Origin of the sequence: Metabacillus sp. FJAT-52054, assembly GCF_037201815.1 — a bacterium.
GTDB lineage: Bacteria > Bacillota > Bacilli > Bacillales > Bacillaceae > Metabacillus_B > Metabacillus_B sediminis.
The window spans coordinates 282,583-397,925 of sequence record NZ_CP147407.1 but is presented as its reverse complement, the minus strand read 5'-3'; the positions used below and the strand labels follow the sequence as shown (position 1 = coordinate 397,925).

106 protein-coding genes, 2 tRNA genes, 9 rRNA genes, 1 pseudogene and 3 riboswitches (2 of these 121 only partly in view) are annotated in these 115,343 nt (G+C 45.2%); of the genes and pseudogenes, 28 read left to right on the top strand and 90 right to left on the bottom strand.

The genetic code is table 11. From position 1 onward, the window contains the following. The 12 genes from purL to WCV65_RS02195 all read right to left on the bottom strand — a co-directional run. Positions 1-1,917: the 5' portion of a phosphoribosylformylglycinamidine synthase subunit PurL gene (gene purL / locus WCV65_RS02250; RefSeq protein ID WP_338779701.1), read on the bottom strand. 312 nt of this gene lie to the left of the window's left edge; 1,917 of the gene's 2,229 nt are visible here — the first part of the coding sequence; its start codon is at positions 1,915-1,917; its stop codon lies off the left edge, out of view. Beyond that, complete coding sequence (gene purQ, locus WCV65_RS02245; protein ID WP_338779699.1) at positions 1,901-2,584, bottom strand: phosphoribosylformylglycinamidine synthase subunit PurQ; 684 nt, start codon at positions 2,582-2,584, stop codon at positions 1,901-1,903. The genes purL and purQ overlap by 17 nt, the downstream gene beginning before the upstream one ends. After that, positions 2,581-2,835 (bottom strand): phosphoribosylformylglycinamidine synthase subunit PurS, encoded by a 255-nt coding sequence (purS, locus tag WCV65_RS02240; protein ID WP_035407753.1) that lies wholly within the window; start codon positions 2,833-2,835, stop codon positions 2,581-2,583. Before purS ends, purQ begins: the two co-directional genes overlap by 4 nt. Then, complete coding sequence (gene purC, locus WCV65_RS02235) at positions 2,828-3,538, bottom strand: phosphoribosylaminoimidazolesuccinocarboxamide synthase (protein WP_338779697.1); 711 nt, start codon at positions 3,536-3,538, stop codon at positions 2,828-2,830. The genes purS and purC overlap by 8 nt, the downstream gene beginning before the upstream one ends. A gap of 79 nt (positions 3,539-3,617) precedes the next feature. Continuing rightward, a complete protein-coding gene (gene purB / locus WCV65_RS02230; RefSeq protein ID WP_035407759.1) occupies positions 3,618-4,910 on the bottom strand; it encodes an adenylosuccinate lyase in 1,293 nt (430 codons plus the stop codon). Positions 4,911-4,928: 18 nt separating this feature from the next. Continuing rightward, a complete protein-coding gene (gene purK, locus WCV65_RS02225; RefSeq protein ID WP_338779696.1) occupies positions 4,929-6,047 on the bottom strand; it encodes a 5-(carboxyamino)imidazole ribonucleotide synthase in 1,119 nt (372 codons plus the stop codon). Next, on the bottom strand, positions 6,040-6,528 hold the full coding sequence (gene purE / locus WCV65_RS02220; RefSeq protein ID WP_338779694.1) for a 5-(carboxyamino)imidazole ribonucleotide mutase: 489 nt from the start codon (positions 6,526-6,528) through the stop codon (positions 6,040-6,042). Before purE ends, purK begins: the two co-directional genes overlap by 8 nt. Before the next feature lie 95 nt (positions 6,529-6,623). After that, positions 6,624-6,725: riboswitch (purine riboswitch) on the bottom strand. Between the two features lie 82 nt (positions 6,726-6,807). After that, complete coding sequence (locus tag WCV65_RS02215) at positions 6,808-7,008, bottom strand: NETI motif-containing protein (protein ID WP_035407767.1); 201 nt, start codon at positions 7,006-7,008, stop codon at positions 6,808-6,810. Between the two features lie 32 nt (positions 7,009-7,040). Continuing rightward, complete coding sequence (locus WCV65_RS02210) at positions 7,041-7,469, bottom strand: cytidine deaminase (protein WP_338779657.1); 429 nt, start codon at positions 7,467-7,469, stop codon at positions 7,041-7,043. 612 nt (positions 7,470-8,081) lie between these two features. After that, positions 8,082-8,197, bottom strand: a 5S ribosomal RNA gene (gene rrf / locus WCV65_RS02205). Positions 8,198-8,271: 74 nt separating this feature from the next. Beyond that, positions 8,272-11,198, bottom strand: a 23S ribosomal RNA gene (locus WCV65_RS02200). Between the two features lie 245 nt (positions 11,199-11,443). Beyond that, positions 11,444-12,982 (bottom strand): 16S ribosomal RNA (locus tag WCV65_RS02195). Between the two features lie 581 nt (positions 12,983-13,563). Here WCV65_RS02195 and WCV65_RS02190 point away from each other — a divergent pair. Both WCV65_RS02190 and WCV65_RS02185 read left to right on the top strand, forming a co-directional pair. Further along, positions 13,564-13,725 carry a hypothetical protein gene (locus tag WCV65_RS02190; RefSeq protein WP_338779655.1) on the top strand — a complete coding sequence of 54 codons (162 nt, stop codon included), beginning with the start codon at positions 13,564-13,566 and terminating at the stop codon, positions 13,723-13,725. Positions 13,726-13,727: 2 nt separating this feature from the next. Continuing rightward, entirely contained in the window at positions 13,728-14,024 is a 297-nt protein-coding gene (locus tag WCV65_RS02185; protein ID WP_338779653.1) for a hypothetical protein, read from the top strand. A 235-nt stretch (positions 14,025-14,259) separates the two neighbouring features. Here WCV65_RS02185 and rrf (WCV65_RS02180) read toward each other — a convergent pair. The 3 genes from rrf (WCV65_RS02180) to WCV65_RS02170 form a co-directional block, all read right to left on the bottom strand. Continuing rightward, positions 14,260-14,375: ribosomal RNA gene (rrf, locus tag WCV65_RS02180) — 5S ribosomal RNA — on the bottom strand. A gap of 74 nt (positions 14,376-14,449) precedes the next feature. Beyond that, a 23S ribosomal RNA gene (locus tag WCV65_RS02175) occupies positions 14,450-17,376 on the bottom strand. 244 nt (positions 17,377-17,620) lie between these two features. Further along, positions 17,621-19,159 (bottom strand): 16S ribosomal RNA (locus tag WCV65_RS02170). The 16S, 23S and 5S rRNA genes sit together here, the layout of an rRNA operon. Positions 19,160-19,443: 284 nt before the next feature. On the opposite strand from WCV65_RS02170, the gene WCV65_RS02165 reads away from it, so the two are divergent. From WCV65_RS02165 to WCV65_RS02145, 5 genes are all read left to right on the top strand, one after another. Next, positions 19,444-20,562 carry a sugar diacid recognition domain-containing protein gene (locus WCV65_RS02165; RefSeq protein ID WP_338782121.1) on the top strand — a complete coding sequence of 373 codons (1,119 nt, stop codon included), beginning with the start codon at positions 19,444-19,446 and terminating at the stop codon, positions 20,560-20,562. Between the two features lie 123 nt (positions 20,563-20,685). Further along, positions 20,686-21,951, top strand: a complete 1,266-nt coding sequence (locus tag WCV65_RS02160; RefSeq protein ID WP_035408308.1) for an SLC13 family permease — start codon at positions 20,686-20,688, stop codon at positions 21,949-21,951. 15 nt (positions 21,952-21,966) lie between these two features. Next, the gene (locus tag WCV65_RS02155; protein ID WP_338779650.1) at positions 21,967-23,106 is read left to right on the top strand and encodes a glycerate kinase; all 1,140 of its coding nucleotides are present in this window, start codon (positions 21,967-21,969) and stop codon (positions 23,104-23,106) included. A 113-nt stretch (positions 23,107-23,219) separates the two neighbouring features. After that, entirely contained in the window at positions 23,220-23,768 is a 549-nt protein-coding gene (locus tag WCV65_RS02150; RefSeq protein WP_338779648.1) for a sigma-70 family RNA polymerase sigma factor, read from the top strand. After that, complete coding sequence (locus WCV65_RS02145) at positions 23,761-25,152, top strand: DUF4179 domain-containing protein (RefSeq protein ID WP_338779646.1); 1,392 nt, start codon at positions 23,761-23,763, stop codon at positions 25,150-25,152. The genes WCV65_RS02150 and WCV65_RS02145 overlap by 8 nt, the downstream gene beginning before the upstream one ends. Before the next feature lie 46 nt (positions 25,153-25,198). Here the strand turns inward: WCV65_RS02145 and WCV65_RS02140 are convergent, their stop codons facing one another. From WCV65_RS02140 to WCV65_RS02000, 29 genes are all read right to left on the bottom strand, one after another. Beyond that, positions 25,199-26,527, bottom strand: coding sequence for an NCS2 family permease (locus tag WCV65_RS02140; RefSeq protein ID WP_338779644.1), 1,329 nt, complete (start codon positions 26,525-26,527; stop codon positions 25,199-25,201). Positions 26,528-26,665: 138 nt separating this feature from the next. Next, positions 26,666-26,767, bottom strand: a riboswitch (purine riboswitch). An 83-nt stretch (positions 26,768-26,850) separates the two neighbouring features. Then, positions 26,851-28,398 (bottom strand): glutamine-hydrolyzing GMP synthase, encoded by a 1,548-nt coding sequence (guaA, locus tag WCV65_RS02135; protein ID WP_035408319.1) that lies wholly within the window; start codon positions 28,396-28,398, stop codon positions 26,851-26,853. Positions 28,399-28,490: 92 nt separating this feature from the next. Further along, positions 28,491-28,592: riboswitch (purine riboswitch) on the bottom strand. A 30-nt stretch (positions 28,593-28,622) separates the two neighbouring features. Further along, a complete protein-coding gene (locus WCV65_RS02130) occupies positions 28,623-30,821 on the bottom strand; it encodes a transglutaminase domain-containing protein (RefSeq protein WP_338779642.1) in 2,199 nt (732 codons plus the stop codon). Next, positions 30,818-32,035 (bottom strand): DUF58 domain-containing protein, encoded by a 1,218-nt coding sequence (locus WCV65_RS02125; RefSeq protein WP_338779640.1) that lies wholly within the window; start codon positions 32,033-32,035, stop codon positions 30,818-30,820. Before WCV65_RS02125 ends, WCV65_RS02130 begins: the two co-directional genes overlap by 4 nt. Then, on the bottom strand, positions 32,032-32,994 hold the full coding sequence (locus WCV65_RS02120; RefSeq protein WP_338779638.1) for a MoxR family ATPase: 963 nt from the start codon (positions 32,992-32,994) through the stop codon (positions 32,032-32,034). Before WCV65_RS02120 ends, WCV65_RS02125 begins: the two co-directional genes overlap by 4 nt. A gap of 273 nt (positions 32,995-33,267) precedes the next feature. Next, positions 33,268-35,379, bottom strand: a complete 2,112-nt coding sequence (locus WCV65_RS02115) for a DNA topoisomerase 3 (protein ID WP_338779636.1) — start codon at positions 35,377-35,379, stop codon at positions 33,268-33,270. A 278-nt stretch (positions 35,380-35,657) separates the two neighbouring features. Then, positions 35,658-37,091 (bottom strand): FAD-dependent oxidoreductase, encoded by a 1,434-nt coding sequence (locus tag WCV65_RS02110; protein ID WP_338779634.1) that lies wholly within the window; start codon positions 37,089-37,091, stop codon positions 35,658-35,660. Next, on the bottom strand, positions 37,091-38,272 hold the full coding sequence (locus WCV65_RS02105) for a dihydrolipoamide acetyltransferase family protein (RefSeq protein WP_338779632.1): 1,182 nt from the start codon (positions 38,270-38,272) through the stop codon (positions 37,091-37,093). The genes WCV65_RS02110 and WCV65_RS02105 overlap by 1 nt, the downstream gene beginning before the upstream one ends. 18 nt (positions 38,273-38,290) lie before the next feature. Next, on the bottom strand, positions 38,291-39,286 hold the full coding sequence (locus tag WCV65_RS02100) for an alpha-ketoacid dehydrogenase subunit beta (RefSeq protein WP_338782119.1): 996 nt from the start codon (positions 39,284-39,286) through the stop codon (positions 38,291-38,293). Positions 39,287-39,288: 2 nt separating this feature from the next. Then, positions 39,289-40,359: a pyruvate dehydrogenase (acetyl-transferring) E1 component subunit alpha gene (gene pdhA / locus WCV65_RS02095; protein ID WP_035408329.1), complete on the bottom strand. Its 1,071-nt coding sequence runs from the start codon at positions 40,357-40,359 to the stop codon at positions 39,289-39,291. Between the two features lie 15 nt (positions 40,360-40,374). Beyond that, positions 40,375-41,523, bottom strand: a complete 1,149-nt coding sequence (locus tag WCV65_RS02090; protein ID WP_338779631.1) for a Glu/Leu/Phe/Val dehydrogenase — start codon at positions 41,521-41,523, stop codon at positions 40,375-40,377. Beyond that, positions 41,520-41,927: a thioesterase gene (locus WCV65_RS02085; RefSeq protein WP_338779630.1), complete on the bottom strand. Its 408-nt coding sequence runs from the start codon at positions 41,925-41,927 to the stop codon at positions 41,520-41,522. Before WCV65_RS02085 ends, WCV65_RS02090 begins: the two co-directional genes overlap by 4 nt. A gap of 130 nt (positions 41,928-42,057) precedes the next feature. Continuing rightward, a complete protein-coding gene (locus tag WCV65_RS02080; protein WP_338779628.1) occupies positions 42,058-42,855 on the bottom strand; it encodes an ABC transporter ATP-binding protein in 798 nt (265 codons plus the stop codon). Beyond that, complete coding sequence (locus tag WCV65_RS02075) at positions 42,833-43,882, bottom strand: ABC transporter permease (protein ID WP_338779626.1); 1,050 nt, start codon at positions 43,880-43,882, stop codon at positions 42,833-42,835. Before WCV65_RS02075 ends, WCV65_RS02080 begins: the two co-directional genes overlap by 23 nt. 19 nt (positions 43,883-43,901) lie before the next feature. Beyond that, the gene (locus WCV65_RS02070; RefSeq protein ID WP_338779625.1) at positions 43,902-44,897 is read right to left on the bottom strand and encodes an ABC transporter substrate-binding protein; all 996 of its coding nucleotides are present in this window, start codon (positions 44,895-44,897) and stop codon (positions 43,902-43,904) included. Positions 44,898-45,035: 138 nt separating this feature from the next. Next, positions 45,036-46,004: a nitronate monooxygenase gene (locus WCV65_RS02065; RefSeq protein WP_338779624.1), complete on the bottom strand. Its 969-nt coding sequence runs from the start codon at positions 46,002-46,004 to the stop codon at positions 45,036-45,038. A 630-nt stretch (positions 46,005-46,634) separates the two neighbouring features. Beyond that, positions 46,635-47,516, bottom strand: a complete 882-nt coding sequence (paaX, locus tag WCV65_RS02060) for a phenylacetic acid degradation operon negative regulatory protein PaaX (RefSeq protein ID WP_035408436.1) — start codon at positions 47,514-47,516, stop codon at positions 46,635-46,637. A 98-nt stretch (positions 47,517-47,614) separates the two neighbouring features. Beyond that, on the bottom strand, positions 47,615-48,391 hold the full coding sequence (locus tag WCV65_RS02055; RefSeq protein WP_338779623.1) for an enoyl-CoA hydratase-related protein: 777 nt from the start codon (positions 48,389-48,391) through the stop codon (positions 47,615-47,617). 11 nt (positions 48,392-48,402) lie between these two features. After that, positions 48,403-49,599: an acetyl-CoA C-acyltransferase gene (locus tag WCV65_RS02050; protein WP_338779621.1), complete on the bottom strand. Its 1,197-nt coding sequence runs from the start codon at positions 49,597-49,599 to the stop codon at positions 48,403-48,405. 14 nt (positions 49,600-49,613) lie between these two features. Then, the gene (locus tag WCV65_RS02045; protein WP_338779619.1) at positions 49,614-50,468 is read right to left on the bottom strand and encodes a 3-hydroxyacyl-CoA dehydrogenase; all 855 of its coding nucleotides are present in this window, start codon (positions 50,466-50,468) and stop codon (positions 49,614-49,616) included. Positions 50,469-50,544: 76 nt separating this feature from the next. Next, positions 50,545-52,062: an aldehyde dehydrogenase family protein gene (locus WCV65_RS02040; protein WP_338779617.1), complete on the bottom strand. Its 1,518-nt coding sequence runs from the start codon at positions 52,060-52,062 to the stop codon at positions 50,545-50,547. Between the two features lie 18 nt (positions 52,063-52,080). Beyond that, positions 52,081-52,854, bottom strand: a complete 774-nt coding sequence (locus WCV65_RS02035; RefSeq protein WP_338779615.1) for an enoyl-CoA hydratase-related protein — start codon at positions 52,852-52,854, stop codon at positions 52,081-52,083. 9 nt (positions 52,855-52,863) lie between these two features. Beyond that, positions 52,864-53,634, bottom strand: coding sequence for an enoyl-CoA hydratase-related protein (locus WCV65_RS02030; protein WP_338779613.1), 771 nt, complete (start codon positions 53,632-53,634; stop codon positions 52,864-52,866). Further along, on the bottom strand, positions 53,627-53,932 hold the full coding sequence (locus WCV65_RS02025; RefSeq protein WP_338779611.1) for an EthD family reductase: 306 nt from the start codon (positions 53,930-53,932) through the stop codon (positions 53,627-53,629). Before WCV65_RS02025 ends, WCV65_RS02030 begins: the two co-directional genes overlap by 8 nt. 19 nt (positions 53,933-53,951) lie before the next feature. After that, positions 53,952-54,443: a 1,2-phenylacetyl-CoA epoxidase subunit PaaD gene (gene paaD / locus WCV65_RS02020; RefSeq protein ID WP_338779609.1), complete on the bottom strand. Its 492-nt coding sequence runs from the start codon at positions 54,441-54,443 to the stop codon at positions 53,952-53,954. Positions 54,444-54,459: 16 nt separating this feature from the next. Continuing rightward, positions 54,460-55,284, bottom strand: a complete 825-nt coding sequence (gene paaC / locus WCV65_RS02015; protein ID WP_338779607.1) for a 1,2-phenylacetyl-CoA epoxidase subunit PaaC — start codon at positions 55,282-55,284, stop codon at positions 54,460-54,462. After that, positions 55,281-55,634, bottom strand: a complete 354-nt coding sequence (paaB, locus tag WCV65_RS02010) for a 1,2-phenylacetyl-CoA epoxidase subunit PaaB (protein WP_035408362.1) — start codon at positions 55,632-55,634, stop codon at positions 55,281-55,283. The genes paaC and paaB overlap by 4 nt, the downstream gene beginning before the upstream one ends. Positions 55,635-55,649: 15 nt before the next feature. Further along, positions 55,650-56,621 carry a 1,2-phenylacetyl-CoA epoxidase subunit PaaA gene (gene paaA / locus WCV65_RS02005; protein WP_338779605.1) on the bottom strand — a complete coding sequence of 324 codons (972 nt, stop codon included), beginning with the start codon at positions 56,619-56,621 and terminating at the stop codon, positions 55,650-55,652. 84 nt (positions 56,622-56,705) lie between these two features. Then, a complete protein-coding gene (locus WCV65_RS02000) occupies positions 56,706-58,031 on the bottom strand; it encodes an AMP-binding protein (protein ID WP_338779603.1) in 1,326 nt (441 codons plus the stop codon). Between the two features lie 727 nt (positions 58,032-58,758). Here WCV65_RS02000 and WCV65_RS01995 point away from each other — a divergent pair. The 5 genes from WCV65_RS01995 to WCV65_RS01975 all read left to right on the top strand — a co-directional run bounded on the left by WCV65_RS01995 (position 58,759) and on the right by WCV65_RS01975 (position 65,345). Beyond that, the gene (locus tag WCV65_RS01995; protein WP_338779601.1) at positions 58,759-60,222 is read left to right on the top strand and encodes a glycoside hydrolase family 68 protein; all 1,464 of its coding nucleotides are present in this window, start codon (positions 58,759-58,761) and stop codon (positions 60,220-60,222) included. 138 nt (positions 60,223-60,360) lie between these two features. After that, positions 60,361-61,878, top strand: coding sequence for a glycoside hydrolase family 32 protein (locus tag WCV65_RS01990; protein ID WP_338782115.1), 1,518 nt, complete (start codon positions 60,361-60,363; stop codon positions 61,876-61,878). Between the two features lie 135 nt (positions 61,879-62,013). Continuing rightward, complete coding sequence (locus tag WCV65_RS01985) at positions 62,014-62,964, top strand: LCP family protein (protein ID WP_338779599.1); 951 nt, start codon at positions 62,014-62,016, stop codon at positions 62,962-62,964. A gap of 226 nt (positions 62,965-63,190) precedes the next feature. Then, the gene (locus WCV65_RS01980; RefSeq protein WP_338779597.1) at positions 63,191-64,690 is read left to right on the top strand and encodes a M1 family metallopeptidase; all 1,500 of its coding nucleotides are present in this window, start codon (positions 63,191-63,193) and stop codon (positions 64,688-64,690) included. Between the two features lie 145 nt (positions 64,691-64,835). Next, a complete protein-coding gene (locus WCV65_RS01975) occupies positions 64,836-65,345 on the top strand; it encodes a hypothetical protein (RefSeq protein ID WP_035408377.1) in 510 nt (169 codons plus the stop codon). A gap of 37 nt (positions 65,346-65,382) precedes the next feature. Here the strand turns inward: WCV65_RS01975 and WCV65_RS01970 are convergent, their stop codons facing one another. From WCV65_RS01970 to WCV65_RS01950, 5 genes are all read right to left on the bottom strand, one after another. Next, positions 65,383-65,658 (bottom strand): barstar family protein, encoded by a 276-nt coding sequence (locus tag WCV65_RS01970; protein ID WP_338779596.1) that lies wholly within the window; start codon positions 65,656-65,658, stop codon positions 65,383-65,385. Between the two features lie 79 nt (positions 65,659-65,737). After that, positions 65,738-66,178 carry a ribonuclease domain-containing protein gene (locus tag WCV65_RS01965; protein WP_035408381.1) on the bottom strand — a complete coding sequence of 147 codons (441 nt, stop codon included), beginning with the start codon at positions 66,176-66,178 and terminating at the stop codon, positions 65,738-65,740. Positions 66,179-67,347: 1,169 nt separating this feature from the next. After that, the gene (locus tag WCV65_RS01960) at positions 67,348-68,076 is read right to left on the bottom strand and encodes a glycosyltransferase (protein WP_338779595.1); all 729 of its coding nucleotides are present in this window, start codon (positions 68,074-68,076) and stop codon (positions 67,348-67,350) included. A gap of 178 nt (positions 68,077-68,254) precedes the next feature. Continuing rightward, the gene (locus tag WCV65_RS01955; RefSeq protein WP_338779593.1) at positions 68,255-69,706 is read right to left on the bottom strand and encodes an alanine/glycine:cation symporter family protein; all 1,452 of its coding nucleotides are present in this window, start codon (positions 69,704-69,706) and stop codon (positions 68,255-68,257) included. A 204-nt stretch (positions 69,707-69,910) separates the two neighbouring features. Then, positions 69,911-70,951 (bottom strand): NAD(P)-dependent alcohol dehydrogenase, encoded by a 1,041-nt coding sequence (locus WCV65_RS01950; protein ID WP_338779590.1) that lies wholly within the window; start codon positions 70,949-70,951, stop codon positions 69,911-69,913. 238 nt (positions 70,952-71,189) lie between these two features. Here WCV65_RS01950 and WCV65_RS01945 point away from each other — a divergent pair, with 238 nt between their 5' ends. Then, positions 71,190-71,606: a MerR family transcriptional regulator gene (locus tag WCV65_RS01945; protein WP_338779588.1), complete on the top strand. Its 417-nt coding sequence runs from the start codon at positions 71,190-71,192 to the stop codon at positions 71,604-71,606. A gap of 278 nt (positions 71,607-71,884) precedes the next feature. Here WCV65_RS01945 and WCV65_RS01940 read toward each other — a convergent pair whose 3' ends face one another. The 5 genes from WCV65_RS01940 to WCV65_RS01920 all read right to left on the bottom strand — a co-directional run bounded on the left by WCV65_RS01940 (position 71,885) and on the right by WCV65_RS01920 (position 75,286). After that, positions 71,885-73,261, bottom strand: a complete 1,377-nt coding sequence (locus WCV65_RS01940; protein WP_338779586.1) for a right-handed parallel beta-helix repeat-containing protein — start codon at positions 73,259-73,261, stop codon at positions 71,885-71,887. A gap of 113 nt (positions 73,262-73,374) precedes the next feature. Further along, a complete protein-coding gene (locus WCV65_RS01935; RefSeq protein ID WP_338779584.1) occupies positions 73,375-73,656 on the bottom strand; it encodes a hypothetical protein in 282 nt (93 codons plus the stop codon). 4 nt (positions 73,657-73,660) lie between these two features. Next, the gene (locus WCV65_RS01930; protein WP_338779582.1) at positions 73,661-74,050 is read right to left on the bottom strand and encodes a hypothetical protein; all 390 of its coding nucleotides are present in this window, start codon (positions 74,048-74,050) and stop codon (positions 73,661-73,663) included. Between the two features lie 12 nt (positions 74,051-74,062). Continuing rightward, complete coding sequence (locus tag WCV65_RS01925; RefSeq protein ID WP_338779581.1) at positions 74,063-74,428, bottom strand: DUF2089 domain-containing protein; 366 nt, start codon at positions 74,426-74,428, stop codon at positions 74,063-74,065. Between the two features lie 342 nt (positions 74,429-74,770). Beyond that, entirely contained in the window at positions 74,771-75,286 is a 516-nt protein-coding gene (locus WCV65_RS01920) for a pyridoxamine 5'-phosphate oxidase family protein (RefSeq protein ID WP_338779579.1), read from the bottom strand. 171 nt (positions 75,287-75,457) lie between these two features. Between WCV65_RS01920 and WCV65_RS01915 the strand changes: the two genes are divergently transcribed. Continuing rightward, the gene (locus WCV65_RS01915) at positions 75,458-76,690 is read left to right on the top strand and encodes a glycosyltransferase (RefSeq protein WP_338782112.1); all 1,233 of its coding nucleotides are present in this window, start codon (positions 75,458-75,460) and stop codon (positions 76,688-76,690) included. A 155-nt stretch (positions 76,691-76,845) separates the two neighbouring features. Here WCV65_RS01915 and WCV65_RS01910 read toward each other — a convergent pair whose 3' ends face one another. Together WCV65_RS01910 and WCV65_RS01905 are read right to left on the bottom strand one after the other, a co-directional pair. Beyond that, complete coding sequence (locus WCV65_RS01910) at positions 76,846-77,166, bottom strand: Fic family protein (RefSeq protein WP_338779577.1); 321 nt, start codon at positions 77,164-77,166, stop codon at positions 76,846-76,848. A 125-nt stretch (positions 77,167-77,291) separates the two neighbouring features. Further along, the gene (locus WCV65_RS01905) at positions 77,292-77,684 is read right to left on the bottom strand and encodes a MerR family transcriptional regulator (protein ID WP_338779575.1); all 393 of its coding nucleotides are present in this window, start codon (positions 77,682-77,684) and stop codon (positions 77,292-77,294) included. Between the two features lie 274 nt (positions 77,685-77,958). Between WCV65_RS01905 and WCV65_RS01900 the strand changes: the two genes are divergently transcribed. Next, positions 77,959-78,684 (top strand): SDR family oxidoreductase, encoded by a 726-nt coding sequence (locus WCV65_RS01900; protein WP_338779573.1) that lies wholly within the window; start codon positions 77,959-77,961, stop codon positions 78,682-78,684. A gap of 77 nt (positions 78,685-78,761) precedes the next feature. Here WCV65_RS01900 and WCV65_RS01895 read toward each other — a convergent pair whose 3' ends face one another. The 5 genes from WCV65_RS01895 to WCV65_RS01875 form a co-directional block, all read right to left on the bottom strand. Continuing rightward, on the bottom strand, positions 78,762-78,968 hold the full coding sequence (locus tag WCV65_RS01895; RefSeq protein ID WP_338779571.1) for a DUF418 domain-containing protein: 207 nt from the start codon (positions 78,966-78,968) through the stop codon (positions 78,762-78,764). A 479-nt stretch (positions 78,969-79,447) separates the two neighbouring features. After that, the gene (locus WCV65_RS01890) at positions 79,448-81,415 is read right to left on the bottom strand and encodes a hypothetical protein (RefSeq protein WP_338779569.1); all 1,968 of its coding nucleotides are present in this window, start codon (positions 81,413-81,415) and stop codon (positions 79,448-79,450) included. Between the two features lie 636 nt (positions 81,416-82,051). Then, positions 82,052-82,465 carry a protein-export chaperone SecB gene (locus tag WCV65_RS01885; protein ID WP_338779567.1) on the bottom strand — a complete coding sequence of 138 codons (414 nt, stop codon included), beginning with the start codon at positions 82,463-82,465 and terminating at the stop codon, positions 82,052-82,054. A gap of 1 nt (position 82,466) precedes the next feature. Beyond that, positions 82,467-82,796: a hypothetical protein gene (locus WCV65_RS01880; protein WP_338779565.1), complete on the bottom strand. Its 330-nt coding sequence runs from the start codon at positions 82,794-82,796 to the stop codon at positions 82,467-82,469. Positions 82,797-82,799: 3 nt separating this feature from the next. Then, positions 82,800-83,366, bottom strand: coding sequence for a hypothetical protein (locus WCV65_RS01875; RefSeq protein ID WP_338779564.1), 567 nt, complete (start codon positions 83,364-83,366; stop codon positions 82,800-82,802). Between the two features lie 875 nt (positions 83,367-84,241). On the opposite strand from WCV65_RS01875, the gene WCV65_RS01870 reads away from it, so the two are divergent. From WCV65_RS01870 to WCV65_RS01860, 3 genes and pseudogenes are all read left to right on the top strand, one after another. Further along, positions 84,242-84,370 (top strand): Arm DNA-binding domain-containing protein, encoded by a 129-nt coding sequence (locus tag WCV65_RS01870; RefSeq protein WP_338779562.1) that lies wholly within the window; start codon positions 84,242-84,244, stop codon positions 84,368-84,370. Positions 84,371-84,426: 56 nt separating this feature from the next. Beyond that, positions 84,427-84,828: a hypothetical protein gene (locus WCV65_RS01865; protein WP_338779560.1), complete on the top strand. Its 402-nt coding sequence runs from the start codon at positions 84,427-84,429 to the stop codon at positions 84,826-84,828. 199 nt (positions 84,829-85,027) lie between these two features. Continuing rightward, positions 85,028-85,315 (top strand): annotated as a pseudogene (locus WCV65_RS01860) (site-specific integrase); the annotation flags it as partial. A gap of 365 nt (positions 85,316-85,680) precedes the next feature. Here WCV65_RS01860 and WCV65_RS01855 read toward each other — a convergent pair. From WCV65_RS01855 to WCV65_RS01840, 4 genes are all read right to left on the bottom strand, one after another. Beyond that, on the bottom strand, positions 85,681-86,526 hold the full coding sequence (locus WCV65_RS01855; RefSeq protein ID WP_338779558.1) for a hypothetical protein: 846 nt from the start codon (positions 86,524-86,526) through the stop codon (positions 85,681-85,683). A gap of 70 nt (positions 86,527-86,596) precedes the next feature. Then, entirely contained in the window at positions 86,597-86,803 is a 207-nt protein-coding gene (locus WCV65_RS01850) for a hypothetical protein (RefSeq protein ID WP_338779556.1), read from the bottom strand. 325 nt (positions 86,804-87,128) lie between these two features. Beyond that, the gene (locus WCV65_RS01845; RefSeq protein WP_338779555.1) at positions 87,129-87,575 is read right to left on the bottom strand and encodes a helix-turn-helix domain-containing protein; all 447 of its coding nucleotides are present in this window, start codon (positions 87,573-87,575) and stop codon (positions 87,129-87,131) included. A 3-nt stretch (positions 87,576-87,578) separates the two neighbouring features. Beyond that, positions 87,579-87,923, bottom strand: a complete 345-nt coding sequence (locus tag WCV65_RS01840; protein ID WP_338779553.1) for a hypothetical protein — start codon at positions 87,921-87,923, stop codon at positions 87,579-87,581. Positions 87,924-88,981: 1,058 nt separating this feature from the next. Between WCV65_RS01840 and WCV65_RS01835 the strand changes: the two genes are divergently transcribed. Continuing rightward, positions 88,982-89,152 (top strand): hypothetical protein, encoded by a 171-nt coding sequence (locus tag WCV65_RS01835; RefSeq protein WP_338779551.1) that lies wholly within the window; start codon positions 88,982-88,984, stop codon positions 89,150-89,152. A gap of 200 nt (positions 89,153-89,352) precedes the next feature. On the opposite strand, the gene WCV65_RS01830 is transcribed toward WCV65_RS01835, so the two are convergent. From WCV65_RS01830 to WCV65_RS01795, 8 genes are all read right to left on the bottom strand, one after another. Further along, positions 89,353-89,559 (bottom strand): hypothetical protein, encoded by a 207-nt coding sequence (locus tag WCV65_RS01830; protein WP_338779549.1) that lies wholly within the window; start codon positions 89,557-89,559, stop codon positions 89,353-89,355. Between the two features lie 54 nt (positions 89,560-89,613). Next, positions 89,614-89,910, bottom strand: a complete 297-nt coding sequence (locus tag WCV65_RS01825) for a hypothetical protein (RefSeq protein ID WP_338779547.1) — start codon at positions 89,908-89,910, stop codon at positions 89,614-89,616. Then, positions 89,910-90,128, bottom strand: coding sequence for a hypothetical protein (locus WCV65_RS01820; protein WP_338779546.1), 219 nt, complete (start codon positions 90,126-90,128; stop codon positions 89,910-89,912). Before WCV65_RS01820 ends, WCV65_RS01825 begins: the two co-directional genes overlap by 1 nt. After that, positions 90,128-90,277 (bottom strand): hypothetical protein, encoded by a 150-nt coding sequence (locus tag WCV65_RS01815; protein ID WP_338779545.1) that lies wholly within the window; start codon positions 90,275-90,277, stop codon positions 90,128-90,130. Before WCV65_RS01815 ends, WCV65_RS01820 begins: the two co-directional genes overlap by 1 nt. A 2-nt stretch (positions 90,278-90,279) precedes the next feature. After that, on the bottom strand, positions 90,280-90,621 hold the full coding sequence (locus WCV65_RS01810) for a hypothetical protein (RefSeq protein WP_338779544.1): 342 nt from the start codon (positions 90,619-90,621) through the stop codon (positions 90,280-90,282). Between the two features lie 362 nt (positions 90,622-90,983). Beyond that, positions 90,984-91,607: a hypothetical protein gene (locus WCV65_RS01805; RefSeq protein WP_338779543.1), complete on the bottom strand. Its 624-nt coding sequence runs from the start codon at positions 91,605-91,607 to the stop codon at positions 90,984-90,986. A 42-nt stretch (positions 91,608-91,649) separates the two neighbouring features. Beyond that, on the bottom strand, positions 91,650-92,069 hold the full coding sequence (locus tag WCV65_RS01800) for a phBC6A51 family helix-turn-helix protein (protein ID WP_338779541.1): 420 nt from the start codon (positions 92,067-92,069) through the stop codon (positions 91,650-91,652). A 12-nt stretch (positions 92,070-92,081) separates the two neighbouring features. Next, positions 92,082-92,360: a helix-turn-helix transcriptional regulator gene (locus WCV65_RS01795; protein WP_338779539.1), complete on the bottom strand. Its 279-nt coding sequence runs from the start codon at positions 92,358-92,360 to the stop codon at positions 92,082-92,084. 320 nt (positions 92,361-92,680) lie between these two features. Here WCV65_RS01795 and WCV65_RS01790 point away from each other — a divergent pair, with 320 nt between their 5' ends. From WCV65_RS01790 to WCV65_RS01770, 5 genes are all read left to right on the top strand, one after another. Further along, entirely contained in the window at positions 92,681-93,565 is an 885-nt protein-coding gene (locus WCV65_RS01790) for a tyrosine-type recombinase/integrase (protein ID WP_338779537.1), read from the top strand. Between the two features lie 861 nt (positions 93,566-94,426). Next, on the top strand, positions 94,427-94,717 hold the full coding sequence (locus tag WCV65_RS01785; RefSeq protein ID WP_338779535.1) for a hypothetical protein: 291 nt from the start codon (positions 94,427-94,429) through the stop codon (positions 94,715-94,717). Between the two features lie 345 nt (positions 94,718-95,062). After that, positions 95,063-95,323 (top strand): hypothetical protein, encoded by a 261-nt coding sequence (locus WCV65_RS01780; protein WP_338779533.1) that lies wholly within the window; start codon positions 95,063-95,065, stop codon positions 95,321-95,323. Positions 95,324-95,343: 20 nt separating this feature from the next. Further along, the gene (locus WCV65_RS01775) at positions 95,344-95,934 is read left to right on the top strand and encodes a BglII/BstYI family type II restriction endonuclease (protein WP_338779531.1); all 591 of its coding nucleotides are present in this window, start codon (positions 95,344-95,346) and stop codon (positions 95,932-95,934) included. A gap of 2 nt (positions 95,935-95,936) precedes the next feature. After that, a complete protein-coding gene (locus WCV65_RS01770; RefSeq protein WP_338779529.1) occupies positions 95,937-96,605 on the top strand; it encodes a BglII/BstYI family type II restriction endonuclease in 669 nt (222 codons plus the stop codon). Between the two features lie 26 nt (positions 96,606-96,631). Here the strand turns inward: WCV65_RS01770 and WCV65_RS01765 are convergent, their stop codons facing one another. The 6 genes from WCV65_RS01765 to groES form a co-directional block, all read right to left on the bottom strand. Further along, on the bottom strand, positions 96,632-97,861 hold the full coding sequence (locus tag WCV65_RS01765; RefSeq protein ID WP_338779527.1) for a DNA adenine methylase: 1,230 nt from the start codon (positions 97,859-97,861) through the stop codon (positions 96,632-96,634). An 878-nt stretch (positions 97,862-98,739) separates the two neighbouring features. Then, positions 98,740-99,009, bottom strand: a complete 270-nt coding sequence (locus tag WCV65_RS01760) for a hypothetical protein (RefSeq protein WP_338779526.1) — start codon at positions 99,007-99,009, stop codon at positions 98,740-98,742. Further along, positions 98,993-99,211: a hypothetical protein gene (locus tag WCV65_RS01755; protein ID WP_338779524.1), complete on the bottom strand. Its 219-nt coding sequence runs from the start codon at positions 99,209-99,211 to the stop codon at positions 98,993-98,995. Before WCV65_RS01755 ends, WCV65_RS01760 begins: the two co-directional genes overlap by 17 nt. A 12-nt stretch (positions 99,212-99,223) precedes the next feature. Beyond that, positions 99,224-100,135, bottom strand: a complete 912-nt coding sequence (locus WCV65_RS01750) for a tyrosine-type recombinase/integrase (protein ID WP_338779522.1) — start codon at positions 100,133-100,135, stop codon at positions 99,224-99,226. 92 nt (positions 100,136-100,227) lie between these two features. Further along, on the bottom strand, positions 100,228-101,865 hold the full coding sequence (groL, locus tag WCV65_RS01745; protein ID WP_338779520.1) for a chaperonin GroEL: 1,638 nt from the start codon (positions 101,863-101,865) through the stop codon (positions 100,228-100,230). A 57-nt stretch (positions 101,866-101,922) separates the two neighbouring features. Beyond that, on the bottom strand, positions 101,923-102,207 hold the full coding sequence (gene groES, locus WCV65_RS01740; RefSeq protein ID WP_035408406.1) for a co-chaperone GroES: 285 nt from the start codon (positions 102,205-102,207) through the stop codon (positions 101,923-101,925). A 286-nt stretch (positions 102,208-102,493) separates the two neighbouring features. On the opposite strand from groES, the gene WCV65_RS01735 reads away from it, so the two are divergent. Both WCV65_RS01735 and WCV65_RS01730 read left to right on the top strand, forming a co-directional pair. Next, positions 102,494-103,210 carry a CPBP family intramembrane glutamic endopeptidase gene (locus WCV65_RS01735; RefSeq protein ID WP_338779519.1) on the top strand — a complete coding sequence of 239 codons (717 nt, stop codon included), beginning with the start codon at positions 102,494-102,496 and terminating at the stop codon, positions 103,208-103,210. Next, on the top strand, positions 103,207-103,410 hold the full coding sequence (locus tag WCV65_RS01730) for a YdiK family protein (RefSeq protein WP_211555957.1): 204 nt from the start codon (positions 103,207-103,209) through the stop codon (positions 103,408-103,410). The genes WCV65_RS01735 and WCV65_RS01730 overlap by 4 nt, the downstream gene beginning before the upstream one ends. Positions 103,411-103,433: 23 nt before the next feature. Here the strand turns inward: WCV65_RS01730 and tatC are convergent, their stop codons facing one another. Together tatC and WCV65_RS01720 are read right to left on the bottom strand one after the other, a co-directional pair. Continuing rightward, positions 103,434-104,192, bottom strand: a complete 759-nt coding sequence (tatC, locus tag WCV65_RS01725; RefSeq protein ID WP_035408414.1) for a twin-arginine translocase subunit TatC — start codon at positions 104,190-104,192, stop codon at positions 103,434-103,436. 16 nt (positions 104,193-104,208) lie between these two features. After that, positions 104,209-104,856, bottom strand: coding sequence for a redox-sensing transcriptional repressor Rex (locus WCV65_RS01720; RefSeq protein ID WP_035408416.1), 648 nt, complete (start codon positions 104,854-104,856; stop codon positions 104,209-104,211). 282 nt (positions 104,857-105,138) lie between these two features. Here WCV65_RS01720 and WCV65_RS01715 point away from each other — a divergent pair, with 282 nt between their 5' ends. Both WCV65_RS01715 and WCV65_RS01710 read left to right on the top strand, forming a co-directional pair. Then, a complete protein-coding gene (locus WCV65_RS01715; protein ID WP_338779517.1) occupies positions 105,139-107,064 on the top strand; it encodes an ABC-F family ATP-binding cassette domain-containing protein in 1,926 nt (641 codons plus the stop codon). After that, a complete protein-coding gene (locus WCV65_RS01710; protein WP_338779516.1) occupies positions 107,061-107,300 on the top strand; it encodes a hypothetical protein in 240 nt (79 codons plus the stop codon). The genes WCV65_RS01715 and WCV65_RS01710 overlap by 4 nt, the downstream gene beginning before the upstream one ends. Before the next feature lie 227 nt (positions 107,301-107,527). Here WCV65_RS01710 and tsaD read toward each other — a convergent pair whose 3' ends face one another. From tsaD to WCV65_RS01665, 9 genes are all read right to left on the bottom strand, one after another. Continuing rightward, positions 107,528-108,568: a tRNA (adenosine(37)-N6)-threonylcarbamoyltransferase complex transferase subunit TsaD gene (tsaD, locus tag WCV65_RS01705; protein WP_338779515.1), complete on the bottom strand. Its 1,041-nt coding sequence runs from the start codon at positions 108,566-108,568 to the stop codon at positions 107,528-107,530. Next, positions 108,558-109,019 carry a ribosomal protein S18-alanine N-acetyltransferase gene (gene rimI, locus WCV65_RS01700; RefSeq protein WP_338779514.1) on the bottom strand — a complete coding sequence of 154 codons (462 nt, stop codon included), beginning with the start codon at positions 109,017-109,019 and terminating at the stop codon, positions 108,558-108,560. Before rimI ends, tsaD begins: the two co-directional genes overlap by 11 nt. A gap of 13 nt (positions 109,020-109,032) precedes the next feature. Beyond that, on the bottom strand, positions 109,033-109,725 hold the full coding sequence (tsaB, locus tag WCV65_RS01695; protein WP_338779513.1) for a tRNA (adenosine(37)-N6)-threonylcarbamoyltransferase complex dimerization subunit type 1 TsaB: 693 nt from the start codon (positions 109,723-109,725) through the stop codon (positions 109,033-109,035). After that, positions 109,703-110,182: a tRNA (adenosine(37)-N6)-threonylcarbamoyltransferase complex ATPase subunit type 1 TsaE gene (gene tsaE, locus WCV65_RS01690; protein ID WP_338779512.1), complete on the bottom strand. Its 480-nt coding sequence runs from the start codon at positions 110,180-110,182 to the stop codon at positions 109,703-109,705. Before tsaE ends, tsaB begins: the two co-directional genes overlap by 23 nt. Positions 110,183-110,334: 152 nt before the next feature. Then, positions 110,335-110,411, bottom strand: a tRNA-Asp gene (locus tag WCV65_RS01685). Between the two features lie 4 nt (positions 110,412-110,415). Then, positions 110,416-110,492: transfer RNA gene (locus tag WCV65_RS01680), tRNA-Met, on the bottom strand. Between the two features lie 202 nt (positions 110,493-110,694). Further along, positions 110,695-110,810 (bottom strand): 5S ribosomal RNA (gene rrf, locus WCV65_RS01675). Between the two features lie 73 nt (positions 110,811-110,883). Next, positions 110,884-113,810 (bottom strand): 23S ribosomal RNA (locus tag WCV65_RS01670). A 245-nt stretch (positions 113,811-114,055) separates the two neighbouring features. Beyond that, positions 114,056-115,343, bottom strand: a 16S ribosomal RNA gene (locus WCV65_RS01665); it runs 251 nt beyond the window's last position.

Here is a 115,343-nt window from a genome sequence, read left to right as displayed (position 1 = left end):
TTCTGCTGCATCATGCGCGGATTGAACTAGACCGTCACGGATTGCCTTTGATAAAAGGTTCATTCGCGTTTTTTCAACCTCTAAATCAAGCACCGGGGCTTTTCCGGAAATTTCGCCGTACACAAGCTTTTGCAGCTCGCTTCCGCCGAATTCAGGCTTTGTATCCCCTAGCACATAGATGAAATCGCCTGCTTCTTTAAAGTCCTGTGTCGTAATGTAATCGGTATCCTCAATCAGACCAACCATTCCGATGACAGGTGTCGGATAGATCGCCGTTCCGTTCGTTTCGTTATAAAGAGAAACGTTGCCGCCAATAACCGGAGCACCGAGAACTGTACAAGCCTCACTCATCCCGTCCGCCGCTTTTTCAAGCTGCCAGAAGATCTCCGGCTTTTCCGGATTACCAAAGTTCAGGCAATCCGTGATGGCAAGCGGTGTACCTCCCGAGCAAACGATGTTCCGGGCTGCTTCTGCAACCGCGATTTTTCCGCCCGTTTCCGGATCAAGGTACAGATAGCGCGAGTTGCAGTCCGTTGTCATCGCCAGAGCCTTTTTCGTTCCGCGGATGCGCAGTACCGCAGCATCGGAACCAGGCGCGACTACCGTATTCGTGCGGACCATATAATCGTACTGATTGTAGACCCATTCCTTGCTTGCAATCGTCGGCTGCTTAAGAAGGCTGATCAGCGTTTCTTCAAGGTTTTCAACCTCTGGCACCGTCTCCTCCATTTGCTGAAACTCCCGGAAATAGGCTGGCTCTGCAGAAGGTTTATGATAAACCGGCGCTTCCTCTGCTAACGCATCTACCGGAATCTCTACGACGACCTCTCCTCTATGGACAAGGCGGAGCATTTTATCATTCGTTACCGTCCCGACTGACACGGCTTCCAAATCGTATTTTGCAAAAATGGCTTCGATCTCATGCTCACGGCCTTTTTCAATAACAAGCAGCATCCGCTCCTGGGATTCAGAAAGCATCATTTCATAAGGCGTCATTCCGTACTCGCGCTGAGGAATCAAATCCAGATTCATTTCGATTCCCGAGCCTGCCTTGCTTGCCATTTCAGCAGAAGAACTCGTAAGTCCCGCCGCTCCCATATCCTGAATCCCGACAAGCGCATCGTTTTGGATCACTTCAAGACACGCTTCAAGAAGAAGCTTTTCCATGAACGGATCGCCCACCTGGACGGCCGGGCGCTTTTCATCGGATTTTTCGTTGAGTTCCTCTGAAGCGAATGTGGCTCCGTGAATGCCGTCACGGCCTGTTTTCGCGCCGACATACATGACCGTATTGCCGACTCCTTTTGCCTGGCCCTTCTTTATATCCTTATGGTCAATGAGTCCGACACACATCGCGTTCACAAGCGGATTTCCTTCATAGGAGGCATCAAACTGGATTTCGCCGCCAACGGTTGGAATACCGATGCAGTTTCCGTAACCGGCAATTCCTGCTACTACTTCTTCAAACAAATACTTCACCCGAGGGGATTTCAGCTCACCGAATCTTAGTGAGTTTAATAGGGCGATCGGGCGCGCGCCCATCGAGAACACATCACGGATGATGCCGCCGACACCCGTTGCAGCGCCCTGATAAGGCTCAACAGCAGAAGGGTGATTATGGCTCTCGATTTTAAAAACAACCGCCTGGTTATCGCCGATATCGACAATCCCCGCTCCCTCGCCGGGTCCCTGCAGAACATGCTCGCCTGTGACAGGGAACTTTTTCAGAATCGGCTTGGAGTTTTTATAGCTGCAGTGCTCAGACCACATAACGGAGAAAATTCCCGTTTCCGTATAGTTGGGCAGGCGTCCGAGAATGGATTCAACCATCGCAAATTCTTCGTCGCTGATTCCCATCTGCTGATACACTTTTTCTGCTTTAATTTGTTCAGGATTTGGCTCAAGAAGTAGTGACATGTGCTTCCCTCCAGTTTTTTACGATCGATTGAAACAGTGCGAGGCCGTCCGCGCTTCCAAGCATGGAATCCACAGCGCGCTCAGGGTGAGGCATCATGCCGAGAACATTGCCTCGTTCATTGACAATCCCCGCAATATCCTCCAGGCTTCCGTTCGGATTTTCACTGTAAGTAAATACAATCTGGTTGTTCTCTGTCAGGCTTTTCAGCGTCAGCTCGTCGCAGAAATAATTCCCTTCTCCGTGAGCAATCGGAACGGAGATGACCTGGTTTTCTGTATAGCCGGATGTGAACGGGGTTTTGGCATTGACCACCTTTAAAGAGGCAGGTTCGCACTTGAATTTCAGCCCCTCATTCCGTTTCATCGCACCCGGAAGCAGCCCTGCTTCAAGGAGGATTTGAAATCCATTGCAGACACCAAGCACCGGCTTTCCTTGTTCAGCCGCTTTTTTCACTTCCGCCATGACATTTGAAAAATGAGCAATGGAGCCGGAGCGCAGGTAATCTCCGTATGAAAATCCTCCTGGAAGAAGAATGCCGTCAAATTCGCTCAAATCGTTTTCATCGTGCCAAACATACTCTGCTTCTTCTCCAAGCTCATCCTTGATCGCATGATACATATCCACATCACAGTTGGAGCCGGGGAAAACTATCACCGCGAATCTCACTGAACGACAACCTCCTCTGCTTCAAAGCGGTAGTCTTCAATAACCGTATTTGCTAAAAGCTTTTCACACATTTCCTTCACGGTTTCCTCAAGCGGACGGTCGGTTTTCTCGATCATCAGCTCCATGTATTTACCGATGCGGACGTCCTGAACCTCACCGTAGGACATGCTGTGCAGCGCATTCTTCACGGCGTTCCCCTGCGGATCCAAAATACTTTCTCTTAAACTGACATACACCTTCACTTTATACATGTGCGGGTCCTCCCAATCGTTTTAAGATTTCTTCGTACGCTTCAGTCAAACTGCCAAGATCCCGGCGAAAAACATCTTTATCAAACTTTTCGTTTGTCTCTTTATCCCACAGGCGGCACGTATCCGGGGAAATTTCATCCGCCAGTAAAATCGTTCCGTCTTTTCGGAGGCCGAATTCAAGCTTGAAGTCTATCAGTCTTACATTTCTCTCTGAAAAATATGGAATGAGCACTTCATTTACTTTAAGGGCTTTTGTTTTCAGTTCTTCGATTTGATCCGGTGCTGCCGCTTTCAATAGTTTGATATGGCTCTCTGTGATAAGCGGATCTCCTAGCGCATCATCCTTGTAGTAAAACTCAACAATGGGTTCAGGGATTGGTGTTCCTTCCTCGATGCCGAGACGCTTCGCCATACTTCCGGCGACCGTGTTCCGTACAACGACTTCAAGCGGAATAATGGTGACTTCCTCTACCAGCTGCTCGGTTTCAGAAACTTTGCGGATTAGGTGGTTGGCAACGCCTGCTTCTTTGAGCTTTTCAAAAATCAGAACGGAAATCTCGTTGTTTAATCGGCCTTTTCCAGTAATCTCTGTTTTTTTCTCTCCGTTAAATGCCGTAGCGGAGTCTTTATAGGAAACAAGAAATTCACCCTCACGCTCTGTTCTGTAAATGCGCTTCGCTTTTCCCTCATAAAGCAATTCCATTGATTTCGCCCTCCTGTAGTCGGAATATTGGGAATTTTAAGATTGGAAAGAGGCAAAGTTTTGCTTTGCCCCTCCAGTTTTATAGACCGAGCCTGTTAAAAATGGCATCTACATTTTTCAAGTGGTAGTTGTAATCGAAGCAGTCATCGATTACAGCTGGTGTTAAACGTTCGGTAACAGCCGGATCCGCTTCTACTAATGTGCGGAAGTGGACTTGTGTTTCCCAAGCCTCCATTGCTTTCGGCTGAACCAGATCGTACGCTGCTTCACGAGCCATGCCTGAGTCAATAAGAGCAAGCAGGACACGCTGGGAGTAAATCAGCCCAAGGGTACGATCCATGTTGCGCTTCATGTTTTCAGGGAACACGGTCAGGTTCTTAATGATATTTCCGAAGCGGTTCAGCATATAGTTCAGTGCAATGGTTGCATCCGGCAAAATGATCCGTTCTGCAGAGGAGTGGGAAATATCACGCTCATGCCATAGCGGTACATTTTCATAAGCCGTCATCATGTATCCGCGGATGACACGGGCAAGCCCAGTCATGTTTTCCGATCCGATTGGATTGCGTTTATGCGGCATGGCTGAGGAGCCCTTTTGTCCTTTCGCGAAAAATTCCTCTACCTCGCGCGTTTCACTCTTCTGAAGTCCGCGTACTTCTACGGCGAATTTTTCAATTGATGTGGCAATCAGTGCAAGGGTGCTCATATAGTCAGCGTGGCGGTCGCGCTGAAGGGTTTGAGTTGAGATCGGTGCTGCCTGAAGACCAAGCCTCTCGCACACATATTTTTCAACAAACGGATCGATATTGGCATACGTTCCAACTGCGCCTGACATTTTTCCGAATTCAATGCCTTCTGCAGAACGGTTAAAACGCTCCAGGTTCCGTTTCATTTCCTCATACCACAGGCCAAGCTTCAAACCGAATGTCGTCGGCTCTGCATGGACACCGTGCGTGCGGCCCATCATCACCGTGTATTTGTGTTCAATCGCTTTATTTTTAAGAATTTCCACAAAGCGCTCAAGGTCTGCTCTTAAAATATCATTGGCCTGCTTCAAAAGGTAAGATAGCGCGGTATCCACAACATCTGTAGAAGTAAGTCCGTAATGGACCCATTTGCGCTCTTCGCCAAGTGTTTCAGAAACCGCTCTTGTAAAGGCAACAACATCATGTCTTGTTTCCTCTTCAATCTCTTTAATGCGGTTAATGTCAAAGGAAGCATTCTCACGCAGAAGCACTGTATCTTCCTTAGGGATGACCCCAAGCTCAGCCCATGCTTCACATGCAAGAATTTCTACCTCAAGCCACGCCTGGAAACGGTTTTCCTCTGTCCAGATGGCCCCCATTTCCGGCCTTGTATAACGTTCGATCATCGTAAATCCTCCGTTCTCCTATTGACCCCACTGATTTGATATTTTCTCCATCGTTTCTTCAATGACGTCCGTTTTAAAGGTAACATGCCCCATTTTTCTCTTTGGCTTGTTTTCCTTTTTACCGTACAAGTATAACGCAGCTTCATCTAAAAACGAAAGATTATTTAAAACAGCTTCGAGATGTTCGCCTAATACGTTCACCATCAGCCCTTTTTTCAATAAATCCGTTCTTCCAAGTGGCAAATTACAAACGGAGCGGATATGCTGTTCAAACTGGGAGGTTTCGCACAAATCCATCGTGTAATGGCCTGAATTATGCGGCCTCGGCGCCAATTCATTGATGAAGATCTCTCCATCCTCAGTCAAAAACATTTCAACGGCCAGTGTTCCAACCAATTCAAAGCGCTCAGCAAGCTTTAACGCAGCATCTTTTGCCCTTTTTTCGATGTCGGCTGTTATTCTCGCTGGAACAATGCTTAGATGAAGGATGTTCTCACGGTGAACATTCTCAGCTGCCGGAAAGACCTTTACATCCCCGCTCGGGTTTCTTGTGACAATGATGGAGAGCTCTTTCTCAAAGGGAACCCATTTTTCAAGAATGCATTTCCCCAGATTCAGCAGCTTTTCAGCCTCTTCTATATCAGCCGGACTCTTGATCACCGCCTGCCCTTTACCATCGTAGCCGCCTCTGCATGTTTTTAAAACGGCAGGGAAACCGATATCTTCAAGCGCATCCTCAAGGCCGTTGCCGTTCTCAAGAATACTGTATGGTGCCACCTGGCAGCCTGTTTCCTGGATGGCTTCTTTTTCCGTCTGCCTATCCTGGGTCAGTGAAAGCAGGCGGCTTCCCTGCGGAAGATAAGCGTTGCTTTCAAGCCACACGAGAGCATCATAATCAATATTCTCAAATTCATATGTGATCACGTCACTTACATCTGCAAGCTGCTTAATGGCATCTATATCGCTGTACGCCGCCGTGATTTCAATGTCTGCAACCTGGCCGCATGGACTATCCGGTGCGGGGTCAAGAACCGCAATCCTGTAACCCATATTTCTCGCATCCAATGCCATCATCCGTCCCAGCTGTCCTCCGCCAATGATGCCAATCGTCTGTCCGGGTAAAATCTGCTTATACAAGAGCATCACTGCTTTCAAGCACGGCCTGGCGGGTATCCTCTCTCCGTTTGGCAAGAGCCGCTTCAATCCTGCCGTCTGACAGGGAGAGAATCTGTGCAGCAAGCAGTGCCGCATTCACAGCACCTGCCTTTCCGATTGCTACCGTTGCAACCGGAACACCTCCAGGCATTTGCACAATAGAAAGGAGTGAATCAAGCCCGTTAAGAGCCTTTGACTGAACCGGGACGCCAATCACCGGCAGGGTTGTCTTTGCAGCTACCATTCCAGGAAGATGGGCAGCCCCGCCTGCACCTGCGATAATGACTTTAAGCCCCCGTTCCCTGGCCGATTCCGCATATTCAAACATGAGCTCTGGTGTCCGGTGAGCAGATACAACTTTTTTTTCATAAAAAATCTCAAGTTCATCCAGCAGCTCGCACGCATGTCTCATCGTTTCCCAATCTGACTGGCTTCCCATAATGACTCCAACCTGTTCGATCATCGCTCTCCCCCGCTCTCCTAAAATGAAAAAAAGCCCGGCCGTATGCTTAAGAGAAAGCAATACGAACCGGGCATAGTATGTATATCCACTACGCTGGTTAATCCACTTTCCCTCATAGTCCGGTCATTTACGGTGTCCGGGTAGAAACTCTTGGGCCATATCCCCAAATTTATATGAAGGCTTCGTCGTTATTTTCATCTCCATCATAACAAGAGATTTTGTAACATGTCAATACAAAATATCGAACATTACTGCATTAAAGGGGTATATCGTTCGGGTTTAGAGCAACTTCCCTTCAAATACAATCATTCTTCCTGCCGGAACAATCTGTGTTTGTCCATTCTCTTTTACTTCTTTAAAGATAGGTTCCTCCATTCTGCGTACAGGAGCATATCCTTCTTCCTTCATGCGGTCGAGAACAGCACCAATGCTTTCATTCTCTGCGACCTCAAATTTCTTTTTTGTTGGCTTATCAGTCATTTAATGATCCCTCTTTTATCTTAGCAGCAAATTTACGTTTCAGTCGGTCTCGTATATTTAAGGGGAAGCAGTTCTTGAATGCTTAGTTTTGCAAGACCGTCTTTCGTATCTAAAATAACCTTCATATTTTCCCCGTAATCACCGATCAGTTCCCTGCACATTCCGCACGGCGCAACAACCTTGATTTCACGATCATGCTCATCCGGGCCGGGGTGCCGAACCGCCACAATCGCCTCAAACTCACGAAAGCCTTCAGATATAGCCTTCCCAATCGCAATCGCTTCTGCACATACCGTAACCCTTCCAATGTATGCTTCAATATGAACGGCCCTGATAATTTCTCCGGAAGCTGTTCGGAGAGCGGCGCCGACATGATGCTTCCCGTACTCGTAATGTTCACGAATGATTTCTTTTGCAGCCTGGATCAATTCCTCGTCCTGCGGGCTGATTTTCGCTGACATTGAATTATCACCTCTGTTTGTTTCATTATAATAGGGAATGGTGTGGGGGACAAATGGGGATTTGAATGAGGTGGCGTGAAAGTCTATCGGCGAATGAGATGGTTGGTGATTATTCGGAGGGTGCGGTTATCGGAGTATCTGTGGGGTGCCTTATGGAGGAGAAAATGATGAGGATCGTGGATTTTCGATTAAAACTCGTCCTCTTTTCTTCGAAACCGGTGATAGGGTTCGGCCTCGCGACTCAGTACAGGGGATGGTGGATGAAAATGAGGCAGAATATGGTTTTTAAATTACGTCATTTGAGGGCAGCAGGAAAGATATCGGCTATTCTTGAGCGGATATCGACCGAAATTTTAATATATCGGCGATTAATTTGATATATCGACGATTGTTTCGATTTATCGACTAAAATGAGCGGATATCGACTTTTCGGGAGGGTTCGACAGAGATCGGAGCCGCCTCTATTCGTTGGATCCCTTTCCGCAGCCCATGGCGTATACCGAATCACGTATCCGCCACTCCTTCTATCTCCCTCTATCCATAGCGTATCCCGCATTCCCAATCCCAAACAAAAAAGACCCACCCCCTAAGGGGCAAGCCTTTTTTTCATGTACCTGGCAACGTCCTACTCTCACAGGGGGAAACCCCCAACTACCATCGGCGCTAAAGAGCTTAACTTCCGTGTTCGGTATGGGAACGGGTGTGACCTCTCTGCCATAATTACCAGATATGTGGTTGAAAGATTGCTCTTTCAAAACTAGATAACGATGTGCTGCACGAGTGAAGCAGCCTTACTTGAATAAAGGTTAAGTCCTCGACCGATTAGTATTCGTCAGCTGCACGTGTCACCACGCTTCCACCTCGAACCTATCAACCTGATCATCTTTCAGGGGTCTTACTCTTGCGATGGGAAATCTCATCTTGAGGGGGGCTTCATGCTTAGATGCTTTCAGCACTTATCCCGTCCGCACATAGCTACCCAGCGATGCCTTTGGCAAGACAACTGGTACACCAGCGGTGCGTCCATCCCGGTCCTCTCGTACTAAGGACAGCTCCTCTCAAATTTCCTGCGCCCGCGACGGATAGGGACCGAACTGTCTCACGACGTTCTGAACCCAGCTCGCGTACCGCTTTAATGGGCGAACAGCCCAACCCTTGGGACCGACTACAGCCCCAGGATGCGATGAGCCGACATCGAGGTGCCAAACCTCCCCGTCGATGTGGACTCTTGGGGGAGATAAGCCTGTTATCCCCGGGGTAGCTTTTATCCGTTGAGCGATGGCCCTTCCATGCGGAACCACCGGATCACTAAGCCCGACTTTCGTCCCTGCTCGACTTGTAGGTCTCGCAGTCAAGCTCCCTTGTGCCTTTACACTCTGCGAATGATTTCCAACCATTCTGAGGGAACCTTTGGGCGCCTCCGTTACATTTTAGGAGGCGACCGCCCCAGTCAAACTGCCCGCCTGACACTGTCTCCCGGCCCGATCAGGGCCGCGGGTTAGAAGTTCAACACAGCCAGGGTAGTATCCCACCAATGCCTCCACCGAAGCTGGCGCTCCGGTTTCCAAGGCTCCTACCTATCCTGTACAAGCTGTGCCAAAATTCAATATCAGGCTGCAGTAAAGCTCCACGGGGTCTTTCCGTCCTGTCGCGGGTAACCTGCATCTTCACAGGTACTATAATTTCACCGAGTCTCTCGTTGAGACAGTGCCCAGATCGTTACGCCTTTCGTGCGGGTCGGAACTTACCCGACAAGGAATTTCGCTACCTTAGGACCGTTATAGTTACGGCCGCCGTTTACTGGGGCTTCAATTCAAAGCTTCGCTTGCGCTAACCTCTCCTCTTAACCTTCCAGCACCGGGCAGGCGTCAGCCCCTATACTTCGCCTTGCGGCTTCGCAGAGACCTGTGTTTTTGCTAAACAGTCGCCTGGGCCTATTCACTGCGGCTCTTCAAGGCTATTCACCCTAAAGAGCACCCCTTCTCCCGAAGTTACGGGGTCATTTTGCCGAGTTCCTTAACGAGAGTTCTCTCGATCACCTTAGGATTCTCTCCTCGCCTACCTGTGTCGGTTTGCGGTACGGGCACCATTTTCCTCGCTAGAAGCTTTTCTAGGCAGTGTGGAATCAGGAACTTCGGTACTTCATTTCCCTCGCCATCACAGCTCAGCCTTAACCAAGGGACGGATTTGCCTATCCCTTGAGCCTACCTGCTTGGACGCGCATATCCAACAGCGCGCTTACCCTATCCTCCTGCGTCCCTCCATTGCTCAAACGGAAAAGAGGTGGTACAGGAATCTCAACCTGTTGTCCATCGCCTACGCCTTTCGGCCTCGGCTTAGGTCCCGACTAACCCTGAGCGGACGAGCCTTCCTCAGGAAACCTTAGGCATTCGGTGGAGGGGATTCTCACCCCTCTTTCGCTACTCATACCGGCATTCTCACTTCTAAGCGCTCCACCAGTCCTTCCGGTCTGGCTTCTCAGCCCTTAGAACGCTCTCCTACCACTGTTCGTAAGAACAGTCCACAGCTTCGGTGATCCGTTTAGCCCCGGTACATTTTCGGCGCAGGGTCACTCGACCAGTGAGCTATTACGCACTCTTTAAATGGTGGCTGCTTCTAAGCCAACATCCTGGTTGTCTAAGCAACCCCACATCCTTTTCCACTTAACGGATACTTGGGGACCTTAGCTGGTGGTCTGGGCTGTTTCCCTTTCGACTACGGATCTTATCACTCGCAGTCTGACTCCCATAGATAAGTCTTTGGCATTCGGAGTTTGACTGAATTCGGTAACCCGATGAGGGCCCCTAGTCCAATCAGTGCTCTACCTCCAAGACTCTCACTATGAGGCTAGCCCTAAAGCTATTTCGGAGAGAACCAGCTATCTCCAGGTTCGATTGGAATTTCTCCGCTACCCACACCTCATCCCCGCACTTTTCAACGTGCGTGGGTTCGGGCCTCCATTCAGTGTTACCTGAACTTCACCCTGGACATGGGTAGATCACCTGGTTTCGGGTCTACGACCACGTACTCAATCGCCCTATTCAGACTCGCTTTCGCTGCGGCTCCGTCTTTTCAACTTAACCTTGCACGTAATCGTAACTCGCCGGTTCATTCTACAAAAGGCACGCCATCACCCGTTAACGGGCTCTGACTACTTGTAGGCACACGGTTTCAGGATCTGTTTCACTCCCCTTCCGGGGTGCTTTTCACCTTTCCCTCACGGTACTGGTTCACTATCGGTCACTAGGGAGTATTTAGCCTTGGGAGATGGTCCTCCCTGCTTCCGACGGGATTTCTCGTGTCCCGCCGTACTCAGGATCCACTCAGGAGGGAACGAAGTTTCGACTACAGGGCTGTTACCTTCTTTGGCGGGCCTTTCCAGACCGCTTCTTCTACCCCGTTCCTTTGTAACTCCGTGTTGAGTGTCCTACAACCCCAGAAGGCAAGCCTTCTGGTTTGGGCTAATCCCGTTTCGCTCGCCGCTACTCAGGGAATCGCTATTGCTTTCTCTTCCTCCGGGTACTTAGATGTTTCAGTTCCCCGGGTCTGCCTTCCAGATCCTATGTATTCAGATCAGGATGCTGCTCCATTACGAGCAGCGGGTTTCCCCATTCGGAAATCTCCGGATCAACGCTTACTTACAGCTCCCCGAAGCATATCGGTGTTCGTACCGTCCTTCATCGGCTCCTAGTGCCAAGGCATCCACCGTGCGCCCTTTCTAACTTAACCTGATAACGGACGTTATCTTCGTTAGAGCTGAAAACAGATGTTTTCAGACTTGATGTTCTCTATCTACGCAAGCGCAGAAGAAAATCGTAAGGTTATTTGCTTACTCGTGTGAATGTTTGACATTCATATCGTTATCTAGTTTTCAAAGAACAAGTGTATAGAGAGAATGATCTCTCAAAACTAAACAAAGTCGAAGTGCGTCCGTTAATTGCTGCACCGCATGGGTGCTGATAATTCTTCCTTAGAAAGGAGGTGATCCAGCCGCACCTTCCGATACGGCTACCTTGTTACGACTTCACCCCAATCATCTGCCCCACCTTAGGCGGCTGGCTCCCTTACGGGTTACCCCACCGACTTCGGGTGTTGCAAACTCTCGTGGTGTGACGGGCGGTGTGTACAAGGCCCGGGAACGTATTCACCGCGGCATGCTGATCCGCGATTACTAGCGATTCCGGCTTCATGCAGGCGAGTTGCAGCCTGCAATCCGAACTGAGAATGGTTTTATGGGATTCGCTTAACCTCGCGGTTTTGCAGCCCTTTGTACCATCCATTGTAGCACGTGTGTAGCCCAGGTCATAAGGGGCATGATGATTTGACGTCATCCCCACCTTCCTCCGGTTTGTCACCGGCAGTCACCTTAGAGTGCCCAACTGAATGCTGGCAACTAAGATCAAGGGTTGCGCTCGTTGCGGGACTTAACCCAACATCTCACGACACGAGCTGACGACAACCATGCACCACCTGTCACTCTGTCCCCCGAAGGGGAACCTTCTATCTCTAGAAGTGGCAGAGGATGTCAAGACCTGGTAAGGTTCTTCGCGTTGCTTCGAATTAAACCACATGCTCCACCGCTTGTGCGGGCCCCCGTCAATTCCTTTGAGTTTCAGTCTTGCGACCGTACTCCCCAGGCGGAGTGCTTAATGCGTTAGCTGCAGCACTAAAGGGCGGAAACCCTCTAACACTTAGCACTCATCGTTTACGGCGTGGACTACCAGGGTATCTAATCCTGTTCGCTCCCCACGCTTTCGCGCCTCAGCGTCAGTTACAGACCAGAGAGTCGCCTTCGCCACTGGTGTTCCTCCACATCTCTACGCATTTCACCGCTACACGTGGAATTCCACTCTCCTCTTCTGTACTCAAGTCCTCCAGTTTCCAATGACCCTCCCCGGTTGAGCCGGGGGCTTTCACATCAGACTTAAAAGACCGCCTGCGCGCGCTTTACGCCCAATAATTCCGGACAACGCTTGCCACCTACGTATTACCGCGGCTGCTGGCACGTAGTTAGCCGTGGCTTTCTGGTTAGGTACCGTCAAGGTGCGGGCAGTGACTCCCGCACTTGTTCTTCCCTAACAACAGAGCTTTACGATCCGAAAACCTTCATCACTCACGCGGCGTTGCTCCGTCAGACTTTCGTCCATTGCGGAAGATTCCCTACTGCTGCCTCCCGTAGGAGTCTGGGCCGTGTCTCAGTCCCAGTGTGGCCGATCACCCTCTCAGGTCGGCTACGCATCGTCGCCTTGGTGAGCCATTACCTCACCAACTAGCTAATGCGCCGCGGGCCCATCTGTAAGTGACAGCATAACCGTCTTTTATCTCCGAACCATGCGGTTCGAAAAGTTATCCGGTATTAGCTCCGGTTTCCCGGAGTTATCCCAGTCTTACAGGCAGGTTGCCCACGTGTTACTCACCCGTCCGCCGCTGACCTCCGAAGAGGTCCGCTCGACTTGCATGTATTAGGCACGCCGCCAGCGTTCGTCCTGAGCCAGGATCAAACTCTCCAAAAAGTAGTTTGACTAGCTCTTGTTTGTTGCTTAAACTAACGTTGGCACTTCGATTTGTTTAGTTTTCAAAGATCATTTTGTTTCGTTCGTTTCCTCAGAAGCGACTTTAATAATATACCATTTTCAGAAGTCTGAGTCAACAACTTTTTTCTATTAATTTCATTTGCCATTTTCGGCGTTATCGGCTTCGTTCAGAAGCGACTTTAATAATATACCACCTGGAACAACCCTGGTCAACAATTATTTAAAAAAAGATTCATATAGAAATATTCTCCGCTAAACCACAGTATCCTCTCCATGCTCTGAGATACCTTACAACTGCGGGAATAAGCTGATCGCACAGCGCTGGGGCAGGCAATCCGCAGGAGATATGTGTTGTATTTTTGATGATAAACTGAAATTCCTCCTGAGTTGTACTAGCAATATATACTTTCAAATTGGAGAAAGAATAGCTATTTCTTTATGTCCCTATATTGAAAAGAAAGTTTTAGAGAAGCCTTCTTAAAAACCTTTCCAACCCTTCTTTGGCCCCAGCAGAAAACTTTTGGTCGAGAAAATAATTTAAAAGGAATCCGGGGGAATATATGAAAAAGAATTATACAGTAGCTTTTATTATGCTTTTTGTTGCATCAATTGCCAGTGGATTTGCATTAAAAAGTGTTTTTAGTTATTCGATGATAGTTGGAGTTGGTTTGGGAATAGTTTTTCTATTATGCTCTGTCTTTCTCGCAGGAAAGAGCCAATAAGATTGAAAAGGCACATTAAATTAGCTGCTGTGTCTTTTTCTGGTTATGATGTTTTGTTGGCGTTGCATGGAATGAGCGATTTCCAGGATAAATCTACGAAGGATAAATTGACCTACTTTTCCCTCGAAACTGTTGAAATGCAGCGCATTGGAGGAATTGAGGGTGTGAATGGAGATAAATTTGATTGTTCAGACACGTCATTTAGGTGCAGCTGGAAAGATATCGGCTATTCTGGAGCGGATATCGACCGAGATTTCAATATATCGGCGATTATTTTGATATATCGACCAAAATTTTAATATATCGACGATTATTTCGATTTATCGACTAAAATGAGCGGATATCGACTTTTCGGGAGGGTTCGACAGAGATCGGAGCCGCCTCTATTCGTTGGATCCCTTTCCGCAGCCCATGGCGTATACCGAATCACGTATCCGCCACTCCTTCTATCTCCCTCTATCCATAGCGTATCCCGCATTCCCAATCCCAAACAAAAAAGACCCACCCCCTAAGGGGCAAGCCTTTTTTTCATGTACCTGGCAACGTCCTACTCTCACAGGGGGAAACCCCCAACTACCATCGGCGCTAAAGAGCTTAACTTCCGTGTTCGGTATGGGAACGGGTGTGACCTCTCTGCCATAATTACCAGATATGTGGTTGAAAGATTGCTCTTTCAAAACTAGATAACGATGTGCTGCACGAGTAAAGCAGCCTTACTTGAATAAAGGTTAAGTCCTCGACCGATTAGTATTCGTCAGCTGCACGTGTCACCACGCTTCCACCTCGAACCTATCAACCTGATCATCTTTCAGGGGTCTTACTCTTGCGATGGGAAATCTCATCTTGAGGGGGGCTTCATGCTTAGATGCTTTCAGCACTTATCCCGTCCGCACATAGCTACCCAGCGATGCCTTTGGCAAGACAACTGGTACACCAGCGGTGCGTCCATCCCGGTCCTCTCGTACTAAGGACAGCTCCTCTCAAATTTCCTGCGCCCGCGACGGATAGGGACCGAACTGTCTCACGACGTTCTGAACCCAGCTCGCGTACCGCTTTAATGGGCGAACAGCCCAACCCTTGGGACCGACTACAGCCCCAGGATGCGATGAGCCGACATCGAGGTGCCAAACCTCCCCGTCGATGTGGACTCTTGGGGGAGATAAGCCTGTTATCCCCGGGGTAGCTTTTATCCGTTGAGCGATGGCCCTTCCATGCGGAACCACCGGATCACTAAGCCCGACTTTCGTCCCTGCTCGACTTGTAGGTCTCGCAGTCAAGCTCCCTTGTGCCTTTACACTCTGCGAATGATTTCCAACCATTCTGAGGGAACCTTTGGGCGCCTCCGTTACATTTTAGGAGGCGACCGCCCCAGTCAAACTGCCCGCCTGACACTGTCTCCCGGCCCGATCAGGGCCGCGGGTTAGAAGTTCAACACAGCCAGGGTAGTATCCCACCAATGCCTCCACCGAAGCTGGCGCTCCGGTTTCCAAGGCTCCTACCTATCCTGTACAAGCTGTGCCAAAATTCAATATCAGGCTGCAGTAAAGCTCCACGGGGTCTTTCCGTCCTGTCGCGGGTAACCTGCATCTTCACAGGTACTATAATTTCACCGAGTCTCTCGTTGAGACAGTGCCCAGATCGTTACGCCTTTCGTGCGGGTCGGAACTTACCCGACAAGGAATTTCGCTACCTTAGGACCGTTATAGTTACGGCCGCCGTTTACTGGGGCTTCAATTCAAAGCTTCGCTTGCGCTAACCTCTCCTCTTAACCTTCCAGCACCGGGCAGGCGTCAGCCCCTATACTTCGCCTTGCGGCTTCGCAGAGACCTGTGTTTTTGCTAAACAGTCGCCTGGGCCTATTCACTGCGGCTCTTCAAGGCTATTCACCCTAAAGAGCACCCCTTCTCCCGAAGTTACGGGGTCATTTTGCCGAGTTCCTTAACGAGAGTTCTCTCGATCACCTTAGGATTCTCTCCTCGCCTACCTGTGTCGGTTTGCGGTACGGGCACCATTTTCCTCGCTAGAAGCTTTTCTAGGCAGTGTGGAATCAGGAACTTCGGTACTTCATTTCCCTCGCCATCACAGCTCAGCCTTAACCAAGGGACGGATTTGCCTATCCCTTGAGCCTACCTGCTTGGACGCGCATATCCAACAGCGCGCTTACCCTATCCTCCTGCGTCCCTCCATTGCTCAAACGGAAAAGAGGTGGTACAGGAATCTCAACCTGTTGTCCATCGCCTACGCCTTTCGGCCTCGGCTTAGGTCCCGACTAACCCTGAGCGGACGAGCCTTCCTCAGGAAACCTTAGGCATTCGGTGGAGGGGATTCTCACCCCTCTTTCGCTACTCATACCGGCATTCTCACTTCTAAGCGCTCCACCAGTCCTTCCGGTCTGGCTTCTCAGCCCTTAGAACGCTCTCCTACCACTGTTCGTAAGAACAGTCCACAGCTTCGGTGATCCGTTTAGCCCCGGTACATTTTCGGCGCAGGGTCACTCGACCAGTGAGCTATTACGCACTCTTTAAATGGTGGCTGCTTCTAAGCCAACATCCTGGTTGTCTAAGCAACCCCACATCCTTTTCCACTTAACGGATACTTGGGGACCTTAGCTGGTGGTCTGGGCTGTTTCCCTTTCGACTACGGATCTTATCACTCGCAGTCTGACTCCCATAGATAAGTCTTTGGCATTCGGAGTTTGACTGAATTCGGTAACCCGATGAGGGCCCCTAGTCCAATCAGTGCTCTACCTCCAAGACTCTCACTATGAGGCTAGCCCTAAAGCTATTTCGGAGAGAACCAGCTATCTCCAGGTTCGATTGGAATTTCTCCGCTACCCACACCTCATCCCCGCACTTTTCAACGTGCGTGGGTTCGGGCCTCCATTCAGTGTTACCTGAACTTCACCCTGGACATGGGTAGATCACCTGGTTTCGGGTCTACGACCACGTACTCAATCGCCCTATTCAGACTCGCTTTCGCTGCGGCTCCGTCTTTTCAACTTAACCTTGCACGTAATCGTAACTCGCCGGTTCATTCTACAAAAGGCACGCCATCACCCGTTAACGGGCTCTGACTACTTGTAGGCACACGGTTTCAGGATCTGTTTCACTCCCCTTCCGGGGTGCTTTTCACCTTTCCCTCACGGTACTGGTTCACTATCGGTCACTAGGGAGTATTTAGCCTTGGGAGATGGTCCTCCCTGCTTCCGACGGGATTTCTCGTGTCCCGCCGTACTCAGGATCCACTCAGGAGGGAACGAAGTTTCGACTACAGGGCTGTTACCTTCTTTGGCGGGCCTTTCCAGACCGCTTCTTCTACCCCGTTCCTTTGTAACTCCGTGTTGAGTGTCCTACAACCCCAGAAGGCAAGCCTTCTGGTTTGGGCTAATCCCGTTTCGCTCGCCGCTACTCAGGGAATCGCTATTGCTTTCTCTTCCTCCGGGTACTTAGATGTTTCAGTTCCCCGGGTCTGCCTTCCAGATCCTATGTATTCAGATCAGGATGCTGCTCCATTACGAGCAGCGGGTTTCCCCATTCGGAAATCTCCGGATCAACGCTTACTTACAGCTCCCCGAAGCATATCGGTGTTCGTACCGTCCTTCATCGGCTCCTAGTGCCAAGGCATCCACCGTGCGCCCTTTCTAACTTAACCTGATAACAGACGTTATCTTCGTTAGAGCTGAAAACAGATGTTTTCAGACTTGATGTTCTCTATCTACGCAAGCGCAGAAGAAAATCGTAAGGTTATTTGCTTACTCGTGTGAATGTTTGACATTCATATCGTTATCTAGTTTTCAAAGAACAAGTGTATAGAGAGAATGATCTCTCAAAACTAAACAAAGTCGAAGTGCGTCCGTTAACGTTGCACCACATGGGTGCTGATAATTCTTCCTTAGAAAGGAGGTGATCCAGCCGCACCTTCCGATACGGCTACCTTGTTACGACTTCACCCCAATCATCTGCCCCACCTTAGGCGGCTGGCTCCCTTACGGGTTACCCCACCGACTTCGGGTGTTGCAAACTCTCGTGGTGTGACGGGCGGTGTGTACAAGGCCCGGGAACGTATTCACCGCGGCATGCTGATCCGCGATTACTAGCGATTCCGGCTTCATGCAGGCGAGTTGCAGCCTGCAATCCGAACTGAGAATGGTTTTATGGGATTCGCTTAACCTCGCGGTTTTGCAGCCCTTTGTACCATCCATTGTAGCACGTGTGTAGCCCAGGTCATAAGGGGCATGATGATTTGACGTCATCCCCACCTTCCTCCGGTTTGTCACCGGCAGTCACCTTAGAGTGCCCAACTGAATGCTGGCAACTAAGATCAAGGGTTGCGCTCGTTGCGGGACTTAACCCAACATCTCACGACACGAGCTGACGACAACCATGCACCACCTGTCACTCTGTCCCCCGAAGGGGAACCTTCTATCTCTAGAAGTGGCAGAGGATGTCAAGACCTGGTAAGGTTCTTCGCGTTGCTTCGAATTAAACCACATGCTCCACCGCTTGTGCGGGCCCCCGTCAATTCCTTTGAGTTTCAGTCTTGCGACCGTACTCCCCAGGCGGAGTGCTTAATGCGTTAGCTGCAGCACTAAAGGGCGGAAACCCTCTAACACTTAGCACTCATCGTTTACGGCGTGGACTACCAGGGTATCTAATCCTGTTCGCTCCCCACGCTTTCGCGCCTCAGCGTCAGTTACAGACCAGAGAGTCGCCTTCGCCACTGGTGTTCCTCCACATCTCTACGCATTTCACCGCTACACGTGGAATTCCACTCTCCTCTTCTGTACTCAAGTCCTCCAGTTTCCAATGACCCTCCCCGGTTGAGCCGGGGGCTTTCACATCAGACTTAAAAGACCGCCTGCGCGCGCTTTACGCCCAATAATTCCGGACAACGCTTGCCACCTACGTATTACCGCGGCTGCTGGCACGTAGTTAGCCGTGGCTTTCTGGTTAGGTACCGTCAAGGTGCGGGCAGTGACTCCCGCACTTGTTCTTCCCTAACAACAGAGCTTTACGATCCGAAAACCTTCATCACTCACGCGGCGTTGCTCCGTCAGACTTTCGTCCATTGCGGAAGATTCCCTACTGCTGCCTCCCGTAGGAGTCTGGGCCGTGTCTCAGTCCCAGTGTGGCCGATCACCCTCTCAGGTCGGCTACGCATCGTCGCCTTGGTGAGCCATTACCTCACCAACTAGCTAATGCGCCGCGGGCCCATCTGTAAGTGACAGCATAACCGTCTTTTATCTCCGAACCATGCGGTTCGAAAAGTTATCCGGTATTAGCTCCGGTTTCCCGGAGTTATCCCAGTCTTACAGGCAGGTTGCCCACGTGTTACTCACCCGTCCGCCGCTGACCTCCGAAGAGGTCCGCTCGACTTGCATGTATTAGGCACGCCGCCAGCGTTCATCCTGAGCCAGGATCAAACTCTCCAAAAAGTAGTTTGACTAGCTCTTGTTTGTTGCTTAAACTAACGTTGGCACTTCGATTTGTTTAGTTTTCAAAGATCATTTTGTTTCGCCCACTTCGTTTAGAAGCAACTTTATTACTTTACCACGTCTCAGGATGCGAGTCAACAACTTTTTTTAAGTTTAATAAACTGCTGTATTCCCTTCGATGAGGCAAGAATTAAACTTTACCATGATATTTCACTAGAGTCAATCTTATTTTTAAATTTTTTCCTCCATACCAAGAAAACCTTCCGGCGGTGACTAAGTTGAGAATGCTGACCCAAAAGATTGCTGAAGAAATTATCATCCGTACAATGAAGATCATTCCATACAATATTAATATTATGGATGAAGAAGGGACAATTATTGCTACAGGAGAGAAAGCCCGCCTCCACAAACTTCATGAAGGGGCGGTTTTTGCATTGGAAAAGAACGGACGCATCGATATTAGTGAAGATACCGCTTCTTTATACAGAGGGGCAAAGCCTGGCGTCAATTTGCCTATCTTCTATAGAAAACAAATTATAGGTGTAATCGGAATAACCGGTCCGCCAGTTGAAGTTGGTGCTTTTGGTGAAATTGTGAAAATGGCCGCTGAACTAATTGTTGAACAGAACCAATTAGCTGCTCAGCTTCATATTAACAACCGGATGCGAGATGAAACCATTATTCAGTTTCTGAATGCCAGAAAGGAAGATCGAGAAAAATGGATTAGCCGGGGCATACGCTTTGGCATTGATTTAGTGTTACCGAGAATGGCCGTCTTCTTTCGGCTTCAAAAACCTTCTGTTTTCAATCTTTCTTACGCTAAGGGCCTCGTTGATCATTGGGTTAACGGGAAAGGACTCGTTATCCCATTATCGGAAACAGAACTTGTCGTTCTATTTGAAATAGAAGGTCCTTTTTCTGAGAATCAAAGAATTGCGCTGCTTGATCGGACGGCCGCTTTCCTGAAACGCTGCAACAGGAATAACCGATTTATTACAGCAGGATTGGGGGATTATGCAGAGGGTATAGTGCAGGATTCCTTCCGGCTGGCCAGGATTTCTTTATACTGCGGCGAAAGCCTCTATCCTGATCAGGACTTGTATGATTACCGCAGGCTCGCTTTGCCTGTACTTTCCTCCACCTTTGGCGACCAGGCGCTTGTTCATGAGTACAGAAGGATTAAATCCGCTCTGTTAAATTCAGAGCAGCATGCAGTTTTACTGGAAACCATTCAGGCTTATATCGAACTGGATGGAGAAATCAGCAAAATCTCTGAATCTCTTTTTATACATAGAAATACACTTAGGTACAGGCTTCAGAAAATTGAAGAGGTTACCGGATACAACCCTAAGACCATCAATGGAATAACGGCACTTTCCTTAGCTCTCATGCTAAACAATTAAGAGAACACCGCCGAATGTGCACCTGCACAACCAGCGGTGTTTTTGCTACTCTCTTTTTGTTCTCTTGTACAATGATCCCCTTAAAGAAAACGCTTACAATTTAATTGAAGGGAGATGGAATAAATGAATATTGAGGTATCTTTACTGGGGGCACTTGCTTCCCTTATCATTGCAATTTTTCTCATATTAAAGAAAGTGCCTCCTGCATACGGGATGATTGCAGGGGCTTTAATCGGGGGACTGATAGGAGGAGTCAATCTTCCTGAAACAATTCTGCTGATGATTGCAGGAGCAAAAGATATTACACCGGCCATCTTGAGAATATTGGCCGCAGGGGTTTTAGCCGGCGTACTGATCAAATCGGGATCTGCAACGGTAATGGCTGAAACGATTGTCAGGAAAATCGGTGAAAAAAGGGCATTGCTTGCTCTTCTTCTTGCTACTCTCATCTTAACGACCGCTGGAGTCTTTATTGATGTCGCTGTTATTACAGTGGCTCCTATCGCGCTAGCCGTCGCCAAGCGTACAGGCATTAGCAAAACTGCCATTCTCCTGGCAATGATTGGCGGCGGGAAAGCCGGAAATTTGATGTCTCCGAATCCGAATGCCATTGCTGCGGCGGATGCTTTTCAGGTACCTTTAACGTCCGTAATGGCCGCCGGCATTATTCCCGCTTTTTTCGGTGTTGCCGTTACATATGTTCTTGCTAAGCGCCTGGTAATGAAGGGGGATGAAGTAAAGGAGTCAGATTTGGAGATAAAAAACGAGGAACACCTTCCATCATTTGCAGCGGCTATAAGCGGCCCGCTTGCAGCAATTATTCTGCTGTCGCTGCGGCCAATTGCCGGCATAGAAATAGATCCGATTCTTGCATTGCCAATCGGAGGAATTGTAACAGCTATTGCCACCCGGAACTCAAAAAACATTACCGCCTTTTCTGCATATGGACTGGAGAAAATGTCCGGTGTAGCCGTTATGCTGATTGGAACTGGGACACTTGCAGGTATCATTGCAAACTCTGCTTTAAAAGGGGTTTTGGTAGATGGTTTAACCGCAATGGGTTTGCCGGCCTTTATTCTTGCACCAGCATCAGGAATTTTCATGTCTATGGCAACGGCTTCAACAACTGCAGGAACAACAGTTGCGAGCACCGTTTTCGGTCCGGCTATCCTGGATCTCGGTGTGGCAGGAATTGCCGGAGCGGCTATGATCCACGCTGGAGCTACAGTTCTAGACCACCTTCCCCACGGCAGTTTTTTTCATGCAACAGGAGGAAGTGTTTTCATGAGTACGAAGGATCGGCTGAAGCTGATTCCATACGAAACGCTTATCGGACTGGTACTTACGATTATTTCTACACTTATTTTTGGAGTGTTAAAACTTTTCTAGAGAGGATGAACGAAGATGAAGATTGTTATAGCTCCCGACTCATTTAAAGAAAGCATGACCGCACCTGAAGCAGCACATGCTTTTTCAAAAGGATTTAAAAAAAGATGGCCGGAAGCGCATGTTGCGGAGATCCCTCTTGCAGACGGCGGAGAAGGGATGGTCCAGGCAATGGTTCACTCTTCTAACGGAGTTTTCATTAAAAAAACGGTAACCGGCCCTCTATCAAACCAAGTGGAAGCGGTCTATGGAATAATTGATGGCGGAAAAACGGCTGTCATCGAAATGGCGGAAGCATCCGGCCTCCACCTTGTCCCTCTCGCTTCAAGAAATCCTCTGCTCACAACAACAAAGGGTACAGGGGAATTGATCAGGGATGCGGCGTCTAAGGGCGTAAAGAAGATGATCCTCGGTATCGGGGGCAGCGCTACAAACGATGGCGGAGCTGGGATGGCGGAAGCATTGGGGGTTCGTTTGCTTACCTCATCAGGTACTCTGATCCAGCCTGGAGGCGGAGGTCTAAGTGAGCTTTTTTCTATTGATATAAGCGGGCTGCTTCCTGAACTAAAGGATATTGAATTCATCGCCGCTTGCGATGTGGACAATCCCCTTACCGGAGAAAAAGGCGCTTCCGCTGTATTCGGTCCGCAAAAAGGCGCCACACCAGCCATGGTAAAGGAATTGGATCAGAACCTTCTCCATCTTTCTTCTATTATAAAAAGAGATTTAGGAAAAGAAGTGAGAGATTGCGCAGGATCCGGTGCAGCCGGAGGTCTTGGCGCCGGACTAATGGCTTTTCTAAATGCAAAGCTCAAGAAAGGAATTGATCTCGTTCTTGATGCGATTGATTTTGACCGACTTATTGCAGGAGCCGATTTACTGATCACCGGCGAAGGCAAAATAGACAGTCAAACCTTGCATGGAAAAACACCGATGGGAGCTGCAAAAAGAGCTCTTACACAAAACATCCCCGTCATCGGAATTGCCGGTACACTTGGGAACAATGTGGAAATCCTCTTAGAAAACGGATTTACCTCCCTCTTTTCGATCTCGCCGGGGGCCATTTCCCTCGAGCAAGCATTGACAGACGGGCCGAAAAATATGGAGCAATTCGCTTTTAGCCTTGCAGGAATTTTACAAGTGAAAGGGAATGTTTAAAACGGACAGCTGCCTGAATGACTACGGCAGCTTTTTTCTTTTCCAGAAATTCTCTTTAAAATATGAACGGTATTCGTAACACCCGTCGTCTAAGTTTTGAAAGGGGGCAACCAATGAACGCCGGCAAATTAAAAGAAACCCATTCCTTAGATCAAGAAGAAGTCCTTCATGAATTGATGGATCAATACGCGGATGAATTGTCTTACCTTGCCTACTCCTATGTGAAAAACATAGAGACAGCAAAGGATTTAGTTCAAAATACGTTCGTCTCAGCTTATACGCACCTGGATTCATTTGAAGGCAACTCGAATATGAAAACATGGCTCTACCGAATTACGATCAATAAATGCAAGGATTACTTGAAAAGCTCCGCCTACAAAAGACTGGTGCTGACTGGAGCAGTGAAGGAAAACGCAGATACAGGAGCTAATCCTGCCCAAAGATTTGAACAAAAAGAACAGGCCACGGCCATTCGGCAGATTCTCGAAAAGCTGCCCGTTAAATACAGAGAGGTCATCATTATGATGTACTATCAGGATCTCACTACTAAAGAGATAGCAGAAGTGCTAAAAATACCGGAGGCGTCAGTCCGGACGAGACTTCGCAGAGCTAAGGACAAATTGACGCCTCTTCTTCAAAAGGAGGCCCTTGGATATGAATGATCCATTTAACAAAAAAGACTACCTTACTGATCATGAGAAACAGCAGCTGAGGTTCAGCAAGCACGACCGGAATATGGTATTTGAAAAAATCAGGCAGCAGCAGCCTGCAAAAGAACGTCCTTCAAGATTCAAAAAAGCGATGGCCTATGTCCTGACTCCAGCAGCCGTCGGATTAATTGCCATTCTGGTAGCTGTGCAAACACCGATAAAAGAAGACATTATTTCAGCCTTTCCCGCTCTAGGCTCTCTTTCTTCCCAATATGGAAGTCCTGAATTGAAGTCTGCTGTTCAAAAGAATAAACCACAGATTATTAACAAATCAGCAGAGGACAAAGGCATTAAAATCACGATTAAAGAAGTGCTCTATGACGGCCCCCGTATTTCAATGTTTTATGAAGTGGATTATAAAGGCAAAGAATATGACCATATCCAGACTAATTTTACTTTTACCGCCAACGGAGAGGACATGCGCAATAAGCATATCCTGAGCGGAAACATGATGGGTATGCCAAAGGGTACCCCTAAAAACCTTCATTTCGCAACGATTGAATTTAAGAAGAAAATGCCGAAAAAAATCAAACTCGAAGTTAAATCAAAGTCTGTATTTGTGTCTGATTTGGAGGGAGACCATTACGGACCATCAAAAGAAGTAATGGGAAAATGGGCATTTTCATTCCCAGTTGAGAAAAAGGGAACCGAATACCGCTACACGCCAAATATAAAAGCAAAGAAAGAATACGAGTTTTCCATAAAAGAAATTGTATTTGCGCCAACGGGCATTCAGCTTTCCACCAACATGTCCAATTGGAGAGGAAAGTATAATGACGATGCCCTTACTAGTTATTATCTGTTTGATGACAAAGGCAATCGGCTTGAAATTAAGAACCATGCACATACAGACTACGAACGAAAAGATGGCAAGATAAACGAAAATACCATCGCGGTTTTCAAACCGATGGAGCGCATCCCGGAATACGTCACGGTCCGAACTAAAATGTACTATTACCCTGAACAGAATAAGAATGTGAAGAAAGGCATTACCGAAAACCTACCGCTCTATATGCCACAAAATAAAGATGGCGGCATTACGATTACGAAGGTTGAACAGAAAAAGAATGAAGTGTGGGTTTATTATGAGGTAAAAGGCGATGACCCCCAGGAAAGAAAATACTTTTTCAACCTGCTTAAATTAAAGGATGGGAAAGTGGTTGAATGGCTGGATGATCAAACTCTGAAATCTGCTGACAGCAGCAGGAAACACATCGCTAAATTCAAAACATCCTACAGCAAGGACTTACAATTTGAAGTATCATCACCGCCTGAAACGATAGAGGAGTTCAAAGTCAAAGTCCCTCTCAAAAAAGAATACCTTGAAAAAAGATGATATCAAAAAACCGGAGCCCCTTATATCAAGGCTCCGGTTTTTCACATTAATGATTCGCTAGGAAAACAAAATACAGAACAAAGATGACAAACAGTCCGTACATGACCGGATGGATTTCTTTTCTTCTTCCGCTCATGATCATCGTGATCGGGTAGAAGATGAAGCCCATGGCAATTCCAGTTGCGATGCTGTAGCTAAGCGGCATGGCAATGATGGTCAGGAACGATGGAACGGCGATTTCGAATCGCTTCCAGTCGATTTCTCCAAGAGAGGAGACCATCAATACACCGACGATGATTAATGCCGGGGCTGTAACAGATGCCGTGATAACTGAGAGGAGCGGCGAGAAGAACAAGGTTAACAGGAATAGAGCGGCTGTTACGACCGATGCGAATCCTGTTCGGGCTCCCGCTGCTACTCCAGCGGATGATTCAATATAAGAAGTGGTTGTGGAAGTACCAAGGATTGCTCCAATCGTCGTGGCTCCCGCATCAGCGAAGAGCGCTTTTCCTGCACGCGGAAGTTTGTTATCCTTTGTCAACCCCGCTTGGTGGGAAACGGCAACGAGTGTGCCGGCAGTATCAAAGAAATCGACAAACAGGAATGTAAGGATGACAACAAGCATTTGCAGAGTGAAGATTTGATCCAAGTGTGTGATGGCTGCACCGAAAGTAGGTTCAAGGCTCGGAACTGCACCAACTACCTTTGTCGGAAGATCGATGAGTCCTGTGGCCATACCCACGACAGCTGTAATCAGCATTCCGAAGAAAATTCCGCCGTTCACTTTTTTCACAAGCATGATGACCGTAATGATGACTCCAAAAACAGCCAGCAGTGTTTTCCCGTCACGGAAATTTCCAAGACCGACAAGGACGGCATCATTATTAACGATAATGCCTGCACTTTGAAAACCAACAAAAGTGATGAAAAGACCGATTCCGGCTCCGACGGCAAATTTCAGTTCTGCCGGTATCGCATTAATGATTTTCTCACGAAGTCCTGAGAGGGTTAAAAGAGTGAAGAAGATACCTGATACCAATACGCCCGACAAAGCTGTCTGCCATGGAATCCCCATCGTTAAAACAACGGAAAATGCAAAAAATGCGTTCAAACCCATACCCGGTGCCAGTGCAACGGGATAGCGGGCGAGCAGTCCCATGAGCAATGTTCCAACCGCAGCAGCCAGGGCTGTTGCCGTAAAGACCGCGCCCGGATCCATTCTCATGCTTGCAGGAAGATCTGGGACCGTGCTTAGAGAAAGGGTATTCGGATTGACGAATAGAATGTACGCCATGGAAAGGAAGGTGGTTAATCCGCCGATGATCTCTTTCCGATAATTCGTCCCGAGCTCTTCAAACTGAAAATACTTTTTCATCTTGTGGTTCCTCCTATTAATTAAGGAATCCGCCGCATATATTGAGAGGGTAAAAGAAAGGATAAGTTCAAACAAAAAGCGCCTCTGTATACATACAGAAAGCGCTTGACCGTTTACGATACAATGAATGCGCAAATTACGCATCCGTCCTATCGCCGTAGTCAAGCCATTTAAGGTAGCTTGGTAGAAACTTTTGGGCCATATCCCCAATATTATACGACGTATTACCTATTCACTTATATGAACATTCTATCAGCATGATTCGACAAAATCAATAGAAAAAACGAACATTTAATAAAAAATGTCCGTTTTCGTTCGTGTATCTATTCCCACTCAATGGTTGCAGGCGGTTTGCTCGTAATATCGTACACAACCCGGTTCACGTGGCTTACTTCATTGACAATTCTCGTGGAGATCACTTCAAGAACATCCCAAGGAATTCTCGCCCAGTCAGATGTCATGCCGTCAATGGAGGTTACCGCGCGGATTCCAATTGTGTAGTCATACGTTCTTGCGTCACCCATAACCCCTACACTGCGGATATCAGGAAGAACCGTGAAGTACTGCCAGATTTCGCGTTCAAGATCGGCTTTCGCCACTTCTTCACGCAGGATGGCATCGGATTCGCGGACTATTTCCAGTTTATCTTCCGTAATCTCACCAAGCACGCGGATTCCAAGACCCGGTCCAGGGAAAGGCTGGCGCCAGACGATTTCATCCGGAATCCCCATTTCGCTTCCAAGAGCACGGACTTCGTCTTTAAACAGGGTGTTCAAAGGCTCGATCAGCTTGAATTGCATATCTTCTGGAAGTCCGCCGACGTTATGATGGGATTTAATCGTTTGGGCTGTTGCCGTGCCGCTCTCGATGATATCCGTATAAAGCGTTCCTTGTGCAAGGAATTCAATGCCTTTCAGTTTCGTTGCTTCATCATCAAAGACATAAATGAATTCATTTCCGATGATTTTACGTTTTTGCTCCGGATCGGAAACTCCCTTAAGCTTGTCCATAAACCGTTCCTTTGCATCGACTTTAATTACGTTCATATTAAAGCCTTCGCTGAAGGTTTTCATGACGCCCTCTGCTTCATCCTTGCGAAGCAGTCCGTGATCAACGAATATACAGGTCAGCTGATCGCCAATCGCTTTATGGATTAACACCGCTACAACAGATGAATCCACACCGCCGCTCAACGCGCACAATACGTTTTTGTTTCCTACTTGCTCACGGATTTTCTGCGTTTCGATTTCAATAAAATTTTCCATTGTCCACTCATCGTGGCACTGGCAAATCTCATGTACAAAGTTTTTAAGAAGATCATTTCCAAATTCAGAGTGGCGTACTTCAGGGTGGAACTGCACTCCATAAAGACGGCGTTCTTCATTGCTCATTGCAGCGAATGGGCAGGACGGGCTGACGGCGTCCACTTTGAACTGCGGCGGAATCTCGGCAACAAGATCTCCGTGACTCATCCAAACCGTTTGTTCTTCAGGCAATTGCGTGAACAAGGCTGGAGAGTCCTGAACTTTAATCCGGGCTTTTCCATATTCTCTATGGCCGGCTGCTTCAACGCGTCCGCCAAGGTAATGCGTCATCAGCTGCATACCGTAGCAAATGCCAAGTACAGGGATGCCAAGGTCAAAAATCCGTTCGTCACAGCGGAATGCATTCTCGCCATAAACGCTGTTCGGACCGCCTGATAAAATAATCCCTTTCGGATTAATTTTCTTAATCATGTCCGCTGTAAGCGTATGAGGATGAAGTTCGCTGTATACACCGATTTCACGGATTCTTCTCGTGATCAGCTGGTTATACTGGCTTCCAAAATCCAGTACAAGAATCATTTCCTGGTCTTGAATTGATATGGTCATAACGGCACCTCTTCTTCGTCTATTTAGAAATTAAAAAAAGCTGAAACCTGCCTCCATATAAAAATATAAGAAGGCAGAATTCCAGCTTTTAACAGACTGTATCCTGCCTTCATAGTCAGATCATTTAAGGTAATCCGGTAGAGACTCTCGAACCATATTATCGAGGATATATGAAGGTGAAAATCGTTTAATTTTCCCCATTCTAACAATCAGATAGGATCCGGTCAAGATGATGTTCTTTTAATTAAATTTTCCCACAATTCCGCTATTTTATCCCACTCCGCTTTTGCATCATCTCTTTTGTACAGTGCTTTTTCATAGCCCTTTGTAATATGAAGCATGTCATGGGAGCTGAGCGAGTAGTCCACGGATTTGGCAAATTCTCTGAGCGTCTCTCCATCCTTCCTTTTCAGCCCAAACCTTTCCAGCTGTTTGAGCAGGGCTGGATAGGCTGAGAAAAACACCTCGTCATCGCTTCGGTTTTTATATCTTGCCAGCATGATGAATGTTAGCCATTTTTTTCTTGTCAAATACAGAACCGCTGCAAGCACCAAAACTCCTCCGATTACTGCATAAAAACCTGTGCTGCCGATACTGAACTTGCTCCAATCAAACGTTTGTTTAGATGGTGCGGGTTGATCCGGCGCTTCCGTATCCTCCGGTTTTTCCGGCTTCTCCTGCTCCAGCTGCGTCTCAGGGACAGGCGGCGGCTGTGTGCTTGATTCGGTATTCTCCGTAAAGCTGTACGGGTTTGTAAATCCCTTTGTCGGTTCAAACGGTACCCATCCAGCACCCGGAAAATAAACTTCAACCCAAGAGTGAGCGTTATTATTTGTCACTTCATAGATCCGGCCGGAGCCTTCCGTATCCATCCCCTTATAATCTCCCTCGGTATATCCCTTCACCCATCTTGCCGGGATGCCGGAAGCGCGGAGAAGAACGATCATCGAGGTTGAGAAATTATCACAATAGCCCTGCATCGTTTCAAACAGGAATTGATCCACATAATCCTGGTCCTCTGACGGCACGCCAACCTCCTCCGTATTATAGGAAAAGTCCGAACCGTTTAAATGACTCTCGATTGCTTTCGCTTTATCATAAAGATTTTCTTCCTTAGCCGTAAGCCCGCTTGCTAAATCCAGAACGCGCTGAGGCATTTGAGGAAGCTGTGTATAACGGGTCATTATGTCCTGCGGCACATTCTCTGTGCTCTTTACTTCTTTTAGCAGGGTAATGTCATAGCTTGGATAATTGTACTTCACTTCATAGGAATCGATTCTTTTCCCCTCAGGCACACCTGATGGGGTCATTTCCTCTGTATCCAGATTAACGAGAAGTCCTGATACTTCCTCCGAAACATATTCCGTTAGCCCCATAGGATAGATTACATGATCGTACCCATATTGACGGGCAATATCAATCCTCGCAGTAAGGCTCTCGGTTGGTGTTCCCGCTTCAGACCAGGTGATGCCGATGTTATCTTTTTCCGTAAGCTGGGTCTCCCTTTCTCTTTGAGAGGTTGTCCATCCTTTCCCGGAATACACATCCTTCGTTTCCACTCTCCAGTAATGCCGCTTATTTGATGAGGCAGTCAGGACCGGGGTGTTATCCTGCATAAACGCACCGCCAAGGCTTTCATCATTCGTCCCATATCCGATTTTTTTCATGCCTGACCCGCTTATCGCTTCATCAAGAGAACCATAGGCCGTCAAAAAAGGAACAGGATCCTGCCACTGCGGAGCGGCTTTCGGTGAGGCCATCCCTGAAACAATGGAGACCGCCACAAAAATTAAGAGAAGCATGGTCCATTTCAAACGCGTATACCTCTTTACTGTTAGCTGCTCCATTCCTTTCAGACGATCAAAGTTGAGCATGCCCAGCAGGAAAAACCCGGCGATGACAATCCGAATGACAGCTGAAGATGCGTCATACTCCGTAAATGTATCCAAAATCGTGACATAGATGAGGGTCATTACAAAGAAGAACAGGATGCGCTTTTGCACAATGATCCAGTAATTGAGCAAATAGACGAGCAGCCACAGCAGGACGAAAAACAGGAATGTCCGGAACGGTGAGGTCATTTCCATCCATGATGAGGCAGGAATAAGACCAGCATTGTAAACAAATTCACCAGCAAAGCTTCGGAATCCCTCGACGAGCGGCATTTCTTTGTAAAAAAGCTGTTCAAGCGCGATGGCAAGGAAGCCGAGCTGAAGCGGGATGGTAATCATCCACGTTACCCTTAAATAAGAAAGGAGGAAATTAAGGGCGATAAAGAGGACGAAAATCCAGGTCGACCCGGTGTCTGTATAAATGTCCAAAGGAACAAGCCATTCCCACAGCAAAAAGAAAGCAAACAAATAGTAAAGGAGGGCCGTTATTTTCGAAAAAAAGTCTCCACTTGGCAAGGTTAAAACCTTCATAAGCTCTTCACCTCTTCCAAGGCTTGATCAAAGAACCCTTCCGATACAGCTTCAGCCGCTATGCCCCTCTTGTTCAAGCGGTCGAGCAAAACCTCTTCCTCCTGGGTAAGGAGCTGATTCTTTTTCCGAATAAAATAAAGCTTGAGGTCGCTGTAGCTTGCCCGGTGCTCAAGCTTCCTGACGAGCTCCATCGTAAGAACGGATACGATAAACAGATTAGAGGAACGATAGCCCCCCTGGCTCGCCATCCGCTCCTCCCATATTGAAAAAGAGGCGGAGCTTGGTTCAGGATTTACCCTCGCAAGCTTGCGGAAAATCGTTTGAAGCTGTTTTTCTCCGGGCTGAACGGGTGTTGTATCCAATTCAGTTCCCAGCAAAATGAATCCAAGCGGAGCCCCTGTTTTTATAATGGCTTTTGCCAGAGAGGCCGTAAAGGTAATCATCGGTTCAAAGGAATCAGACGCTTGCTGATCCATAATCAGCATCGCATCATGTGTGCGGGTCTGTTCAAATTCCTTGGTCATAAACGAATCTCTTTTTGCTGTAGCCTTCCAGTCAATCCACGCCATCCGGTCACCCGGCTGATATTCGCGGATGCCGGATGCCATCGTCGTGTCTTTTATATAGCGCTGAGAGGAAGCGCTTGCCCCCTGCTCATACTGGGGCTTTGAATGCCTGTAGCCCATTGAAAAGGCAGTTGGGTAGACGAGAATGGTTTTATCCGTCTTCATCGTGACCTCTTTTTCAAACAAACCGAGAAGATCACCGGTTTTAATGCGGATGCGGGAAAAATGATGCTCTCCGCGCTTCATGGATTGAACCGTATACGTAAAAACAGCTTTTCGGCGGAATCCCAGGATAAACAACTTTCTTGCCGGCTGATCAGCAGCGGTCTGCTTCAGACCCGACGGCAGGCATTCTTCAGCGATGATATAGATAAGCGGAAAGGGAAATGGTCTTTCGAGCGTAATCTCCCCTTTAAGAATTTCGCCCGCAGAAAACTGATCCTTGCTAAGCGTTCTTGCCGCTCGAAAGGTTTGAAGCGGATAAACAGCAAGCAGGATGGAGTAAACGGCAAAAGGCAGAAAGGCGTAAAAAAGAAACCAGCTGACGAAGCCGCCTTGAAACATCGCATAGCAAAAGGCAAGCGCCGTCAATAACAGCAGCAGAATGAGTTTCCAGATCGATTTTAAGCTTCTCAGGATGTCCTTCAAGGGGTCATGGACCTCTTCACCGGCACAGGGGTGCGGCTGATAATCTCATGGACAAGGTCTGCGGCAGACTGTCCGTCATAACGGGCTTCTGATTTTAAAATCATGCGGTGGGGCAGGGCAAATGGAGCCAAATACTGAACATCATCAGGAATCACGTAATCTCTTCCGGCAAGAAAAGCATATGCTTTAGATGCTCTCATCAGGGCTACTGAACCCCTTGGACTTGCCCCAAGATAGACAGAAGGATGATTACGGGTTTTCGTGACGATCTCAATGATGTAGCGCTTCACGGTTTCATCCATATACACCTTTTCCATTTCATCCTGCAGCTGAATGAGCTTACTCTTCGTTATAACCGGTTCGATTTGGGCAATCGGCACTTCCCCATCCGCGCGGTTCAGAACGAGAAGTTCTTCCTGCGGAGTCGGATAGCCCATTTTAATTTTAAATAGAAATCGGTCCAGCTGCGCTTCCGGAAGCGGGTACGTTCCTTCATATTCAATAGGATTCTGTGTAGCAAGGACAAAAAAAGGTTTGTCGAGTGACATCGTCTGCCCGTCAATCGTAACGTTCCCTTCCTCCATGCCTTCCAGAAGAGACGATTGGGTTTTTGGGGAGGTACGGTTAATTTCGTCCGCCAGCACGATATTTCCCATAATCGGGCCGGGACGGTATTCAAACTCCATCTTCTGAGGGTTATATATAGAGATGCCTGTCACGTCAGAAGGCAGTAAATCCGGGGTAAATTGAATCCGTTTAAAGTCCGCACCGACCGATTTGGCAAGCGATCTCACAAGCATCGTTTTGCCGACTCCCGGAACATCCTCCAAAAGCACATGGCCCTTTGCCAGCAGTGCGGTTAAACATAGAACAGCAGCCTCCCGTTTGCCTGCCATGACCTTCTCGATATTTTCTACTACTCTTCCAAGCTGAGGTTGTATCGTCTCCAAATATTCCATAGTTTCCTCCTAAGTGAGAGATGACAGCATTAAATGAATACTATATTCGAAACCGGCTTTTGAAACCCTGCAAAGTCTATCTAAAAACGGGGTGGGAAATGCATACAATTCATCCGTGCTTAAGTCCTATAATTATCTCTAAATATTTCGACAATTAAAAGCGGTTTTTTAAAGGAACTTGTCTTATTTCCTATTTTCGCACGTTCCCTCTCTTTTTTCCAATACAAAAACGGCCGTGCTAACGCATCGTCCGTCCTCGTTCATTGGATACAGTTACTTAAATGAAAATTCGATTTTTCCGTTATTTAAAACGAGATACGCATCAAACGGATTTTTCTTGCCTTTAAACCCTTTGATCTTTTTCGTTTTCCCTTTTTCGCACAGCAATTTAATCTGCGCAGGACTGATGGTTTTATTTAATATTTTCTTATTAAAAGCTTGCTTGCAGCCGTTCAGATAGGCGGAACAGCCGTAGAAGGTTCGCCTGTCCATCATATCGCCTTCCTTGCAGGCCGGGCAGCGGCAAATGGCTCCATCATGCTGGGCAGGTTCAATCCGGCCTTCAACTGTAAGGCGGCCCACATCCGTTTTAGCCTGCTCCATGAGGGCAAAGCACAGCTTCCCTGCATTTTCGATGAACACTTCCCTGGACTTTTGACCGGAACCAATCCCTTTCAAAAAGGTCTCCCATTTCGCGGTCATTTCCGGTTTTGAGAGAATTGTCCCCTCCACTGCATCGCACAAGATACTCCCTTTTTGGGTGACAAACACACTATTTTTGTTTACTTCTATAAACTCACGGAGGATCAGCGTATCGATGATCCCTGCTCTTGTCGCTTCTGTTCCAAGTCCTTCGGCAGCATTCAGGGCTTCCTTCATTTCCTTGTCTTCAATGTATTTTCCAGCCGTTTTCATCAGCGTTATCAGCTGGCCGAGTGTGTACGGCTTCGGCGGCTCAGTCATGCCGTTTTTCACAGCGAGAACAGCCCTTGCCGCTTCCCCTTCTTGAACCGCAGGCAGCCGCTGCTCTTCCTCATTTTTCGGTTCCTTCCCCTCGAGGTTTTTCCAGCCGTTTATTTTGACGGTCTTCCCCTTCGTCAGAAAATCATTTTTCCCGATTGAAGTGGTGATGACGGTTTCGTCATACACATGGTCGTCCGAAAACATTTTGAGCATGCTTTTTACGACCTCTTCGTACACGGTTTTTTCCGGCGGGGAAAAAGCAGCGAATTTAGCCGGGGATACAAGCTTTTCTGTCGGAATAATGGCATAGTGATCTTTCACCTTGCTTGAATCTACGTATCTTTTGGATGGGTATAGGGACTTGGGTGCAAACGATAAGGAAAAGGTAGTTTTATAGCCGTCCAGGTTCCCTTTTAAATATGAAAATTCTTCTTCCGTGATGTATTGGCTATCTGTCCTTGGATACGAAACAAACCCCTTTTCATATAGCTTTTGGACCGTTTTCAAAACAGTGGTCGGGCTCATTTTCGTCCGTCTGTTCAGGCTTGCCTGCAGGGTCGAAAGGCTATGAAGCTTCGGCGGCTTGATCCGCTTTTCCTGGACGGAAATGTCTTTTACGGCGGCTTGATATTCATTCGTGTCCGGTGTGATATCAGGACGTATTTCCTTTTGCATGTCCTCTTCGGATTTAAATTTCTTTGGAATTTTCCCCTTATAGGTGCCGTTCTTTACGGTAAATTCTCCTTCCAGCTCAAAGAACGGCTCTGGTTTGAATTGTTCAATTTCCTTCTGCCGGTCATAGATCAGCTTCAGCACTGGAGTCTGCACCCTGCCTACACTGAAATTCTCTCTTACTCCTTTTTGCTGAAGAAGAAGGGTATATAGGCGGCTCGCATTGATCCCTACAAGCCAATCACCGATTTGCCTCGCCTGCGCTTCGTAAAAAAGCGGTTCGCTTTCCTTGCCGTCTTTCAGGTTGGAAAATCCGTTTTTCACGGCATTTTCTGTATAGGAAGAAAGCCAAAGCCGTTTCATCGGTTTATGGGCGGCACCGGACATCATGATGAGAAGACGGGCAATGTTTTCGCCCTCTCTCGCTGCATCTGTGCCGATAATAATTTCAGAAGCTTCCTTCAGCATCGATCGGACGATCCTGAATTGCTTTGCCTTGTCTTTCGATATTTTGTATTCGAATTTTTCGGGAATAATCGGCAATGTCTCAAGCGACCATTTTTTCCAGGTTTGATTGTATTCGTCCGGGTTCTTTAAATCGACTAAATGTCCAATAGCCCACGTAATAACGGCTCCTTTCGGAAATGGACCGCACGGCTTTATCTCAATATAGCCCTCTTTTTTCACTGATGGAAAAGGAGCAGCGAGCAGCTTGCCCTGATCGGGTTTTTCCGCCAAAATGACGATCAATGTGATTCTCCCCTTATCCTTTATTCATTTGCCCAAGCGCTGCAGGCAAACAGGTGTTTCTCTTTCTTTATTTTCTCACGTTCCGCTTCTTTTTTCCAATACAATGATGGAGGGGTATTTATCTTGAATGACTGAAAAATTCATCATAAACCACCGGAAAGTCTGAATAACACTCTAGTCTTGACTTCGAAACGTCCATGCTTAAGGATTAGTGGCGGCTTTTATAGATAAAACCCCCGGGGATTGTCCCGGGGGTCTCGATTTCCATTATTTTTTTATTAACGCTGGCGGGCAAGCTCTTTGGAAGGAGGCTTATGGATGGCGAGTCCTGCGAGATCCTCTACCGCTTCGAGCAGCCCTTCATTCATGCTTGGGTGCGGATAAAGAGGGAACGATAGGTCTTCCTCCCTCGCCGCCATTTCAAGCGAAGTGATGCCGGTGCTGATCAATTCGGCCGCTCCGTTCCCTATTAAATGGACGCCAAGAATGACCTCATTTTCTGCATCAGAAACCACTTTGGCAATGCCGTCTTTTTGCCCGGAAAGAGAAGCGAAGCCGTTTCCTGCAAAAGAAAACATCCCTGTCTTTACTTTATGTCCCCCAGCTTTCGCTTCTTCTTCTGTTAACCCCGCACAGGCGATTGGCGGCTGGCTTCGGATGACCATCGGAATGAACCCGTCATTCCATTCGGCTGGAAGTCCGGCAATAGATGCGGCTGCGGCTTTCCCCTGACTGATCGCTTTGACAGCCAGCTGAATTCCGCCTGTAATATCGCCGATTGCCCAAATATGGGATCGTGATGTCCGGCATTCCCGGTCAATCTCGACGAAGCCCCGGGAATCTGTTTTAATCCCAAGACGGTTCAGCCCTAGCTCCTCTGAGTTGCCCTGAAACTCCGTCTGTAAATAAAGATGTGTTCCTTCAATTTCAAGCTCTGTTCCATCATCTGCTTTAAATACAGCTTTCAGGGTGCCCTCCTGTTTCAGGGCTTGCTTGAGTTCCATTCCCTGCTTCCATTTGATTTTCGTTTTTTTCATAACCCTTATAAGCTCTTTCTCTATGGAAGCATCCAGTCCCGAAAACCCGTGTTCATGAACCAGGGTGACCTCGCTGCCCAATGACCGATAGCTGAATGCCGCTTCAATCGCCGTATAATCGTTTCCATATAAAATCAGATGTTCCGGTAAGCTTTCAAGGCTGTACAGGGATCTCGAATCCAGAATATATGGTGGATCTACTGCAGCGGCTGGATGAGAAACAGGGGAGGTTCCGGCTGCAATGATGGCGGCTTTGAATGAATAGACCTGAAAATCATCTCCGTTTTCCACTCCGATCCGATCATCGGATAAAAACGACGCTTTCCCTCTGATCAGCTCCACCTTATGCTGCCGGCAAAGTGCCTCCACTCCTTTTCTCAAATTGGCTGTCACTTGATTTTTGTATTCAGCGGTTTGAGAAAGGTCAAATGAAACGTGGGACATGCTGATTCCCAAGCCGCCCATTTTAGAAAGCTCTCCATATTTGGCCGATACGTGGGCGAGCACCTTCGATGGGATACAGCCTTGATTTAGGCAAACACCGCCTAGGTCCCCCTTTTCAACCAGGGTAACTTCCTTCCCAAGCTGTGCAGCCCGGATTGCAGCTGTATAGCCTCCGGGACCCCCGCCGATGATGACCAGTTCTCTTTCCTGAGCCAATTCTCCGACTACCATTACACCAGCTCCACAATCAGCAATTTTGGATGTTCAATCAGTTCTTTAAACCGGTTTGTAAACGCGACTGCCGCTGCTCCATCCGCGACCCGGTGATCGAAGGACATGGAAACGTTCATCATTAAACCAATCACAATCTCCCCGTTTCGGACAACAGGCTTTTCCTTTGTCGCATGGAAAGCCATTAATCCTGTTTCCGGATGATTAATGACAGGAGTGGCTCCTATGCTTCCAAGCGGTCCAACGTTGCTGATGGTGAACGTTCCGCCCGTAAGCTCCGACCGGCTCAAACGGTTTTCTCTCGCTTTTTCATTCAATTCCTTCATCTCTTTATGAATTTCCAGGATCGATTTCGTTTCCACCTGGTGCAGCACCGGTACGATTAGCCCATCCGGCGAATCAACGGCAAGGCCGATGTTGTATTCCGATTCAAGGACAATGACTTCCCGTTCTTCATCAAGCTTGGCGTTGAATACAGGAAAGTCCTTTAATGCCATGGCAGCAGCCTTGATAAAAAAAGCGGCGGCCGAAATGGAGCGGCCCGCTTCCTTCAGTTCGTTTCTGAAGGTCATTAGCTCTGTCATATCGACTTCTTCAAAATGGGTAACATGCGGAATCGTTTTGAGGGAATGAACCATTCTCTTCGCGATTTGTTTCCTTCTTCCCTTGAATGGAATGGTCTTTTTTTGACCTTTTGTCACCGGCACGGCTGCAGGTTTTTCTTCTGCCGCAGGCGCTTCCTTCACCGGTTCCGGCTGCTCTTGCTTCGCTGCAAGACCCAATACATCTTCATCCGTCACTCTTCCTGCGGGTCCGGTGCCCTTAAGCTGTTCAATATCAATCCGGTTTTCCCTTGCAAGCTTTCTCGTAAAAGGAGTGGCGAGCACTCTGGCTGAAGCTGGCCGGGTCTTAGGAGTGCTTTCCTTTATAGGGACTGCTCCTCCTTCGTCCGTCTCAATGACAAGAAGCGTCGTTCCTACCGATACCGTTGTCCCGGGTTCTATAAGAATTTCTTTCACGACCCCCGCCCCCGGAGAAGGAAGTTCTGCCGTCATTTTGTCCGTTTGCACTTCGATGAGGGGCTGATCCCGTTCGACTCTCTCTCCGTGTTTAACGAAATAGTGAAGAATGTCTCCCTCTGTCATACCCTCTCCAATATCATGAAGCTTGACTTCCAGCATCTTTCCACCCGCCTCCCTTTAATAGTGAATGACTTTTTCAACCGCCTGAATGATTCGTTCCGTATCAGGAAGATAGTGCTCCTCCAGTGAAAAAAATGGAACAGGTACATCAAAACCGCTCACTCTTGTAATCGGTGCCCGCAGGTATAGAAAAGACGTATCATTGATAACACCCATCACGTCATTTGCCAGTCCCCCGGTAGCATGTGCTTCCTGAACGATAACCGCTCTGCCTGTTTTCTGCACAGATTCTGCTATCGTTTCTTTATCCAGCGGATAGAGTGTTCTTAAATCAATCACTTCACAGCTGACTCCCGTCTGCTCAAGCTTCTCGGCAGCCTTGGAGGCCTGGGCTGCCATCGCTCCCCAGGCGATCAGGGTCACGTCACTGCCCTCTCTCCGCCTGGCCGCTTTCCCGATTTCCACTCTGTATTCACCCTCCGGCACCTCTTCCTTGCCTGCACGGTAGAGCCTTAACGGTTCAAGGAAGAGAACGGGATCCGGATCTTCGATGCTTGCGATGAGCAAGCCTTTTGCATCATATGGAGTGGACGGACAAACAACCTTCATTCCAGGCATGTGGGTAAACAGGGCTTCTGCGCTGTCAGAATGAATTTCCGGCGCCCGTATTCCGGCACCGTACGGAGCTCGGATCACCATTGGAACCGTGTATTTCCCCATCGTTCTCATTCGGATTCTGGTTGCATGGGTTGCGATTTGCTCATACGCCGGATAGATAAATCCGAGGAACTGGATCTCCGCTACTGGAATCATCCCATTGATTGCCATGCCGATTGCAGTCCCCATTAGCCCCGCTTCACTTAGCGGGGTATCCATCACCCGCTCTTCCCCAAACTCCTCCATCAGCCCTTCGGTTGCGCGGAATACCCCGCCGTTGCTCCCGATATCCTCGCCAAGCAGCACCACTTCTTCCTTCTTTTGAAGCATCGTACGGAGACCATCCGTAACAGCCTGAACCATTGTCAGCTTGTTTGTTTTCACTCTCATTTCCATGCTCATCGGCCTGCACCTCTTATTTGGTTCATGTATTCTTCCTTCTGCTCCCGAATTGTCCAGGTTGGCTCCGCAAATACATGGTCAAACAAATCATTGACATCAGGCGGAGGGAAGGCTTCCATTTCGGCAACGGCTCCTTCGATCTGTTCCTCTGCTTCCTTTTGCACGAGGTTCGCCCAATCGTCCTCCCAGATTCCCTCATTTTTCATATAGCGCTCAAGCCGGAGAAGCGGATCGATTGTCCTTTTTTTGCTCAGGCTTTCCTCCTGATTTCTGTACTTCTTCGGATCGTCTGCTGTCGTGTGGGCACCGTATCTCCACGTCACGGCCTCAAGCAATGTCGGCCCCTCTCCTTGCCTGGCGCGTTCGAGAGCCTGTTTCGTATAAAAATAAACCGCGAAAATATCATTGCCATCGATTCTGTAGCCCGGAATGCCGTAGGCAACAGACTTCTGAGCTATGGTCCTAGAATTCATCTGTTTTTCAATCGGCACGGAAATTGCGAAATGATTATTTTGATTAAAAAAGACAACCGGAGATTTAAAAACACTCGCAAAATTAAGTCCCTCGTGGAAATCTCCTTCAGATGTCGCCCCATCGCCAAAATAAACGATGGCAGCATTGCCGGTTCCTCTGCGTTTCTCAGCAAGAGCCGCCCCCGCAGCATGGGGAAGCTGGGTGGCGATCGGTACAGCGGGCGGAAAGATTCGTTTCCCGCTTGGAACGGTGCAGCCTTCCATTCTTCCGTTCCAATACAGCAAAACATGGGGAAGCGAGTGGCCGAAGGTAATTGCGGCAGCATGGTCACGATAGGTCGGAAACAGCCAATCGCGTTCCTTCAGAGCAGAGGCGCTGCCGACCTGCGCCGCTTCCTGGCCTTCAAACGGCGCATACGTGCCAAGCCGCCCCTGCCGCTGGAGGGATATCGCTTTCCGGTCAAACGTCCGTACGAGAATCATTTTTTCATACATTTCCTTTGTAAGAGACTCTGAGATATAGGATTTAAATTCCTCGTTTACAAGATTCCCGTTTTCATCCATAATCTGAATCATTTCAAATCCGTTTTCCATGCTTTCCCCTCCGCGTTATCGTTTAACGTTCCACTTCGGTTTCTGATCTGCCGTAAAAAAGCTGCTGCGATTCTTTCTTGCTTCAATCCGCTGTTCACAGAAAAGATCCGCGGCTTCTGCTGTACAAATGCTCCGGTCCTCGGAATGCTTGTAGACCTCTAAAAGGGAGGTGTAAATGGCTTTTGTTTTCGTCAGCACCCGCTGCTTATTCGGGCCGTACAGCTCATCGGCCACTTGAATCAGTCCTCCGGCATTCACGATGTAATCCGGGGCATAAAGGATCCCCCTTCTCCAAAGGTCCCCGCCGTGCTCCTCCCTTTCGAGCTGATTATTGGAAGAGCCCGCTACCGCCTTCACCTTCAGCATCCCGATTGTATGATCATTAAGTATTCCTCCAAGGGCACACGGAACAAAAACATCAGCATCCACTGCATAAATTTCGTCACCCTTTACCACTCTGACCGACCCCGGAAGCCCTTTTGCTTTTTGATTCAGCAGCTCGATCGCCGCTTCGTTAATGTCGGTCACAAAGACATCTGCCCCTTCCTCAAGAAGACGCTCCGCCACCTTGAAGCCGACCTTACCAAGCCCCTGAATGGCATACGTTCTTCCCTGAAGCGCATCATCTCCCCAAACCGCTTTATTCGTGGCCTTAATGCCATAAATAACTCCGAGTGAAGTCGGAACCGAGGAGTCGCCGCTGCCGCCGTATTCTTCAGGAATGCCCACGATGCAACGTGTTTCCTTCGAGGCATGAACGAAATCCTCCGGTGTGGTACCCATATCCGTTCCTGTATAAAACCGGCCCTTCAGCGATTCGACAAACTGCCCGAAAGCCCGGAACATTTCCGGTGATTTGTCTGTCAGCGGATCCCCGAGAATAACAGATTTCCCCCCGCCGAAATCCACATCCGCTGCTGCACATTTATAGGTCATGCCTTTGGATAGCCGCAGAACATCATTCATCGCTTCATCTATATTGGCATATGGCAGCATTCTGCATCCGCCAAGTGCCGGTCCGAGAGTTGTGTTATGTATCGCGATAATCGCTTTTAACCCTGTATGGGGATCGTTGCAGAACACCACTTGCTCGTGTCCGCTGATTTTAGCGAATACATCCATTCCCGCTGTCCCCCGTTCCTCCAATAAAGTAAACGCTTTCATTTTCTTCCTCCCTCAAGAGCCTGCTGAATTTTTGAAGAGATTTCTTCCTTCTGCAGGATGACCTGAACCACTTCTCCCTTTCCAATAAGCCTGTTATTCGTATACGCTTCAACATCCGTGTAAACCAGGTTTCTCTCTTTTTTCACAAGCGTTGCGACCACCCGTACAAGCGACCCCTCACCCGCAGGCGCAATGTGCTTCAGTTTTACCGAGGCTCCCATCCCCTCTTCCCAATCCTCTAAAAAAGGAAGAATGATCTTCCTCGATGCCCACTCCATACTGTGTACCATCGAGACAGTGGAATAGACGGGATGAACAACCTTCCCCTCAAATTGAGCGAACATATCCGGTGTAACCATCACTTCGCAGACAGCCTGGCAGCCTAGCTCCATTCCTTTTTTCATCTAACCCCGCCTTTACAAGCTGAATTCGACATAATATTACAATAATTGTTAATAACGTTTATTTAACGCAATCTTATCATTTCGTTATATAATTTTCAATCAAAAAAAAGAAGGATTTTACTCCTTCCTTTTATGCATTCAGCAGCGCCCGGTCATTGGCCATCTGCTCGCCCCGTATTCTTTGAAACTCGCTCATTAGTTTTTCAATGGTCAGCTCTTTTTTCTTCTCTTCGTCCACTGATAAAATAATCTGCCCTTTATCCATCATAATCAGCCGGTTGCCAAGGTCCAGCGCCTGTTGCATATTATGGGTCACCATAAGCGTCGTCAGTTCGTATTTGCTGACAATTTCCCTTGTTAAATTAGTAATGAGCTCCGCTCTGGACGGATCCAGTGCTGCCGTATGCTCATCCAGCAAAAGAATCGAAGGCTCTGTAAAGGTCGCCATCAGCAGGGAGAGCGCCTGTCTCTCCCCCCCGGAGAGCATGCCGACTTTCGCATTCATGCGATCCTCAAGGCCAAGATGCAGCGATTCTAGCGACTCTTTAAAAAAGTCACGGCGTTTTTTTGTAACCGCGGTTCCAAACCCCCGTTTTTTGTTTCTCGAATAAGCCATCGCCAGATTTTCCTCAATAGTCATAGAAGGCGCGGTTCCTGCCATCGGGTCCTGGAAAACCCTACCGATCAGTTTGGAGCGCTTATATTCAGGAAGCGCGGTTACATCCTTCCCTTCAATTTCAACGATACCGGTATCGGGCGGCAGGACGCCGGAAATCACGTTCATGACCGTTGATTTACCGGCTCCATTGCTACCGATGATGGTAACAAAATCGCCTTTCTCCAATGATAGATTAATTGAATCGAGGGCGATTTTCTCATCGAGTGTTCCTTCATTAAAAATTTTGTTAATCTGCTTTAGATGCAGCAATGGCCTCCCCCTCTCCATTTACACCGTGAAGGTCTTGCATCCGTTCTTTGTATCTCCGCGCTTTGCGTTTCTTCTGGCGGCGCTGCTCCATCACCTTTGGCATGATGAGGGCAAAAATAACAATCACGGCGGTAATGAGCTTCAGATCACCGGTATCAAGCCCTTCGACTTGAAGAGAAAGACTGATCACGATGCGGTAGATGACCGCCCCGCCAATAACGGCAAGCGTCGTTCTCGCAATCGTTTTTGTTCCGAATATGGCTTCGCCGATAATGACAGATGCGAGACCAATAATAATCATCCCGATCCCCATGCCGATGTCCGAAAACTTGGCATATTGGGCAACGAGCGCTCCGGACAGGGCGACCAGCGCATTTGATAGCCCCAACCCCAAAATGATCAGGGAGTCCGTATTGGCTGAAAAACTCCGGATCATCCGCTGATTGTCTCCGGTTGCCCGAATCGCCAGGCCTGTTTCTGTCTTAAGGAAGCGGTCTGTCAGCCATTTAATGAAAAATGTAACAATCAGCATGAACAGGAGGATGCCCCATCCGGAAGGGAGACTGCCTCCGAGCCCTACACTTGAAAGCAGGCTGTTCAGAGGAGCGTCAATGCCGATATTCTTTGTAAAATCAGAGATGGCTGTGAAAATCGTTTCCGAGTTTAGCAGAGGGATATTCGGAACCCCGATTGACGTTTCTGACGTCGTTCCCATAATCCGCAGATTAATCGAATACAGGGCAATCATCATGAGTATTCCCGAAAGAAGCGGATTGATTTTTCCTTTCGTATGCAGAACCCCTGTCATACATCCCGCTGCGAAGCCGGCCGCAATCGAGGCAGCGGTCGCAGCAACTGGATTAAATCCCAGGACAATCATGGCGGCTGCCACAGAGGCACCCGTCACAAAGCTTCCGTCCACGGTCAGGTCGGGAAAATCCAGTACCCTGAAGGAAAGATAGACACCAAGCGCCATAATTGCATAAATAATGCCCAATTCTACTGAACCGAATAATGCAGAAAACATGTTGAATCGCCCCTAACTGTTATTCCGTATATTCCGCCATTTTGTCCCATTCCGGCTTGATTTTGATTCCCATGGCTTCCGCTGCTTTTTTATTCATCATCAGCTTCAGCTTGCCTGGCACCTCAACTGGAATTTCACCTGGTTTCTTGCCTTCAAGAACCTGCGCAGCCATTTCGCCTGCCTGATATCCAATATCATAGTATTGGAATCCATATGCCGCGAAAGCTCCCCGTTTGAGGGAATCGAGATCTGCCGTCAGCAGCGGGATTTTTTTGTCATTTGAAACGGAGACAACAGACTCAATGGCTGAAATCACCGTGTTATCGGTAACGATATAAAAGGCATCCACTTTTCCGGCTAGTGATTCAGCAGCCTGCTTCACATCTGCGGTTGTGGATACAGAGGCAGTGACCGGTTCAAGGCCCAATTCCCCCATCACTTTTTTAACGGATTCAACCTGGGATACAGAGTTCTGCTCGCCGGCATTGTAGAGCATGCCTACTTTTTTGCCGCCAAGCTCTTCTTTTATGAATTTCATTGTACTTGGAATGGCTTCAGGGTGAGAATCAATGGTGCCCGTTACATTGCTGCCGGGTTTATCAAGAGAGGCGACCAGCTCAGCTCCGACCGGATCTGTTACAGAGCTGAAGATGATCGGAATATCTTTCGTAGCACTTAATGCTGCCTGGGAGCTTGGTGTGGAGTTCGCAAAGATGAGATCGGGCTTCTGGCTCACCAGGGTCGTGGCGATCGTCGTATTCGTACTGGCATCGCCCTGGGCATTTTTCACATCAAATTCAGCTTTAATCCCTTTATCCTCGAGCGCTTTTTTGAATCCTTTATACGCATCATCCAAGGATGGATGCTCGACAATCTGGGTAACACCGATTTTATACGTTTTGCCCGCACCGTCACCGCCTGTTTCTCCAGAAGCGCCTTCTTTATTTCCGCAGCCGCTTAGCATCAGACCGGCTGCCACTGCCATACCCAGCCAAACTTTCGTTTTCTTCCCCATTAAGATCCCCCTTTAATGTACAGCTCTTTTTGAAAAAAATTGAAAATCGCGTGCCGAAAATATGAACTTCGTTATTTCACCGTAATGGTATCATCAGGAAATTAGCCCGTCAATCTATTTTTAGAATATTGAAAATTCTCATTCCGCACTCTTAGACTCCACCCGATAGGCACCCAGGCGGCCGATTGTTCGCTCCATTTCTTCCTTCATACCCAAGATTAAATCCTTTACTGAAGGAACTTCTTTTATCAGCCCGGCAATTTGGCCGCTGTTCCAATACCCCTTTTGTTCATTGCCATGTATGGCACCAGCAATATGGAAATCCTCATTTGTTTGCTTATTGTATTCTTCAAGTGTCATCCCCTCGCGCTCCCGTTCGATGATCAAGCCCGTGTAAGAATTTTTCAGGACCCTTCTCACCCGGCCAACTGAACGGCCAATAATCATCGTCCCCGCATCATCCGCCTCAAGAAGACGCTCTTTATAAAGAGGAGAAAACGGCGCTTCCTTCGTCGCAATAAAACGCGTCCCCATCTGAACTCCTTCCGCTCCAAGGGCAAGCATTGCCGCAAGGGCTCTGCCATCGCCGATCCCGCCGGCAGCCACCACCGGAATCTGTACAGCATCCACCAGCTGCGGAATCAGGGTAAGCGTCGTCGTTTCCAAAGGGGAATTCAAGCCTGCCGCCTCATACCCTTCTCCAATTACCACATCGGCTCCTCCTGCCTCTGCCTTCCTCGCCTGTTTCACAGATGCCGTTACCGCCAGCACCTTTACTCCGTTCTCCTTAAAGTAAGGCGTGAACGGAGCCGGATTCCCGGCAGAAAGCGATACAGCATGCACCTTATGCTTAACAATCAGCCCGGCAATTTCCTTTGCATGCCCGGACACCGAAAGAGCAATATTCACAGCAAAAGGGCGGACCGTCCGCTCCTTCGTCTCCAGTATGATCCTTTCCACTTCATCGGGCGAGCGGGTACCCGCCCCAATCGTCCCAAGTGCACCAGCCTCAGAAATAGCCGCAGTCAGCTGAGCATTGCTGATGTTCCCCATACCGCCTTGGATGATGGGGACTTCGATATTTAAGATTTTGCATAGTTTGTTCATGGTGGGTGCTCCTTTATTAGTTTGGTAACGCTTACATTTTGGGTGACGGCGGAGGGGGTGCCTGACCCGCGCTCTATTAGTGTGCTAAAGCTATGGCACCTATTCTTCAATCCCTTGCTGTGCAAGGCTTAAAAGGGCAGCCCCTCTGTCCCCCGCTGCGGTGAAGATTGTGGGGACTGACACCGTACCTGACCCGCTGTCTGTTAGTGAGATAAAGCTATGGCACCTATTCTTCAATCCCTTGCTGTGCAAGGCTTAAAAGGGCAGCCCCTCTGTCCCCCGCTGCGGTGAAGATTGTGGGGACTGGCACCGTGTGTTTACTGTATTTACAGAGTGCGCGGAAACTTTTTGCACTGACCCCCGCTCTGCTAAAGCGCGAAACCTCCGTCCCCCCTGCTGTTCAAGTCAGCTGGGATAAGGGTTGGCGCCCTCTATGCTTGTTCCCCCAGTGCGTTACTATACTGAGGGTCAGTGCACTGCACTGACCCCCGCCCTGCTAAAGCACGAAACCTCCGTCCCCCCTTCTTTCCAAGTCAGCTGGGATAAGGGTTCGTCCGCTCCTTGCTCATTCCCCCGGCGCGTTGCTGCGCTGAGGGTCAGTGCAAGCAGAGTTGTTAACTGTCGCCCGCCCTACTTCTCCTCCACCAGCAAAGGATGCTGAAACACGTCATATTCGGAGTCCTTGTTGGTCAGCTCATTGCCCTCTTGGAATACCTCTTCAAAGAAGCGGCTTGCGGGTTCGGCGAGTTCCCTGTAGTAGCTGCTGAAGAGGGAGGCGGCGTGGCTGCCTAGCCATTTTTCCGGCAGCAGTTCCTCAGGGAGACCCGGGTCGCTGAATAGGAATTTGCGGTATTCGTGGACGAGCTTTGTGCGTTCGACGAAGCATTCGGCGTCGGTCATTTCGCCTTTTTGAATTTTGTTTTTGTCGATGATGTATTTTTGGCTGTATTCGGCGATGAAGGCTTCGTAGCGGTTGTTGATTTCGTTCAGGTCCCAGCATTCTTCGACGAGCTTTTTGTTTTCATGGGGCCCGTCGTATTGGGATACGAAAAAGTGAACGTATGGACGGATTTCATATTTGTCCATGAGGGCATAGACTTCTTTTGTCAGTTCGTTTGGGGATACCCAGCAGCTGTTGGCCATGGTTCCGAATCCGCTCCAGACGAGTTCTTTGCGCAGTTCGTCGCGGATGGCGCGCTTTTCTTCCGGGATTGAGTAGATGAAGAGCCTCCATTTGCCGTCCCATTGATCGGGGCTGAGCTTGAAGATTCGCTTGGCTGCTTCCTCCATGCGGATGGAGCCGCGTTCGGTTAAAAAGTAGTGGCTTTTGTTGCCGATTTTTTTGGATGTGACCCAGCCTTGCTTGTTCATTCTTGATATGGCGGCGCGGACGGACTGTTCGTTGTGCCCGAATTCCTTGAGGAGGCGGATCAGGCTGCCGATCCATATTTCATTGCCGTAATGGCGGATGTAGTCTCCGTATAACGTAAAGATCATCGATCTCGTGTTGATGGTGCTGTTCATTGCATTCACTACTCTCTGTCAAAAGTTAAGCGCTCTATTATCCTCCATTTGACAATGAAATGTTCGCTTCTGTCAATACCTTTCCTTTACTTGCCCATAAATTCGGGAGTGCGTTTTTCGGAAAAGGCGAGGAGCGCTTCTCTTCTGTCATAGGTTGGAATGGTTTGCTCGTATGCTTCCGCTTCAATGTTCAGCCCGCTCTCCAGATCCGTTTCCATTCCAGCACTGATCGCGTATTTTGCCTGCTCCACCGCCACTGGGCCGTTTCTTAATATTTCATTGGCGAGTTGCTCGCACTCCTCCATTAATACGGGTCCCGGGACGGTCCTTGTTAAAATACCGTACTGATAAGCCTGCTCGGCATCCATTTTTCGGGCGGTCAGAATCAGTTCCTTTGCCCGGGCTTCGCCAATTAAACGGGGCAGCCGCTGGGTTCCTCCCGCTCCGGGAATGATAGCCCAGCTTGTTTCCGTCAGGCCCATTTTGGAATGGCTGGCTGCAAGGCGGAAATCACAGGCAAGCATCAGCTCGAAGCCTCCGCCAAATGCGTAGCCGTTAACTGCCGCAATGGTCACCTGAGGAAGCTTGGAAATTTCGTGGAAAACGGTTCTGATTTTAGATACATTCCGACGAACATCCTCCTCGCCAAGTGTGAGTCTTTCCTTTAGATCAGCGCCGGAGCTGAAGGATTTATCGCCGGCCCCTGTAAAAATGACAACCCTGATTTCCCGGTCATGACGAAGTTCTTCAGTCAATACACCGAGCTCAGACAGCATCTCAAAGTTAAAGCAGTTAAGCGATTCGGGACGGTTCAGGGTGACATACGCAATTCCGTTTTTCTTTTCAAAAATCAGGTTTTTCAACGCGTTTCCTCCTATTCAATGTTTTCAATAATCGTCGCAATACCCTGCCCTACGCCGACACACATGGCGGCGAGTCCGAATTGAACGCGCTGCCTTTTCATTTCGTATAAAAGGGTCGTTAAAATTCGCGCTCCGCTTGCTCCGAGGGGATGGCCGAACGCAATGGCGCCGCCATTGACGTTGACTTTTTTCCGGTCCAATCCGAGCTCATTTATGCATGCAAGCGATTGGGAGGCGAAGGCTTCATTCAGTTCTGTCAGTCCAATATCGCCGACGTTTAGGCCGGCACGGGACAGCGCTTTTTTCACAGCATGCACCGGTCCCATTCCCATGATGGACGGTTCGAGACCGGCAACTGCGGACACCCTGTATTTTGCGAGCGGCTGTAACCCAAGCTCTCTCGCTTTCTCTGAGCTCATCATCAGCAGGGCAGCCGCCCCGTCATTTACTCCGGATGCATTTCCTGCTGTTACGGTACCACCCGGAAACAGCGGCTTGAGTGATGCCAGTTTTTCGAGAACCGTTTCCGGACGGGGATGTTCATCCTGAACCACCGAATGTTCATTTCCTTTTCGGTCGCGGATGGAAACCGGAATGAGTTCCTGCTGAAACCGGCCGCTTTCCATCGCTTTTGCCGCTTTCATCTGACTTTCATAGGCAAACTGATCCTGTTCCTCTCTTGTGATGCCAAACTGCTGCGCCACGTTTTCGGCCGTTTCCGGCATGGAATCTGTGCCGTACTTCTCTTCCAGCCTTCTATTGATAAAGCGCCATCCAATGGTTGTATCCAGCAGCTCCATGCTTCCTCTTGGAAAATCAGATTCGGGCTTGCCCATCACGAATGGCGCGCGCGTCATGCTTTCCGTTCCGCCCGCAATGTAAATATCCCCTTCTCCTGCTAAAATGGCCCTTGCCGCATAGTTTACGGCATCTAGTCCTGAACCGCACAGCCGGTTGATGGTGGTGCCAGCCGTTTCAACAGGGAGACCGGCAAGAAGCGCGGACATGCGCGCGACGTTCCGGTTATCCTCTCCCGCCTGGTTCGCGCATCCGAATACGACTTCTTCAATGCCTTCAATCCCTTTGTTCCGTTCAAGAAGTCCTCTTATGACAATCGCACCTAAATCATCCGGCCGAATGGTTTTTAAAGCCCCTTTATACCGGCCGATCGGCGTCCGGACGGCATCAACAATGACTGCTTCATGCACAGCAGGTTCCTCCTTTATTTGTCTGTGTAGTCATAAACGCCTTTCCCTGATTTGCGTCCGAGTCTTCCCGCTTTCACGTATTGAACAAGGAGCGGTGCCGGTCTGTACTTTTCTCCAAGCGTGGCATGCAAATAGTTCAGGTTATTCAGCCTTGTATCCAGCCCTACAAGGTCTCCAAGCTCAAACGGCCCCATCGGATAATTCAGCCCGAGGCGGATGGCTTTGTCGATTTCTTCTGCCGAACCGACGCCTTCCTGAAGCATGTAGAACGCTTCGTTCCCGACGAGGGCACTGATTCTGCTCGTGACAAAGCCCGGGAATTCATTGATCATCACGGTTTCCTTCTTCATTTTTTTGGCCGCTGACTTAATGGCTTCAGCCGTTTCGTCGCTCGTTTCAAGGCCTCTGATGATTTCGATGAGGGGCATTTTATGTACAGGATTGAAAAAGTGCATCGCAATGACATTTTCCGGCCGCTTTGTAAAGGATCCGATTTCGGTCGGACTCATCGTCGAGGTGTTCGTAGCAAAAAGGCAATGCGACGGTGCATTGGCGTCGAATATCTCAAAAACAGCCTGCTTGATTTCTTTTTTCTCAGGAACAGCTTCTATTATCAGGTCAGCATGCTTTGCCGCCTCTTCAAGGCTTGCGGAATAGGCCAGCCGCGCCTTTGCATCAGCAGCCTGATCCTCCGTCATGATTTCCCGGATAAGCGCCTTCTGAAAGATGCCATTGATTTCTTGTTTGGCACTCTCCAGTGCTTCTTCCTTCACATCTGCCAGCACAACGTGAAAGCCGCCTGCAGCGGCTACATAGGCGATGCCTCTTCCCATAACCCCGGAGCCGGCAACCATTATTTGTTCGATCACGATCGGTTTCCCCCTTTTATAGAAAAAAGGCGAGCGGCCCCCAAGATGGGAAAACGCTCGCTATTGGACTTGCCTTTTATACGTTAAAGAAATTCAGCGGACGGGTGCCGAAGTATGAAAGGACACTTTTCGTTTCGGTATACAAATCAAGGGTTTCGACGCAAAGCTCGCGTCCGAATCCGGACTGCTTGTAGCCGCCGAACGGTGTCCCAGGGAAAGCGGAAATCGGGCTGTTCACCATCACGATGCCAGCTTTGATTTCGTTTGCCACGCGAGTAGCGCGCGCCTGGTTTGTTGTCCAAATCGCTGAACCAAGGCCATAAATCGTATCATTGGCAAGGGCCAGCGCTTCTTTTTCTCCATTAAATTTCATCACCACGACGACCGGTCCGAAAATTTCCTCCTGAACGGATTTCATGTCATGATTCACGTTCGTGATGATGGTCGGCTCATACCAGTATCCATCCTCAAAGCCTTCCACCGTCGCTGCTTTTCCGCCTGTCACAATGGTCGCTCCGTCCGCGATCGCCGATTGAACGTAGCCATCGATTGTTTCAAGCTGATCCTTGCTGATGATTGCACCAATATGCGTTTCTTCATTAAAAGGGTTGCCAAGCTTCAGCTTTTTTGCCTTTTCCGTAAATTTTTCCATGAACTCGTCATAGATGCTTTCTTCGACATAAAGGCGGGATCTCGCTTCACAGGACTGGCCGGTGTTGTAGAAGATTCCGTAAAGGGAGCCTGCGACCGCCGCCTCGATGTCTGCGTCTTCGAATACGATGTTCGGGGATTTTCCGCCAAGCTCAAGTGTAACCCGCTTCAGCGTCTGGCTTGCTTTGGCCATAATATCTTTTCCGATTGGAGTAGACCCGGTAAAGGCCACTTTATCCACTTCCGGATGCTCAACGAGGTAATTTCCGATCGTCGAGCCTGCTCCCGGTATTACGTTGACGACTCCTGGAGGAAGTCCCGCTTCATGGCAGATCTCTGTAAGGACGATGGCCGTAAGCGGAGTCAGGCTTGCCGGCTTCAATACAACACAGCAGCCTGCCGCAATAGCCGGAGCGACCTTCCACGCTGCCATCATCAGCGGATAGTTCCAGGGAATAATTTGCGCGCAGACGCCGACCGGCTCCTTTTGCGTATAGTTGAAAAATTGACCTGGAACGTTGTTAACATCGCCGCGGTGGCCGACGATCGCCCCTGCGTAAAATTCGAAATCCTCAATCGCCTGCATAACCTGGCCCTGAGCAGCTGACAGGGCTTTTCCCGTATCGAGAATTTCAAGCTCGACCAGTTCGTTGAATCGCAATCTCATAATTGAAGCAATTTTGTTCAGTACGCGGGAGCGTTTGCCGATTGGGGTACGCTTCCATTTGCCGCTGTCAAAAGCGGCTCTTGCTGCTTTGACAGCGCGGTCTGCGTCTTCAATGGAGGCTTTCGCCACAACCGCTACGGCATCACCGGTTGCCGGGTTGTATGTAGTAAAGGTTTCATCTGATTTGCTGTCCACCCGTTCCCCGTTAATCAATAGCTGATACGTTTCGCGAATTGTTGGAGATGTTTCGAACTTTTTGTCTTTAACTGTACTCATGTTCATCACTCCTGATTTTTATTTTCCGGAAAACTGCGGTTTTCTTTTTTCCAAAAAGGCAGTTGTCCCTTCGCGGTGGTCAGCTGAAAGACCGGCGATCCGCTGATACTGCGCTTCCTTTTCAAGCATGTCATCAAGGCTTGAGGTGAAGCTGTCCCTGATGGCCCGTTTAATCAGGCCGATGGCGGCAGTCGGCATGGCCGCCAGTCTTTCAGCAAATGCGGTCACTTCCTGCTGCAGCAGCTCGGGTTCTGTTACGCGGTAGACGAGACCAAGATCCTTCGCCTGCTGAGCGGCCACTTTTTCACCAAGAATCGCAAGCTCCAGCGCTTTAGCGGTTCCTACGATTCTCGGAAGGTAATAGTGGTTGCCTGAATCCGGCACAAGACCGACGTGGATAAAGGATTGAATAAAACTCGCTTTCTCTGAAGCAATACGAAAATCACAGGCTAGGGCCAAACTGAATCCGGCACCCGCTGCTACTCCATTAACCGCTGCAATGACCGGTTTTTCAAAAGCGGCCAGCGCCCGGACCATCGGATTGTAGCGGTTCCTTAAAATATCTCCATGATTGGTTTCTTCCCCGATGCTTCCCAAATCCTCACCGGAACAGAATGCCCTTCCTTCACCAGTGATCACTACACAGCGGATGGCTTCATCCGAAGCTGCTCCCTTTAATGCCTGAGTGATTTCTTTATTCATCTGCGCGGTAAAAGCATTTAGTTTATCGGGCCGGTTTAGAGTAAGCCAGGCCACGCCGTTTTTCGTTTCAAACTTAATCGCTTCGTACATACAGACCCCCTACTTCCCCTTAAATGAAGGACGCCGCTTTTCCTGGAACGCGCTCATGCCTTCTTTCTGGTCTTCTGATGAAAAAAGCAGGCTGAAGTTCTTCCGTTCAAATTGCATCCCTTCGTAAACGGAGTAATCCAGCGCCTTGTATACGGCCTCTTTGCTTAAACGAATGGAAAGCGGCGCTTTTTCTGAAAGGCGTGCTGCAAATTTCATCGTTTCTTCTATTAAAAGCTCCGGCGCGAACAGGCGGTTGACGACTCCAAAGCGCTCGGCTTCCTGTGCGGTCATCGTTTCCCCTGTCCAAATGTACTCGAGTGCCTTCGTTTTCCCCATAAGTTTTGTCAGCCGCTGTGTTCCGCCGGCTCCCGGCATGACGCCGAGATTCACTTCCGGAAAACCGAATTTCGCGGTGTCCGCAGCAAACAGCAGGTCGCAGGCAAGGGCAAGTTCAAACCCTCCGCCTAAAGCGAAGCCATGAACGGCCCCGATGATCGGCTTCTTGATAACCGTAATCCGGTCCCAATCAACAAATTGGTTGAGCAGCTCCATCCGGACGGAATCCTCATTGGCCATTTCATCGATATCGGCCCCCGCTGCGAACGCTCTGCCACTTCCGGTCAGAACGGTCACCCGGACATCATCTCGCCGGTCAAATTCTTCCAGCGTTTCCGCAATTTCACGGATCATTTGCCGGTTGAGTGCATTCAGAACCTTTGGCCGGTTCAGTGTAATCAGGCCGATGTTTCCGTGCACCGCCGTTTCAAGCAGGTTATCCATTATGCTCTTCACCGAAGAAGAAGGTGACAAGGTTCCCGGCAAATTTCATAACGTCCTTTCCTGAAGCTTTGGATTCATCTGTTTTAGAAGCTTCCTTGAATGCATGCTTGCTTTCATAAAACATCTCGCACATTAAGTAGTACTCGCTCTCACCCATTGGAGAACCGGTGATTTTCGTGATTTTCACGTCCTGAAGGCCGGGGATTTTCTGTGTCAGCGGAATGTGAGTGTTGAAGTAGTACTCATCAAAGCTTTGTGTATCCTCTGGTTTTTTAAATAGGGCGACCATTTTGAACATGTTCATCTTCTCCTTTTTTCTACATTAATGTAGAGATTGGTTTCATCGCTTCAAACGGGTTCTTGCAAGACTTGCAGTACAAAATGCTTCGGCAGGCTGTTGGACCGAATATATTTTCCAAGGTTGTATAACCTGAACCGCAATAAGGGCAATCCACCTTCCACATGCCGGTTTCTTCAAAAAACACCGGGGGCGGGGCAATACCGAATTCCTTCAGCCGTTCACGGCCTTCATCGGTGATCCGGTCAGAGGTCCACGGCGGACTGTAAATGAAATCAACCTGGACAGATTGAATGTCTTCAAGCTCCATAATAGCGCTTACAATATTTTTTTTTATGATTTCAAGGGCCGGGCATCCCATGAATGTCGGCAATGCTTTCACCGTCGCAATACCGGATTCATAGTGAACGGACTCGATCATTCCAAGATCTATGACACTGACAGAGGGGATTTCAGGGTCCTTCACGGTTTGCAGTACCGTTAGGATTTTGTCTTTTATCTCTTTTTCCATATGTGTGAATGCCCCCTTACCAGACGGCCGAAGGGTCACTTCGATATACCTCCGATAACACCTCGAGTGCCGACTTTAAATCCTCCGTGTGCTCTCCATTCCGGCCGTTGCCGGATTTCATGCCGCTTGGTGCCGGCTCCGGAAGCTGAACCTGTTCAAAAATCAGCTTGATTTTGGAGTAAAACCGCTTCTTCAGCAGCTCTTCTCCTTCGATCAGCCCATGCTTCGCCAGCTCCCCGCCAACAGCACCAAACGTCAGCACTCCCTCAAAATCCTCCCACACCTTCTCAATGGCTCTTACCATCCTCGTTTTTGCTTCCCCTCCTGAAAGGGTCAGCTGCCTGAACCACGTTTCCCAGTGCATTAAGTGATAATACTGCTCCATGTTGATTTTCACTGCTGCCTGGGCAAGAGGTTCATAGGATGAGTTTTTCAAGGATTCGAGTTTGATTTTTTTATAGAGATCGTAAAAATAGTTTCGTACGACCGTGAATGCCCAGTCATACCTCGGTTCCTCTAAATAGGTACCCGGACCGTTGACCTCCTCTAGAATGATTGCGTTCTTCCGTTCATGAACGGGCCTTGAATGGGCCAGAGCATCAGCCGGGCCAAACCCGAGCTGTTCGAGCAGCTGATAGTAAATGGCCGCGTGCCCCATCGTATCCTGATTGATTGACGAGTACGCGATATCCTCTTCAATATGAGGGGCAAGGCCGAGCCATTCCGAGCCTCTGTAAGCCGTGATGAAATCATCATCGGCAAGCTGGAAAAGGAGCTCTGACAAAGCCTTCCTATATTCATCATTTTGTTTTGCCTCAAGGGCATCGTGAACGATTGTCATTTGCTCTCCTCACCCCAGGACAAAATCTCTTTTTCATCAAGCATCCCCTGCTCATATTCACGCCATTTTTTCTTTAAATAGCCGTAGCCTTTTGTCGTCCGGTAATCTTTATTATCAAGCCGGGCGAGCGATTCGCGCTCATCCTCCGTCATTTTCCGGATGTCTGACCGCTTGACTACCCAAATATCCGCAACCGGCTCGCGGCGCATAAAGTTTTCCTGAGCCATCACGGCCGCCAGCTCATGGTTCGGTGCAAGCAGGCTGAACTGGTATTGCATAGCAGCCGATGGCGTTCGCTTGCTGAACACCTCAAACACTTCAAAAAACTCTGTCCTTTGCTTTTCCGTCATGTGGTCAACCCCCTGCTACATCGCATTCTGGCTTTTCATGTTCAGGGCATCGAGCACCCATTTATTGTTTTCATAGGCAAGCTTGCGGAGACGAAGGCGCTCCTTCGATTTAGGCCCGTTGTTTTTAATGATGTTTTTGAATTCATTCCAGTCCGGCTGCTTATAAATCCACAGCTTCTGATCTTCATCGAAGTGCATCGTTTCATCCGGAAGCGTCAAACCGATGGAAAGAACCCTTGGGATATACTTTGTGAAAAAATCCTGCCGGAGCTGTTCATTTGTTTTCGTTCTGATTTTGTACTTAATGGTCGTATCCTGTTTGGATGAACCGGTTGTGGCGGCACTTGCCGGACCGAAAAACATAAGCAGCGCCTCCCACCAGCGGTTCAGGGAGTCCTGGATCATCGCCTTCTGTTCCGGCGTTCCTTCTGTTAATGCGAGAATAATGGATTCCCCGTGCTGCGCATGGAAAACCTCTTCCGCACAGATTCGCTGCAGCGCTTTAGCATAAGGGCCATAAGAGGCTCCGAGCATATTTGTCTGCGAAATAATAGCCGCACCATCCACGAGCCAGCCGATTAATCCGGCATCCGCCCATGTCGGGGCTTCCATGTGGAAGACATTATGAAACTTTAAATCTCCGCTGAACAGATCCTCCATTATGTCTTCTCTTGTTTTTCCAAGCGGAGCCATCAAGTCTTCTGTCACGCGAAGCAGCATTTGTCCGTGCCCCATCTCATCCTGAACCTTCGCCATAATGCCGAGCTTTCTCCTTAAGGACGGGGCTTTTGGGACCCATTCCTTTTCTGGAAGCGCTCCCATTATTTCGCTGATGCCATGCATGGAAATCAGTTTGATCAAAGTCAGTCTGTAATCATCCGGCATCCAGTCGTCTGCTTCAATTTTTTCGCCGGCTTCAATTCTCTCCATAAACCGATTGTACTTCTCCTGGTCGGTCCGCTGATTAAACGAGGAAGTAACGCTCACCGCAATACCCCTTTCAAATTATATGACGATTTTATAACGTTATTATATATTATCATTATATTATATTCAATAATTTTCCTAAAGCTACGCAAAAGCCTGAGGAAAACGCGCATCTATTATTCTTACAGCCTTTCCCTCCGACCTTGGAATCGACTTCGGTGCAAGAATGCGCACATCAATGGATACAAGACAGGACGACCTCATCAGCTGCTGAATATGCCTCTGCAGTTCACCGATTTTCTCATGGGTGAGATCCATCTTCACCTCTGCGTAAAGACCATCGTTTATTTCTACATGCAGGGTCACTTCGTCAAGCGGCCCCTGCTTGTGAAGGTGCAGCTGATAGTGAGGGCTGATTTCAGGTACTGTAATCAGGTAGTGCTCAATTTCTGACGGAAATACATTGATGCCTCTGATAATCAGCATGTCATCAATACGGCCCTTGATTCTGGACATGCGCGCCGTTGTCCTCCCGCATTTGCACGGCTCTCTCGTAATGGAAGCAATGTCTCCGGTCCGGTAGCGGATAATCGGAATTGCTTCTTTCTTCAAACTCGTGAATACGAGCTCGCCAGGCTGTCCATCAGGCACCGGCTCCAAAGTGTCCGGATCGATGACCTCTGCCAGAAAGTGATCCTCGGCTATATGCAGTCCGTCCTGTGCTTCGTGGCATTCCATCGCCACCCCCGGCCCCATCACTTCACTCAGCCCATAAATATCGCATGCTTTTATGCCTAGCCGATCCTCAAGCGTTCTTCGCATCTCCTCCGACCAGGGCTCTGCTCCGAATATGCCGTATTGAAGAGAGGATGAACGCGGATCCTTCTCCAGTTCCCTCATCCGTTCCGCGATATTCAGCGCATAGGAAGGGGTGCAGCAGATCACCTCAGGCTGCAAATCCTCGATAAGCGTAATTTGACGGTCTGTATTCCCAACGGATACCGGGACAACGGCCATTCCAAGCCTTTCACCGCCAGCATGCAGTCCAAGTCCGCCGGTGAAAAGACCGTATCCATAGGCATTGTGCAAAATCCCATCCGGCGTCCCGCCTCCTATTGCGATCGCTCTTGCAGCTAAATCCGCCCAGCTTTCTATATCTTGTTTCGTATACCCCACAATCGTCGGCTTTCCTGACGTGCCCGAAGAGGCATGGATACGGATGAGATCCTTTCGATCTGCCGCAAATAATCCGAACGGGTAATGCTTTCGCAAATGCTTTTTTTGAGTAAAAGGCAGCTTTTGTATATCTTTCAGCTGCTGAATCTGATCCGGGGTAATACCTGCTTTTCTCAGCCATTCCTTGTAAAATGGGCTTTTCTCATAAACAGTGCGAACCGTTTTTTTCAAATCCTCCAGCTGCTGATCCTCCAAAGCATGCCTTGCAAGCGTCTCTTCCCTATGAAAAATCAACCATATGCCCCCTTAAGTAACATTTCATTTTTACATGACGTTTATTTATCGACGTATTTAAAAAACGTTATATTTGCACTATCAGCATACATCGCTCGAAAAGGAGCGTCAATTACTTTCTGAAAATTCTATCTTTAAAAACTTAAAGCGATTCAGGTGCTTGTTCACTGCTTTTCTTGTTGATTCGGAAAATACTAAAATCCATCTTTCGAACCAAACTCCTTAACATAGCAGGCACAAATGTAATATGCATGTAAAACAGTTCACATCCACTTTTACTGATTAACACCCGTTTTCTGAATAGTCTAATCATCCCCCTTCTTTTCTCCCGATCATCGGAAACACACCATTCATGGGACTTGGAAACGCGAACATAAAGGAACCGGTTCCACATTTAATGAATCCTTCTATTAAAAGTAAACGAATACATAGTCTTTCATTTTACTGCTCACCTTCCTTTACCAAATCTATATCTTTAGTCATGTGCAGATGTAAACAAAGTCCATTATTATATTAGAACGGTTACTTTTGGCCAGTTTGACGAGAAACTGCACAGCCTTTATTCTGTAGTTGCATGCGGAACCGGTTCTGCAAAATGCTGCGCTCAAGTGGTTCAGTCACTTGTTTTACAGATGCAGCCATCATTTATGTATTTCTTACAGTCCCTTGTCCCTTGAGTTTTACGGAAGGAAAAGTTAACTAAAACATTTAAGAAATGAGGACGATTATGAACATCCAGACGATTCTTAAACGCACGACAGCATTAACTCTTACTTCTGCTTTAGTATTAGGCGGGGGCGCTCAGGCTTTCGCTCAAGAATACAAGGATCAAAATAAAACATACGGCCAGGGCGAACTGACCCGTGAGGATATGGGCAAGATCCCAGGACAAATCGCTAAAGATAAAGCGCGCTACACAGTCCCTCAGTTCGACGAAAAGAAAATCAAAAACATTGAATCTGCAGTCGGCTATGATAAAGATGGAAACAAGATCATGCTTGATGTGTGGGACACTTGGCCTCTAGCGAACGCTGACGGAACCGTTGCAGATTATAAAGGATACGACATCGTTTTCGGTCTTGCTGGTGACCCTAAAGACGCAAATGATACATCGATCTATATGTTCTATAAGAAAAAAGGTGATGAATCCATTGACGCTTGGAAAAATGCCGGAAAAGTTTTTGAGAACGATAAAGTGAACCCTAATGATCCTCATCTGAAAAACAAAGATCAGGACTGGTCCGGTTCTGCGATTATGACAGAAGATGGCGAAATGCGTTTGTTCTACACAAACCGCTCTGATCGCGAAGCAGGCAAACAAACGATTACAACTGCACAAGTGAACATGTCACAGCCTGCATCCGGAGAATTGAAAGTGAACGGAGTATCTGACCACAAGTCCATCTTTGACGGAGACGGCGAACTCTATCAAACGATTAAGCAGTTTACGGACGGCGGCGGAATGGAATCCGGCGATAACCATACGCTAAGAGATCCTCACTATATTGAAGAAAACGGTAAAAAATATCTTGTATTTGAAGCAAATACAGGTACTGAAACAGGCTACCAAGGGGAACAATCTTTATTTAACCGTGCCTACTACGGCGGAGATAAGTCCTTCTATGAAGCGGAAAAAGAAAAGCTAATGAACAGTGATAAGAAGAAAACAGCTGAGCTTGCAAACGGAGCAATGGGTATCATCGAACTAAACAATGACTACACTTTGAAAAGCGTGAAAAAGCCATTGCTTACTTCCAACACCGTAACAGATGAAATCGAACGTCCAAACATCTTCAAGCATGAAGGCAAATGGTACCTCTTCACTGATACACGCGGTGCTAAAATGACAATCGACGGTGTAGATAATGAAGATATCTACATGCTTGGCTATGTAGCAGATTCACTAACAGGGAAATTCAAGCCTCTGAACGGTACAGGCATTGTGCTTCACCATGACCTGGACCCGAATGACAAAACGTTCAACTATGCACACTATGCAATTCCGCAAAAATCCGGTGATGACTTTGTTGTAACAAGCTACATTACTAACAGAGGATTCTTCGAGGATCAGAAATCTTCATTCGCACCAAGCTTCTTACTGAACATTGACGGCGATCAGACTTCTGTTGTGAAAGATAGCATTCTTGAACAGGGACAGCTTGAAGTCCCAGTTGAAAAAAAGTCTAAATAAGACAACTTAAGAAGAACGGAAAATGGTGAGTTTATTCTCACCATTTTCTTTTATCTATTCCAGAAAGGAGCAATTGAAGTGAACAAGTATCTATTTAATAGAAGAACGATAACATGGTTCGCCATTGCTGCCTTGACCATTGCTCTTCTGCTCATTTTTGCCCCGAAAGGAACTGAGGTAAAAAAAACACAAAATGAAAAGGAAGAACCGCCTCAGGAAGCTTCATCCAATCGCCCAGCATACCATTTCAGCACGCCTGAAAAGTGGAAAAATGACCCTCAAAAGCCGATCTTCATCGATGGAAAATATCACTACTATTATTTATACAACGGGAATTATCCTGACGGAGGCGGCACCGAGTGGCGGCATGCTTCATCTGAGGATCTCGTGACCTGGAAGGATGAAGGCATAGCGATTCCGAAGTTCTCCAATAAAAACGGGGACATATGGTCCGGTTCTGTTGTAGAGGATAAAAACAATTCGGCAGGATTTGGAAAAGGAGCCATTGTGGCTGTCGTTACCCAGCCTTCAGCCGATGGCGGCAAACAGGAACAATATTTGTGGTACAGCACCGACCGGGGGAAAACCTTTCAATCTTTCAGCGAAAAGCCGGTCATGTCTAATCCGGGAACAGAGGTCTTCCGGGATCCCAAAATCATTTGGGATGAAGAGAATCAAAAATGGATGATGACCATGGCTGAAGGTGATAAAATCGGTTTTTATGAAACTAAAAATCTTAAGGACTGGTCTTTTACCGGAGAATTTAAAACCCAAAACATCGGCCTCCTCGAATGCCCTGATTTATTCAGAATGCGAGCAGATGATGGAACCGTCAAATGGGTTCTGGGCGCCAGTGCCAACGGGAAGGCAGCCGGAAAACCAAATACGTATGCGTATTGGACAGGGAATTATGACGGGAAGAGTTTTACCCCTGATTCCGCTGAGCCGCAATGGCTCGATTATGGATTTGACTGGTACGGCGGTGTGACGTTTGAGGATGGAAAAAGCGAAGATCCACTGAATAAGCGATATGGATTGGCCTGGATGAACAATTGGGATTACCCGCATAATACCCCGACAGTAAAAGAGAATTTTAACGGCGTTGATTCCATCGTCCGTGAAATTCAAATGAAAAAACAGGGAGATCAGAGCTACAGTCTGACTTCCATGCCGGTTGAGGCATTAGATCAGCTGACAGAATCAAAGCAAACGGCAGAAAGAACAGAGGTTGATGGGGCTAAAACACTTGATATAAAAGGAGAAGCCTATCAGTTCGAGGCCGATATCAGCTGGTCCGATGCTCAAAACCTCGGATTGAGACTGAGAGAGTCCAATGATAAGGCCCGGCACATTGACGTCGGCTTCCTCCCGGCTGAAGGCCTGTCCTACGTAAACAGGGGGCAAACCGATCAGCCAGACGGGAGCAGGAAATTTATTGAAAGCAAAGCACCCTTTGATGCCGGAAAGAAAAAGGTTCATGTAAAGGTCCTCGTTGACAAAACGACGGTTGAGGTCTTTGTTGATGACGGCAAGACGGTTCATTCAAGTCAGGTGTTCCCTAAACAAGAGGATCAGGGAATCACCCTTTTCTCTGAAGGCGGACCTTCCGTTTTTGAAAATATGGAGGTTAAACATTTCCGTCCAGCGAACCGATAAAAAATATAGCTGACTAAGAGGCTGGTGTCTAAATGACCCGGCCTCTTTTGCAAGTCTGATAACGCAAAGTTTTTTCCGCGTTTTGACAATTTTTGATATAATATGCACAAGACCGATTATGGAAAGGAAACCGTGATGATTGAGACAAGCCGCCTGAACCGGGGCAAGCAAAAGAAAAGCAAGAAAAAAAAGCGCAAGGTCATATCCCTGATCTTCCTCCTTCTTCTAATCAGTGCTGCCCTCTATTTTTATTTTCAATATAAATCTGCTCTTAACGTGTCTATGAAAGCGACTGGTGTCTCCCAAAAGCAAGTAGAGTTTAACGGGGTTCAAACAAAAGGCAAAATGAATGTACTGCTGCTTGGGATAGACTCCCGCGGCGAAGAAAAATCCCGCACTGATACCATTATGATCGGGCAATATGATCATGATGCGAAAACGGCGAAGCTCGTATCCATTATGAGAGATTCATATGTTGATATACCGGACCACGGAAAAATGAAAATCAACTCAGCTTATTCCATTGGCGGAGCGGAGCTTCTAAGGAAAACCATCAAGGAAAACTTCGATGTGGATGTTCAATACTACGCTCTAGTCGATTTTAATGGATTCTCTCAAATCATCGACACCGCCTTCCCGGAAGGACTGGAAGTCAATGTTGAAAAACGGATGTCCAAGGATATCGGCATGATCCTGGAACCCGGCTTGCAGCGTCTTGATGGAAAACAGACACTCGCCTATGTTCGGTTCAGAAAAGATGCCCAAAGCGACTTTGGACGGATCCAGCGCCAGCAGGAGATTCTCGGAAAAGTGACAAAGGAGCTCCTTACGATTAATGGTGTAGTGAAAGCACCGCAATTGCTCGGTACCATCCAGCCCTTCATTAATACAAATATTGATTCTGGAGAAGTTCTGTCCCTTGCTACGTCCTATCTGAGCAATCGGGATGAAGGAATAAAAACACTCAGAATTCCTATTGATGGTGCGTATGAACCGAAGAGATTCCAGCGGGCAGGAGCGGTTCTGGATCTGGATTTGGACGAAAATAAAGCAGCACTACAAGAGTTTTTGGGAGAAAATCAATAAACAATGAGAACTGCTGCGGCAGTTCTTTTTTTTATGCAGAACAGAAGCTTTTCAGGAGGAGTATCCTGCAACGTTTCATGACAAAGGAACGATTTCGACGGCACCCGACAAGGCTGTACAGGATTCTGTACCTAATGAACCGATTTTACAAAATCATACAAATGTTTCAAGGGCATCTATTTCGAATGCCGAATTACTTAACTATCCGAAAAAAGGAGGAATTCCATTGATTAAAAAGACCGCATTAAAAAAATGGATTGCAGGAGCGGCAATTGCTGCTTTAACAGCAGGGCTTGCACTGCCGGCAGAAGCGAAGCAGGAAACCTATTCCGCAAGTAAAGCTGCTTACAAAGGAACTTCTATAGCAGATGCTCCTCTGCTTGCTTCGAAAAGCCGGCGGGTTAGTAAAGGAAAAAACGCCGGGGATGACGTAAGAGGACCAGCAGATCCCTCCTACAAAATGGACGTGGTGTATGATGCCAAAACTCATAAACTGACTGGGAAAATGAATGTCAGCTTTAAAAACAATGTGAAGGACAACCTCAGCGAGCTCTATTTCAACCTATGGGGCAGAGCAGATGTATTTAAGGATAAAGGCGGGAGCATGGACGTCTCAGACATCCGGGTAAATGGGAAAAAGGCATCATTCCAGGTGAAAGATACGGCATTGCACATTTCAAATCTGTCCCTTGCTAAAAACAAAGCCGCAACCGTTACAATGAACTTTAACGTAAGCTTCCCGAAACAGCAGGACCGGTTTGGCTGGTATGGAGATACTGTCTCCATGGGGAATTGGTTCCCTATTCTTTCGGTTTACGATGAGGAAGGCTGGAATGTCGATCCCTACTTTAACGCAGGGGAATCGTTCTATTCCTTATCCGGGAAGTATGATGTGAAAGTAACGACCGACCGCAAGCAGGTCATCGCAGCAACCGGCACTGAGCAAGGCAAACCGGCCGTGGACGGCGAGCTTGCCACCCATCACTATAAAGCAGAAAATGTCCGTGATTTTGCGATGGAAATGAACCCTACGTACAAAATTTTGTCCTCTAAAGTACACGGGGTTAAAGTAAATGTTTATTACGACGACAAATATGCCAAATATGCCGCTTCCCTAATGGAATCCGGAAAAGACAGCATCAAGCTGTTCAGTGAAAAATTCGGTAAATACCCGTGGCCGGAGCTTGACGTCGTATCCATGGAAGGCTGGTTCGGAGGGATGGAATATCCTCAGCTTGTCATGATCAGCTTAAGCGAAAACCGGACCCAGGAATGGGTAAAGTCTGTGAACGCCCATGAAATCGGGCACCAATGGTTCTATGGAATTATCGGAGATAACGAGTTTGATGAGCCCTGGCTTGATGAATCGTTTGCAAGCTATGCTGCCGCCCTTTATGATAACAGCCTTGATCAGTTAAACGTTCCTCCGCTTCCGGAATCCTATTATCATGTGACAAGCAAGGTTTCTGACTTCACTGCAAGAGGCAATGCCGGAATCAACGCCTATTACTACACCATTTATGACTACGGCGCAACAACCATCAATGACCTGCGTCTCGAAGTCGGAGATGATGCGTTCTATAAAGCGATGAAGGATTATTTCAACGAAAAGAAATTCGGCATCTCTACGACTAAGGACTTTATCGCAGCCATGGAAAGATCCACCGGCATGGATTTAACTCCATTTTTCAGAGAGCACCGCGTATTTCCTTCGGATCAGTACTAATCAGGAGCAGGACTTCTCATTCCGTATGAGAAGTCTTTTTTTCACACAATCTTTCGACCCTCAGCATGAAGGGATTTAGTTCCTTTTGTAGAAATAAATAGAATATACAGAAAGCTTGACACAAATCAAAAGGTGGGTGACTGGCATGTTTAAGAATCGTTTTCTCAAGAATCTTCTAATCAAAGGGATGCCGCACAAGGAGCAAAACGTTTGTGAATTAAAGCTTGTAAAGGTAATCAAACGCTTAAAAATTGAAGACTACAATTTTAACTGGGACCGAAACAGCTGCTTTATTGAATTTTATTATAAGCAGGAAGCTTACAGGCTGGAGCATTCAATTGAAAAAGCCAATGAAAAAGGCATACTGCTGCGAAATGGAATGGACTGTTTAAATGACCTGACCGACTCCCTTGAAGATCTTTGCGCCATTATAGATAGAGGAACATACCGATTCGAAACATGGATTGCCGGCATGAAGCAATCCCCGCCAAAACAAGAGCCGCCTGAATATCAAGAGGAATTTCATATCAGATACCGCTCATCAGGAGTCCCTCACTATCCGGAATTGCAAAGGAATGAGACACCATTCCACCCTGAATCTCCCCTGAAAGATTTTGATGAGAATGAAAATGTTCAGCTGCCTTTGCGTAAATAAAAAAAGACTTCCCGAACGCATGGGAAGTCATTTTTCTTTATTTATCAATGATAACCTTCAGCCCTCTGACTTCCTCCGCTGCATCCGTCAGTACATCTGCAAGGTTATTAGCCTGTTTTCCAAGATTCTTCCGGCTTTCATCAAAATGAATCCATTTAATAATCATCGGAGGAACAGCATAATCCACTAAGCAGTCATACAGGGCATCCAGGTTTTCCCCGTAAAAATCCGGAAACGAAAGCTCGGTTTTAAAATATTGGTGAACATCCTTCACTGTCAGCAGGTCCTTGCCGTTTAATACAAGTTCGGTCATGAAATTCACCTCAGGCTAAGTATGTATTCCATTTCATTAAATAGGACTTGCTCTCAAGAAGCAAGTCCCTTTTTTCAGCTTAGTATACTCTTGTAAATGTTTTATAGTGATCGCTTGTTGTGTAATAAAGTCCATCATTTGAGAAAACGACTCTGGAAGCGTTTCTGCATCCGGAAGTGTAGTACGCATCCGCTTCATAATAAACGCGTCCTGATTTAGCAGGAAGCAATCCTTCACGGTTGGAGAACACGTCTCCTCCAATGCTATAGCCAGGAAGAACATCCGCCAGGTTGCATTTGCTTGATACCCATCCATAGTATGAAGCTTCAGACTTCGTTACAAAGTTCGGAGGAAGCTCACCGTACGCTTTAAGATAATCAATAATCCCATCAAAGCTCGTAATAGATTCAACTGCTGCTGCCTTCGCTTGAGGAGCTTCGTTCGAAACCGGGCTCAAACCGCCAAACGCCAATGCAAAAATAAGAGCAACCATCGCACCAAACTTCATTAGCTTGTTCATTCTTCCATACCTCCAAAGTTAGTATTTTTTAAATACAAGCTTAATGATACAGTCGATTTTTGTCAGAATGGTTAAGGAATTGTAAAGAATGGTGGATATGGATAAAGATGAGAGAATGTTACTAAGAGACGGCAGGTAAAAAGACGAGAGAATGGATTTGCTTTCTTTTTTATGTATTTCCTTTTGCTTATGTTTTCAGGTGTGGAATGTTCGCTTTTCCACACAAGTCTTTCCCACATTTCCCCTCTTGAAACTATTCGATTAGGTTGAGCTCCATTGAGCGTAATTCCCCTTAATCATTCCCCAGTTGTCTTCAGACGTGATTATTTGCTTGCCCCTAATCCTTTCCTCGAACAGCATTTCTATTTCCAATCTCATCCCTATTATCGCACGGCCGGTGAAAGCCTTATCAAGATAGTCGCATATAATAAATAAACAGGACGTACTGAAGAAGCTGTACGTCCTTTACTTTAAATGCAATGGATTAATTCAAATTTATAATATGGATTAATGTTATTACAGAATTATTAATAGAAGTAACTACGGAACTTAATATTGAAGGAGTTAATACGGGGCTGAGCGGATAAACATACTAATTACATAGCATAAATGTTCTCAAAAATCTCTTCTATGATTTTACTGTTCTGTATAGGTTAATAATACTCCCTATTCCAATCCCCGTTCCTAACATTATATAAAGCAACCCATTGTCTAGACGTGGATATAAATATAGATTGGTTGCAATAATAGTAATAGAAAAAAGAAGTATAAAAGAATAAAATATAATTTTAAAACGACTGTTAGAATTCCCCACTTAAACTCAACTCTTTCTTGAATTATTTTAGTTATTTTAACGATATAAAAAGTTCTTATTTTTGTAAAGTAATTTAAAGATTAAGCTCTGTTAAACTTGGCTGTTGATTTCCGCTGCAGGCGCTCGCTTTCCGCGGGGCGGGCGGTAAGCCTCCTCCTCGCTTCGCGACTGCGGGGTCTCACCTGTCCCGCTGCTCCCGCAGGAGTCAAGTATCTTCCGCTACAATCAGCCTTACTAAGTATAGGTATAGAACAATATTAATAAAGAAAACAAAAACCCGGAAATGCTTTACTCGTTTCCGGGTTTTATTGCATTTGGCAAAAGCTATTTGCCCGCCATTGCTTCCATAACTCAGCTAGTCTTCATAATCATAGTACAATTCATCGGCATGCTTTTGGACGTTTTCCTTCAGGTAGGCTGAAATGAGTTCGGGCCTCTTGATTAGCACCCAGTCCCCGAATTTGTCAAATTTTCTGGCGGAGGTTTTCATCCCGAACGGAATCGTTCCAAACATTTTATTATTTCTGGATCCCCAGGCTGAGAGTCGCTTGGCAAAATCACAATCCTCTGCCATCAGCATCTCCTCGTTGAAACCGCCGATTGCTTCAAAGTCCCTTCTATAGCACCAGAAGATCCCCACAGATATCCATCCATATTTTAAGAGAATAGGGATGGAAAGCGTCGTTACCGATGCCATAATTCCGAGGGACATCCGGTCAAAATGGCCCGTCACACCGCCTCCAATAAATACGCCGGTCGATAACAGCTGGTCGACAGTCCTCAGCAGGTACTTGTTCATGCATGTATCCGCATCAATCGTAATCACTATTTCTCCTCTGGCAATCCTGGCCCCTGCATTCCTGATTTTAGACAGATTTTTATCCTCATTTTTTAAGGTAATGCAGTTGTAGGTTTGTGCGATTTCCTCTGTCCCATCCGTGCAGCGGTTTAAGACAACGATTATTTCAACCTGATTCTGATAAGGTGCAGCCGCCGCCATTATGGAATCCAGACACTCCCCAATATACTTTTCTTCATTATGAGCAGGGATGATAATAGAAAATTTAATAGGGTTACCCTCCATTCTCAAACTTCTTTCTCTATTTCTATGAGAGTTTCACATAAGTGCTTGTACAAAAAGCCTGATTCCAGAAAAAAACCTATATATTCTGCTAGTATTCCGAACAGCCAAATAAAAAAAGGCTTCTCAATGGATAAGAAGCCCCGTTCTTGTGAGTCATGTGAACTCACCGTGCCTAACGTTAGGAGATATTCTCTTTTTTCAGCTTCCGCTCCGTTTCCCAGTAGCTTGCATTTTTAATTCCTAATGCCTTAGGATCAAAAACAGGATCCAATCCCTGCTTCTTCTGTCTTTCATAATCCTTCAGTGTAAGAAGTGCCGGTTTGGCCAGTATCAAAATGGCAATGACATTCAGCCATACCATAATGCCCAGTCCTGCATCCCCGAGCGCCCACGCGACTTTGGCTGTTTTGACTGCTCCATAGAAAGAAGCCGCCATAATGACAAGCTTTAATACAAGTGTAGTCCACTTGCTATTCTTTTGGAATAAATACGTAAGATTTGTCTCCGCGATATAGTAGTAGGCCATGATTGTCGTAAAGGCAAAAAAGAAAAGAGCAATAGCGACAAAGCCCGCACCAAATCCGGGGATGACACTGTCAATGGCAGCCTGAGTATATCCTGGGCCCGCTTCAATACCTTTGAGATTGTTCACTATGAAAGAGCCGTTTTCCGCCTGTGTGTTATACATACCTGTAAACAAAATCATGAAGGCTGTGGCAGAGCATACGAACAGCGTATCAATGTAAACCGAAAAGGCCTGTACCAAACCTTGCTTTGCCGGATGGGACACCTCAGCCGCTGCGGCGGGATGGGCTCCCGTCCCCTGGCCTGCCTCATTCGAGTAAATTCCCCGTTTTACTCCCCATGCAACGGCCATCCCAATCAGACCGCCGAAGGCTGAATCTGCGCCAAAGGCACTTCTGAAAATTAACCCAATCACATTCGGCAATTCGGTAATGTTCATGATCACGATAATAACGGATAAGATTATGTATCCAAGTGCCATAAAAGGAACAATCAGCTGAGCTGCATTTGCGATTCTTTTTGTCCCCCCAAAGATGATAAAGCCTAATAAAACAACAACCGCTATCCCAGTGATGGCCGGAGATATTCCGAAAGCATTCTTCATCCCCAGGGCAATCGAATTGGCCTGCACTCCCGGCATCAAAACAGCCATGGCAATGATGGCTGCAACAGCAAATAGTACGGCAAACCATTTCCAGCCTATACCTTTTTCAATGTAATAAGCCGGGCCGCCCCGATATTGACCGTCCTGCTTTACTTTGTAGATCTGCGCCAGAGTAGATTCAATAAATGCACTGGAAGCCCCGATAAAGGCAATCGCCCACATCCAGAAAACAGCACCCGGACCGCCAAAAGCGATTGCTGTAGCCACACCGGCAATGTTTCCTGTCCCCACACGTCCGGATAGCGCAATGGACAGCGCCTGGAAGGACGAAACCCCAGCGTCCGAGCTTTTTCCCTGGAACATCAGCATAATCATGTCCTTAATGTGACGAACCTGCAAAAACCGGGTTAATATAGAAAATAAAAGTCCTACGCCAAGCAGTATGTAAATAACCGGGGTGCTCCATAAGATACCGTTTAAAGCTGTTACAAACTCCGCCAAACTACCACTCCTTTTTTCTGAAAATTCCCTCTATTAATTATATATTAGCCGGAATATTCCCACAATGAATTTGTCAACTTTCCTCACAATTAAGCAGAAATTGATAGCTGCAGTATCCTCTTTTTTTTCAAAATAAAAAGGATGCCCAAAAAGGTAGACTTTTTGGACACCCTTATCCTTACATTTTATCGCTTTTTAACCAGTTCACATTGTGCTGATGTCGATGACAAAACGGTATTTCACATCTGAAGCCAATACACGTTCATATGCTTCGTTAATTTGATCAGCTGAGATAACCTCGATTTCTGGAGCAATGTTATGCTCTGCACAGAAATTCAGCATCTCCTGAGTTTCACGAATGCCTCCGATCAATGAACCGGCAAATGAACGGCGGTGGGCAATCAAAGAGAACACGTTTAAGGAAAGCGGTTCTGCAGGAGCACCGACGTTTACTAAACTGCCGTCTAGAGTTAGAAGGGAAAGATAGGCATCCAGGTTAAGCTTGGCGCTTACCGTGTTAATGATCAGGTCAAACTTCCCTGCAAGCTTTTCAAACGTCTCCGGATCACTTGTAGCATGGTAATCATCGGCACCGAAACGCAGTCCGTCTTCTTTTTTCTTCAATGATTGAGAAAGAACCGTCACTTCTGCGCCCATAGCGTGTGCAATCTTAACAGCCATATGGCCAAGACCGCCGAGACCAACAACCGCTACTTTTTTGCCAGGACCTGCTTTCCAATGATGAAGCGGAGAAAATGTCGTAATTCCTGCACAAAGAAGCGGTGCTGCTGCATCCAGCTCAATATTATCCGGAATGCTTAAGACAAAGTCCTCTACAACCACGATATGCGTAGAATAGCCGCCTTGAGTCGGCTCACCGTATTTATCAACACCCGCGTAAGTCGGAATATTTCCTTTTAGGCAGTATTGCTCTTCACCCTTTTGGCAGTTCTCACATTCACCACAGGAGTCAACCATACATCCGACTCCTACCCGGTCACCGACCTTATATTTAGTTACCTCGGGTCCAACATCCGTGACGATACCTGCGATCTCATGTCCGGGTACGAGCGGATAGTTTACCTCGCCCCATTCACCGTGAGCCGTGTGAATGTCAGAATGGCAGATTCCCGCAAATTTAATTTCAATCAGAACATCTTTCGAATCTAGATCGCGCCGTGTAATTTCAGCTTCTTTAAAGGGTTTGTCCGGACCGTCAACAGCTCTTGCTTTAGCAGTAATCATAGAAAAACCTCCAGTAAGTAGTAGATTCATTTTTAAGAGAAACATTGTACAGGGTAACATTTTTTCATCTGTCTACCTGTTTTTCTCTTACGAAACCATGTTACCTCTTATAGTTAACTCTAGGTCAAGAGATAAGCTTTTTTCAATCTGCTGGTTTTGACACACATTCACTCTCGTGATAACTTCAAACATAGAGTTAACTCAAGGTCTATATATAAACCGGAAAGGGAGATTACGAATGAAAACCTATTCGATCAGTGAAGCGGCAAAAGAATTGAATCTAACCGTCTATACGCTGCGATACTACGACAAGGAAGGACTCCTCCCTTTTGTAGAACGGACAGCAAGCGGAACGCGATTGTTTAAAGAGTCTGATATAAGCGCGTTAAAAGTTATTGAATGCCTGAAATCCACCGGGATGCCTATAAAAGAGATTAAAAGTTTCATTGATTGGTGTTCTGATGGGGATTCCACACTGCAGCAGCGGTATGATATGTTTATAGAACGAAAAGCGACGGTTGAAGCACAAATGGAAGAATTGAAGAAAACAATGGAGGTCATTGAGCATAAATGCTTTTATTACAAGACGGCATTGGAGGCTGGGACAGAGGAGATTCATAAGAATGGGAAAATAGAGATTCCTGTTACCCTTTAATAAAAGTGGTTGTTCAGAAAATATTCTGTGATGTCCCACTTGTTATTTAACTTAGATTTGTTTAGGCTGATTTCCGCTGCAGGGCTCCCTCATCCAGGGGCGGGCGGTGTCCTCCTCCTCGCTTCGCGGCTGCGGGGTCTCACCTGTCCCGCTGCTCCCGCAGGAGTTCTCCCTTCCGCTTCAATCATCCTGACTCAGGATTTAAACTTAAAACAGGGAGACGCTTAGAATGGGTCTCCCTATTTATGATAATGTTACTTTTCATACCACCTCTAATTTTACTCTGAAAACCTTAAATCCCGCTTGCCTTCATTCACAAACCCCGGTTTCTTAAAAACACTCTTCCCATCCTGCCGGCTCTTCTTTTTATATTCACTGAAGCCGGTCAGCTCTTTTCCCCTCCATATCCAGCGTGTCTCATTTTCACCCTGCTCCAGGTAATAGAGGTTATGGTCAATCCGGTTCCCTTTATTTTGTTTAAAAGGATTGCTGATTAAAAGCTTCGAGCCACCGGCGACCAGTGTATTGTTCTCGATACGATTTTGCCTGGTGTTATATTGGAGATAGATTTGCCCGCTATCCTGTAACTCTGTATCATTTTTATACAGGATATTTTCAGTAATGGTGGAGTTAATGGTATTCCCGCGCTCCTCGTCGTAGCCGCCTATTGAAATTCCCGCGCTTTTATTTTCATAAATGGTATTTTTTCTGATGGTGATATAGCTTGTGGATTTGCCTTTGTGCTCGCTTGCTGCCTCAATGCCGATATCATTCTTGTAAACTTGATTATGTTCGATTGTAATATTCTTCCCGCCATCCACATAGATTCCGCCGGCCGTATACTCATTTCCGTAGGCGGGGTTCCAATAGCTCGATACTTGATACACGGTATTATGACGGATGAGTCCATTTCTTGCCTGATCAAAGGCATCATCCGGGGACGTGCCCTCAAATCCAATTGCATCGATGCCAATGTTATTCGTTCTTCTGATCACATTGTCCTGAATTCGAAAATTCGTTACATTGCCGTTGACCGCCAGCGCCTCACTCCAGCCAAGCTTCATGTCCTCGAGGGTGTTACTTGAGATAAGCACATTTTCAATTGCCTGCGGTGCCTTTGTTCCGTAAACCGCAATTCCATGTGCATTCCCGTCCGGGTGCTGCGTTTCAATATGGTGAATATGATTCCGCAGAAGCTGAATGCCTTTTCCGCTCCCGCTCACCGAGATTCCGATGGGCAGGGAATCCTCTTGTTTGGTTTTGTAATTTCTGATTTCCAGCCCATCGATTGTGATGTAGCTTTTATTGTGGATGGATACCAATCCTTGATTATCCCAGGAAATTTTTACGCCGGTTCCGTCAAGGATGGCCTTTTCCTTTGGATAAGCCTGAATGATGATAGGAGCGCTGCTTAGCCCTGATTTTTTGATCATAACCTGTTCCTTGTAAGTGCCTTTACGTACATAGATGGTTGTGCCTGGTTTGGATTGATCCACTGCTTTTTGGATGGTCTTGAGCGGCTGCCGGATTGTTCCCGGGCTTTGATCGCTTCCAGTGGGGGCTACGTACAATTTAGTTTCAATTACAGCTTTTGAGCAGTTGACCAAAAAGAATGAAGAAATGATCAGAAAGACCGTTAGAATTATTTTTTTCATGCGGGAATGCTCCTGGCTTAGTATTTAGACTTATTAAAAATATCGGTTCCAGACCAATTTTTTTCACCATAAAAACGCGAACTCCATAAAAATCCGCGTTTTGTTTGGGCCAGCTAAAGCCTTACCCTGACTTCAGTACCGTCCTTCGCTTTGACATCAACCAGGAGCAAGCCTTTATAATTTTTCAGTTCGCTGACAAATGGTTTTAGCAATTTTTTGTCGATGGGCGGAATCATATAGCTCCAATTCTTTTCCGCCAAGTAATCCTTTGTCCATCTGTTTACATTTGGGCGGAAAAATTTTGAGGACAGAATCGCAATTCCGATATGAAGAATGGCATATGGGAGAGGGATTGTGAATCGTACATCTTTCGTTTTCACCTTTAATTGGAGCATGGCACTACTCGATGATGACAGAAACGGTATCCCCGTTTGCCGACTTCACATCAACGATTTGGCCATCCAATTCGTTTTCAATTGCTTCGATTAATAGATTGATGTCTATATCTTTCACATACTTTTGAGATTCAGGGATACTCGAAGCAATTCCGTGGCCAGCCACTAACATCGCCTTCAAAAGCTTAATTGGCAAATTGACGGACACGTTATCATTTTCAGTTGATGCAACACGGACTTTTAATGTTTTATCTAGATATTTATCCGTTTTTTCAAACCGCTTGCTGCCTGTTTCTTCTTTTTCTTTTAAGACTTGAATCAACTCTGCTCCCTGCCCGGCATCAATTTTCCCTTCCTGCACCATGGTTAGCACTCTTGTAATTTCCTCTTTCATAACCCTTCCCCCTTATTCATCTTTTAGCAGCTTAATGGCTTCCTCAGGTGTGATCTCGCCATTTTCAAGCATCGTGACAATCTTCTTTTCGTCCGCTTCATTTTTCTTCTTTTCCGCATAGCCGAGGGAAGAAATGATGTCTGACAGTTTGCCGCGAACGGTCGGATACGAAATCTTTAATTCCTTTTCAACCTCTTTAATATTTCCTCTGCATGTTAGAAAAACTTCGACAAAATGAAGCTGATCCTTTGATAGAGAAGCCAGTTTGGATAATTCAAAATCATTTTCAATCGTCGTGCTGCAATGACTGCACTGCAGCCTGGTAATCTTCAGTGTTTCACTGCAGACAGGGCAGTTCGTGATTACTTCATAAGCCATTTTTGTAATTCCTTTCGTGAGCTTTGATTTGATTATAATAGCAAATCACGAAAATTAAAATAATAATATTAATTTTTTCCATAAAATAAATTAATATTTTTAAATTCCATATATATTTTATTAATTTTAAACGCTGGAATTATTTTCTCATAAGAAAAGCTTCTCAAAGATGAACTTCGAGAAGCTTTATCACTCATTACAGTTTTCTATGAAATTAAAGGAATAGATATTAGCAAATTGATAGCTATTAAAGAAAAAGATACATCAAATGAGAGAAGCAAAAGGCTGGTTCTTCTTCGGAAGCAGAAAAACCGGCCCTGTGCTATAAACAGTCTGCTGCACCTATTTCCTGTTTTCGCTAAAGTTAACAGTGTCTTTCAAATCACTGCCGTCTTCCATTGAATTTCTGCCGGTCATCTTTTTCACAAATTCTTTAACCGTTTTAAAGTTGAAGCCGGACTCCCAGTATTCAGCGATTTCAGGAGTCACCTTAATCAGAACGACATCCTCGTCTTCTGCAGACGTATTCAATACTTTTTCAACCACAAAATTCATGTACTCCTTCTTCTTTTCTTCATCCTGGACACACTCAGCCGTCCCGCTGATTGAGACGTATGAACTGCCTGCGTAGGCGAGGTTAACAGCGGGGTTATTTTGAATCTCCCTGTACTTCTCTGTATCTTTTTTGGTGATAAACCAAATCTCTTCCTGCTCCATCCTGACTTCCTGCGTATGCATTGGCCGTGACATCAGCCTGCCCTCCGGGGAAATGGTCGTCAGCATCGCTACCTTCTCATCTTTGATCAGTTCTTTAATTTTTTTAAGAGTTTTCTCGTTTTCTGATGTTTCGTTAGACATTATGGTTTCCTCCTTCTAATTCTCATCAGCTGCTTACCATTTTCTTTCCCTAATCGGTGCTGCATGACACTTTTAACAGCGAACAGCTTTTATTACAGACTTTTAAGCCGTGCCAGTCCCTCCTGCAATTACATAAGAATAGTAGGTACCATTAGAATGGAGGGACAAGACATAAACATTCTCTTTCTTGAAAGTCACCCGATGTGGATTTATGGCCTGCCGAATGGATTCAAGGACGCAGGTCATACGGCTATCATTTCCGGACCTATTAGTATTGAAACGATTTCACCGATGATAGAAGCGGTGAAACCTGATCTTATTGTATCGATGGGCTGGACGGAGGAGCACTGGGAGGCAAAGCAGCTATGGATTCGAAGTGCTGTGAAAAAGGCTAATATCCCCCTTGTATATTGGGCAACAGAGGATCCTCTCCATACAAAGAATTTCACACTGCCGCTAATCAGCAGAATGAAGCCCGATCTTGTTTTTACCGTTACTCCATCTTTAATAAAAACGTATGAGGAGCTAGGGATAAAGGCTGCTCACCTGGACTTTGGCTATCATGACAGCATTCATCATCAGATTCCGCCTCTATCAAACTACCGCAGTGACATTGCAGTGGTGGCGAATGCCTATCCAAAATTCATTAAAAATCAGCCGAATGGATACCGTGCCTCTTCCTTGCAAACGCTGATTGCGCCTTTACTGCAAAAAGGGATTCGTATTGACTTCTGGGGGAAAGACTGGGAGCATATGGAGAAATATTTAGGAAACAAGATTCCTGATGATTGGATTCATGGATATGTAGATTATCGGGATGCCCATAAAATTTACAGTTCCGCAAAAATCGTCATTGGTCTGCAAAACTGCGAAGATCAGCTTACACAGCGCACCTATGAAATTCTTGGATCAGGGGGATTGCTGCTAACCAATGACACACCTGCAGTAAGGGGAAAGTTTACACCTGATCGAGACTTGATCGTTTCAGCCTCCCCCGCGGAAACCGTTCAAAAGGTTGAATCCTATTTAGCGAACCCGATGGGAAGGGAACTGGTTCGAACTAGCGGGCGGAACTCTGTCAAACTAAATTCGTACCAGCAGCGGGCGGAGGAAATGCTGTTCCATGTAACAAACAGAGGAATTCTGAAGGACACACCAAAATCACCAGAAGGCGGAAGATGGATTAACTATGAAACCTCCAGTATTCATCTCGTAATGCCGGGTGAAACCTTAATCGGAATTTCAAGCAAGTATAGCATTCCCTTCATGCAGATTATGAGTATGAACGGCTTAACTTCGGACAAGATTTATACCGGACAAATTCTTAAAATTAAAGAGAAAAATCCAGCTCTTATTCCCCGTGCGCTGAATTCGTGGTTGAAGATTGTGAATGAACTTTTATAGGAACCCCTTAACGCAGATATAAATGCATGAAAGCGTGAGGATAAATTCATTTTGGCTTCTCGGAGATCAACTGGCAAAAAAGCAGAAGCCGTTCTGACATCGAAAGATATCGAGGGGCTTTTGCTTTTAGAAATCTTGAAAATCCTTTAATCTGCTTATTGGTTTATTGCACTCAAATAAAGATTCAGCGAGTCCTCTGCTTCTATAGCCACCAACTCAATAAAATCATCATACTCTTTCTTCATATGCGCTTTATCCAATGCTTCATAATAAGCCAAGCGATTCTCCATCTTAATCACAATTGGCGGAAAGCCGTCTTTCATCAGTTCCAGATTTAACAGCAGCCTCGATGTCCTGCCGTTTCCATCGATAAATGGATGAATTCCAACAAAAATAGCATGCAGCATGGCTGCCCGGGCAATCGGATGCAAGTTTTCTATTTGTGCCTGTTCGTACCAGATCATCAGCTGCTCCATTTCCCCTTTAATGAGAAAAGATGCTGGGGGGATATGTTTTAAAAACCTGCTCTATATACACCTGCATATTCATCATCAATGCCTTTCAGTACAAGGCGATGTAGGTTTGTAATACCATCAACATTTCAATCATTGTGTCGTGGAGGATTCTGTCTGTATCCTTTTTCTATAATTTCATACATAGCTACTTTGTAACTTATAGCTTCTAAGTGCTTGAGATCTTCATTAATCTTATTCTGCACCACTAATTTGTGCCTCATCATCATTTCCTTACGTTGTGATATTGTATCATCTCCAAATTCGTATAAATCAAGATACTCCTTAATTTTGGAAATGGGCATTCCAGTCAATCTTAAGGTGCGGATAAAATCTAGTGTCTCAATATTTTTTCCGTCATATATCCTGTGTCCCTTGGAATCACGAGAAATATTTTTCAATATTCCTTCTTTTTCATAGTATCTAAGGGTATTCGCAGTTACATTTAGGTGATCTACGAGATATTTCATGGAATATGGCATTTAATTTGCCTCCTTTCAGGTTGAAGTTACTATAACATCAACCCTATTAAAAGGGGAAAGATACACTCCAATAATCTCTATTTAACAATGCTGACTTTTAAAAATTGACTTACTGTTAGAATAACTAACTATACTAAAGTAGAACTATTGATAGAAGAAGTAAAAACTGACTCAGAAGGCATAAAGCATTGATTCAAAGTGGCGTTATTTTATGAAAGGCCTGAACTCAAATATCAACTGTATTATATCCCCAGTAAATGAAGGAGGATTTATTGTGTCAAATATTCAAAACAAAGTCATTATCATTACCGGCGCAAGCAGCGGAATGGGAAAAGCAACTGCAACTTTGCTGGCAGAGAGAGGTGCTAAGGTAGTAGTTGGCGCGAGAAGAAAACGACAACTTGATGAGTTGGTCACCACTATTACTTCCAATGGTGGTTCAGCAAGTTTTCAAGTAACGGATGTGACAAATCGCAGCGATGTTGAAAATTTGGTGAAACATGCTATAAATACCTATGGAAAAGTTGATGTAATGATAAATAATGCCGGTGTTATGCCGATTTCTCCCCTTGACGACCTGCTCGTCGAGGATTGGGAAAATATGATCGATGTCAACATTAAAGGCGTTTTGTATGGCATTGCAGCAGCACTGCCTGTATTCCGCAGGCAGGGTAGCGGACATTTTATTAACATTGCTTCTACTGCAGGACATAAGACTGTACCAAACCAATCGGTCTATTCAGGTACGAAGTACGCTGTACGTGCCATCTCAGAAGGTTTGCGGCAAGAAGCGGGTGATAAACTGCGGGTGACGATCATTTCACCAGGTATGACGCGGACGGATGTCGTGGATTCTATGACAAATCCGGAGGTAAAAGCCCAGCTTGAGGACATTGCTATGCCTGCAGACACAATCGCCCAATCGATTGCATTTGCAATTGAACAACCGGCTGAGATTGATGTGAACGAGGTCATTGTCCGCCCCACTGCGCAGGGGTAAATATAAGCAGATTGGAAATCAATTTACAGATTTATCTAACCAAAAAACCCGGCAAATCACCTGCCGGGTTTTTCCTTTTAAGCCGCTTTTGATTTCTTTTCGGTCCCTCCATATGTCCACTTTCTCCAGACAAATTCAAGCGGACCTTGATTAAACTTCTTAAGAATCAAGTAGCTGAGCATAACCTGCACCGTATAGATAACAATGGCCATTCCGACTCCCTGCGTTTTTGATACCTGGCCAAAAAGTCTGAAGCCATAGCCATTAAAAATGATTACCGACATAATGGATTGCATATGTCTTTAAACTATTATCAAGCAGGTACAGCGTTCTTTGAAATAGAAGGGATAGATATTAGCAAGGCGATAGCTGTTAAAGAAAAAGATAAACTAATCAAGTTAGAAACAGAACAAAATTAGATCCCAAATAATTATCCATAATAAAAACGCGTAACCTCAAAAGGTTTCGCGTTTTTCCAAGACAGATGATGCTTATTACATCATGCCGCCCATTCATCAAGATGTAAAATAGAAATAAATAGGTTTATAGAATCATTGATATTATAGGATTTTCATCTTTCACTCAAAATATTTCTAAACAAAAGAAAAAACGGCTATGAGCATTTTTATGATCATTGGGTATGGGGCTTTTCTCATTACCCTTTTCTATTAGAGGATTTTCATTGTATGAGCATTTCAAAGATTGCCGCTAGTCAAGGACACAACTAGTGGCTTATGTTTTATTTCAGCTCATATCCCAAACTTCAAATGGCAGGGTCTGTTTCTTTAAAATCCGCTATTTCAATAAATATTTGTGGCCATGCTGTTTCCAATGTAATTACCTTATCTTCAACATATGCTTTATCCTTCAGATCTTGTATAGGAAAAGGCGAATTTACAAACTCCGGGAAATTAGAAATAAACTCATCATTATTCATAAAATATTTAATTACTTCCTGCTTTGTCGTAGTCGCTTGATTCTCTATTAATTCAACCCTTAATCTAGTATACTCACCAGATTTTAAATATGATTCTAGAAGGACCAAATCAATAACAGGCACACCATTAAGCTTTAACCCACTAAAAATTGAAAAGTTTGTAAGAACTAGAGGAACAATCTCTTTCTCTTCAATATTACCTAATTCTTCAGTAAAACACTCTTTATTATGAACTAAAAAATCAGTCTTTCTGATAACCTGCTCTGCTCCCTCACGCAATCGCTTAAGTGAATTATGGTAATCTCTTGGCTCCATTGGGTACTTGATATTTTTAAGTTCTGCCACAATTAATAAGTCTTCAAACGAGATGATCAGATCAATTTCTTCATACTTATTATCTGCATTATAATATTTATCTTTTACAGGTATATTAAAAGGTATCTTCTTCTTGATCAATTTCTCATTAGCTGTGTTTTTCACAAACCTTTCAAATAGCTTTCCCCTTTCAACAAGTTCAATGCCATATCCGCCGTCTTCTAGCCATTCATCAATTAAGAATAAGAAATTAGGAGCCTTGATAGCAGACATACATACATAATATGTATTTTTATACTTAACAAGTGGCGTTTTCCATAAGGTTATCCTTTTCTTACTCTTTCCATCAGCTACAAGTAGTGATAGAAATACCCTAATATCCTTCTCTGAATAGAACGTCGTTTTCAAGAAATATTTTATTAGGTTTGCTTCCTGCATCCTAAAGGCCAATTGTTTTAAAGCGATACTCTCCAGATCTATATCCTGTTCTTTAATCCCCGCAATAAGTTCATTGAGTTGTGCAAGAAGTACTAATAAATCATTAATAGAAAGATTGTTTAACTTAGGGAGCTTTATATCCTCAAAATGGGGATAATATGCAACTATTGAAGCTTGTCCTTGTTTCATATAATCATTTATTTTTACAAGTTTTTTATCAGTAGTGAGCGTGTACGAAATTATACCTTTAGAATTAACCTTTACTGTGCTGATGGCTACGGGCTTCCTTTTAGTCATAAGACTTCTCTTAATAAGTTGTGCCTTAGAATAACTAAGCAAGGTCCCATCTAACGCTTTTTCTAATGTCATCAGGTAACTAAAAATATGTTTTTGCAGTCTAAAATTCCCTATCTTTATGTTAATTGGATATTGTTCATCTATGTATCTTATATAAAGAATCCCATCTTCCTCATCAATGTAACCATCTTCCCATAGTGCTGTATCATAAGCATTCTTCATATTATAGTAGATATTACTGAAACCATAGAATCGTAAAACATCCATCCTTATATCTGATTCCTGGACACTTCCTTGAGCCTCTTTATCTGCAAAAAAACGCAGATAATTTATTACAACATTTAGGGTGTCAACGATAGTCTCAAATGTCGCGATTAAATTCATATCACCTATATGCATACTAGGAGAAGGTACCCTCATACTAGATAAATCTTCTAAATGGTGTTCATCTTTAATTTGTTCTCTAAAGGCCTTCTGTAATGCAAGGTAATCATTATTAGCAACACCCAAAAAAAGTCTCATAAGGACTTCGCTTGCTATATCGTAGCGTGTAACAATTTCTCCTAAACTTTTGTACAGTTCTTTAAAGCAATTGTTAAAAATAGGGGTGCTATTTGCAATTGTGCTTTCAAATCCACCTTCATCAGCTAATTTGCTAACCAGTTCATCATAGTTGAAGTGATCATTAAATGGGTTAAACTCTGCCTTACCCTGTAATAATTTTCGTAGTTTTTTCTGTGCCATTTACCTTTAACTCCTTTGATTTTCATTAAATGGATAATTGTACCATACATATTTTATATACACAGAAATAAAACAATCAAACAGCCCTCTATCGGGGTGTTTGATTGTATAGAATGATCATATACTTTTTCCCCTTAATAATTAATACATTAAGGGTCATCAATCTGACATAAAACCTACATCTTTATTGATTAAGGTATTGGAGTAAAGGTGATTAAGCGACTTTTTAAGCTTTTAGACATTAAGAAAACAATAAACATTTACCCGTATATGTCAGTTAATATGGAAGAAAAGGTCTCCCAACAGTTCACTGAACTGAGGAAGACCTTTTCCAATAAAGTTTATCCTTTAATAATAAATATAGTAAAAGAATGCTGATAACTCACGGGGTTATTATTCTTAAGCAGTATACTTTAAAACTTTTTTTGCATCAATATAAAACCTCGCAATATGATTCGTGGTCATAAGGTGGTCTAAAAAGCTGCTGTCATTTAAGCTTGTTTATGTTTAATTGTCTTTGAGGATTAATCATTTTCTCGGACAAAACTTATACATTTTTAATAAATAAACGTATCTAATTCCCTCATTCTATAGGCTTTAGATAATTTGGTAAAAAAATGAAATTATAGATTACTATTAATTATTTTTCTCTGCTTTTTCTTTAAGCAATTCAACAACATTTACTGATGGTATCATTAATGGTCTTTGACCAGAAATTGCTGTTAATGTGGAAATATGAGCTCTCATATACGGGAATAAAATGCTGATAGCATTAAGGATATAATTTTCAAATTTATCGCCTTGTTCTGTTTTAAAGTGGCCTAATAAAACTACTTTAAGATTAAAAGGAACTTCCTCAAGTGGTAACTCATCATTAATATGACATTCTAATTTAATAATACCCTTAGTCTCATCAGATTGAGCAATTAGAACCTCTACCTCAAAGCCTATTTCTGGATCAATTTCATTTAATTCGTAATTATATTTAAGGTTAGTTTTATAAATTGATTGTTCTACTATTACTTTATTAATATCTAATTTACTAGCCAATTTATGCTGCTCCCTCAAAATCCATTGAATATAAAGCTTCTGCATTATTAATCAGTATCTTGAAGTCAGAATTTATATTCATTGTATTTTGTGTATTAGATTTAAGTTCAAAATTCAGCTCCAGTTTTCCACCGCTTTTATTAATGTGTATAGCGTCTAAATCCGGACCGTCGTTTTTTTTTATATCCTTTGGTGATACAGGTATATAATCAACGCCTTCAAATTGATCGACCTTAACGTAGCCAGCTGCTATAAATATTTTTTCTGCCTCTTCTTCAGTAATCCAATTGTTAATATCATAATTAATATGATTACGTAATTTAATTCCCATGTCTTATCTCTCCTTAGTACACGGCTCGATTACTTCAATATCAGTATTTATTATTTTATTGTTTTTTATACATAATTCAGTTCCATTAGTAAAATGAGAAAGTTGTGGTAAACCTTTAAAAGGAGTGTATGTTTTTTTACTGATTAAGTCTACATCTAACCGCGTCTTAAATAAGATATGTTCTATAATCAATCCATCAAGACATTGTCGGCTTTTATCACCTTTAGCACTTTTATAACGCCTAGAAAGATTTTGTATTTGCTGTACATTAAAATGTTGTTTAAAGATTTCTTCATTATCTGGATCATCTAAATCCAAATATTTCTCCTCATCAACTTCTAAATTTAGCTTTAACACTTTAGGATCATCAATATTACGAAATTTAGTGATGAAGTCCAGGGCATTTTGGTATGAGTCATCGTATGCGTACAACCCCATTCCTAAATCGCCAGGAACACTCTCCAACTCAGCTTTCATAAAACTGTACTTTTTGATTTTAAAACCTTCACGCATAATATTTTCAGCGCTTCCCCTATTTGTACCATGGTATGCTTGAAATTGTTTTATCATGAAACATTCCCATTCCGATTGTATATTCTAATAAGAACATAGAACATACAAAGTATTCTCCCTATACTATACCTTTTTTTGGTTCAACGCTACACCTTTTTTGCTCAATTTTTTTCCAAAAAAAATAAATTAGGCTATTAATTTTTATGTATCAGTACTTACTGTACTTACTTCGACTTCTCTACTCATAATTTCTTGTATGTTTTTGTTACTCAAGATTTTTTCGGGTAATCGCGATTCGACCTGCGTTATTGATGTTCGTAATCCTTTAATAACATAAATTTTCACCCAAATTAACCGTTACAACTCCTTCACAGTTCAAGACTTGGCTGCACCGTACCTACCTCAAATGAAAAAACGCAGCCCTGTTTAGAGCAACGTTTATATCTGTTAAAACCTTAACAATTTTTAGGAATTCTTAGGAGCCAACTAGCAGTTACTTCAGTTAAGTTTCATACGGCTTAATAACTGGCTTGAGTAACTTCAGTGAACGAAAAGGCATTAGAGTTAATATCTCTATGGAAGGAAGTAGCAAACACCGATTTACAGAATGTCGCTTCCGCCTACCTACATTTAAAGCTAAAAAAGTTAAAAAGCGGACAAACTAGCACACGCTTAGTCAACGGCAAGAATGTCCCAGCACTAAGTTTTAATAACCTTATAGAGGTGGTTGCGTATCAACTAAAGCAAGCCATATTCAAAGATGAAAAACTGAAGGAATGCATTTTCTGTGGTGCTCTTTTTGAACCTAGACACGCTATCCAGAGGTTTTGCCCGCCTCTACTCGGTAGGAAAAGAAGTACTTGTGAGAATACGTATAATCAAAGGCTGAAGAGATCAAGGAAAAAACTGGAGAAAAAAAGGAGATAACAAACTTGGCATATTTTCGAAAACGGAGCAATGGAAAATGGACTTATACAGTATCTCTGGGTATCGATCCACTTACTAAGAAGCAGATTCAGAAAACAAAGTCTGGCTTCGCAACAAAAAAAGATGCGGTTTAGCTGCACTTAAGCTTGAATCTGAAGTTGAGAGTGGTTCATATGTTAATGAGACTAAAATGACTTTTGAGACCTTTGCTGATGATTGGATAAAGATTTATGCAAAAATAGCTAAGGTCAGCAGCGTAAGGGCACGTAGTAAAGAGATGAAATATTTTATCTCTGCATGGGGCCCATATCCGCTGGCTAAAGTGACGAAACAACTATACCAAAAAAGATTGCATGAGCTTTCCGAAAAATACAGCAGGAACTACCTAAGTGGAATACATGCTTGTGGCCGTATGATATTTAATCATGCTACCGAATTGGGACTTATTAAGCTTAATCCCACCGAAAATGTCCTGCTTCCAAAAAGACAATTAAAAATTGAAGACTTGGAGCACCAAAAAGAAGAAATGAAATTCCTAGAAAAAGAAGAACTGGCGAGCTTCTGGCCCTTAAATGGACAGATGTTGAGCTAGAAAGCGGGAGACTTAGAATAACAAAGACACTTTATAATCCAAACAACAACTATAGATTTTACGAGCTGTTACCACCTAAAACCACTGGATCCATACGCACCATAAAAATAGATGAAGTGGTAGTAAACATGTTACGTAAGCATAAAATCAAGCAGAATGAGATAAAGATGAAAAAAGGTCAGTATATGAGGAGAGTAGCTTTATTTTTGCACGAGAGGACGGATTTCCGCAATTAAGGAAAGTCATTGAAACAAGGCTTAAGCGACTGTTGAAGAAAGCAAAGATAGACAAGAATATTACCCCTCACTCATTTCGACATACCCATACTTCCTTGTTAATAGAGGCAGGGGTGGGGATTAAAGAGATTCAACAACGTCTTGGTCATTCAGATATTAATACAACAATGAATATATATGCTCATATGACTTCAAATATAGAAGAAAAGGCCTCCCACCAGTTTAGTCAACTGATGAAAGACCTTCTCTAGTTAAGTGGTCTATCTAAGAAAAATGAGCATTTTCGCTTACTATGAGCAAAAGTATGAGCATTTGTTTTTCACCAAGCTTAAACCACCTATATATCAAGGCTTTATGATGCTTATTACATCATGCCGCCCATTCCACCCATACCGCCCATGCCGCTCATGTCAGGCATGCCGGCGCCGCCGCCTTCTTCTGGCTTGTCGGCTACTACTGCTTCAGTAGTAAGGAACATAGCTGCTACAGATGCAGCGTTTTGAAGTGCGGAACGTGTGTATATGTATAGTTAGAAGCAGTAAGCACTACTTCCTAAGTATAAATTTATATTTAAATTATAAAGTAGTTGTTGTTATATGTAAAGCAGTATTTTCCATCAATACCGCCCTTTATGCTTAATTAGTGTTTCGATTCCATCAAAATGCTTTTCCAAAATACTCCACTCAGTTGGTCTATCATCAATTACATCAGAAAGGTTTTTATCAAACGAGTTGACCTTAAATTCTTCTTCGTTCAATTTTTTTAAGTCAAAAAAATATAAATGTTCGTATGCTATTAACAATCCGTTGATAGCATTCTCAAACCCTAACAGACGGTTTTTATCTTGTTCTAACATGATATCCTCAACAAAAAATCGTGTACAATCTTTAATATTAAAATTCACATTGAGTTTGTACGACTTTTGAATCCATACCACCACAACTGCTGCTAGAACTGTTAAATTACTGGTGACTTTTTCGAAGTACTTTCTATCATAGTTAAAAGCTGTCTCTAAATCATTATCGTCATTTGAGGGCAGTATTTGAACGCTATTATAGCTAGATGAATGAGGCTTTTTATTCATTTCTTCGTAAAAATTGGAGTCTATGTTTGTCACGGTATTATCAATTTTCTCCACTATACCTTTAAGGTCAGCTATATTACCCCCTATTTTAGCTACTTCTGATAATTCATTTGTTATATTTTCTATCTTATTAGCTGTGATATCTAATTTTTTTGTTGAGTTTTCATACGTGCTACTTTGATAAAAAGAATAAATGATGGCAATAACTGCTAGAAGTATGGAAACAATAGTTCCTGCAAACCCTACATAAGCTACAACGTCTGTATTATCTGATAGACGATGAGATACGATAAAAATAACAACTATTATTAGAAAACTTACAATATAGAAGAAATCTCTCTCATTTGGAAATTCTCCTTCTTTGGGTAATTTAGCCATATTATCCTCCTTTTAAGTTTTAAGGTAAAAAAGAGAGAACGCCAGCCGCATGGATAGCGTCCTCATTTGATTAACCTTCGTATTCTTTAACCATGAAGTATTGTACGTTTGCTTTCACAAGAACTAAGTCGTCGGTTAAGGAAAGAACGGGGCTTTCTCCTATATCCTCAAATTGGTTCTTAATTTTGTTCTTTGCACGCACAAGAGAAGATTCTTCTATTAGATGTCCAATTTCACCGTTAATTAAGTGAAATGTTACCTCATATTGCTTTTTCATATTTTGCCCCCTACATATTTACTAGGATTCTAGTATATTACACTTGGAATAAATTTCATAATATAAGCATAACCCTCTCCCGTGTCAGTTTGGTTGGCGGAATTTGGTGTTCTATCTTTTATTCACCTTTGTAAACGAATATATATTATTCTCTTAGATTGTAAACAACCGGAGGGGCTTGCCCCCTCTGTATTTTGGTTCTTCTTATATAGTTCTTCTTAATATGGTTCTTCTTATATATCTATATAACCAATTAGCTAGTTATGATTTTAAACATTAGGTACTTCCTAAAGCTGCTATACCCTGTCACCAATCTGGTGACTAGTCACAATTCTGCTAATAAATCCGCTAATGCTGCTTCCCTTTCACTTGCTTCTTTATCTTTCTCAATTAATGGCTTCTGAATCGGTTCGATTTCTCTATCAAATATAGATAGCTGAGAAATTGGCATAACTCTATATATTGAATTCCTATGCCCAGCGTTAGTTTTGTGCTTACGACGTATAAGAATTGGTTTACCATCTATCCTGAAATCCAATAGTTCGTTAACATCCCGGTTAATAGTTCCTATCGTAGTCCCCGTTCTGTCTGCTAATTGTTCCTGAGTAGGAAAACATATCCCTTTATCGTCCATATAGGAAGCAATAGCAAGTAGCGTGTTTACTTTCCCCCGCCCCAACTCCTTCCCAATTTTTGACGCTAATCCACTAGTATAGAAAGATTTATAGACCTTTAGAAAGATTTCTTCCTCTGTTAACTTCTTGAGTGTCATTTCTCAATTCACCTCCCGAATATTTGTGAGTTGATTCCTTAATTCCTGGGCTACCTCTGATTCGCTTAACAAGAATCCCACACTAAGCATATCTAGTCTGGAAACAAGTAAGTTATGTTCTCCTTCCAGTTCTTCCACCCGCAATAAGCTGATTACCTTCATTTCTTCAACGTCGTATAATGCAGCAACCGTAGAGATACTGATAAATCCTCCATTCGGAAAAGTGAATATCTCCCTAACTTTATCCAGTACCTTAGTTCTTTGAAGCATTTCTTGTTGTGCTAGACGTTCTAGTTCCTCATTCCCTACAATCTCCATTGCCGTATGCTGTTCGATAACTTTTGTCATTGTAATTCCTCCTTCAATTAATCTTTTTATCAGTTGTGGTCAAAGGAGATAGTTGTGACATGTTATTTTGAATAATAGGATTCAATAATAGGGGTAAACGTAGATATTACAGTGTCTCAACGGGGCTATAAAATGTGCAGAAAAAATTGATGTGGACATTTGGGGCATAATTTTCAGAAAAAATATGATTGTGGGAAACGGGGGTAACGGTTAGGGCGACGCTAGGGACACGGGGACGGTATTTTAATTCAAACGGAGTATGATGGCAATACGCGGGGGATTTTGGGGGTGCGTCACCCGTTGGGGTGGGGGTCTTACCTTTTTGTGCAACCTAAAGCCTTATCTAAGCCCTCTAACGTCCTCCCCGCGGTCTTGTATGTATGAGTATAGGGCTATATAGGAAGGTTATACATTAACTGTTAGAAAGGTATATAGAAAGGAATTATGTAAGGCTTGATGTAATGTATGAATAGGAATCATTCGTTAATCTAACGTAAGGAATCAGTCTAAAAAGGAATCAGACGAAAGCGAACAAAGATTGCGGCTTTGTATCCCGCATTGTTTCGTTGGGGTCTAAGAATATCCTATAATTATTCGTCCGATTCCCTTAGGAATCAGACAAGTATTTAAGCGGTCTACCTAATACAATCGGGACGCGTATTGTCCCACTTGTATAGACAAGTAAGGGCTGTGTTCCTACTGCTAAGTCTTGCCGTGTCTAGGATAACGGGGGCTACTGCTACAAACGAAGAATATAGAACTGATACATGGATGGGCGATTCTACGTATATTACTACCTGTCATACTAACGTAGGCTACACTCGTATTAACGGGGGCTATACCTTTATACTGCTGCTATACTCTACACCTGCCTTACTGTACTCTTAACTATGCTTAACGTCCGGTAACGTTCTCTGCTGTGCCTAACGTGTATTAAAGGGATTTAGCAGGGAATACAACAAGGCGATATAAAAGGAAAATGGTATTCAACGTACTGCCGAATTTAGTAACTTTCGTTAGAAACATTTTGATATACTCATAATAAGGGGTGATGGTCCATGTCATACGAAGAAGTATATTGGAAGCTGTTAGAAGTCGATAAGGCACTCGATAGGGTAGGTAAGTCACTGGATGATATTAACGAAGGGATGGATAAGGCGTTTAGTACGATTCAGGGTAAGTTAAACAATGTAGAAGAAAGGGAACTAACTAGGCGAAGCGAAAAGTAAATGCAACGTAGCCCTCTCTAGCAACATCCATTTATTGTAATACACGTATAATATCCTCTATATAGACAAAAAAGAGACGTAGAACCCGAAGTCCTACGCCTTGAATAATAGTATTCAATTTCCCCTATTGTAATACCCCTGAAATTAACTAATAACCGTATTCCGTAAAGGTGTAACGGTATGTGTAGAAAAACGGGAAGTTAATCCCGCAATGTCTGTTCCAATGATTCTAATTGTTCTTCCTTCGTCATTTCACGGAAGGGCTTTTCGTTCGGATGCTTCCAGTACGTTTCCCCTTTAAGTTCACCAGCCATACGTTTAAAGATTTCAATATGAAGGCGATTCCCATTTGCTAGTTCTTCACCGTCTAGCATGTCCAATAACTCGTAATAAGCTTCGCTAGGCATCTTATAGCCCTCCTTTCAAAATAAAAAAGGCAGCGTTAACCGCCGCCGTCCCTCTTAGACTTCTAAATTCAAAACTACGTCCGCTGTTCCTTCGTAAGCTATTACAACTTCCTCTGAATCCATTCTACGTTGTGTAACGAATTGGAATGAGTGGACATCATTAGTATTAACAGCTAATACCTCTTCACCGTCCGCCCTAATTATGAACGTGTTTCCTTCTGCTAGGTTAGCAACTTCAATTTTGCCGTTAACCTGTAGCCCATAAGCCCCCGATTTAAGAGTAGTTGCATTCTCTACAACAAAAACCCCTTGTCCTTCTAATTTAGATTGTACATTCAACAATTTAGCCATTATTTGTTTCCTCCTTTTTCTTGTAAGTATTTCTCTTGATTGGCGGCTAACTGGTCCTGAATACATTGATACCCTGCGGACATTTTCTCAATAGGGCTTAACGGTCTATCCTTCGGGTCATCTTTATTGATAACGTTCAGCTGTACCTCTTTTTTATCAACATTGCTTTTCTCATATCCTTCTAGCATAAGTTCAATACTTGATTTTCTAATTCCCATTATTTCTTACCTCCTAGTAGTTCTTTCTTTACTGCCGTCAAATAGTCCATATCTTCTACGTTTCTAACTTGGCTTATAAAAAGGGCTATTACCTTATCTTGTTCCGCCCTAATTTTCTTACCATATTCGAACCTTTCTTCTACAGTCATATTTACACTTCCTCTCTGTTTACGAATTCTTCATAGCACTTAGTTACATATTCTTCGAACTCTTTCGCCGTCATTCCGTTACGTTCTGCAAGCATTGGAACTAGTTCGTTATGGAATCGACGTTGTACAAAATGGGGTTGTTTCTTAATCCAGATGAAGGGATGTCTGTTTCCCTTTGAAATATTCAATCCCTTTTCCATATACACAACGTTTTCGTAAACGTCTCCTAATCCCGTACCCCATGAAATAGGGATAAAATGGTCACGTTCGACTCTTTCCGAATGACTTAATACACAATGTCCGCCCTGTTCTTCTTTCAGTTTATTCAGCAACTCTAAGGACATATTGGAAGGTAGTCCGGCTTCTTCCGCACGTAAACGGTGTAATCTTAATAGGTTATCGTCCTTATAATTAGCGGTCACATAAGCCGAATAACAAGTTCCGCAATAAGACTTATACCCCCCTAATCCGTTAGATTGCTTCCTGAAAGCCCCAATAGGTCTTAGCCTGTTACAAGAAGTACACACTCGACTTGTTACGTTTCCTTCCTCATTCATAAACACGATTGTTTTCCAGTTCCTTTTAGTGACTAACATTGTGAATCGCCCCTTTTTCTCGCTTTCTGATATGACCAAAGTAAAAAGGCAGGAAGCGTCCTGCCCTGGTGAATGCCTTTTTTAGCTACAAAATTAAGTGAGTGAGTGAATTACTTTTCTAACGCCTTCTTTGTATTAGCTGTTAGCTTCCCTTGTAGCCCTTCGCGTAACTCAAAGTTATTAATCATCGGGTTAAAATCGCGTGGGTCAACATTGAAGGAATCTTGAAGCACTGACCGATACCGAAAATCTACTCTTTCAATCTCCATTACTTCTTCTACGTCGCGGAACTTAATGATGAATTCTCGGCTTAGTTCGGTACGGGTCTCTTGGTGCTTTACAAGGGCTTGGAGATACTTAGCTTTAAGGGTGAACAATTCGCCCCTAACCTCATTAAGCTTCTTATCCGCGTCCTCTATAAACGCCTTACGTTCCTTCTGAACCTCTTCCGTGAATTTGGCTAACTCCTTCGCCTTAATTCCGTCGATACTGGATAATTGAAGGGTAACGCGTTCTAACTCTGCTACCGTTTTATCGTAATCCGTTTGTAGCTTCTTATCGGGATTAGTGCCTTCCATGATTTGACGCTGAAAATCGTTTTCTAACTCGCTTCTAAGCACATGTTTTTCTTCTATAAGTGCTGTACGTTTTTCTTCAAGTTCTGCCTTCTTAGCTTCGAATTTCTCAGCTGTTGCCTTTACCTTCTTTAGTGTGTTCGCATTGAATAGCCCCATGTGAAAATTCCCCTTCCTATTTTTGAATCTTATTATTCAAGTTTATTTAATTAGTCGAATATGCTTTTCTTCTTCAACAAGCCTTTTCAGTTCTGATAGGTCCAACGGCGTTGTAGAACCTTGCAGGCGTTGGCGTTCTCTGTCCTCTCGGACCTCCCTTGTAGATTTCAGCCTTCCGGTTACATCCATAAATAGCTTGGCATGTGCCTGTGAACCTTTTTTAGCTTCTAAGATTACCGTTTTCATGATTTCTTCGTACGCGTTATCTATTAGCTTTTCGTTCAGCATCTTTTCCAGTTCAATCCATTGCGGGTGCTTCTTACGGCGATAGTAAGAACGCCTGTCTATGCCCATGTCTTTACAAACTCCTACAATCGTCTCGCCTTGAAAAATCCGGGTGTAGATTTCCTGCATTTCGTCAATTTCTTTCGGTGTTAGGTCTTTGATTTGTCCTTTTTGCATGTTCTTTCCTCCTTATCGTTTGCTATTGATAAACGCTTGAAGCACCATTACTTCATCCGGCGTGTATCCTAATTCTTTGGTTAAGTATCTTGTTATCTTCACTTGATTACGCAGGGACAGGTTATACTTTTCATTCTCCATTGCCGAAAGCGTCGGTAATGTGAGTTCAGTAGATTCCCTCATATCTTTTAAGGTGTGTCCTTTAATCGTTCGAAGTACCTTAATTGTTTTTCCTCGGATAACCATTTTCCCCGTGATTTCAAGTACGCCTTCTAGGTTGTTTTTAGGCATTTCTTTACCTCCTTTATTTGGGTGTATCGTCTATGTGCAGCATTAAGCAAAAAAAGAGAATGGACGAAAACGAGGTAATGGAAAACGCCCACTCTCTAACCCCGTTCTATGTCCGTCCGTACTAACTAAGGAGATTTACTTAAACACTGACTAAGCCCGTAGGAAACTACTCATTTCGTTTCCCTACCTTTACACGGTTCTACGGAGGGTTAATACAAGTTCATTTTTAATTTTTTTAAAAATAAGTGACACTTGTTTTTCGTCTGATTCCCATTTATACTTATAAGTAACTTAGTAAATAGGAAGGGAATTTTTAAGGTATGATAGTAAATGAATATATCAGCTATCTTGAAAGGGTTAATAAATCACCTAATACTGTCCGTGGGCATAAAGCAACATTAAAATTATTCGTAGAAGCCGTAGGAGACGATTTAAACAACTTAATCCCACGGGACATAGAAAAGTATCAAGCAAGCCTTGTCGAAGCAGGAAAGACCGCAGGAACGATTAACACACATGTTAAACGCTTGAAGGTGTTCTTTAAGTGGTTAGAAACAAGCGGAATCATACAGGAAGATATTTCGAAGGAAGTAAAGATTAAGAGGGAAATTACTACGTCGGTTAGATGGTTAAGCGAACCCCAAATAACATTGCTATTGAGGGAAGCTAATTGGAGATTCAAAGACCGTGGAAAGATTCGAGAATATACGATTATCCGAACCCTTTTAGGTACTGGATTACGTGTGGAAGAATTATGTAACTTGCAGCGTTCGGACGTTGTAATAAATAAACGATTCATACGGGTTAGGGACGGAAAAGGAGGGGCATATCGAGAAGTATCCATAAACGAGAAGCTAGCAGCCGTATTAAAGGCATATACAGAGGGATATACGCCAAAAGGTAACTTCTTCTTCGACACTAACCGAAGCGACAAAATGACGACACGGGCGGTTAATCATCTTCTAGCGAAGTTTAACGGTGTTTCTGATTCAAAAGGACGTGTCACAATAGAGAAGCTTCACGCCCACATGCTACGCCACACTTACGCAAAGTCTCTTGTAAGGGTCGGTGAACCGTTGGAAAGCATAGCTAAGCTTCTAGGTCATGAAAGGAACGACGGAACGCCAAATATACAAATGACGGCAAGATACGTAAAAGCCAGTCAGGAAGAATTATCCGAATCCGTAAACAAGCTAGACTTTTGAATATTATTATTCAACTGAAAATAGGCACAAAAAAAGTCCCCAATCCTAATGAAAGGAAAGGGGATTTTCTTCTGCTTTGATTGAAAGGAGAATACCTGTTCACATAGCCACTAAAGGAGAAAGCGAAAGAAGGAACTTCCACAATATAGTAAAAACACCCCAACCGAACCCAGGGCAGGGACTTGGAAGGGGCATTCTTGGTTATATCAGAAAGCGAGGGGAATAAGTCCCCGCCGGAATATCTATTATTACTTTATATTGTAAACAATATTATCTAATTCTATTTTGTATATACTACAGGTTATGAACGAAGTGAATAACACGCCGTAGGCGTTAGTCTCTTTTTGATTCTTAACAAAGAATAGACTCCGCCTTAAATCTGTTTTTGTTGTTGTTGTTGTTTTTGTTTCTTCTTTTTTCTTTTCTTTTCTTTTCTTTAGTTAATAGGCAGTCTAAGGCGTCTAAATACAAGCGGCAAGAAAAAATATTTCATGGTTATCTTTCCCAAACCCTCCGAAGCCTTGACCTGAAAGGGTTTAAGGCGTTCAATATTTAGACATATTTGTTCAAAACTCTCCGCGTAACACTTGTATCCATTTTATCCCAACCCCGATAATCCACTTTATTCCATATAGCTGTGTTCGGATTTAGTGCATTGGTTTTCTCGGAAACGTTGATATAACGCCATTCTTGAAGTTAGCGAAGCACATGCACCAGATTGTGGACAAGGTAAGGGTAAATAGCGAAAAGGTATGCACCAAATTAGTGCACGGCTATTTTGGTCACCATTGGTCACAACATTACCCCTTCTCTCACAACAGTAAGAAGCAACACAAACTAAATGAGGGGGTCACATTCAGTATGGCAATATTGGAAGCGGAAAAAATAGACCACAATGAGGAAAGACTGAATCAGTTGATTATGGAGTACATCGACAAAGGCTTGAAATGGTCAGACATTGCCAGTCGGTTAAAGGTTAAGCCCTGCTATATCCGGTCGGTATTCTTCACGAAGCGTAAAAAAGAAGTTGAAGAAGGCGGAGTTATTCGTTACTGGAACAATCATAGGATAACAGACGGTGTACCTTCTCCGGTCACAACGTATCACATTTCAGAACTAACCGAAGAAGAACGTAGCCGTCACAATTTGTAATTAGATTAGTAGAGACTATAAACAGCCTGTCAGAACGCACACAATTGCTTCTGATGGGCTTTTATTTTGTTTCCGATAAGTATAACCTTCACAGCCCCCCTTAGAACACATTATCTGAATTATGCCCCTTATCCTAAATGAATACTTGAATAATATTTTTCAATTACAAAGTGTCACATTTTGTGGTTTATGGTAAAATTGCCCTATACTCAACAACTTTACTTGTTAATCTGTATAACCTTTCTTTCGTATCTTCATCAACTTTACTAATCATACTTCCTTGAATGAAGGCAACGATTGTTATTTATCTGAACATAGCTGTTTACAAATATAGGAGGATTTTCGATGTATTTAGAAGGGATTGTTATTCCAGGAACTAAAGGAAGGTATGGAAGGGCTAAAATATCTATTAGGGTAATGTGTCTAGGGTTTAATGGATTTAGAAATGTATACAAGGCTTTCGCGTTTTCAAAGCATGGTATGGTTTCAGAAACTGGAAGTACCCCAGTACAAGCCATTAAGAAAGCAGAAAAGAAAGCTGTCTTGCACCATAACTTAATCATAGAAGAACGTAAACAAAAATCAAAACAATTTAAAAGGAAGTAACAATTCGTGGAGGTCTAGGTATGACTATAGATTTATTACCCCATTTCATAAGGGAAAAATATGAGGTATACGAATGGCGACATGCTTGTGCCATCCTTGAACACGATTTCCCTGAAGAACTGGATGACATTATTAGAGTTTTAGATAACTTTACTTTAAACAAAAGCGATATTATACAAGCAGGCGGAAGAAAATCTCCTATATCGAATAAGATTGATAACTACCTATACGACTTAGGTTGGATAGAGAAGTCGTTTGATACAAAAATCTTAATTGACGATTTAGCCTATGAAACACCAACCCATAAGATTGATTGCTTAAAGAACCGTATAGCATTAGAAATAGAATGGAACAACAAAGACCCTTTCTTTGACAGAGATTTAAACAACTTTCGTCTTTTGTTTGAACTTGGGGCTATTAGCGTTGGTGTAATCATTACTAGGTGTTCTGAACTACAATTATTGTTTAACGCTTTAGGGAAGGGACATTCATTCGGAACTTCTACTACTCATATGAATAAGTTAATTCCACGTATTGATGGCGGTGGCGGTGGCGGTTGCCCTATCCTCGTATTTGGTATAAGTGATAGACTTTATTTGGAGGATATGTAATTTTGTTACCTAGCGAAAGATGGATTCAAAACAACTATTATATTGATGAACGAAGAAATGGGCTTATCGTAATAAAGCAAAAATATCCTCAACTGTGGCAGGAGATTAAATTTGCTTTACGAGGTTTTCGACTATATTTTGACGAAGTAGCAGACCCAGGTGGTGGAAAATCCCCTGTAACAAATAGGTTAGAGAGTCCTTTCAAACATAAGGGTTGGATAGCAGCAGAATTTCAGGAAAGAAATAAATTGATTAGGGGAAAAAATTTCGGTAAACCTAATGAACAAGAACTAGAAGTTATATTCCAAAATTCTCAGACTCATGAGATTGATTTATTTAAAGGAAGAGTAGCTATTGAGATTGAATGGAATAATAAACACCAATTTTTCTCACGTGATTTGGAAACTTTCAATTATCTATATAACGCAGGGATTATTGATGTAGGGATAATCATTACCAAACACACCAGTTTACACTCTTTATTTAAAACGCTAGGCTACTATATCAAAAAAGACTCTAAAGGGAAACCAAAGATGATAGCAGATAAGCACGCCTCTACCCACACACATACAGATAAATTGTACAAATTACTAGATTCAAATAGGTGTAGTTGCCCTTTGGTAATAATCGGGCTAACTCCTAGCATTTATAGACTAAGATTAAAAAAATAAGCCGATTAGAAACGGCTTATTTTTCTTTATATTCTCTTCACTAATAGCAAACACTCTTGAACGTCACGGCTTTTATCTTCTCTACGCCCCATTGTGCTATGTAAATAGTCAAGGTAACGTACTTCTACAGTATAATACCCGTTAAAGGTGCTTTGTGCCAATTCAATAAGTTCGTCCAGTTCAATCATTCCAGTATTGCTATAACTCAATACAAGGTTAGATTGCTTTTCGTTTATCATATCGAACATGCTTTGAAATGCCCCTTTAACTAGGGTACGAATACAAAACGGGGATTGGTGTCTATCCGTTCTATATCTCCCCTTAAACTTAACTTCTGGATAGTCATATCGTACAAGGGTTTCTATCGCATGGTAAAAACGAGAGTAATGGACAAAGCAATATGGAGGGTCTGCATAAACGGTTGAGTTTGGTTCAATATCGTTTAAGCATTCCATATAATCTTTTGAGACAACATTATTAGGTTGATGGTTTTCTCCTAATACGTTTTGGAACTCAGTAAACTTCCTAACGAAGTACGGGACAATTTCTTTTCTTCGGTAAATTAAAATATCTGACATGTTCTTAGCGTTTGTAGCGTCTCTGTATTGTGCGTAATGCCCTGTGCTTTGTGAGTTGTAGGACATGGCAAACATTAAGCTAGCTAGTATTGGATAGAACAAATCCGAGTCCCTATATTCATCTGCCACTCCCCTTATGGAATCAATCCACAAACATTGTTCAAAACTCCAATATGTCCCTGAATAGTTCTTTAAAAATAAGTGGTATTCTATCTCTGTAAAATCTCTTTCAATTAATGCTTGTTGCTGCTTTTCTAACTCATTAAATTGTTCTAAGGTTAAATCAAGATTATACTCAAATGAGATATCAGGATAAAGTTCTTTAAAATGATTAACCCTGCTTGTGGCATTTTCAATTATATCGTTCAAAATATTAGGATACTCGTCCCATCTATAGTCCCCTAGATATGATTTAGCCAATATAGAGGAATACTTCTGAATATCATTTGACAAGAAAGGTACTTGATTTCGTAAAGCCCCTGCAAGGACACTAGAACCCGCAAACAAGTCAACAACTGTTCCGCCCGTATAACATTCATTTATGCCCTCAATGACATAATCAATTATCTTTCTTTTGGACCCCATGTACTTTATGATGTGGGGAATGTTTTCGTTTATAGTTAAAGTCATGGTATCTCTCTCGTTTTCTCTAATTTCCTCGTTCACTACAGTAGTCATTTTAATTCTTCCCTTCATAAAATAAATTATATCATCTAGGCACTTATTCAAAAAGGCTTTTACACCTCGATTGTACGAACGTTTGTTTCTACATCAAATTATATTATATCTTACCTTTAGTTAACAGTGATTTAACCCTAATTCCAATCATGTAACTATCAGCCCCTCCACATGCAAGCAATCTTATTTTTATTTGAATTTGATAAATCACTTGCATTAGGTTTTTGGGTTTGGCTTGATTGGTTGAAAGTAAGGAACGGCTTGGACGAAAAATCGACTACCTTATGAGAGACATAAAAATTTAGTCAATCATAAGAAGTAGACGATTTTCGATAAATGCTTGATTGTGTATCAAGTTAAGTTACGTTTGTACCGCCCTATTAATCGTTAGAATTTCTTCATAACAAGCTTACTGCAACAAGTAGCCCTAGCAGGTTCATCAACTCTCTAATCTTACGCTTCGGCTTTTCGATTAGTTAATCCCGTTCCTCTCTTTTTGGAGGACTAGGAAAGAATTCCGATTACTTATAGCTTGTCCTACACCGCCCGTAGACGGTCTACCCTTCCTTCGTTCAGCACTTATAGGTAGCTTTCACCCTTCGGACACAAAACGTAATAGGGAACGTCTTAGAGTGTCCTATCCCTTCTTATTGCATCGGCAAGGGCGGACCTATCAAGGTTAGATTAGCGTCGTATTAGTTGGCAGTTCCACGACGGGAAATTTGTTTAGCTGCTATTAAAGGCATTACTTAATAAGCCTTGCATATACGAAATTTTTTCGATAATATGTAAAGTAGCTAAACGGTTTTCCGTATTTAGTTAATTGGTTAGTAGTTTTTTAGGTCACCTACTGCGAATAGGTGGCTTTTTCTTTTTGCTTAATACTTGATTACACTACATATGTTAAGAATCGCTAAGGCAAAGCGTTCAGCTTCCTCAACCCCAAATGCTATAGATGCACTCTGCCTTTCTTCTCCCTCTCTCTCCTGTACTACTTGGATTAGGATTGTATCATCCTTCTTGTTCTCTGCTTCCTCGTTGAAGAATGCATTCTTTGCTTCGTTAACAGTAAAGTAATTACTACAAACTTTAATGTAGAGACCGTCTGTAGTAGCACTTTGAACTCTGTAGTCAGATTGCATTAACATATTCTTTCCCCCTGTTTCTACGTTCTGCTTCACACCTTCTATTAAGCTTCATCTTCCACTTATATAAGGAATCTAGGTACTCTTCTGGATATGTCCCATTGATACGTGCTTCACGGCTTGTAACTTTCATAACTTCTCCTGTGTACCAATGTATGGCTTCTAAAGTGGTCATCTTATCAAGTGCTGGAAGGTTTGAATTCATTGGTTATCCTCTCTATACATCAAGATTATTTAAAGGGTTATGTTTATCATTTTGTTCCTTCAACTCATTTCCCCACATAGCCACATAATGAGTAGTAACCGCGATGTTTTCATGTCGCATCATCTTTTGTATTGCAAAGGCGGACATACCACTTATGGCTAATCTATGGCAAAATGTGTGCCTAAAAGTGTGGGGTGACACCCTTACATCTGAAAAATTCATCTTTCTTTGGAGGTTTTGAAACACTAACATAATAGAGTTTTGAGTCATTTGTGTATTATCTCTGTTAACAAAGACGTAATTGCTTAATTTGTTGAAGAACCTCTTGCAAAACAAACAATAAGCAGACAGTTCTTTGGCTAACTTCTCTGTCATATAGATAGTCTCTTTACGCCTGTTCTTACCGTATACGGACATGGTTAGGTTTACTAAGTCAACGTCCGACCACTTTAAGTTAATGATTTCAGTCCTTCTAACACCTGTCCCTAGAAATGTCACTATCAACATGTAACCCCGATAAGCGAAGTAACTTTTTTCTCTTCTCCTTAAACTGCGATAATAGCCTAACATTTGATGAATTTGTTCATCTGTAAAGACGTTAATTTTCACGTCTGTTTTTTGTCTCTGAACCTTACTTGCTACATTCTCTTTAGCCATGCCTTCTTCAACCAAGTAATTAAAAAATGCCCTTATACGTTGTAATTTTGTATTTATAGTATTGGGGGAATTCCCCTTACTTTGGCAGTGTTTCAGATACCCCTTAACATGACTAACCTCAACTTCTTCTAAATTAATCACGTCATTGTCCTGGCAGTAATTAATGAACCCCCCTAATAACACCTTGTAGTTCTGAATGTTAACCTCTGTTGTATTTTTAAACTTACGGTCATCAAGAAAATCTTGAAATGCAAACTTTAAAAGCACAAAAAAGACTACCTCCTTTTACATAGGAAGTAGTCCTTTACTTACTAACTATTTATACAATGGACAGCTTCACAAAAGTGAAACTGATGTGATTACATCATGCCGCCCATTCCACCCATTCCGCCCATGCCGCCCATATCAGGCATGCCGCCGCCGCCTTCTTCTGGCTTGTCGGCTACTACTGCTTCAGTAGTAAGGAACATTGCTGCTACAGATGCAGCGTTTTGAAGAGCTGAACGAGTTACTTTAGTAGGGTCGACGATTCCAGCCTCTACCATGTTTACCCATTGTCCAGTTGCAGCGTTGAAGCCAACGCCGATTTCTTCGTTTTTCAGACGCTCTACGATAACAGATCCTTCAAGGCCTGCGTTGTGAGCGATTTGGCGTACTGGCTCTTCAAGAGCACGAAGAACGATGTTGATTCCAGTTGCAGAATCGCCTTCTGCTTCAAGAGAAGCTACTTTGTTGTATACATTAACAAGTGCTGTACCACCGCCGGATACGATTCCTTCTTCTACTGCTGCGCGAGTAGAGTTCAGGGCGTCCTCGATGCGTAGTTTGCGCTCTTTTAGTTCTGTTTCAGTAGCGGCACCCACTTTGATCACGGCTACGCCGCCAGCAAGTTTAGCAAGACGCTCTTGAAGTTTTTCTTTGTCGAACTCAGAAGTTGTTTCTTCTAATTGAGCACGGATTTGGTTTACGCGGCCTGCGATTTTGTCTGTTTCGCCTGCTCCTTCAACCACTGTTGTGTTTTCTTTCGTAACCACAACTTTGGATGCGCGTCCAAGCTGAGTGATGTTCGCAGATTTAAGATCCAGACCTAGATCTTCTGTGATCACTTCTCCGCCAGTCAGGATGGCAAGGTCTTCAAGCATCGCTTTACGGCGGTCACCGAAGCCAGGAGCTTTAACCGCTACTGCATTGAATGTTCCGCGAAGCTTGTTCACAACTAGAGTTGCAAGAGCTTCCCCTTCAACATCCTCTGCAACAAGCAATAGAGATTTGCCTTGCTGAACGACTTGCTCAAGAACAGGAAGGATTTCCTGGATGTTTGTGATCTTTTTATCTGTGATCAGGATGTAAGGATTCTCAAGAACCGCTTCCATCTTGTCTGAATCAGTTACCATGTACGGAGAAGCGTAGCCGCGGTCGAATTGCATACCTTCGACGACTTCAAGCTCTGTTGTGAAACCTTTGGATTCTTCGATTGTGATAACGCCGTCGTTTCCAACGCGCTCCATTGCTTCAGCAATCAATTGTCCAACTTCTTCGTCAGCAGAAGAGATCGATGCTACTTGAGCGATGGATTCTTTGCCTTCGATTGGCTTGGAGATCGCTTGAAGCTCTTCGATTGCTGCTTTAACTGCTTTCTCGATTCCTTTGCGGACGCCCATAGGGTTAGCGCCGGCTGTAACGTTTTTAAGACCTTCGCGGATCATTGCCTGTGCAAGAACCGTTGCAGTTGTCGTACCGTCACCCGCTACGTCGTTTGTTTTGCTTGCTACTTCAGCAACAAGCTTTGCTCCCATGTTTTCGAAAGCATCTTCAAGCTCGATTTCTTTCGCGATTGTCACACCATCGTTTGTGATAAGCGGAGAACCGAATTTCTTTTCAAGAACGACGTTGCGTCCTTTTGGTCCCAATGTTACTTTTACGGCATTCGCAAGCGCGTCCACACCGCGAAGCATGGAACGGCGAGCTTCTTCGCTGAATTTAATTTCTTTAGCCATGAAAAATACCTCCTTGGAATTGTTTATCGTTTTATTTTTGTTATCCGGTTGTATCGATTAGCCGATAACCGCTAAAATGTCGCTCTCACGAAGGATCAGGTATTCTGTACCTTCATATTTAACTTCAGTTCCAGCATATTTTGAGAAGATGATGCGATCGCCGGCAGCTACTTCAAGAGCAACCTTCTCGCCATTATCCAAAATGCGTCCTGTACCAGCAGCTACAACTTTACCTTCTTGCGGTTTTTCCTTCGCAGAATCTGGCAATACGATGCCGCTTGCTGTTTTTTCCTCAGATTCAACCAATTCAATAATTACACGATCACCTAGTGGCTTTAACAAGTGAAACACCCTCCTCAATTTCATATGTAGTTTATTTTTATTAGCACTCGTTTATCTTGAGTGCTAACACACAAGTCTATATTATATAAACTTTTTGCTAATTTCAAGTGAAAACTATTTAATTTTTGTTCGACGAAATTCAACATTTGAAAACGCACCCACACAGACTCCGTATAAGAGAAAAGGCGGAGGATGTGGTACAATTATTTGTGGTCATGTAAAATGTATCATTTCCCGCACACAGGAATAGGCTAAAAGCATGTGCGGTCTTAAAAGGAGCTTATTTGTGAAGAGACATTATTGGTATATTCTGCTTACATATGTCATCATGCTGTTCTCCGGATTAGTAGGTTACCGGCTTCTTCTTTTATTGGGAGTGGACCGGGGACAGGTCATCGGATACTGGAACATCATCAGCTTTGCCGTTGGGCTTACCGTTGTTTTGCTTCTATTGAGGAAGGACCGCGGAGATTTTGATTTAAGAGGAACCCCCGCTTCGCCATCAACAGCTGCAGGATGGGCAATCGGCGGTATTTTTCTTGCGTTTTTAGCACAAATTATAGCTGCTAATATTGAGATTCAGCTATTCGGCATTAAACCCGGATCGGAAAATACACAGCGGATTATGGACATCGTCAAGGTGACCCCGCTCATGATCTTTGTTGTTTCGATTGCAGGACCAATTCTTGAGGAAATTGTTTTCCGCAAAATCATTTTCGGAACGATTTATAAACGGACCAATTTCGTCCTGGCCGCACTTATCAGCTCGGTGATCTTTGCGGTCGTCCATCAGGACCCTTCCCATATACTTCTTTACTCGGCTATGGGATTTACGTTCGCTTTTCTTTATGTTAAAACGAAGCGCATCATCGTTCCGATTATCGCTCATTTGTCGATGAATACATTAGTGATTGTGATTCAGTATGTGTACAGGGACGACATTGAACGATTGATGAAAGACGCTGAACAATTGCAAAGCATTATTGGAGGAAACTTTTTATGAGAGCACGTCCTGGCGCACTTGCCATCTTTTACTTAGCAATGGGAGCACTATTCACATACTTGGCCATTAACAGCGCCGCAGAAGGCCTCTGGACCTTCCCGACCATCATTATGATGCTGATTGCAACCTTTGATTTTGCCGTTGCGCTCCGGATGCTGCGATTCGGCCGAAAGCTTAAAAGGAATACAGAGAAAAAATAACCTGTCCGCCGGACAGGTTATTTTTATTGGGAAAGCTGCTCCTTCGCCTCTTCCTCCATCTGAATCTTTAATGACTGGCGGTAGGCCCGCTGTGAAACGATGATGCTGATTTCGTAAAGGATAATCAGCGGCAGGAGCACAATCACCTGGGATAGGAGCTCCGGCGGGGTAATGAGTCCGGCTACGACGAGCAAAAAGAAATACGCAAACTTCCGAATTTTTCTCAAAAACATAGGCGTGACTATTCCGAGCCTTGTCAGGAACATAATGACCACCGGGAGCTGGAAAAGCAGCCCGAAAGGCAGGGTCAGCTCAAAAAGGAATTGAAAATATTCGTTAATTCCGATTACCTGGCTGATCCCTAAATCATCAGAAAAATTCGTCATGAATCTTACGACAAACGGAAAAAGAACGAAATAAGAGAATGAAATGCCCCCCAAAAACAACAGAACGCTTAATGGAATATAGCTTAATGTAGCTGTCCGTTCTTTTTCATACAGTCCAGGGCTGATAAAGGACCACAGCTGGAACAGGATCAGCGGAGAGATTAAGATTAATGCGATAATCACCGCAAACTTCATATAAAGGAAGAGCGGATCTGACATTCTGAATGCATTCAGCGTCAGATTCTTCGCTTCGTCTGTTTGCTGCAGAAACAAAATGATCGGCTTCGCAAGAAAGAAGCCTGCAATCAGGGCAAGAATAAAAAAGATGGCAATGACTAAAATTCGTTTCCTAAGTTCCTCAATATGCTCATAAACCGACATTTCCCGTTCATTCATGGAACCATCCATCCTTTTACACAGATGTCTCGCTCGGATAATGCTTAAGGAAATACACAAGAGATTGCAGTTCTACGGCCAAATCAATATGGTGAATCCGAATATGATCCGGTACGTTCAGTCTCGCAGGGGTAAAGTTCAATATGCCCTTGACGCCAATCGCAATCAGACGGTCGGTAATGGATTGTGCTGCAGGGGCAGGAACCGTCAGGATGGCAACCGGTGCTCCATCCGGCAGATGTTCCTCCAGCTTGTCCAGATGAAGAATGGGAACCTCCCCTACCGTTGTCCCGATTTTATCCTCCGCCACATCAAACGCAGCGAAAATTTCCGTATTGTTGTTTTTGGAGAAGTTATAGTGTAAAAATGCAGTTCCCAGATTCCCGACGCCAATCAGAATGACTTTTGTTAATTCGTCCTGATCCAGTGTCTTCCGAAAAAAGGACAGCAGGTAATTTACATTGTATCCGTAGCCTTTTTTGCCAAGAGCGCCGAAATAGGAAAAATCTCTGCGGATCGTAGCAGAATCGACTTTGACCGCGTCACTTAATTCGGCCGAAGAAACTCTCTGCTTTCCTGAAGAATGAAGGTTTTTCAAGAAGCGATAGTATAAAGGCAGCCTCTTAGCGGTCGCCTGCGGTATTTTGGATTGATCAATGTTCATTCTCGTTCCCTCACATTCCTTGATGCAAATCTAGTGGCTTATTCCCCACTTTTTCTATAGGATCTTCCATTATCATCATTTAGTTAGCGCTTCCAATTTTATCTCCTCCGCCAATTGGAAGTGGATAAAAATGGACATTCAAAGCGTCTTACCCAAACTATACACTATTTTATCTTGATTGTCTGTTTACGGATTGCAACAATTTCCGGTGAAACAGACAGCATGGTTGCCGGCAAACCGCAGTTAAGCTACACTGAAACTAGTATACATGAGGTGAAAAGAATGATTCTACTACAAGTTCAGCAGCTCACAAAATCTTTTGGAGCTGAGCCTATATTATCGAATATTAAGCTGGAAATTCAAACACGGGACCGGATTGCCCTCGTCGGCCGAAACGGTGCCGGAAAATCCACGCTTCTTAAAATTATTTCAGGTCAATTATCGTATGATTCCGGCGAGATAATCAAGCCAAAGGATTTGACCATTGGCTATTTGGCGCAAAACACGGGGCTTGAATCGTCCCGTTCCATTTGGGATGAAATGCTGACGGTGTTCAGTGAATTTCAGCAGATGGAGAAAAAAATGCGCGGCATGGAATCCGATATGGCCGAGATCAATCCGGGCAGCCCGCAGTTTGAACAGGTCATGAAGGAATACGATCATTTGCAGACTTCCTTTAAAGAACGCGGCGGCTATCAGTATGAAGCAGACATCCGCTCTATTCTGCATGGCCTTGGATTCGGGGATTTTGATTCCTCAACTTCGATTGCCAAGCTCAGCGGAGGCCAGAAAACCCGGCTTGCCCTGGGAAAGCTTCTATTAACAAGTCCGGCCCTTCTGATTCTGGATGAGCCGACAAACCACTTGGACATTGCGACTCTTTCCTGGCTGGAGCAGTACCTTCAGGGCTATAAAGGCGCCGTTCTGATCGTATCGCATGACCGGTATTTCCTCGACAAAGTGGTGAACCAGGTTTATGAGATCTCCAGGCTTCAATCCGCGAAATTTATCGGAAACTACAGCAAGTACCTGGAGCAAAAAGCAGAGAACTATGAGCGTGATATGAAGGCCTATGAGAAACAGCAGGATGAGGCCGCCAAGCTCAGGGATTTCGTTCAAAAGAACCTTGCCAGAGCATCCACAACAAAACGGGCCCAAAGCAGACGGAAGCAGCTTGAAAAAATGGACATGCTGGACCGTCCGCTTGGGGATGAAAAATCAGCCGTTTTCCGGTTTGATATTGAAAAGCAGAGCGGAAACGATGTCCTGAAGGTGGACAGCCTTTCTGTTTCCTATGATGGAAAAATCCCGACCATCTCCAACATTTCGTTTTCCGCAGACCGGGGAGACAGCCTGGCACTCGTAGGACCGAATGGAATCGGAAAATCTACGCTCCTAAAAACAATTGTTGGAAAGCTTCAGGCAATTGAAGGCGATATCCGCTACGGTTCCAGTTTGAAGATTGGCTATTATGATCAGGAGCAGGCAGAGCTCACCTCGAACAAGCGGGTGTTAAATGAGCTTTGGGATGAATATCCCCTTAAGCCTGAAAAGGAGATCCGGACGGTACTCGGTAATTTTCTTTTCTCAGGGGATGATGTTCTGAAGCCTGTCTCTGCCTTAAGCGGAGGAGAAAAAGCGAGACTTGCCCTTGCGAAGCTGATGCTCGAAAAAGCGAACCTGCTGATCCTCGATGAGCCGACGAACCATCTGGACTTGGACAGCAAGGAAGTTTTGGAGAATGCCCTGGTAGATTATCCAGGAACCATTCTGTTCGTCTCGCATGACCGTTACTTCATCAACCGGATTGCAACGAAGGTGTGCGAGCTTTCAAAGAATAGTCTCGAGCTGTTCCTCGGGGATTACGATTACTATCTTGAAAAGAAACAGGAGCAAGAGGAGCTGGCTGCGATAAAACTGCAGGAGGAAGCTGGCTCTGTAAAGGTTCAGGACTCAAAAGAAACGAAGCTGAGCTATCAGCAGGAGAAAGAACTTAAGAAAATGGAGCGGCAAAAACAGCGGCGGATTGAAGAAATTGAAGCTGAAATCTTTACCCTTGAAGAGAAAATCGAGGAAAACGAGCACTTGCTAGCTGATCCGGCGAACTTTCACGATCATGAAAAGCTGCAGGACATCAGCCGTGAAAATGAAGAGCACCGTTTATCTGTGTCTAGACTGATGGATGAATGGGAAGAGCTTCAAGCATGAAGGACTGTCTAAAAGCCTTGCCAAGTGCAATAATAGGAAAACCCGGAAACGCTGCTATCGTTTCCGGGTTTTTGTTTTCTATTAAGGATTATGAATTGTTCTTTACCCATAAATGGTTAGTGATTGGAGCGAAAGGGTTGAGATTTCACAGGCGCAAAGCGATTGGAAGGCTCTCTGCCCTTCCCGCGGAAATTGGCAAAAAATCAAGCCAATCTCAGATGACTGAGGCAGCATGAATACCTGCTTTCTGGCTGCTCTTTTTTATCCACAGGCTTCGTCTGTGGATTAGCGCGGTTTCAGCTTTTTTATCCACAATATCCACAAACAGCTCTAAATTTATCCACGGTTTCCACACCTCTTTAGCTTATGGTATATATAGATTTTATTGCTATTAAAGCTTATGTGGATAAGTGTGTGGATAACTTTTAGGATAAAAAAAGATCCTGCCTGGTTATTAACAGGTTCAGGATCTTGGTCCACAATCAGCATTGTCCAGTTCAAGGCCGGGGTTTGCATTCATACTCATGCTCCCTCTTCTGCCTTTTTGGAAAAGCATGTGACCTGCAGCGCCAATCATGGCTGCATTGTCTGTACATAAATACAGCGGAGGAATGACAAGCTCCGTATCAGGCATCTCCTTAAAGCGCGCTGTCAGCGCTGTTCGCAGTCCCTTATTGGCTGCAACACCGCCTGCAAGGAGAACTTGATGAACTTTGTACTCATTTGCCGCCCGATAAGTTTTTTCAACCAGTACTTCTACAACACTTTGCTGAAAGCTTGCTGCCAGGTCCTTTGCTTCAATAACCTCACCTTTTTGCTTCGCATTGTGGAGCGTGTTAATAACTGCCGATTTAAGTCCGCTAAAGCTAAAATGGTAGGACCCCTCTTCAAGCCACGCTCGCGGAAGATTAAGAACCGGCTCACCTTCGTGGGCCAGACGGTCAATATGCGGACCGCCGGGATATGGCATATTCAACGTTCTTGCTACTTTGTCGTATGCTTCACCTGCTGCATCATCCAAAGTTTCACCAATGACTTCAAAAGAGCCATGCTCTTCCATGTATACAAGCTCCGTGTGTCCGCCCGATACAACAAGTGACAGAAGCGGAAACTTCAGCTCGGTAATAAGCTGGTTCGCATAGATGTGGCCTGCAATATGGTGAACCCCAATCAAAGGAATCCCGTGTGCAAAGGCAAGCGCTTTGGCAGCGTTGACTCCAATCAATAGGGCACCCACAAGACCAGGTCCCTCCGTCACCGCTATAGCGCTCAAATCCTTGTAGGTTAGCTCTGCCTGCTGCATCGCTTCCTCAAGCACCAATGTAATCTGTTCTACATGATGTCTCGATGCAATTTCTGGGACGACGCCTCCAAAACGCTTATGAGATTCAATTTGCGAAGCCACTACATTGGAGACAATTTCGTTTCCATTCTTTATTACAGCCGCCGCTGTCTCATCACAGCTTGTTTCAATCGCTAAAATGTATACATTTTTAAACTCCATTTAACATCACCCACATAACTAAAGCATCCTCTAAATTATCGGTATAATACTGTTTTCTGATTCCTCCAAGCTGAAACCCCAGTTTTTTATAAAGTGACTGGGCGGGGTAGTTCGAAACGCGAACCTCCAGGGAAAGCTGTTTCGCTCCGCGTTTCTTCGCTTCCTTCATCGCTTTTCTGAGAAGAAGCTCACCATAGCCGTTCCCTCTGTATTCGGGAAGAATGGCAATATTGGTAATCTGCGCTTCATCTACAATGAGCCAGATTCCGCAGTATCCGATGACTCTCTGCTCGTTTTCAGCAACTAAATAAGTGGCAAAAAGATTATGGGCCACTTCATTATAAAAGGACTCTTTATTCCAGGGCGATTTGAAGGATTTCGTCTCTATTTCATAAACAGATTCGATATCTTCCACTTTCATGCCCCTGATCTTTAACTCACTTTTCCCCACGTTCTCCACCAACTTATTTTTGCTCTTCAAGCCATTTAGACTCTGCTTCTGCCAGCCTCGTATAGTTCGGCACTGCCGTGTGCACAGAGGACTGGTCCTTCTGAAGACCGATCCTTGCAAGCTCTGAAGGCCTAGGGCTGTTTTGAACCGAATCGGCCCTTGCAGCCAGACTGCCCAGACTACTCTCAATCTCATCCCAGTGTATTTCAACATCGTGTCCAATAAATAAGACACGTTTCTTTTTCTCTTTTAATTCTTTAAGCCAGTCCGCAAGAAGAATGTTCTGATCCTCAGCATGGCGAAGAATGGCTCCGTTCTTCTCTGAATATAGTCCGGTATACACTCTCCCTCTCCTCGCATCAAAGATCGGACAGATCAATCCTTGGAAATACCGGCCGTTTGCAGCAAGGCTTTCAAGACTCGAAACCGTATAGAGAGGAATGGAAAGAGACCATGCAAGTGTTTTCGCAATCGTCATTCCAATTCTAACTCCTGTATAGGAACCGGGGCCTGACGCAGCAATGATGGCACCAAGTTCAGCCGGAATCGTTCCGCAATCCTTCAGCAGCTGCTCAATGGCAGGCATCGCCCGAACCGAGTGATTCTTTTTTACATGAGTGATCAGCTCGCCTGTCACCACTCCATCTGAAAGTAAGGCTATTCCAAGCGTGTCGTTGGATGTATCAATCGCTAATGCTTTCGTCATTTTCAAAAAGCTCCTTGCATATATCAATGTATTTTTGCCCATGAGGAGTAAAACGGATGCTTCTCTCCTCATCTCCCGTGCGGAACAGACCAATCTCAAGCCGTTCGACAGGAAGCTGATCCTGTATCAGATGAGCCCATTCAATCACTGTGACACCGCTGCCTTCGAAATATTCCTCGAATCCAAGCGCTTCACTTTCTTCATCCAGTCTGTAAACATCCATATGGTATAAAGAAAGGCGTCCCCCATGATATTCTTTCATGATGGTAAAAGTAGGGCTGTTTACAATCTTCTTAATGCCCAGTCCCTTTGCCAATCCTTTCGTGAACGTAGTTTTTCCGGCGCCCAAATCTCCCTCAAGCGTCAAAACATCCCCTCCTTGCAGAAGCAGGGCCAGTTTTTCTGATAGAGCCTGAGTGAAAAGTGCGGAAGAAGAAGCCGTTTCAAAAGCTTTCATGATGATCACCTGTCATTCTATATAGTGAAGCCTTTCGTTCTTGTATCATTATAAACAGTTTAGCGCACTCCATTCGTTTATCCAAGTCCGCCGCACCAAAAAATAAGCATAAAAAAAACGAAACATCACGTTTCGTTGTCTTATACATGTAATGGCGGTCCGGACGGGACTCGAACCCGCGACCTCCTGCGTGACAGGCAGGCATTCTAACCAACTGAACTACCGGACCATTTTGGTTGCGGGGACAGGATTTGAACCTGCGACCTTCGGGTTATGAGCCCGACGAGCTACCAGACTGCTCCACCCCGCGATAATAGAAAGTATTAAGTTTAGTATGCTTATGGACAGTAGACTGTCCTCGCCTCAGGAAGCAAAACCAAGCAGCAGCTCGGCGAGTACAACTCGAAGCTTTTTCACGGAAGCATTGCTCGTTGCTCCACCCCGCGACAATAAAAAGTACTTCATTAAGGTTATCTCAAGGACAGACATGCTGTCCCTGGAATAACTCTCATACCTGGCAACGTCCTACTCTCACAGGGGGAAACCCCCAACTACCATCGGCGCTAAAGAGCTTAACTTCCGTGTTCGGTATGGGAACGGGTGTGACCTCTCTGCCATAATTACCAGATATGTGGTTGAAAGATTGCTCTTTCAAAACTAGATAACGATTGCTGCACGAGTGAAGCAGCCTTACTTGAATAAAGGTTAAGTCCTCGACCGATTAGTATTCGTCAGCTGCACGTGTCACCACGCTTCCACCTCGAACCTATCAACCTGATCATCTTTCAGGGGTCTTACTCTTGCGATGGGAAATCTCATCTTGAGGGGGGCTTCATGCTTAGATGCTTTCAGCACTTATCCCGTCCGCACATAGCTACCCAGCGATGCCTTTGGCAAGACAACTGGTACACCAGCGGTGCGTCCATCCCGGTCCTCTCGTACTAAGGACAGCTCCTCTCAAATTTCCTGCGCCCGCGACGGATAGGGACCGAACTGTCTCACGACGTTCTGAACCCAGCTCGCGTACCGCTTTAATGGGCGAACAGCCCAACCCTTGGGACCGACTACAGCCCCAGGATGCGATGAGCCGACATCGAGGTGCCAAACCTCCCCGTCGATGTGGACTCTTGGGGGAGATAAGCCTGTTATCCCCGGGGTAGCTTTTATCCGTTGAGCGATGGCCCTTCCATGCGGAACCACCGGATCACTAAGCCCGACTTTCGTCCCTGCTCGACTTGTAGGTCTCGCAGTCAAGCTCCCTTGTGCCTTTACACTCTGCGAATGATTTCCAACCATTCTGAGGGAACCTTTGGGCGCCTCCGTTACATTTTAGGAGGCGACCGCCCCAGTCAAACTGCCCGCCTGACACTGTCTCCCGGCCCGATCAGGGCCGCGGGTTAGAAGTTCAACACAGCCAGGGTAGTATCCCACCAATGCCTCCACCGAAGCTGGCGCTCCGGTTTCCAAGGCTCCTACCTATCCTGTACAAGCTGTGCCAAAATTCAATATCAGGCTGCAGTAAAGCTCCACGGGGTCTTTCCGTCCTGTCGCGGGTAACCTGCATCTTCACAGGTACTATAATTTCACCGAGTCTCTCGTTGAGACAGTGCCCAGATCGTTACGCCTTTCGTGCGGGTCGGAACTTACCCGACAAGGAATTTCGCTACCTTAGGACCGTTATAGTTACGGCCGCCGTTTACTGGGGCTTCAATTCAAAGCTTCGCTTGCGCTAACCTCTCCTCTTAACCTTCCAGCACCGGGCAGGCGTCAGCCCCTATACTTCGCCTTGCGGCTTCGCAGAGACCTGTGTTTTTGCTAAACAGTCGCCTGGGCCTATTCACTGCGGCTCTTCAAGGCTATTCACCCTAAAGAGCACCCCTTCTCCCGAAGTTACGGGGTCATTTTGCCGAGTTCCTTAACGAGAGTTCTCTCGATCACCTTAGGATTCTCTCCTCGCCTACCTGTGTCGGTTTGCGGTACGGGCACCATTTTCCTCGCTAGAAGCTTTTCTAGGCAGTGTGGAATCAGGAACTTCGGTACTTCATTTCCCTCGCCATCACAGCTCAGCCTTAACCAAGGGACGGATTTGCCTATCCCTTGAGCCTACCTGCTTGGACGCGCATATCCAACAGCGCGCTTACCCTATCCTCCTGCGTCCCTCCATTGCTCAAACGGAAAAGAGGTGGTACAGGAATCTCAACCTGTTGTCCATCGCCTACGCCTTTCGGCCTCGGCTTAGGTCCCGACTAACCCTGAGCGGACGAGCCTTCCTCAGGAAACCTTAGGCATTCGGTGGAGGGGATTCTCACCCCTCTTTCGCTACTCATACCGGCATTCTCACTTCTAAGCGCTCCACCAGTCCTTCCGGTCTGGCTTCTCAGCCCTTAGAACGCTCTCCTACCACTGTTCGTAAGAACAGTCCACAGCTTCGGTGATCCGTTTAGCCCCGGTACATTTTCGGCGCAGGGTCACTCGACCAGTGAGCTATTACGCACTCTTTAAATGGTGGCTGCTTCTAAGCCAACATCCTGGTTGTCTAAGCAACCCCACATCCTTTTCCACTTAACGGATACTTGGGGACCTTAGCTGGTGGTCTGGGCTGTTTCCCTTTCGACTACGGATCTTATCACTCGCAGTCTGACTCCCATAGATAAGTCTTTGGCATTCGGAGTTTGACTGAATTCGGTAACCCGATGAGGGCCCCTAGTCCAATCAGTGCTCTACCTCCAAGACTCTCACTATGAGGCTAGCCCTAAAGCTATTTCGGAGAGAACCAGCTATCTCCAGGTTCGATTGGAATTTCTCCGCTACCCACACCTCATCCCCGCACTTTTCAACGTGCGTGGGTTCGGGCCTCCATTCAGTGTTACCTGAACTTCACCCTGGACATGGGTAGATCACCTGGTTTCGGGTCTACGACCACGTACTCAATCGCCCTATTCAGACTCGCTTTCGCTGCGGCTCCGTCTTTTCAACTTAACCTTGCACGTAATCGTAACTCGCCGGTTCATTCTACAAAAGGCACGCCATCACCCGTTAACGGGCTCTGACTACTTGTAGGCACACGGTTTCAGGATCTGTTTCACTCCCCTTCCGGGGTGCTTTTCACCTTTCCCTCACGGTACTGGTTCACTATCGGTCACTAGGGAGTATTTAGCCTTGGGAGATGGTCCTCCCTGCTTCCGACGGGATTTCTCGTGTCCCGCCGTACTCAGGATCCACTCAGGAGGGAACGAAGTTTCGACTACAGGGCTGTTACCTTCTTTGGCGGGCCTTTCCAGACCGCTTCTTCTACCCCGTTCCTTTGTAACTCCGTGTTGAGTGTCCTACAACCCCAGAAGGCAAGCCTTCTGGTTTGGGCTAATCCCGTTTCGCTCGCCGCTACTCAGGGAATCGCTATTGCTTTCTCTTCCTCCGGGTACTTAGATGTTTCAGTTCCCCGGGTCTGCCTTCCAGATCCTATGTATTCAGATCAGGATGCTGCTCCATTACGAGCAGCGGGTTTCCCCATTCGGAAATCTCCGGATCAACGCTTACTTACAGCTCCCCGAAGCATATCGGTGTTCGTACCGTCCTTCATCGGCTCCTAGTGCCAAGGCATCCACCGTGCGCCCTTTCTAACTTAACCTGATAACGGACGTTATCTTCGTTAGAGCTGAAAACAGATGTTTTCAGACTTGATGTTCTCTATCTACGCAAGCGCAGAAGAAAATCGTAAGGTTATTTGCTTACTCGTGTGAATGTTTGACATTCATATCGTTATCTAGTTTTCAAAGAACAAGTGTATAGAGAGAATGATCTCTCAAAACTAAACAAAGTCGAAGTGCGTCCGTTAATTGCTGCACCGCATGGGTGCTGATAATTCTTCCTTAGAAAGGAGGTGATCCAGCCGCACCTTCCGATACGGCTACCTTGTTACGACTTCACCCCAATCATCTGCCCCACCTTAGGCGGCTGGCTCCCTTACGGGTTACCCCACCGACTTCGGGTGTTGCAAACTCTCGTGGTGTGACGGGCGGTGTGTACAAGGCCCGGGAACGTATTCACCGCGGCATGCTGATCCGCGATTACTAGCGATTCCGGCTTCATGCAGGCGAGTTGCAGCCTGCAATCCGAACTGAGAATGGTTTTATGGGATTCGCTTAACCTCGCGGTTTTGCAGCCCTTTGTACCATCCATTGTAGCACGTGTGTAGCCCAGGTCATAAGGGGCATGATGATTTGACGTCATCCCCACCTTCCTCCGGTTTGTCACCGGCAGTCACCTTAGAGTGCCCAACTGAATGCTGGCAACTAAGATCAAGGGTTGCGCTCGTTGCGGGACTTAACCCAACATCTCACGACACGAGCTGACGACAACCATGCACCACCTGTCACTCTGTCCCCCGAAGGGGAACCTTCTATCTCTAGAAGTGGCAGAGGATGTCAAGACCTGGTAAGGTTCTTCGCGTTGCTTCGAATTAAACCACATGCTCCACCGCTTGTGCGGGCCCCCGTCAATTCCTTTGAGTTTCAGTCTTGCGACCGTACTCCCCAGGCGGAGTGCTTAATGCGTTAGCTGCAGCACTAAAGGGCGGAAACCCTCTAACACTTAGCACTCATCGTTTACGGCGTGGACTACCAGGGTATCTAATCCTGTTCGCTCCCCACGCTTTCGCGCCTCAGCGTCAGTTACAGACCAGAGAGTCGCCTTCGCCACTGGTGTTCCTCCACATCTCTACGCATTTCACCGCTACACGTGGAATTCCACTCTCCTCTTCTGTACTCAAGTCCTCCAGTTTCCAATGACCCTCCCCGGTTGAGCCGGGGGCTTTCACATCAGACTTAAAAGACCGCCTGCGCGCGCTTTACGCCCAATAATTCCGGACAACGCTTGCCACCTACGTATTACCGCGGCTGCTGGCACGTAGTTAGCCGTGGCTTTCTGGTTAGGTACCGTCAAGGTGCGGGCAGTGACTCCCGCACTTGTTCTTCCCTAACAACAGAGCTTTACGATCCGAAAACCTTCATCACTCACGCGGCGTTGCTCCGTCAGACTTTCGTCCATTGCGGAAGATTCCCTACTGCTGCCTCCCGTAGGAGTCTGGGCCGTGTCTCAGTCCCAGTGTGGCCGATCACCCTCTCAGGTCGGCTACGCATCGTCGCCTTGGTGAGCCATTACC

Excerpts from the sequence above, each read along its gene's own strand:
- purS (WP_035407753.1), bottom strand. The coding sequence starts at position 2,835 with ATGTATAAAGTGAAGGTGTATGTCAGTTTAAGAGAAAGTATTTTGGAT.
- purC (WP_338779697.1), bottom strand. The coding sequence starts at position 3,538 with ATGGAATTGCTTTATGAGGGAAAAGCGAAGCGCATTTACAGAACAGAG.
- purB (WP_035407759.1), bottom strand. The coding sequence starts at position 4,910 with ATGATCGAACGTTATACAAGGCCGGAAATGGGGGCCATCTGGACAGAG.
- purE (WP_338779694.1), bottom strand. The coding sequence starts at position 6,528 with ATGATCGAACAGGTTGGAGTCATTATGGGAAGCCAGTCAGATTGGGAA.
- WCV65_RS02215 (WP_035407767.1), bottom strand. The coding sequence starts at position 7,008 with ATGACTGATAAGCCAACAAAAAAGAAATTTGAGGTCGCAGAGAATGAA.
- WCV65_RS02210 (WP_338779657.1), bottom strand. The coding sequence starts at position 7,469 with ATGTCAGCGAAAATCAGCCCGCAGGACGAGGAATTGATCCAGGCTGCA.
- WCV65_RS02190 (WP_338779655.1), top strand. The coding sequence starts at position 13,564 with ATGAAAAAGAATTATACAGTAGCTTTTATTATGCTTTTTGTTGCATCA.
- WCV65_RS02165 (WP_338782121.1), top strand. The coding sequence starts at position 19,444 with ATGCTGACCCAAAAGATTGCTGAAGAAATTATCATCCGTACAATGAAG.
- WCV65_RS02160 (WP_035408308.1), top strand. The coding sequence starts at position 20,686 with ATGAATATTGAGGTATCTTTACTGGGGGCACTTGCTTCCCTTATCATT.
- WCV65_RS02155 (WP_338779650.1), top strand. The coding sequence starts at position 21,967 with ATGAAGATTGTTATAGCTCCCGACTCATTTAAAGAAAGCATGACCGCA.
- WCV65_RS02150 (WP_338779648.1), top strand. The coding sequence starts at position 23,220 with ATGAACGCCGGCAAATTAAAAGAAACCCATTCCTTAGATCAAGAAGAA.
- WCV65_RS02145 (WP_338779646.1), top strand. The coding sequence starts at position 23,761 with ATGAATGATCCATTTAACAAAAAAGACTACCTTACTGATCATGAGAAA.
- WCV65_RS02140 (WP_338779644.1), bottom strand. The coding sequence starts at position 26,527 with ATGAAAAAGTATTTTCAGTTTGAAGAGCTCGGGACGAATTATCGGAAA.
- guaA (WP_035408319.1), bottom strand. The coding sequence starts at position 28,398 with ATGACCATATCAATTCAAGACCAGGAAATGATTCTTGTACTGGATTTT.
- WCV65_RS02130 (WP_338779642.1), bottom strand. The coding sequence starts at position 30,821 with ATGAAGGTTTTAACCTTGCCAAGTGGAGACTTTTTTTCGAAAATAACG.
- WCV65_RS02120 (WP_338779638.1), bottom strand. The coding sequence starts at position 32,994 with ATGGAATATTTGGAGACGATACAACCTCAGCTTGGAAGAGTAGTAGAA.
- WCV65_RS02110 (WP_338779634.1), bottom strand. The coding sequence starts at position 37,091 with ATGGTAGTCGGAGAATTGGCTCAGGAAAGAGAACTGGTCATCATCGGC.
- WCV65_RS02105 (WP_338779632.1), bottom strand. The coding sequence starts at position 38,272 with ATGCTGGAAGTCAAGCTTCATGATATTGGAGAGGGTATGACAGAGGGA.
- WCV65_RS02100 (WP_338782119.1), bottom strand. The coding sequence starts at position 39,286 with ATGGAAATGAGAGTGAAAACAAACAAGCTGACAATGGTTCAGGCTGTT.
- pdhA (WP_035408329.1), bottom strand. The coding sequence starts at position 40,359 with ATGGAAAACGGATTTGAAATGATTCAGATTATGGATGAAAACGGGAAT.
- WCV65_RS02090 (WP_338779631.1), bottom strand. The coding sequence starts at position 41,523 with ATGAAAGCGTTTACTTTATTGGAGGAACGGGGGACAGCGGGAATGGAT.
- WCV65_RS02085 (WP_338779630.1), bottom strand. The coding sequence starts at position 41,927 with ATGAAAAAAGGAATGGAGCTAGGCTGCCAGGCTGTCTGCGAAGTGATG.
- WCV65_RS02075 (WP_338779626.1), bottom strand. The coding sequence starts at position 43,882 with ATGTTTTCTGCATTATTCGGTTCAGTAGAATTGGGCATTATTTATGCA.
- WCV65_RS02070 (WP_338779625.1), bottom strand. The coding sequence starts at position 44,897 with ATGGGGAAGAAAACGAAAGTTTGGCTGGGTATGGCAGTGGCAGCCGGT.
- WCV65_RS02065 (WP_338779624.1), bottom strand. The coding sequence starts at position 46,004 with ATGAACAAACTATGCAAAATCTTAAATATCGAAGTCCCCATCATCCAA.
- WCV65_RS02040 (WP_338779617.1), bottom strand. The coding sequence starts at position 52,062 with ATGAGTACAGTTAAAGACAAAAAGTTCGAAACATCTCCAACAATTCGC.
- WCV65_RS02035 (WP_338779615.1), bottom strand. The coding sequence starts at position 52,854 with ATGTACGAAGCGATTAAGTTTGAAACGAAAAACGGCGTGGCCTGGCTT.
- WCV65_RS02030 (WP_338779613.1), bottom strand. The coding sequence starts at position 53,634 with ATGGATAACCTGCTTGAAACGGCGGTGCACGGAAACATCGGCCTGATT.
- WCV65_RS02025 (WP_338779611.1), bottom strand. The coding sequence starts at position 53,932 with ATGTTCAAAATGGTCGCCCTATTTAAAAAACCAGAGGATACACAAAGC.
- paaD (WP_338779609.1), bottom strand. The coding sequence starts at position 54,443 with ATGGAAAAAGAGATAAAAGACAAAATCCTAACGGTACTGCAAACCGTG.
- paaC (WP_338779607.1), bottom strand. The coding sequence starts at position 55,284 with ATGACAATCGTTCACGATGCCCTTGAGGCAAAACAAAATGATGAATAT.
- paaB (WP_035408362.1), bottom strand. The coding sequence starts at position 55,634 with ATGACGGAAAAGCAAAGGACAGAGTTTTTTGAAGTGTTTGAGGTGTTC.
- WCV65_RS01995 (WP_338779601.1), top strand. The coding sequence starts at position 58,759 with ATGAACATCCAGACGATTCTTAAACGCACGACAGCATTAACTCTTACT.
- WCV65_RS01985 (WP_338779599.1), top strand. The coding sequence starts at position 62,014 with ATGATTGAGACAAGCCGCCTGAACCGGGGCAAGCAAAAGAAAAGCAAG.
- WCV65_RS01975 (WP_035408377.1), top strand. The coding sequence starts at position 64,836 with ATGTTTAAGAATCGTTTTCTCAAGAATCTTCTAATCAAAGGGATGCCG.
- WCV65_RS01970 (WP_338779596.1), bottom strand. The coding sequence starts at position 65,658 with ATGACCGAACTTGTATTAAACGGCAAGGACCTGCTGACAGTGAAGGAT.
- WCV65_RS01965 (WP_035408381.1), bottom strand. The coding sequence starts at position 66,178 with ATGAACAAGCTAATGAAGTTTGGTGCGATGGTTGCTCTTATTTTTGCA.
- WCV65_RS01960 (WP_338779595.1), bottom strand. The coding sequence starts at position 68,076 with ATGGAGGGTAACCCTATTAAATTTTCTATTATCATCCCTGCTCATAAT.
- WCV65_RS01950 (WP_338779590.1), bottom strand. The coding sequence starts at position 70,951 with ATGATTACTGCTAAAGCAAGAGCTGTTGACGGTCCGGACAAACCCTTT.
- WCV65_RS01945 (WP_338779588.1), top strand. The coding sequence starts at position 71,190 with ATGAAAACCTATTCGATCAGTGAAGCGGCAAAAGAATTGAATCTAACC.
- WCV65_RS01940 (WP_338779586.1), bottom strand. The coding sequence starts at position 73,261 with ATGAAAAAAATAATTCTAACGGTCTTTCTGATCATTTCTTCATTCTTT.
- WCV65_RS01935 (WP_338779584.1), bottom strand. The coding sequence starts at position 73,656 with ATGCTCCAATTAAAGGTGAAAACGAAAGATGTACGATTCACAATCCCT.
- WCV65_RS01930 (WP_338779582.1), bottom strand. The coding sequence starts at position 74,050 with ATGAAAGAGGAAATTACAAGAGTGCTAACCATGGTGCAGGAAGGGAAA.
- WCV65_RS01925 (WP_338779581.1), bottom strand. The coding sequence starts at position 74,428 with ATGGCTTATGAAGTAATCACGAACTGCCCTGTCTGCAGTGAAACACTG.
- WCV65_RS01920 (WP_338779579.1), bottom strand. The coding sequence starts at position 75,286 with ATGTCTAACGAAACATCAGAAAACGAGAAAACTCTTAAAAAAATTAAA.
- WCV65_RS01910 (WP_338779577.1), bottom strand. The coding sequence starts at position 77,166 with ATGGAGCAGCTGATGATCTGGTACGAACAGGCACAAATAGAAAACTTG.
- WCV65_RS01905 (WP_338779575.1), bottom strand. The coding sequence starts at position 77,684 with ATGCCATATTCCATGAAATATCTCGTAGATCACCTAAATGTAACTGCG.
- WCV65_RS01895 (WP_338779571.1), bottom strand. The coding sequence starts at position 78,968 with ATGTCGGTAATCATTTTTAATGGCTATGGCTTCAGACTTTTTGGCCAG.
- WCV65_RS01890 (WP_338779569.1), bottom strand. The coding sequence starts at position 81,415 with ATGGCACAGAAAAAACTACGAAAATTATTACAGGGTAAGGCAGAGTTT.
- WCV65_RS01880 (WP_338779565.1), bottom strand. The coding sequence starts at position 82,796 with ATGGGAATTAAATTACGTAATCATATTAATTATGATATTAACAATTGG.
- WCV65_RS01875 (WP_338779564.1), bottom strand. The coding sequence starts at position 83,366 with ATGATAAAACAATTTCAAGCATACCATGGTACAAATAGGGGAAGCGCT.
- WCV65_RS01865 (WP_338779560.1), top strand. The coding sequence starts at position 84,427 with ATGACTTTTGAGACCTTTGCTGATGATTGGATAAAGATTTATGCAAAA.
- WCV65_RS01855 (WP_338779558.1), bottom strand. The coding sequence starts at position 86,526 with ATGGCTAAATTACCCAAAGAAGGAGAATTTCCAAATGAGAGAGATTTC.
- WCV65_RS01850 (WP_338779556.1), bottom strand. The coding sequence starts at position 86,803 with ATGAAAAAGCAATATGAGGTAACATTTCACTTAATTAACGGTGAAATT.
- WCV65_RS01845 (WP_338779555.1), bottom strand. The coding sequence starts at position 87,575 with ATGACACTCAAGAAGTTAACAGAGGAAGAAATCTTTCTAAAGGTCTAT.
- WCV65_RS01840 (WP_338779553.1), bottom strand. The coding sequence starts at position 87,923 with ATGACAAAAGTTATCGAACAGCATACGGCAATGGAGATTGTAGGGAAT.
- WCV65_RS01835 (WP_338779551.1), top strand. The coding sequence starts at position 88,982 with ATGTCATACGAAGAAGTATATTGGAAGCTGTTAGAAGTCGATAAGGCA.
- WCV65_RS01830 (WP_338779549.1), bottom strand. The coding sequence starts at position 89,559 with ATGCCTAGCGAAGCTTATTACGAGTTATTGGACATGCTAGACGGTGAA.
- WCV65_RS01825 (WP_338779547.1), bottom strand. The coding sequence starts at position 89,910 with ATGGCTAAATTGTTGAATGTACAATCTAAATTAGAAGGACAAGGGGTT.
- WCV65_RS01820 (WP_338779546.1), bottom strand. The coding sequence starts at position 90,128 with ATGGGAATTAGAAAATCAAGTATTGAACTTATGCTAGAAGGATATGAG.
- WCV65_RS01815 (WP_338779545.1), bottom strand. The coding sequence starts at position 90,277 with ATGACTGTAGAAGAAAGGTTCGAATATGGTAAGAAAATTAGGGCGGAA.
- WCV65_RS01810 (WP_338779544.1), bottom strand. The coding sequence starts at position 90,621 with ATGTCCTTAGAGTTGCTGAATAAACTGAAAGAAGAACAGGGCGGACAT.
- WCV65_RS01805 (WP_338779543.1), bottom strand. The coding sequence starts at position 91,607 with ATGGGGCTATTCAATGCGAACACACTAAAGAAGGTAAAGGCAACAGCT.
- WCV65_RS01800 (WP_338779541.1), bottom strand. The coding sequence starts at position 92,069 with ATGCAAAAAGGACAAATCAAAGACCTAACACCGAAAGAAATTGACGAA.
- WCV65_RS01795 (WP_338779539.1), bottom strand. The coding sequence starts at position 92,360 with ATGCCTAAAAACAACCTAGAAGGCGTACTTGAAATCACGGGGAAAATG.
- WCV65_RS01790 (WP_338779537.1), top strand. The coding sequence starts at position 92,681 with ATGATAGTAAATGAATATATCAGCTATCTTGAAAGGGTTAATAAATCA.
- WCV65_RS01785 (WP_338779535.1), top strand. The coding sequence starts at position 94,427 with ATGGCAATATTGGAAGCGGAAAAAATAGACCACAATGAGGAAAGACTG.
- WCV65_RS01780 (WP_338779533.1), top strand. The coding sequence starts at position 95,063 with ATGTATTTAGAAGGGATTGTTATTCCAGGAACTAAAGGAAGGTATGGA.
- WCV65_RS01775 (WP_338779531.1), top strand. The coding sequence starts at position 95,344 with ATGACTATAGATTTATTACCCCATTTCATAAGGGAAAAATATGAGGTA.
- WCV65_RS01765 (WP_338779527.1), bottom strand. The coding sequence starts at position 97,861 with ATGACTACTGTAGTGAACGAGGAAATTAGAGAAAACGAGAGAGATACC.
- WCV65_RS01760 (WP_338779526.1), bottom strand. The coding sequence starts at position 99,009 with ATGTTAATGCAATCTGACTACAGAGTTCAAAGTGCTACTACAGACGGT.
- WCV65_RS01755 (WP_338779524.1), bottom strand. The coding sequence starts at position 99,211 with ATGAATTCAAACCTTCCAGCACTTGATAAGATGACCACTTTAGAAGCC.
- groL (WP_338779520.1), bottom strand. The coding sequence starts at position 101,865 with ATGGCTAAAGAAATTAAATTCAGCGAAGAAGCTCGCCGTTCCATGCTT.
- WCV65_RS01730 (WP_211555957.1), top strand. The coding sequence starts at position 103,207 with ATGAGAGCACGTCCTGGCGCACTTGCCATCTTTTACTTAGCAATGGGA.
- tatC (WP_035408414.1), bottom strand. The coding sequence starts at position 104,192 with ATGAATGAACGGGAAATGTCGGTTTATGAGCATATTGAGGAACTTAGG.
- WCV65_RS01720 (WP_035408416.1), bottom strand. The coding sequence starts at position 104,856 with ATGAACATTGATCAATCCAAAATACCGCAGGCGACCGCTAAGAGGCTG.
- WCV65_RS01715 (WP_338779517.1), top strand. The coding sequence starts at position 105,139 with ATGATTCTACTACAAGTTCAGCAGCTCACAAAATCTTTTGGAGCTGAG.
- WCV65_RS01710 (WP_338779516.1), top strand. The coding sequence starts at position 107,061 with ATGAAGGACTGTCTAAAAGCCTTGCCAAGTGCAATAATAGGAAAACCC.
- tsaD (WP_338779515.1), bottom strand. The coding sequence starts at position 108,568 with ATGGAGTTTAAAAATGTATACATTTTAGCGATTGAAACAAGCTGTGAT.
- tsaB (WP_338779513.1), bottom strand. The coding sequence starts at position 109,725 with ATGACGAAAGCATTAGCGATTGATACATCCAACGACACGCTTGGAATA.
- tsaE (WP_338779512.1), bottom strand. The coding sequence starts at position 110,182 with ATGAAAGCTTTTGAAACGGCTTCTTCTTCCGCACTTTTCACTCAGGCT.